Raw genomic sequence first — 114,821 nt, 5'->3', positions numbered from 1 at the left:
CTCGTCCTCGTCACCGGTTTCGGGATCGAACGCGACGAGGGAAAAGGGGTCGGTGTCCCCGAGGTCGAACGTCCCGTTCGCCTCCTTCGTGGCGATCAGGCCCTCCTCCGCCCCCTGCACGAGGTCGTACCGCACATCGCTCGACGGTCCGGTGCTCCAGAGTTTGTCACCGGAGTCCATGTCGTAGCCGTCGACGGCCTCGTCGTTCTTGTGCCGCTGTTCCACCACGAGGGTGCCTTCGTGGGCGGCCACGGCAGGGCTGGGGCTGCCTCCGAGGAAAGCCGCGTCCTGTCCCAGCTTCCTGCCGCCCTCGATGCCCACCAGCCCCCGCGGCTTCCCGCCGTCGGAGAGAATCCGATACGCGCCTGTGGCCTCACGTGCCACGACGGGCGAGGTGGAGAGGACCTCTCCGTGGCTCTCGAGCGGGTCGGGCGAGGTGTCCTCGCGCTTCGCGACGTACTCCCAACGAGCCTTGCCGGTCGCCGGATCGATCTCCGAGACGGTGTACCGGAGAGCGCTCGGCGCCCCGAACTCGTCGACCTTCGTGGCGCAGCCGTAGCTCCGGACGAGCTGCGCTCCGCCGGTGAAGGTGCCCGTCGTGCATCCGTCGTCCGTGGGCAGTTCTTTCGCCGCCCACGCTTCCGAACCGTCCGCGAGCAGATAGGCCTGCTTGTCGTTGACCACGACGGCCTTGCCACTCACGGCCAGTGACGGAGGCTCGTCGAGGGTCTCGACCGGCATGTCCCAGAGAACCTCCCCGGTGGCCAGGTCGAGGGCGAAGACGGTGCTGCACGACCCGGTCTCGCCGAAGGCCAGCACGGCGACGCCTTCGCTCGCCACCGAAGAGGAAGCGCAGACGACCGTCCCCTCTCCTGGCACCGGCGTCCCCCACAGCCGCCGGCCCGAAGCGGGATCGAGGGCGCTGATGCCGTCAGTCTGCGCGCGAACGACAGCCTTGTCGGTGAACCACGTGGACAGGTAGTTCTGCCGGTCGGGCGATCCACCGGAGTACGGCAGGCTCCACAACGTCTGCCCACGGCCGAGCCCCAGCAGGAACCACGCTCCGGTCCCCGCGCCCGCTGTCAGGAGAACGAGCAGCACCAGAGACGTGATCAGACAACCGCGGCCCTTCTTCTTCTGCGCGGCCGGGGGCCGGTACGGCTGCGCTCCGGGCGGAACCGGCTGGCCGGGCAACCCGTAGCCGGGACCCTGCGTAGGTCCCTGCTGACCCGGGCTCCACGCCGGCGGCACCGTGGGCGGTGCCGGCGGGAGCGGAGGCTGCTGGTGCTGACCGCTCGGCGGTTGCTGGGGATAGCTCATGCCATCGCCTTCCTCACGTAGTCGGCCCACGCCTCCTCGAATTCCGCTGTGCCCATGCCCGTTGCCTTCCGCAGCTGGGCGTCCAGCTTCTCGGGCTTCTTGTAGTGGTCGGTGACGAAGGTGAAGGCCGCGTCCTCGCCGCCCTTCTCGGCGATGAAACGAAGGGCGAGGTAGCCCAGGGTGTAGTTCGGGTTCCCGTCACCCGGCGCGTAGAAGGTGGCGCTCTGCGGCAGTCTGCCGTCGAAGCTTCCCCCGATACGCGTCTTCATCGCCGCGATCTCGGCCTCGGCGGTTGCCTTGTCCTCGCGGAACGCCATGTAGTCGCCGAAGCCCTCCACCACCCAACGCTGCGTGTCTCCGTCGGTGACGTGGCCTTCGGTGTGCGCGATCATCGCGTGGGCGATCTCGTGACGGCTGATCTCCAGGGGACCTCCGGGCCACCTGTGGGGCTGGAAGCGTCCGCTGCCCGTGTCGATGACGATTCGGGCTCCGCCGACGTGGATGTCGCGGTCTTCCTCGCTCCCGCCGCGCGACGGCAACGCGTAGGCGACGCCTGCCTCGCTCGTCGAGTCGGTCTTCTTCTTCCGGTAGAGCTTCTCGTAGCTCTGCCGGTCGTTCTCCAGAGCGACGACGAAACCCGGCATGGCCGGCGCCTCCTGCGGGCCGGCCGCCTCCCACGCCGCCAGGTTCTCCTCGGCGGCCTGCTCGACGAGGGGCGCGAGGCGCCTCGCGTGATCGATCTTCTTCTGGTCGGCCAGGACGAGCACGTGATCCTTGCGGATCGCCGCCATGTCCTCGTACAGGTCCCACGGCGCCGGGTGGTACACGAGGCCACCCCGTCCGAGGTACTTCCGGTCCGAACCGGCCACCTTCGTGACCTTGAGCTCGGCATCCTGCGAGGGCTTCTCGACGGTCCAGCTGTACCACTCCGCCACCGGGGTGACGTCGACGTCCTCGATCTGGTGGACGAAGGCGACGTCGACCACCAGCGAGGCCCCCTGCCCGTAACTGTCGGTTCCCCGCCCTTCCTTCGCCGAGAGCGCGTACGACGTCTCGCTGAAGGACACCTTCCGAAGATTGTCGAACAGGTCGCGCTGTTCGCTTTTCACGTCCTCACCGACGAAGGGCGCCAGGAACGCCTCCAGGTCCCCCTCCTCCAGGGCCCTGCCGTGGTCGTCGAGGATCTCGGTGATCTCCTCGTCCGAGATCGTGGTCGTATTGCCGCCGCCACCCGCCACGGGGCCGGTCGCCGGCGTTTCGTCCGCACGCATGGCGAAGCCATAGATCAGGCCCCCGATGGCCAGCACCGCCAGCAACCCGACACCGCTCACCACCCACTTCAGCGCACCGCCCGACTTCCGTTCAGGCGGCGGCGGCCCCATGGGCGGAGACCCCATCGGGGCCGGCCCAGGCTGTCCGTACACGCCGGGAGATGGCTGAGGAGGTGGTGGAGAACCGTTCCACGGCGGCTGTTGATGCGACATCAGGTTTCCTCGGTACAGGCAGGAGACCAGCAGCGGCCGACCCCGACCGCAACCCCCCGCACAGCGACGTGACTCAAGCGCCTGCTCACGAACAGGCGACCAGTACCGTACGCCACCACCGTTGCACGACGCGCAACTGCCCCGTGCAGCTCGCGAGAAAGCCCGGCTCGGCCTCAGGCATCACCTGACGAACCGAGCTGGGAAACGGCGACTTCGCTCACTTGCAGACTCGCAGCTCCAGGTGCATTCAATACCCCTTCATGCGCGTGGAGTTGGCCTCGCCAACCGCAGTGAAGACAACCCCGGATGATGCGCAGCCGTCGAGTGCATCGCGTACTCCACCTGCAACGCAGCGTGAAGACTTCGTAACGATCCGGCGAGATCGCGGACTTGGGAGGAGATCCGGTGATCTTGTGCGGGATCCTTCTCCGGTTGTCAACTAACGGCTCTCGTCCGGGCATCCGGGGCGAGGGGGAGATCCGGGGGCCGCGCATGGGCTACGAAGTCGATCCGCAGACGTTGCGATCGGCGGCCAAGAAGATCAAGGACGCCGTCTCGAAAGCAGATGACGTCAAGGTCAAAGAACTTGGCGCCACCGCTCCCGAGTTCGGCCACGAGGAAGCGCAGAAGGCGTACTCGGAACTGATGGCCACATGGGACGAGGCGCTCACGAACACGCTCAAGAAGGACGCTGAAGCTTCCGCGGAGAAGCTGGAGAGCACGGCTTCGAACTACGAATCGGCGGAGACCGCGGCAGACAACTCCTTCACGTCACCCGCACTCGGACCGATGTAGCAGAGGGGGAAACGTGGCGAGTCTGGGTGACACTCAGAATCCCAGAGAACTGATTCCGGGCGATCCGGACGCCCTGCACAAGGACGCCGACAAGCTCACCAAGTGGTCCGGGAAGCTCGAGGAAGTCGGAGACGACCTCGGCGCGGTGCGCGTACCAGGATGGACCGGCAAGGCGAGCGACGCCTTCTGGGACACGTTCTCCGGGCAGAAGAAGCGATGGTTCAAGGCTTCCGACGCCCTTTCCGCGTCGGCTACTGCGCTCCGCTCCCACGCGGACACCCTCGCGGGGGCGCAGAGCGACGCGAAGACGGCCATCGAGGACTACGCCCGCGGTGCCGTACTCGACGCGGAGATGACCCTCGCGTCCGCGCGTGCCCGCGTGGAGACCAGCGGCCAGGACACCGCCAAGAAGCTCAAGGAGCAAGGCGGGTCCGCATCCGACGCCCCCGACTGGCTCTTCTGGGCGGCACAGGCCACTCAGACCAGCGAGGGCTCGACCAAGATGACCCTTGCTGAGCGTGAACGCCTGCCACCGACCCTCAAGGACCGGTATTGGGGCAACCGTGGAGCAGGCGCCTCGCGGCCGGACGGCACCTTCACGATCGCGGGACACTCCGGCCAGGTGAAAGCCGAGGTCTGGGGTGCCGAGGCCAAGACACGGGGGAAGGGGCTTGGCGGGGAGTATTCCGCCAAGGCGGGTATGAGCACCCTCGGAGCAGAGGCCAAGGCAGGTTGGGGCACGAACGGTGCCAACCTCGCGGGCCAGGCTTCTGCAAAGGCCTACCTGGCACAAGCTTCTACCGAGGGCAAGTACCAGGCGGGTCTCTTCGAAGCCTCAGGCAAGGCCGAGGGCATGGTCGGGGCTGACGCCAACGTCCGCGGGTCCGTCGGGCTGGATGGTGTCCACGTCGGCGGCGAGGCCTTCGCCGGGGCCAAGGCCGGAGTCGAAGGACACGCCTCCGTCGCCGGTGTCGGCGTCGGCGGCAATGCCGAGGCTTGGGCCGGCATCGGATTCGAGGCGAACCTCGATGCCGGTATGCAGAACGGCAAATTGGTCATCGGCGGGGACCTCGGCGCCGCCCTCGGCGTAGGCGCCAAGGCGGGCGTGTCAGTGGAGATCGATCCCGGAAAGGTCACCGATGCCGTCAGCGATGCTGCGGACACCGTCGGAGACTGGGGTGGCGATGCGGCCGATGCCATCGGTGACCTGTTCTGACCGACACCGGAAGAGGCCCGACCCAGGGCGCGGGAGCACAGACGCAGTCAGCCGTCCGTACTCTGGGGGCCGACCTGCGGGAATCCGCACGACAAGGAGATGATCCATCATGCCGGGCACACTGCCTGTACCCCTCACCTGCGAGGTGCCGCAGGGCTGGCAGGCGGCTCCGCCGGACGAGGTCGGGGCCCCACAGGCAGCCCTCGTCGCACTGCATCTGGCGTCGAAGGGAGAGGGCTTCGTCCCGAACATCACCGTCACCGGGCGCACCCGCACCGATGCCGCAGGCCTGACCAGGATCGCCGAGGAGTCCATCCGACGGCTCCAGGAAGCCGTTGGAACTGTGCATGTGGTCAAACGAGCCGAGGTGGGCACGTCGGAGGCGCCCGGGCTGGTCGACGCACCGGGCGTTGTGCAGAACTTGCACATCGACGCCACAGTGAACGGGCAGCCGATGAAACTGGCGCAGAGCCAGCTCTTCCTGATCCTGGAAAACGAGCAGCGGCCGAATGAGCGCGCCGAGGTCGAAATCGCTCTGACCGCCAAGGCTGAACAGCTGCACGAGGTTCTCGAGGACTTCCAGGACTTCCTGCGCACTGTTCGCCCTGCTTCTCAGGGCGAAGTGGACGGCAGTCAGACGTAGCGGCTGACCATTGGGGGGAGGCCGGGGCATCGGCTTATGCCCCGGCCTTCCCTTGCGTTACCCGCTGAGCGGGACGACATCCTCCTCCAGTACGCTCCGGCTCTCCGCGGGGGTCTCCGTGCGATCCAGAGTGCCGATCACCTGGGCCATGAACTCCAGCGCCGGCTCTACATCGGGCGGGCTGAACCGGTCCGTGAAGGAGCAGAGGAGCCTGTCCCCCAGGAACCACAACGGATAGTCCTTGCTCCGGGAGTCGTTGAGCAGAAACTCCACGAGCGATCCACGAAGCACCTGCTGGGCAGCAAGAGGCTCGTGCCCGTTCACGGTGAACTGTTCGTCGAACTCGGGGTGCCCGACCTGCACGTCGTTCTGCCCGAACATCCGCCGCGCCGACGAGTGCTTCCGAACGGAGAAGTGTCCGACGTAGCACGGCAGTTGCACGGTGTAGACGGACCTGACGACCCGCACGCCACCACTTTCCCCGTCGCCCATGGCACCGCGGGTCGAATACTCCCATCCGAAGCAGTAGAAGGGATGTCCCTGGTAGTTGCCGCACAGATAGTCGTGCACGTCGGGGGATCGCGGTTCCGTGGCCCACTCCACCCCGGCGAACCTCTCCGCACGCGCTTGCGCCTTGGGTGCGTAGGTACCCCCGTACCGCTCAGCGAGCGCCTGGAAGCGCGGAGCATTCCGCCGCCTGCGCAACCATCGGAAGGTCGTAATCACCAATCCCAAGATGAGGCCGTAGATGATGATCTGCATGAATGACATCTCATCACTACTAGCCAGGAGCATTGCCGTTGTCGACGTCATCGGGCCCTCCCTGCCTTAGATGCGTACACACGCTAACCCTGCACGGCTCTTCCACTTCCTTCACCCTCCCCATGTCCGCGTACCAGCCACCGGACAGTCGCAGGACCTGCACACTGCCGAGTCGGGGACCATACGATGTCAGCTCAGCAGGGCGGCGGCAGCGACGACGAACCGAGGATGACATTGCGAGCAGAGAGTCCGGGAGTTGACGGTTCTGAGCGCGTGCAGAGATCGGTACTCGATGAGCCGAAGATTCGAGCGGCGCTGAAGCACGGTGACTTCTCCCGCTGGCAGCACCCCGGCGGCCACCACCTTCACGAAGACCTCGTCATCGGCGAGCCTGCCCGGATCTTCATGTTCCAGGTCGACCACCGATGGTACGTCGGCTACAAGACGCTTTCGGACTACTTCGTCTACCACGACGTCTCGGGGATTCTCTGCAGCCGCATCTACTGGCACAACGTGGTCGGTCACCTCGACGGGATCCGCATCTCCGACACCGATGTGCGGGTGGCCTTCCGTCCGGTCGGGATCGACGAACGGCACGCGGTGTTCGATGCCATCGCTTCCACCACGGCGATCACGCACCCGTTCGTGAACCACAGCGAACGGGGCCAGGAGGAGTCGAGCGAACCGGACGGCTGGCCGGTCACCAAGGAGCGCGCCGAGTCCCTGAACGTCGCCGAGGAACACCTTCGACGCTATACGAGGACGTTGTTCGCGCCCATCCTCGCGAACCTCGCAGAGCACGTCACGGTCTACGATCCTGCCTGTTCCACAGGGCACTTCCTGGCGGAGTTCGCCGACATCGCCCCGGCCCGGATCCGCACGGTCGGCCAGGACCTCAGTCGCCCCATGACAGAACTCGCAAAGACCCGAATCGAAGAGGTCCACCACGGCGACGCCAGATGCCCGGCACCGGAGGCCGGGACGGTGGACATCCTCTTCTCCAGGTTCCTGAACTCAGAGGTCGTCACCACACAGGACGCCAGGGAAATCCTCCTGCGGCTCGTCTCCACACTGCAGCCGGGAGGCCTGATGGTGCTCCTGGGACACAGCCCGGTGCTCCTCGACGTTCCAGACCTGGAGGCTGCCGGCCTCCGCGTTCTGCAGACGACCGGCCGCCAGGACGACTACGTGTTCCAGTACTACGTCTGCCGGAAGCTGATATAGCCCGGGGGTGGGGGGTGGGGGGGGCGCGGCCGCCCCCCCACCACCCCCTTCGACGCTCACCGAGGCGAGGGCGGCTGGTTCGGCGGCGGAGGCGGCGACGCCGGGGGGCCGTAGTACTGCCCCGCCTGCGGCGGTTGCTGCTGACCGTACTGCTGGGGCGGCACCCCCGACCAACGGTTCGCCGGCCCACCACTGGGCACACCCGCGAACGACTGCGCGTTCTTCCGCTTGCCCTTCATCACGAGGAAGACGACGAGACCGAGGACTCCCAGGGCTGCGACGGCGATGACTCCGATCAGGACTCCGCCAAGGCCGCCCGACTCCTCAGCGGCCGTCGAGTCGTCGCCAGGCGCAGACTGCGAGTCGTCCGACCCACTGGAGGTTGATGTCTCTTCCTGCGAGGACTGTGCCAGCGGCCCCTCCTTCGGGCCAGCCGGGATGTCGTGAGTCACAGCACGCAACGGCCGAACGATGCCATAGCCGAACTTCTCATCGGGAAGCTTCGAGTTCGCGTTCTCGTTGGCGGGGACTTTGGCAGTCTTGACCAGACGGTTGATGACCTGTCCACCCGAGAGGTCCGGGTGTGCTTCGATGACCAGAGCCGCAGATGCGGAAACATACGCTGCTGCATCCGAGGTCCCGTTGGCCAGTCCGTAGCCGGACTCGTTATTCGTGTTGGTTACAACGTTATTCGTTGCCGGACCGATGAGAGTCGTGTTGGATCCCCACGAGGAGTTTTCCCAGACGCCGCCGCTATCGTCCACACCTCCAACGGCCACGACGCCGGGGTAAGCCGCAGGATAGCTCTTCTTCTTGACCCCTTCATTACCCGTTGAGGCGACTACGACCACATCGTTCTTGACGGCATATTCGATCGCCTCCTTCTCTCGCAGGTCACGCACCGTGCCCCTCGAGATGTTGATGACGTCTGCGCCTTGGTCAACCGCGTACCGCACGCCCTCGGCCCACGTCACGCCCAACTCACTATCCGAGTGAGTGAAGCGGACAGGTAGGATCTTGGCATCAGGAGCAAGCCCCATGACGCCAGCCTTCCCCCCAGGCCCATGGCCATGGCCGGCGATGAGCCCTGCCATTCCCGTTCCGTGACCGTCGGTGTCTTCTTTAGCGCTCGTGCCCTTTCCGGTAAAGTCTTTCCCATTCAGGACCTGCCCCGTCAGGTCAGGGTGAGACGCATCGACGCCCGAGTCCACCACGGCAACAACTACGCCTTCACCTGTGGCGTGCTGCCAGATCTCCTCCGCCGCGAACGCGTCCAACGCCCACTGGCGGTCCCGGATGTCATCGGCGGATGCGGGCGGGGCGGTTCCGAGGAGCAGGGCTCCCGTCAACGCTCCGGCGCCCACCAGATATAGCGCTCGTCGGAGTTTCAACTTCTGCTCCTCTTGCTGGTCTCGTGCAATGGCCCCCGTGAAGTGAGTCTTTCACGGGGGCCATCTGCGATCTTCAGTAGCCGGCTGGTGCTCTTACTCGATCGTCCGGGGAACGCTGCGATTGTCCTCCGGCGTCCAGGTCTCTTCATCCTCGACCAGGTAGTCGGGACGATGTCCCTGCTCCCGCTCATCCTCGCCAGGGCGCTGGTTCGAGCCGATCCTGCCGCCGAGCATGCCACCGCGGGCGCCGTTGCCGGTGCCTGACGCGCCGCCACGACCCTTACCCAGACCGGTGCCACCAGGTGTTGCGGGCCGGCCGCCCGCAATGCCCTTCGGAGCGCCCAGGACGCCTCCCTTGGCACGAGCCAGCGGGCCACGCCCGGTAGCGGCTCCGCCTCGACCGCCTCCGGCGCCACCACCCATGGCACCGCCACCACGGAAACCGGCACCTGCAGCAGTACCGCGGCTCCCAGCACCGCCTCCGGGTGTGCCACTGATGCCGCCGCGGATTCCCGCGCCGCGTCCGGTCGTTCCGCCGGAACGCGCACCGCCGAGGATGCCGCCGCCGGGGATGCCGTGGGAGCTACCAGGACCAGTGGTCGTCGCGGGACCGCTACGGGCGGACCCGCCTCCCGCAGGGCCGTTGTCCGCCGTAGGACCAGAGATCCCGGTAGGCAGGCTGTCGAGCTTGGTCTGGCTTACCGGGACCTGCTTGCCGCCGGAAATCCCGACGTCACGAGGTCCCGTTGTCGAAGGTGTTCTAGCTCCAACAGGTGTCGTGGCCGACCAGTTCCTCTTACCGCTTGCACTCGGCGTAGAGGACGATCCCGAGAATGCCGGGATCGGAGCAGGCATGGGAATTGCTGGATTCGACGGCGGAATGGCCTGCTGATCGTCTTGCCCACCGTCTGGTTTGATCCGCTTCTGATACGCGACGTAGTTCCGACCCAGAGTCTCCATGATGGCGGCGGCTTGGAGTTTCACCTCCATGCCCTCGCTGAGGTAGTTCTCGTCGATCTGGGCGAGGACGTCCTTGGGAAGGTTCTTGTTCTGAATGTCTTCCTGGGTGTAGGAGTCGTCACGACCCGCGTCACCGAGGAAGTCGCCGGCGCGCTCGAACCAGTTGGGCTCTTCGAGCTCGTCGATGCGCTGCTTCTGGTTGCGCAGGTCTTCGGCCGCCTGCTTCGTCGCGGCGGAGACGGTGTCGCAGTGCGTTCCCGTGTTGTAGATGTTCCGCAGAATCTCGTTGGCCTTGGTCCGGAACTGGTTGGCGCTCTCGCCTTCCCAGTGTTCCAGTACGTTGTCCACGGCCTTCTTCAGCTGACCGTAGGCGCAGTCACCCGAGCCGCTGCCGTCGGCACCTACGAGCTGGTCATGCGTCTTCTTCCAGTTCGCGCTCACGCCCTCGATGCCCGCCGCATTCGAGCTGGCGAGCATGCCCTTCAAGCCGTCCAGGCTGTAGTCGAGGAAGGTGGTTTCCAGGCCGTACTGCTCGTTGGCGTGCTGGTACGCCGCGGACGTGCCCTGGTGCTGCTGGACGGCTTCGTCGCGGCTCTCCTCCCTCGCTTCCTGCTGGACCTGCTCTCTCTCTTCCGCCGTCATACCCGACGGGTTGGAGTACGAGCCTCCCACGTCAGTTCACTCCCCACCGTTCTCGCGGTACATACGACCTAGCTGAAGTCCGTGTCCTGCTTGACCCCGTCCGAGGTCCGCTGCTCCTGGTCGTCGTAGTTCCTGCGCACCTGTGCGGCGTCGGAGCTGAACTTGACGATCAGGCCCTGGAGCGAGTCGATGTAACCCTCGATGTCGGACTTGACCCCGTCGTGCGTCGTCCGGAGACCTTCGGCCTCCTTGAAGTCCGCGTTACCGAACCATCCGGTCGGGATGTTCGTCTCGTACCTGGCACAGGTCTTCGGGCTGCCCATGCCGTCGACGACCTGGTTGAGCTTCTTGATGACCTCGTCGAGGGCGCTGAGGTCGACCTTGTAGCCGTTACCCATATCCCCGTCTCCTCTCCCCCTGCTGCTTAGTTCCGCGTGGAAGTTGTGGTGTCGGCCGTGGTGCCGGCGGTGCGTTTGCGGCGGCGGTCGCGGTTGGCGATGGCGGTGCCGCTGACGAGGAGGGTGAGGACCGTCGCGGTGCCGATGACGTAGACCGCGTAGCGCTCGGTGCGCTCTTCCTCGCTCTCGCCGATGGTGAGGGCCATCGGGGCGACGCGGCCGCCCTCCCGGGGCTTGTCCTCGACGGGCTCCTGCTGCGGGGTGTCGTCGCCCGTGAGGGCTGCGACGGGGTCGACGACGCCCCAGCCGAGTTCCGCGTCGGGGCCGGTGCCGGGGCGGTCGGCCGTCTGCATGAGGCGGGCGGCGATCTCCTGAGAGGTCCAGTCGGGGTACTTCTCGACCATCAGGGCGGCGACGCCTGCTACGTACGGGGCGGCGAAGGAGGTGCCGTCGGCGGGGCACTGCCCGCCGTTGGGCACGGTGGAGACCATGCCGACGCCCGGGGCGGCGATGTCGACGAAGTCGCCGGACTGGGAGAACTGGGCGCGCTCGTTGTTGCGGTCGGACGCGGCGACGGCGAGGACGCCGTCGTAGGCGGCGGGGTAGGTCTTCTCGTGCTTGCCGTCGGCTCCGTCGTTGCCGGCGGCGACGACGACGAGGATGTCGTTGGCGACGGCCTGGGCGACGGCGGCTTCGAGGCCGGTGTTCGGCTTCTTGTCGGCGGTGTCGGAGGAGATGTTGATGACGTCGACGTCCGCGGCGACGGCGGCCTTGATGGCCCGGGACATCGTCTCGGAGTTGCCCTCCTCCTCACCGCCGGTGTAGCGGAGGGGGAGGATCTTCGCGTCGTGGGCGAGGCCGGAGAAGCCGGTGCCGCCGACGGGCTGGGCGGCGATGATGCCGGCGACGCGGGTGCCGTGGCCGTTCTCGTCCTCGGTCCCCTTGGTGCCGCCGACGAAGTCGTCACCGGGGAGGAGGGCCGGCTCGATCTGGGGGTTGTCGTTGTCGACGCCGGTGTCGATGACGGCGACCTTCACGCCCTTGCCCGTGGCCTGGTCCCGGAGTTCGTCCAGGAGGACGCGCTGGAGCGACCAGGGGGTGCTCTTGATGTTCTTGCCGCCGAACTTGCACTCGGCGGTGCTGGCCAGGCCCGTGTCCGGGCCGGCGGCGGGGGCGTTTGCCGGGGCGGCCGCTACCGGGGCGGCGGAGCCCAGGGCGAGGAGACCGAGTGCCGCGAGCACGCCGAAGGCCCGCTGCGTGCAGCGGGCGGTCCGGGGCCGTCGTTCCGTGACCCCCACGTGCGGGTCCTCTCCTGTGGCTCGCGTGATACCCATCGACATCGTGTCTCTCCCCCAGGGGCATCGGGGGCCGCGCCCGTGCGGGCGGACGGAAGCGGGCCGGCCGGTGTCGGGCCGGCCCACTCCGAGGCCCGGGCGTTGCCGTTCTGCCGGTCAGCCCCAGACGTTCGCGTTGGCCTTCTCGGTGGACTGGTAGTTGTCCGCCGAGTTCTGCAGCGCGGTGGAGATCTTCATGAGGACCTGGTGCAGGTGGTCCGCGGTCTGGTCCCACTGGCGCTGCTTGTTCTGGTAGCCCTCCTGCGCGGAGCCCTCCCAGGTGTTGGCCACGCGCTTGACGGCCGCCTCGAGGTCGTCGAGCTGGCTCTTGATGTTGTTGGCCGTGGTGCGGACGTCCGAGGACGCCTGCGACACGGTCTGGAAGTTGACGAGAATTCCGGACACTGTGCGTCTCCTCTTTCAGCGACTGGCGGTGTTGGAAGCTACGAACTCGCGCGGAACGTCAGCCGATCGGGGGGCGTCCCCGGTCAGCCGAAGTCCGACATGATCTTGCTGACCTCGGAGTTCTGCTGCTCTTCCGTCGCCGAGTAGTTCTGGCGGGTCGCGTCGACGGCATCCTTGATGTCGTTGAGGATGTTGTTCATCTTGCGCGCGTCCTCGTTCCACTGCTGCTGAAGGCGGTGGTACGAGGAAGCCGCCTGGCCCTGCCAGCCGGAAGCGATCCCGCTGATGACCCCGTCGAGGCGCTTGACCTCGCCCTGGATCGAGCTGTTGACCTGGCTGATCTTCGACGACAGAGCCTTGAGCTCGTCCTCGGTTACCCGAAACTGTCCTGCCATGGCGCACCTTCCCCCATGCTCATCCTCGCGTGAACGTCTCAGTGGCCCGACCGGGCCGCGGGTCCTTACTCGGCTGCGCGCACGGCGACCACCGGTTGAGACCCTGAGAAGAATATCGTGCCCCACCGACACGGTTGTTCGCACGCCCGTTACCGTCACGCGGTTAACACAGTGCCGCGACCTGTCCGTGATCGCTTTTCCACCGGGAGTTCACAGATCGCCGCCCGGAGCGGGAGGTTCCGGGCCGGTAGGTCCCGAAATGCCGTAACTCCCGCCCTCAGGACGGGAGTTACGGCCTACCCGGAAGCCCTCCGGGTGATGCGTGTCACGGCCGGTGCACCGTCAGAAGCCCTGCTCCTGGGAGGCGTTGTCGGTGTCCAGCTTCGGCCCCTTGGGGAGCAGCTGGGACCAGTTCTGCGGAACGAGTGCGGCCTTGGTCTTCTCGTAGCCGAGCCGGGCGCTCGCCTTGGTGTCCACGCCGTGGCGCAGCCCGGAGTCGGTCAGCAGGAACTTCCCGCCACCGCCGCCGGTGCTGCCGCTCACCTCCTGGTAGAGCAGACCGGAGCCGGAGCTCACGTAGGCGCTGGCGGTCCCGGCGACGACCTTGGCCGGGTACGCGCTGCCGGCCCAGGCGGCCAGCTCCGGCCCTTCGCCGGTCATCGCGCCGGTGTAGACGCTGCAGGACACCGTGCGGGAGCTGCCTCCGATGCCCTGTGCGGCACGGTTCACGTGCCGAAGGACCTCCTTCGGCCAGCCCTTGCCGCCCCGGTCGACGTCGAGGTCGGCGCCCGCCGCGGTGGCGTCGCGCTGGGAGACGGGAACCGGATCCCCCTGCCCCTGACCACCGCGCATCAGGGCCGCGTACAGGGGGCTGACGCGCTGCAGGCCGTCCACGCCCACGACGTAGTAGTACGGCGCCCCGCCCGGATTGGCCTCGAGGACGGTACCGACCGCCCTGGCCTCCTCCGGGAGCTGCTCCACGCCGTCGAACTGCGCGGGTGCCCCCGCCCCCTCGGGGCTCGGGACGGAGAGGGGCTCGCCCGGCAGGAGAGTGTCGAGCCACTCGGAGGAGACCTGCTGCGGCTCGCCCGGATCGCGCAGGACGAGCGAGGTGAGCAGTCCCTCCGGGTCCGAGGCGTTGTCCAGGAGCAGCTTGGTGCCTTCACCGTCGACGATGTACTGGGCGCCGGTCTCGGAGTCCTGCACGTACAGCGCCTCGCCGTCCCCGAGGCGGCTCTTGTTCTGGAGAGCATCCTTGTCCTGGCCGCCGAGCACGAAGACGGCCTGTTGCGGCTCGCCGCCCTGGCTCGGCTTCTGGCAGACGGCCCACTCCTTGGCCGCCTCGGCGTCCTCCGGGCTGGGCAGCCGGTCGGGGGCGTAGGGGATGCCGATGGTGGCGCCGCGGGAGATGCCGCTGGCGTCGATGTCCTTGCCCGCGACCTCGATGACCTCGCCCTTGCCCTTGTCGAGCACGAGCTTGGCGGAGGCGTAGTTGAGCACCGGGTGCAGCTGCTTGGTCTTCTTGCCGTCCTTGCCCTCGGCGGGGAGGACGACGTAGCGCGTGGTGGAGTCGGTGTCGACGATGATGTACTCGCCCGTCTTGTCCCAGCCGGGAGGCGCGCTGGGGGCGATGGCGCCCCACGCGATGCAGCCCACGACCAGCACGAGGCTCATCACGGTGCCGGGCATCATGGCCCGCACCGGGCGCGGAGCCTCCTCGTCGGAGACTCTGGACTCCGGCTGTAGGAAGGCCGCAAGGGTGCGCTTCCGTGCGAAGGTGTGGGCGCTGAGCTCGTCCCGCCGCTCCATCGGTCCCCGTCTCTTTCGTGTCCCCTGGTGATACCAGGTCGTCCCTGGTGTGCTGCCTGGTGATGCCCTTGCGCGGGCGTCCCCCGGAGGCTGAGCCGTTCCGGGGCGGCGACTTCGGGCCGCTCCCGTCGACCGTCCTCGGCTGCACTACTATGCCGCCCGGCGGCGAGGACGCAAACGGCCGGGTGAGGCGGGAGGTTGCGGCATCCGCACAAGGCCCTCACGAACGCCCTCGTGGACCCTGCTGCCGCACGCGTACCCGGTGAGTATCCTGGCTGCCCGGCCGGCGCCCGCGCGGTGCAGGTCGGGGGGCTGCGGGGGAGCCCGGCGACGGCACGGCACGGCACGCACGGTACGCCCGCGGGGGTCGTGCGGTGGTGGTCGCCGTTCCGCCGGCCCTCCGACGGCCACTCGCACCACGATGCCGGCGCCGCCGAGGGCGCGGACCGCGCGGTCCGCGGCCGGACACCGGCCACCCGAACTGCTGCACGCAGCAGTGCCACGAGAACCTCGAAGGGGAAACACGGGGGATGACGAGCGCCACCCGCAGCCGGTCCCGGGGCCGGCGCGCCCCGCGCCAGCGGACAGACGAGCAGTCGGCGACGACGCCGGAGCAGCAGGGACCGACGACGGCGACACTGCGCCTGCACCGGAGGCCGGGAAGTCTCGGCCCGGTGCGGCTTCAGCAACTCGTGCTCATCCAGATCGCGGCCGCCCTGGTGCTGGTCGCCTGGATCGTGGAGTCGTGGCTGGTGGTCCCGGCCGCGGTGGTCGCCGGGCTCCTGACGCTGGTGGCGCTGGTGAACCGCCGTCAGCAGGCGCTGTCGGAGTGGTACGAGGTGGGGCGCGCGCTGCGGCGCCGCAAGCGCGAGGCGAAGCTGCCGCCCCCGCCGGGTACCGACCCGGGCATGGCCCCGGTGGTGGAGTGCGATCCGGCGGTGCAGACGTCGACGTACGTGACGCGTGAGGACCGTGCGATCGGCATGGTCGGGGACGGCACGTTCCTGACCGCCCTGATCGCGGTGGAGGGCAAGGACGCGCCGCTGCGGCCGGGCCGTCCCGGTCGTGTGGAGCGTCCGCTTCCGCTGAACCTGCTGCACGACGCGCTGCTCACCGACGACATCCGGCTGGAGTCCGTCCAGGTCGTCCAGCACACGCAGCCGGCTCCGGCACCGCACCTGCCGGAGCACTCGGTGGTGGCGCGGTCGTACGGGTCGCTGAAGGAGGCGTCGGGCATCCCGTCGCTGCGGATGACGTGGGTCGCGCTGAAACTCACGCCCGAGCTGACGCCGGAGGCGGTCCAGGCGCGCGGCGGCGGACTCGGGGGCGCGCAGCGCTCGCTGGTGCGTGCGGCGGACCAGCTCGCGAGCCGCCTCGAGGGCGCGGGGTTCAGCGCCACGGTGCTCAACGAGGCGGAGATCGTGCAGGCGCTCGCCACCTCCAGCTGCCTCAACCCCCGGGTGAGCAACGCGACGTCGGGTGCGGGTGACCGGCGGGGTGCGCAGCGTCGGACGGAGGAGTCGGTGCGCGGCTGGCGGTGCGACGACCGCTGGCACGCGACGTACTGGATCAGCCGGTGGCCGCAGGTCGGCCCCAGCGCGGTGAGCTCCGCGCACCTGGCGTCGATCCTCACCTCGCTGCCGGTGTTCACCTCGGTGTTCAGTCTGACGCTCGGCCGCGGCGACGGGCGGTACGCGTCGGTCGCGGGCCATGTCCGCATCGTGACCCGCAGCGAGAACGATCTGTCCGACGCGCGCCGTGAACTGCAGCGCCGTGCCGGGCGTGCGAAAACCGGACTCGTGCCGCTCGACCGGGAGCACGTCCCCGGTGTGCTCGCCACCCTGCCGCTCGGAGGTACCAGCGAATGACCAGCCCGGTGATGCCCCAGCAGACCGGCATGCCCGGTGCGGGCCTGGGCCGCCCGCAGCAGCAGAGCGGCGCGGCGCCGGCGCAGCCGCGGCACGTGGCGACGCCCTCCGACACGGGGATGATCCCGATCGTCGGCCGACAGGACGAGCAGGAGGCGCCGCGGCCGCGCCGTCCCGGTTTCGGGCTGCGCGGCCCGCGTTCGCTGCGGCACCGGGTGGCGGTGGAGGAACTCGCCGCGATCGGCGTGCCGTTGGGCGACGACGGTGTGGTCATCGGTACGGACGCGCAGAACCAGACGGCGGTGCTGGGACTGAGCCGCCGCACGGCGTACGACCTGCTGCTCATCGGCGGTCTGTGGACAGCCCAGGTGCTGGCGCTGCGGGCGGCGGGCACCGGCGCGCGGGTCGCGGTGGAGACGGGACGGGCGCACGTGTGGACGCCGCTGGCGCAGGCGGCGGGCGCGGAGCAGCAGTGCATCACCCTGCACGATGTGGGGCACGTGCCGTCGCTCGGTCCGTCGGTGAGCAGCCCGGTCGTGGTCATCCGGGACTGCGGCATGAAGCCGCCGCGGGGGCGGGTGAACTCGGCGCCGTGGCAGGCCGTGGTGACGCTGCTGCCGTATCTCAGCCCCGCTGCGCCGCGGTTGCTCCAGACGTCGTCGCTGGTGGGCATCCAGCGGGTGTCGCCGGACGAGGCGCGGCATCTGTCCCGGAAGATGCGGCTGCCGCAGGAGGAGACGGAGTCGCTGCCGACGCTCGGCGACGGCGTGACCCTGTGGTGCACGCGCAAGGACCGGTACTACTCGGTGACGCAGCCGACGGACGCGGAGGTCGGGCTGCTCGGTCACGCGCGGCGTCTGGACTGACGCGGTTCCCGGAAGCCGGGGGCGGCCGGGAGGACGTCTTCCGCCCGTCGGACCGCGAGGCCCGCCTTCGACGGAATGCCGGAGTAGGGGCGGTTTGCCGGTCTGGACGGCCGTGGTCCGCAGGGAAGTTGACCGGCGGAGCGCGGGCTCCGAGACTGGATGACGACCTCCGACCGGCGGGTCGGACCGAGACGTGCCACGACGGACCGGGTCGCGCCGATCGGGGCGAAGCGCGTGAAGTGAGAGTGGCCCCGGCACCGAGCACCGACGGGGCCACGGTGCCGTGTCCGGAGTCGGGAAGTCTAGGCTGGGTCACTGCGCAGCACATCGGGGTGTGGACCAGCAGGAGGCATTGTGAGTAGCGATCGGGACGAATTCCGCGTCGGGGGTGCGAACCGCGACACCGATCGTTTCGACGCGGAGAACGAGTCCGATCTCGACCCGGAGTCGACGGGGCAGTTCACCATCGACTACACGCCGCCGGCCTGGTACACGCAGGACGCCGAGCCGACGCCGCCGCCCGCTCCCGCGCCGCCGCCTCCGCCGCCGCCCGTCGGGCAGGGACCGTACGGGCACGGGCCGGCGCAGCCCCCGCAGACCGCCGACCCGCGCAGCTACGGCGCCGGGGTGCCGGGCGGTCCGTTCGGGCCTCCGGCCGAGCAGGGGCCACCCGCCGGTCAGGGACCGCCGCCGCACGTGCCCGGCCCGCCACCCGGTGCGCCCGCGCCGCCGTCGTTCCCGCAGTTGAGCCCGGAGGAGAACGCTCCGGGCCGCCCGGACGCCCCCGCGCCCGGCCCCGGGGGCCAGGGCCCGGGCGGCGCGAGCGGTCCGGGGTCGTTCACCGACGCGCCTGCGGAGCAGGCCGCCGGACAGCCCGCGAACGAGGGCGGCGACCTGGAGAGCGGGGACACGGTCCGCTTCTCGGCCGCCGCGCTGCGGCGGGAGATGGAGCAGTTCCGGCGCGAACGTGAGGAACGGGAGGCGGCGCAGGAGGAGTCCGCACCCGACGCTCCGGTCGCCGCGGACGACCAGGACGCCGTCGCCGAGCCTGTCGCCGGCCCGGGCGACGATTCCGGGAATTCCTTCTCTTCGGAGGAGTCCTCCGCCGAGAGCGCGCCGGAGAGCGCGGACGACGGCGCAGCCGCTCCGCCCTCCGCGGAGAGCGGAGCGACGGGCGCGGAGGCCGAGGACGAGGACGACCGCGACGGGGAGGAGCCCTCCGCCGCCGCCCTGGACGCGGACGCCGGTCCGCTCACCCCTGACGCCCCCGACGTACCGTCCGCGCCGGCCGAGGCTCCGGAGGCTCCCGCCGCACCCGAGGCTCCGGCGCTGCCCGCGCAGGAGGGCGCTCCCGGGGCCGAGGGCCGACCCGCGCAGGCCATGCCCGCCGCGCCGCAGTTCCCCGAGGGTGCGGGTGCCGGACAGGGCGGACTGCCGCCGCTGCCGCCGCAGTTCCCGCCCGCGGACCCGGCGCAGCAGGCCGGTGGCCCCGCCACTCCCCCGCCGGGAGCGCCGTGGGCGGCGTCGGGGGACGCGCCGGGCACGGGTGCACCCGTGCCGCAGCAGCACGGCGAGGGGTACGCGCCGCAGCAGCCCCCCATGCAGCCCCAGCCCCAGCCCCAGCAGCCGCAGCAGGCCGGGTACGGCTACCCGCACCCGGCCCACGGGGCCGTGCCGCCCGCCCAGCAGGGCGGTTACGGCTACCCCGGCCCGGCCCAGCCTCAGGCGCAGCCCCCCGGACAGCAGCCGCAGGGCGGGCACCCCGGCGTGCCCGGCCCGCAGGGTGGCTACGGCTACCCCGGCCCGACGCCGCCACCGGCGCAGCACCAGCCGCAGCAGCCGTACCCGGCGCAGGCACAGCCGGGCCAGCAGCCCGCGCCCGGCGGCTACGGCTACCCGAACGCCCAGCAGGTCCCGCAGCAGGCGCCGCACACCGCGCAGCCGGGCCAGCAGCCGCCCGCAGCGCAGCCGAACGCCCCCCAGCAGGCTCCCCAGCCGCCGCCGCAGCAGGCGCCGCACCCCCCGCAGCACGGCTCGCACGGCACCGCGACGGGTCCGCAGCCGCACGGCGTGGGCGACCCGGCGCAGGACCCGCGCCGCCAGTCGCACGCCGGTTCGCCGCTGGGCTACACCGCGGCCGTGGAGCTGTCCTCCGACCGGCTGGTGAGCGGCAGGAACAAGAAGCCGCGCTCGCAGAACCCGGCGAAGGCCGGATCGCGGTTCAAGCTCGGCGGCAAGAAGGAGGAGGCGGAGCGGCAGCGCAAGCTGGAGCTGATCCGTACGCCGGTGCTGTCGTGCTACCGGATCGCGGTCATCAGCCTCAAGGGCGGTGTCGGCAAGACCACCACGACCACCGCGCTCGGCTCCACGCTGGCGACGGAGCGGCAGGACAAGGTCATCGCGATCGACGCTAACCCGGACGCGGGCACGCTGGGCCGCCGCGTGCGCCGGGAGACCGGGGCGACGATCCGCGACCTGGTGTCGGCCATTCCGTACCTGAACAGCTACATGGACCTGCGCCGGTTCACCTCGCAGGCGCCGTCGGGTCTGGAGATCCTGGCGAACGACGTGGACCCCGCGGTCTCGACGACGTTCAACGACGACGACTACCGCCGGGTCATCGACATCCTGGGGCGGCAGTACCCGATCATCCTCACCGATTCGGGCACCGGCCTGCTGTACTCGGCGATGCGCGGGGTCCTGGACCTCGCCGACCAGCTGATCGTCATCTCGACGCCGTCCGTGGACGGCGCGAGCAGCGCCAGTACGACGCTGGACTGGCTGTCCGCGCACGGTTACGGCGACCTGGTGCGACGCAGCATCACGGTGATCTCCGGGGTCCGCGAGACCGGCAAGATGATCAAGGTCGAGGACATCGTGTCGCACTTCGAGACGCGCTGCCGCGGCGTGGTGACCGTCCCGTTCGACGAACACCTCTCCGCCGGCGCGGAGTTGGACCTCGACATGATGCGGCCGAAGACGCGGGAGGCGTACTTCGACCTCGCCGCGCTGATCGCGGAGGACTTCGCCCGCGCCCAGCAGGAGCAGGGCCTGTGGACCTCGAACGGCGCGAACGGCAATCCGCCGCCGCAGCAGGCGCCGCCGATGCCCGGTGCGCAGGGCTACCCGCAGCAGGGCTACGGCGCCCAGCCGGGCGCCCAGCCCGGCTGGGGCCAGCAGGGGTACGGGCAGGGGGTGCCGCAGCAGCCCTACGGGCAGCCGCAGGGCGGCCAGCCGCAGCAGCCGTACGGTCAGCCGCCGCAGCAGGGCGGATACCCGCAGGCCGGCGCGGGCTGGCCGCAGCAGCCGCCTCAGCAGTGAGCCGTCGGCGTCGCCGGGCCGCTCACCCCTCACGGTGACGGCCGGCGACGCCGTGCGGACCTTCCCCCTTCAGGCGTCGCCGCCGGTTCAGCCGCCCTCGCGCGGACCTTCGGGGCGCAGCACGTCCTCCAGTACGTAGTGGTGGGTGTCCCCCGCCGGGTCGAGGCGCACCAGTGGCAGCGGCTTGTTCTCCGGATTGCCGTACCGGCCGAAGGAGAGCGGGCCGCTGACCCCGCGGACGGCCGTCTCCCCGTTGATCGACCCGAGCATCTGGCGGACGTCGCCGGGGGAGAGTTCCTTGTCGGTGTTCTCCCCGGTCGCGCTGCGGACGGCGAGACCGACGGCGAAGGTCGCGTCGTAGCCGAGCATCGCCTGCCCGCTGTACAGGTCCGCCTCGCTGGTGAACCTCTCCTCGTACCACTCCAGGAAGTCGGTGTAGGGGTTCCTCGGGTCGTCGGCGTAGATCGTCGCCGCGGCGTCCGGGTGGGCGAGGGCGGTGTACTGCACCTTCACGGCGCTGCGGTCCCAGCGCCGCAGGAACGTCCGGTAGGCCGCGGCGTCCTCGTGCTGGGTGAGGTCGAAGAACATGCCGACCGCGTCGTCTGCGGAGTAGACGGTCGTGGGGCAGGTGCGTCCCTGTGCGCCCGCGGCTTCGATGAAGGTCTTCAGGTTGCGGCCGCGGCCGGCGAAGTAGACGGCGTCGGCCCGGGAGGAGTCGCCGCAGACCTTGTCGGCGACGGTGGCCAGCGCGTTGCCGGCGCTGTTCTCGTTGGAGAGGAACCGGAGGGTCACGGGATCGACGCGGAGGCCCTGCTCCCGGGCGGCCCGCACGAAGCCCTGCCGGAGGGAGCGGCTGTAGATGTCGTGGTCGTTGCCGTCCTCGACGAGCCGGACGGTGAAGTCCTCGTCCTCGCGCTGGCGCAGGCGGAGGTGTTCCACCACTGCCGCCGTCTGGTCGCTGTTGGGCGCGACGGCGCGGAAGAAGCTGGTCTCGCCGCGTTCGCTGAGTCCGTCGGCGGTCACGGTCGAGCCGACCATCGGGATCCTGTGCTCCCGGAACCGTTCCACGGCCTTCTTCGTCGTCGCTCTGCTCTGGCCGAAGCCGGCCACCGCCACGACCGGGTTCGGACCGTCGGTCATGCCGAGGATCTGCTCGACGACCGTCTCCCACTGGGCGGAGCCGCTGCCGGGGTTGGCGAGCAGGAGTCTGATCTGCGGGGTCGAGCCCTCGCCGCCCAGGCCGGGCCGGTTCAGGGCGTACTGGGCGAGGTAGGCGCCCTGGAGTTCCTGTTCGATGCTGCTGGTGCCCTTGTCGCCCTCCCCCAGGGTCATGGGCTCGAAGTAGGCGATGCTCACCCACGGCTCGCCGGACTCCTCGACGCGGCGGTTCTCCTCCCGGATGAGACCGATGACCTCGGTCAGGTCCTCGTGGAAGACGTGGTCGCCGTCGGTGACGCCGATGCAGGCGTCGTCCGGCCCGACGCGGCTGACGCCGTCGGCGCAGCGCACGAGGAAGTGCCGGTAGGCCCAGAGGCCTCCGGCCACCAGGGCGCAGACCACCACGAGGGTGAGCCCGATGCGGAGCCACCAGCGCGGGGGCGGCTGCGGGATCTCCAACTGCTGTTCCGTCACCACCAGGGCCTCCTTCTGTACTGCTCGGACTTCAGTAGGAGCACGTGCCGGTCCGTGCCGTCGTCGACCATGCCGCGGAGGGTGAGGAACTCCTCGCGGATGTCGTCGTACAGATCGGCGAAGGGGTCTCCGAGGGGGTTGCGGTACGGGTCGCCCACCCGGTCGGTGGCCGGATCGTCGGCGGGTTCCGGGCTGATCCAGCAGGCGGCGAGCAGGCGGGTGACGGTCTTGGTGCGCGCGCTGCGCGGGCGTCCGTCGTCGGCGAGGAAGGCGACCAGGTCGCGGAAGAGCCGGCGCGGCGGCTCGGGCGGGGCGCCGCCGCGCGTCCGGATCGGCGCGCGGCGGAGGCGGCAGAGCTCGGTGCACCACTGGGCGGCGGGGATCTCGGTGAAGCGCCCGTCGAGGTAGCGGGCGGCGCTCTCCAGCCGGCCGGAGGCGAGGTCGTGGTACGCGAGCGCCCAACGGTCGTCCTCGTGGCCTTCCGCGAGGCGCGAGCGGACCCGGTTGCCCAGTGCCGTCTGAGCGGCCTCCCACGCCTCGGTTCCGTCGTCGGCGGGCGGTGCGCCGGCGAGTTCGCGGAGCAGCAGGAAGCGCAGCAGGGGGTGCAGCATCTCGTGGGCGCCGTCGGTGCGGTCGTCGCCGGTCTCGATGCGCATGGTGCGCAGCGGATCGCCGGAGAAGTGCCGGAACTCGCTGCCGAGCGCCTCCCCCGCGTCCTCCCACAGGTCGCGCGCGGCCCCCGCGTCGCCGAGGTTGACGGCGACGGCGGCGCGGGCGAGCTGGGCGCGGAACTCGGGGCTGGTGCGCTGGGGCAGCAGGCGGTCGAGCAGGGCGCCGACCAGGTCGGGCGTGAACAGCTGCCGCAGCCGGTCGGGCCACGTCTCGACGTCCCCCCGCAGGCACAGCGTGCCGACGACGGCGGCAGTGGCGGCGGGCTGGCCGCGGGTCAGCTGGTGAACGAGCCAGCCGAGCCATTGCCCGGCGTTGTCGACCTCGGGCAGTTCGACCTGGCGGGCCTGGCTGCGCAGCGCGCTCTCCACCACCGCGTCGACCTCGCGCGCGTCGAGGTTGCGGAGCGGGCCGACGTGCAGCACGTCGTCCACCGGCACCGGACGGAATCTGCGGGGCTCCTCCCATGCGCGCTGGTAGCCGCGGTGGTCGCGTCCGGTACTGCCCTCGCGGCGCATCAGCACCTCGGGCCGGGCGGCTGCGGTGGCCACGACGAGCAGCGGGTCGGTGTGGCCGGCCCGGTCGCGCGCCTCCAGCAGGAGCCGGAGGAAGTCGTCGCCCTGCTTGCTGTCGGCGTTGTCCAGCAGCAGCAGGCAGTGGGAGGTGCGGTGGTGGTTGCCGCGGCGGCTCCGGTAGGCGTCGTGGAGGTCGGCGAGGAACGCGTCGAAGAGCGCCGCCTCGGCGAGCCGCCGCTCGGCCTCCTCCTGCTCGTTGTAGAGGCGGTTGAGGGACACGACGACGTCCTGGTGGGAGCCTCCTCCGTAGCGGCGGCGGAGGCGGACGAGCTGGCGCCGCGTGCGCACGCTGGCCCAGTCGGAGTCCCAGCCGGGCAGCAGCCGCAGTGCCGCACCGACGGCGGCGGGGCTGCCGGCGATCGCGGCCGCGGTGTCGACGAGGGCTTCGACGACTCCGCGCATGTGCTCGCCGCCCCGCCCGGTGCGCGAGTTGAGCGCGGCACGCATCTGCTGGACGGCGGTCGCCCGGCTGTCCCGGTCGACGCGCGCGGACAGGGCGAGCGCCAGCACACCGTAGGTGGGAAACGTCAGCTTCGGGACGCGCGGCTTGTCCGCGTGCAGATCGAAGACGATCCGGGCGAGCAGGTCGATGGGCTTCGCGCCCTCCGTGTCGCCGAGCCGGGACAGGTCGAGGTGGGCGACGGGGCCGGCGACGGCCCAGTGGCGCAGGTGGTGCAGCAGTGTGGTCTTGCCGCTGCCCCGCGCTCCCAGCAGGAGCAGCGTGGGCAGTTCGGGGTGCACGCCCTTGGTGCGCAGGAACCAGGTGCGGACCCATTCGCGTATCGCGCGGTCCCGTTCGGAACGCCCCGCGAGTTCCAGCGCGTCGCCGGCAAGCTCCCGCATCGCCGTGCCCCCTCCCCCGTCGGCTCTGCCCGCGTGACCGACCGTGCGGTACGCGTCACAGAAGGGTCGACCCAAGTCGACCTGGGTGCAAGGCATTTGAGCGAAACGTGAGTGTCAACGGGTGCGAAGGGGCGCACGTCGAGGAGTTCTGGCGGGCAGACCGTCTCCCGGGCCGCGGCGACGCCGTGCGGGTCAGGTGCGCGGCGTGGCTCCGGCGGCGTCGGCCTCGGCGACGAGCGTGCGGCACAGGTCGACGTCCTCGGTCATGCGGTCGGTCAGCGCTCCGAGGCTGTCGAACTTCTCCTGGCCGCGGATCCAGGCCAGGAAGTCGACGGCGACGTGCAGGCCGTACAGCTCCAGCCCGACGCGGTCGATCGCATAGGCCTCGACGGTGCGTTCGGTGCCGTCGAACTGGGGGTTGGTGCCGACGGAGACGGCGGCGGGCTTGGCCTCCGGCGCGCCCTCGCCCAGGACCGTGAGCCAGCCGGCGTACACGCCGTCCGCGGGCACGGCCGTGTGCGGCAGCGTCTCCACGTTCGCGGTGGGAAAGCCGAGCGCACGGCCGCGCTGCGCACCGCGGACGACGACGCCCTCGACGCGGTGGGGGCGGCCGAGCACCTCGGCGGCACCGGTCACGTCGCCCTCGGCGACCAGCGTGCGGGTCAGGGTGGAGGAGAACGGCGCGCCGCCGCCGGCCTCACCCCGCGCGAAGAGGTCCACGACGTCGACGTCGTAGTCGTAGGTGGCGCCCAGCTCGGCGAGGGTGTCGACGTTGCCGGCCGCCTTGTGGCCGAAGCGGAAGTTGGGGCCCTCGACGACGACGCGCGCGTGCAGCTTGTCGACCAGGACCTTGACGACGAAGTCGGCCGGCGAGAGCTGCGAGAACTCCTGCGTGAACGGCAGGACGAGCACCGCGTCGACGCCCACCTCGGCCATCAGGTCCGCACGGCGGTGGTGCGGCGCGAGCAGCGGCGGGTGGCTGCCCGGGCGCACGACCTCGCTCGGGTGCGGGTCGAAGGTGACCACCACGGCGGGCACACCCAGGTCTCGGGCGCGCTCGACGGCCTTGCCGATGATGAGCTGGTGTCCGCGGTGCACCCCGTCGTACGAGCCGATGGTGACGACGCTGCGTCCCCATCCCTCCGGGATGTCCTCCAAGCCACGCCAGCGCTGCACGGTGCTGCTCCTCGCGGTTACCTGATGAAACGGTGCGGGTCCAAGGGTGCCATGACGATGCCCCGCCACCGCAGCGGACCCGGTGTGTTCCCCCGGACACCTGCCGAGGTCACGGGGGCGGGCTCGCTCCTGACAGCGCCCCCGGGTGTGCCGCATGCGCCCCGAATCCCTCCGCGCGCCCCGCTGCGCGGGTGATTCCGCGGCCGGGGAGGGACAGACACTGAGTGCCCGAGGGAGGGAGGCCGTGGGCCGGGCCGGCGCGAGGCGCGCCGCGTCCCGTCCCACGGCGGGCGTGTCAGGCCGGGGCGGCGAAGACGGCGAGGCTCTTGGCACGGCCGCGGCGTGCCTCGACGAGCGCGAGAAAGCGTTCCTCCGGGCCGAACGCGGCGATCGGGCCCTCGTGGGCGGCCAGCGCGCCGGGCATCGTGATCTGTGCGCCGTTGAGGAGCAGTTGCGCATGGCGCGCGTCGACGTCCCAGCGCGGGAAGGCCGCGGCGGCGGCTTCGCCGAGGGGGAGCAGCGAGACGGCATCGGTCTCGTTGCGCTCGGCCTGGAGCTGTTCCAGCGTGCGGGCTCCGTCCAGCCGGTACGGGCCGACGCGGGTGCGGCGGAGCGCGGTGAGGTGGCCGCCGACGCCCAGGCCGGCACCGAGATCGCGGGCCAGCGCCCGGATGTAGGTGCCGGAGGAGCAGACCACGGAGACGAGCACGTCCACGACGGGCGTGCCGTCGTCGGCGTGGTCCTCGTGCACGCCGTGCACCGCGAAGGCGGAGACCGTGACGGGCCTTGCGGGAATCTCGAAGTCCTCGCCCTCGCGGGCCCGCTTGTAGGACCGCTTGCCGTCGATCTTGACGGCACTGACCTTCGACGGCACCTGCATGAGGGCACCCGTCAGCGCGGCCACACCCTCCTCGATCGCCTCACGGGTGACGCCGGAGGCGTCCTTCGCCGAGGTCGTCTCCCCTTCCGCGTCGTCGGTGAGGGTGGTCTGGCCGAGCCGGATCGTGCCGACGTACTCCTTCTCGGTCAGCGCGAGATGGCCGAGCAGCTTGGTGGCGCGCTCGACCCCGAGGACGAGCACGCCGGTGGCCATCGGGTCCAGGGTGCCGGCGTGGCCGACGCGGCGGGTGCGGGCGATGCCGCGCATCTTCGCGACGACGTCGTGCGAGGTGAATCCGGCGGGCTTGTCGACGACGACCAGCCCGCCGGGCTCCAGCGGATCCCTGCGCTTCACGCGGACCGGTCCTCGTCGTCCCCGTCCTCCGTGCCGTCCGACGCGTCGGCGCCCTCGGCGCCCTCGGCGTCTTCGGCGGGCCGGCGGTAGGGGTCGGCCTCGCCCGCGTACACCGCGCCGGAGGACGCCTTGCGGACCTCCTCGTCCGAGGCCTTGGCCCGGGCGAGCAGGTCGTCGATGGTCTTGGCGTTCTCGGGGAGGGCGTCGGGCACGAAGGTGAGGGTGGGGGTGAACTTGACCCCCGCCGCCGCGCCGACCGCGGAACGGAGAACGCCCTTGGCGCTCTCCAGGCCCTTCGCGGCCTGCTCGCGCTCCTCGTCGTCCCCGTACACCGTGTAGAAGACGGTCGCCTCCCGCAGGTCGCCGGTGACCCGCGTGTCCGTGATCGTCACGTGCGAGCCGAGGCGGGGGTCCTTGACGCCCCGCTGCAGCTTCCTCGCGACGACCTCACGGATGAGGTCCGCCAACCTCTTCGCCCGTGCGTTGTCGGCCACTGGTCCGTCTCCTGTCGTTCTGCTCGGTGGTGCTCGTTCTGCTGTGGTGCCGGGTGGAGCGGTGTGCTGCCGGCGGTGCCGTCAGGTGTCGTCCTCGCCGTGGAAGCGCCGCCGGACGGACAGCAGTTCCACCTCGGGCCGGGCGGCGACGAGCCGCTCGCACCGGTCGAGGACGTCCGTCAGGTGTCCCGGGTCACCGGAGACCGCCGCCAGGCCGATGCAGGACCGGCGGTGCAGGTCCTGTTCACCGACCTCGGCGACGCTCACGGCGTACTTGCGCTGGAGTTCCGCGACGATCGGACGGACGACGGACCGCTTCTGCTTGAGCGAGTGGACGTCGCCCAGCAGGAGGTCGAAAGAGAGAGTCCCCACATACACCCGGTGATCGTAACGGCAGCAGCCGGGGCCGATCGACGGAGTTTCCGCTCCGCCGACCGGCCCCGGCACGCGTGCGCGTCAGACGCGGGGCTTCTCCCGCATCTCGTACGTCGCGATGACGTCGTCGACCTTGATGTCGTTGTAGCTGCCGAGGTTGATACCGCCCTCGAAGCCTTCCCGGATCTCGGTGACGTCGTCCTTGAAGCGACGCAGGCCCTCGATGTTGAGGTTCTCCGCGACGACCTTGCCGTCGCGCAGCAGGCGGGCCTTGGTGTTGCGCTTGACCTCGCCGGAGCGGATGAGGACACCCGCGATGTTGCCGAGCTTGGAGGAGCGGAAGACCTCGCGGATCTCCGCCGTGCCGAGCTCGACCTCTTCGTACTCCGGCTTGAGCATGCCCTTGAGCGCCGCCTCGATCTCCTCGATGACCTGGTAGATCACCGAGTAGTAGCGGACGTCCACGCCCTCGCGGTCGGCCATCTGCGTGGCACGCCCCTCGGCGCGCACGTTGAAGCCGATGACGATGGCGTCGGAGCCGGTCGCCAGGTCGATGTCGGTCTCGGTGACCGCACCCACACCGCGGTGCAGGATGCGCAGGTCGACCTCTTCGCCGACGTCGAGCTGGAGCAGCGAGGACTCCAGGGCCTCGACCGAACCGGACGCGTCGCCCTTGATGATGAGGTTGAGGTTCTGCACCTGGCCGGCCTTGAGCGCCTTGTCCAGGTCCTCCAGGGAGACGCGACGGGTGCGCTTGGCGAAGGACGCGTTCCGCTCGCGGGTCGCACGCCGCTCGGCGATCTGACGTGCCGTGCGGTCCTCCTCGACGACGAGGAAGTTGTCGCCGGCGCCCGGGACGTTGGTGAGACCGAGCACCAGGACGGGGGTCGAGGGACCCGCTTCCTTGATGTGCTCGCCCTTGTCGTCGAGCATCGCGCGCACCCGGCCGTGGGCGTCGCCCACGACCATGGTGTCGCCGACGCGCAGCGTGCCGCGCTGCACCAGCACCGTGGCCACCGCACCGCGGCCGCGGTCGAGGTGCGCCTCGATGGCGAGACCCTGAGCCTGCTGCTCGGGGTTGGCCCGCAGGTCGAGGGCGGCGTCAGCGGTGAGGACCACGGCCTCCAGCAGGGCGTCGATGTTCTCGCCCTGCTTGGCGGAGATGTCGACGAACATGGTGTCGCCGCCGTACTCCTCGGCGATCAGCCCGTACTCGGTCAGCTGGCCGCGGACCTTGGTCGGGTCCGCACCCTCGACGTCGATCTTGTTGACCGCGACCACGATCGGCACCTCTGCCGCCTTGGCGTGGTTCAGTGCCTCGATCGTCTGCGGCATCACACCGTCGTTGGCCGCCACCACGAGGATCGCGATGTCGGTCGACTTGGCACCGCGGGCACGCATGGCGGTGAACGCCTCGTGACCCGGGGTGTCGATGAAGGTGATCTTCCGCTCTTCCTCGTTGACCTCGGTCTTCGCCTGGTAGGCGCCGATGTGCTGGGTGATGCCGCCGGCCTCACCCTCGATGACGTTGGTCTTGCGGATCGCGTCGAGCAGACGCGTCTTGCCGTGGTCGACGTGACCCATGACGGTCACCACCGGCGGGCGGGCCACCATGGCCTCTTCGCCGCCCTCGTCCTCGCCGAACTCGATGTCGAAGGACTCGAGCAGCTCGCGGTCCTCCTCCTCCGGGCTGACGATCTGGACGACGTAGTTCATCTCCTCGCCGAGGAGATGCAGCGTCTCGTCGGGCACGGACTGGGTCGCGGTGACCATCTCGCCCAGGTTGAACATCACCTGGACCAGCGACGCCGGGTTGGCGTTGATCTTCTCCGCGAAGTCCGTCAGCGAGGCACCACGCGACAGCCGGACGGTCTCGCCCTTGCCGCGCGGCAGCATCACACCGCCGACCGAGGGCGCCGACATCTGCTCGTACTCCTGGCGCCTCTGCCGCTTCGACTTGCGGCCACGACGCGCCGGACCGCCGGGACGGCCGAAGGCGCCCTGCGTGCCACCGCGGCCACCGGGACCTCCGGGGCGCCCGCCGAAGCCGGGGCGACCGCCGCCGCCCGGACGACCGCCGAAGCCGCCGCCACCACCGGGACGACCGCCGAAGCCGCCGCCACCGCCCGGACGACCGCCGCCGCCGGGACGACCGCCGCCGCCCGGACGACCGCCGGGACCGCCGCGGCCGGGGCCGGGACGCGGGCCGGCAGCGGGACGCTGCGGCATCATGCCCGGGTTCGGACGGTTGCCGCCGCCCGGACGCGGACCGCCGGCACCGGCGCCGCTGCCCTGCGGACGCGGCATGTTGCCCGGGGTGGCACGACCGCCGCCCGGGGCCTGCGGACGCGGACCGCCCTGGCCCGGACCGCCGGCCGGACGGCCGCCGCCCGGCTTGGGGGCGCCGCCCGGACGGGGCGCCTGCGGGCGCGCCATGCCGGTGGAGCCGCCGGAGGTGAAGGGGTTGTTCCCCGGACGCGGGCCGGCGGGACGACCGCCGGGCTTGGGCGCACCGGGACGGGCCCCGCCCTGACCGGGCTTGGGCGCACCGGGACGCGGGCCGGCGGCACCGGGCTTGGGCGCCTGGCCCGTCGGGGACGTGAACTCCGGCTTCGCAGCCGGCGCGGGCTGCGCAGGCTGAGCCGGACCCGGCTTGGGCGCCGGGGCCTTGGGGCCGGGCTTCGGCGCGGCCGCGCCCGGCGTCGGGGTCTCGGCCACCGGCTTGGGGGCCTGACCCGGCTTGGGTGCACCCGGCTTCGGGGCACCGGGCTTGGGGGCCTGGGCGCCCGGCTTGGGCGCGGCAGGCTTGGCCGCCGCCTTCTTGGGCGCGGCAGGCTTCGCCGCGGACTTCTTGGCACCACCGGTGCCGCCCGCGTCGAGCGCGTCAGTGAGTTTGCGCACGACCGGCGCCTCGATCGTCGAGGAGGCCGATCGGACGAACTCGCCGAGTTCCTGGAGCTTGGCCATGACGACCTTGCTCTCGACTCCAAGCTCCTTGGCGAGCTCGTATACCCGGACCTTAGCCACTTCGCTCCTTACGGTCCGGGGGTGGGTCTCCGCCGGACCTTCGCTACTTGTGCATGGGCGTACTCATCGCGTACTCATCGAGTGCTCATCGCAATCTCGACCTACTTCCGACTCGCGAGGTACCTGACCCGCGCAGGGTTCCGCGCAGGCTTCTTACGGTTCTGTGTGCTTACGGAGACCGCAGGTGCTGCAGTTCCGCGGTGTCGAGCGGCCCCTGGGCCCGGAAGGCCCGCTGGAACGCCCGGCGGCGGACCGCCAGATCGACACACCGCTGTGCCGGGTGCACGTATGCACCCCGGCCGGGAAGCGTACCGCGAAGATCGGGAACGATGCGTCCCTCGATCATCACCACACGCAGCAAACCGGCCTTGCCCGCATGTTCCCGGCAGCCCACGCAGGTGCGTTCGGGGCATGCTCGGGCGCGTGTCCGGCGAGACACTGCTTAAGTCTACCTCCTCACACCGGGTGACCCTTCACGGGGAGTGCCGCCCGGTGCCCCGTCAGGAATGCTCGGCGCCCGTGCCGGCCTGCTGCCCCGCGGCCGGCCCGGCCGTCGGTTCCGCCGCCGGGGTGTCCGGCCGGATGTCGATGCGCCAGCCGGTGAGGCGTGCGGCGAGGCGGGCGTTCTGGCCCTCCTTGCCGATGGCCAGCGACAGCTGGTAGTCGGGCACCGTCACCCGCGCCGAACGGGCCGCCATGTCGACGATCTCGACCTTGCTGACCCGGGCCGGGGACAGGGCGTTCGCCACCAGCTCGGCCGGGTCCTCGGACCAGTCGACGATGTCGATCTTCTCGCCGTGGAGCTCGGCCATGACGTTGCGCACACGGCCGCCCATCGGGCCGATGCAGGCGCCCTTGGCGTTCAGGCCGGAGCGGGTGCTGCGCACCGCGATCTTCGTCCGGTGGCCGGCCTCGCGGGCGATCGCCGCGATCTCGACCGAACCGTCGGCGATCTCCGGGACCTCCAGCTCGAAGAGCTTCTTCACCAGGTTGGGATGGGTCCGGGAGAGGGTGACGGACGGCCCGCGTACGCCCTTGACCACGCGGACGACGTAGGTCCGCAGCCGGGTGCCGTGACCGTACTCCTCACCGGGCACCTGCTCCTGCGGCGGCAGGATGGCCTCCAGCTTGCCGATGTCGACCAGCACGCTGCGCGGGTCCTTGCCCTGCTGGACGACGCCGGCGACCACGTCGCCCTCACGGCCCGCGTACTCGCCGAAGGTGACCTCCTCCTCGGCGTCGCGCAGGCGCTGCAGGATGACCTGCTTGGCGGTGGTGGCGGCGATCCGGCCGAAACCGCTCGGTGTGTCGTCGAACTCACGCGGCTCGGCGCCCTCGGGCAGGTCCTCCGGGCTCTCCTTCGCCCACACCGTGACGTGACCGGACTTGCGGTCCAGTTCGACGCGGGCGTCGCGGCGGCTTCCCCCGGTGCGGTGGTAGGCGATCAGCAGAGCCGACTCGATCGCCTCGACCAGCAGGTCGAAGGAGATCTCCTTCTCCCTGACCAGTCCCCGCAGGGCACTCATGTCGATGTCCACGGCTACGCCTCCTCCTGGCTCTCGTCGTCGGCGGACGCGGACATGCGGTCTGCCTTCTGCTGTACGGCCTTCTCCGCGGCCTTGCGGTTGAACTCGATCTCCACGCGGGCCTTGGCGATCTCGTCGAACTCCAGGCGGCGGGCGGTGGGCTTGCGGCCCTTCACGCCCGGCACCTCGACGTCCAGTCCGGTCTCGTCGACGGACAGGATGCGGGCGGTGAGCTCGCCGCCTTCGTGGAGCTGCGCTCTGACCAGGCGGCCGACGGCGCGGCGGAAGTGCCGCGGCTCGGTCAGCGGGCGGTCGGCGCCGGGCGAGGTGACCTCGAGGACATAGGGGGCGCCCCCCATCACGTCGGACTCGTCGAGGGCCACGGAGATCTCGCGGCTGACCTCGGCGCAGGTGTCGAGCTGCACGCCCTCGTCGGAGTCGACCACGACGCGCAGGACACGCCTGTTCCCGGCGGGGGTCACCGTGATCTCCTCGAGATCCAGCCCCCTCTTGCCGGCGAGCGGTTCCATCAGCCCGCGCAGCCTCTCGCTCTGGGTGGTGCTCATCCGGGTGACTCCTCGGCCGCGTGTGCTGTTGTGGAGGGAAGTTCGCGTGTCCGGGGCCAGCCTATCGTCTGCGGCGGGTCCTCCGGACCGGGTGGGGACGCCGTGTGACGCCCCCCTCCGCGGCTCCCGTACCCGGAGTACGGGAGCCGACACGTCCGCCGTGAGGACCCGTCCGGGCCGGATGGAGTACGGCGCGTGCCCCACCGGAGTGCGCCCCTGGCGCGCCACACGCGCCCCGGGAGGAAAGCAGGAAATCGCACAGGTACTCTCACCTGGCGTGATCACCGCCCGCCGAGCCGGTGCGGGCCGCGCCCGTGCGATCCCGTTCCCGCGCGACCGGCGGGCGCGAACCACTGCTTCTGGGAGTGCACCATGCCGTCCACGACGCCCGGCGGGACCGCCGGTCCCGGTGCGCCCACCCCCCGCAGCGGTCCCCCGCGACGTGCCCTGCTGGCCGGAGCGGTCGGCGCCACATTCGTGGCCGGCACCACCGCCGGCTGCACGAACGACGGGGAGTCGCCGGAGGAGCGGCGCCGCCGCGTGGACGCCACCCGACGCCTGCGGCGTGCGGCCGCGGCGGACAGCCAAGACCTGCTGACCCGATACACCAGCACCGCCGCGGTGCACCCGGCGCTCGGCGGGCTGCTGGCACCGCTGCGCGAGGCGGTGGCCCGGCACCTGGAGGCGTTCTCCGCACCGCATCGGGCGAGCGGCGGCCAGGACGGCGGGGCCGGCGAGGACCGGAAGGGCGGCGGTGGCGAAAGCCCGGCGGGCGGCCCACCCGCCGGAAACCGCACGGCCGTACCGGGCGACGAGAAGCGGGCGCTGACCGCGCTGGCCGAGGCCGAACGCCGCACCGCCGGCACCCGGATGCGCGACCTGGTCGACGCGCCGCCCGAACTGGCCCGCCTGCTCGCCTCGGTGGCGGCAGCAGGCAGCGCCCACGCCCTGCTGCTCACGGAAGGCGACGCCGCATGACGACCGCACGGCAGGCGGAGCCGGACCCCGCCGTCGACTCCGCCGCCGAACTCACCGCGCTCCAGGCGGCACTGTCCGCCGAGCACGCCGCGGTGTACGGCTACGGCGTGGTCGGCGGCCGGATCACGCAGGACCGCCGCAGCGCGGCGCGGGCCGCCTACGCGGCGCACAAGGCACGCCGCGACGCGCTGCGCCGCCGGGTGCGCGACCTCGGCGGCACCCCGCAGCCCGCGGCGGCCGCCTACGCGCTCCCGTTCGACGTACCGGACGCGGAGGCGGCGCTGCGCCTCGCGGCCGAACTGGAGGACCGGGTGGCCGCGGTCTACGCCGACCTCGTCCGGGCCTCGGCCGACGGACGGCGGCGCGACGCCGCGGCGGCACTGCGCGAAGCAGCCCTCCGCGCGGTGCGCTGGCGCGGCACGGGCGTAGCCTTCCCTGGGCTCACCGAACGGTCGGTGCCGGGACGGACCGGCGCACCGGGCCGGCCGACGAAGGAGTCCCACCCGCTCTGACCGTCCGTCGCCGTCGCGAAAGGCCCCGTCCGGCACATGCCCTCCGTACTGCCCCTCGACCCACCGCAGCGGCTGGTGCGCGCCCTGCACGGCCACCCGGACGCGGACGAAGCCGCAGCGGCCGCGAAGTGGCTGGAGAAACTGCCCGGCCTGCTGGAGACGCTGCTGGAGCGCTGGGAGCTGACGGACGAGCGGCTGGTCTCCCCCGGCGGGCGGACCAGCCTCGTGGTGCTGGTGCGCCGGGCGGACGGCACCCCCGCCGCCCTCAAGCTGACCGCCCCCGGCACCTCGGCCGCACGCGAGGCCGAGGCGCTGGCGTGCTGGGACGGCCGGGGCGCCGTACGGCTGGTGCGCGCGGCCCCGGAGGACGGCGCGCTGCTGCTGGAACGCCTGCACGGGGAGGTGTCGCTGCGTTCGCTGCCCGAGGCCAAGGCGATGCTGGAGGCCAGTTCGGCGCTGCGCCGCCTGTGGGTGCCGCCCGCGGACGGGCACGGCTTCGAGCAGGTGGCCGAACGTACCGCCGCGGAGGCGGAGATGATGCGGACGCACACGCCCGGGGAGGCGCGTCCGCTGGTCGACGAGGCGCTGGAGCTGCGGGACGGACTGCTGGCCGGCACGCCCCGACAGGTGCTGCTGCACGGAGACTTCCGGCAGGGGGCGGTCCTGTCCGCCTCCGCGGAACGGTCTCCGTGGCTGGCGGTCGGACCGGACCCGCTGGTGGGCGAGCCGGCGTACGACCTGGCGCGGCTGGTCCGCGACCGGCTGCACGACCTGATGGCCTCGGCGGGCGCACCGGCGGCGACCCGGCGCCGGATGCACCGGCTGGCGGACGCGCTGGAGCTGGACCGCGAACGGCTGCGGGGGTGGGCGCTGTTCCGGGCCGTGCGGTCCGGCGTGCGCCACGTGTGGCGCGGCGACCGGCAGGACGGCGAGGCGCTGCTGGAGTTCGCCGGCTGGCTGTGACGCGTCCGGCCGGACCGGCCCGGACCCGGCGTGGAGCAGGTGTGGAGCCGGGGAATCCCCTTCTCGGCCCGGAGTAGGGTGCCGCGCATGAAGATCTTCGGATGGGTGCTGCTCGGGCTCGGGCTCTACTTCCTCGCACAGGGTTTCGTCATGCCGCTGGTGGCCGAGCGGTCGGACGTGGAGAGCCTCGAGTTCCAGCAGATACGGGAGGCCGGCTCGCACCTCGGCATCGGCCTCATGATCGGAGCAGTGGCGTGCGGTGTGCTCGCACGTGTGCAGGGCGGGAGCACGCCGCGCGCTCCGCAGGCGCCGCCGTACCCCGCGCAGGCGCCGTACGGCGGGCAGCAGCCGCAGGTCGGCTGGGGCCCGCCACACCACGGCTGATCCGCCGAGCCGGCGGCGGGTGCCGGAGCCCCCGCCGCCCCGCCCGGCGGTCGGTCAGCCGAGTGCGGCCAGCCGGGCCACCGCGTCGGCGACCGGCATCTCCTCGCGCTCGCCCGTCCGGCGGTCCTTGACCTCGACGACGCCCTCCTTCGCGCGCCGCCCGGCGACCAGGATGGTCGGCACGCCGATCAGCTCGGCGTCGGTGAACTTCACGCCGGGCGACACTCCCGCACGGTCGTCGACCAGCACGCGTACGCCCGCGGCGCCGAGCTGCTCGGACACCTCCAGCGCCAGCTCGGTCTGCGCGGCCTTGCCGGCGGCGACGACGTGCACGTCGGCCGGGGCGATCTCGCGCGGCCAGCACAGCCCCTGCTCGTCGGCGGTCTGCTCGGCCAGTGCCGCCACCGCGCGGGAGACGCCGACGCCGTAGCTGCCCATCGTGACGCGCACCGGCTTGCCGTCCTGACCGAGCACGTCCAGCTCGAACGCGTCGGCGTACTTGCGGCCGAGCTGGAAGATGTGGCCGATCTCGATCGCCCGGTCGAGGGTGATGCCCTCGGCGCAGCGCGGGCACGGGTCGCCGGGCTCGACCACCACGACGTCGAGGTACTGGTCGACCTCGAAGTCGCGGCCGCACACGACGTTGCGGGCGTGGGTGTCGGCCTTGTTGGCGCCGGTGACCCAGCTGGTGCCGGGGGCGACGCGCGGGTCGGCGAGGTAGCGGAACGCCTTGCCGGCCATGCCGCCCTGCGGGCCGACGTAGCCGCGCACCAGGTCGGAGCGGTCGGTGAAGTCGTCGGCGGTGACCAGCTCGACCTCGGCGGGCGCCAGGTGCTCGGCGAGCTTCCCCATGTCGACCTCGCGGTCGCCGGGGACGCCCACGGCGACGATCTCGCCGTCGACCTTGACCAGGAGGTTCTTGAGGGTGGCCGAGGCGGGGACGCCGAGGTGCTCGGCGAGCGTCTCGATGGTGGGGGTGTCGGGGGTGTCCAGGTCCTCGACCGGCGGGTGGCCGGAGCCGTCGACCGGCGTCATGGCGGTCGTCATCGCCTCGGTGTTGGCCGCGAACCCGCAGGCCGGGCAGTAGACGAAGGTGTCCTCGCCGGCCGCGGCGGGCGCGAGGAACTCCTCGGACGCGGAGCCGCCCATCGAGCCGGAGACGGCGGACACGATGCGGTAGTCCAGGCCGAGCCGCTCGAAGATCCGCTGGTACGCCTGGCGGTGCAGCCGGTAGGACTCCTCCAGCGCGGCGTCGCTCACGTCGAAGGAGTAGGAGTCCTTCATGGTGAACTCGCGGCCGCGCAGGATGCCGGACCGGGGGCGGGCCTCGTCCCGGTACTTGGTCTGGATCTGGTACAGCATCACCGGCAGGTCCTTGTAGGACGCGCACTGGTCCTTGACGACCTGGGTGAAGATCTCCTCGTGGGTCGGCCCGAGAAGGTAGTCGCCGCCCTTGCGGTCCTTGAGGCGGAAGAGCAGGTCGCCGTACTCCTCGTAGCGGCCGGACTGCTCGTACGGCTCCTTGGGCAGCAGCGCGGGCAGCAGCACCTCCTGGGCGCCGATGGCGTCCATCTCCTCCCGCACGACGCGGGTGACGTTCTCCAGCACCTGCTTGCCCAGCGGGAGCCAGGTCCAGATTCCGGCCGCGGCGCGGCGGACGTATCCGGCCCGGACGAGAAGCTTGTGGCTGAGCGTCTCGGCGTCGGCCGGGTCGTCGCGCAGCGTCTTCAGCATCGTGCGGGACATGCGCTGGACTCGGGCTGCCATCGGGGGTCTCCTGCTGGTGGTGAGGTGCGGTGCCGCCGCGCGCCGCGGGCGTGAGGCGGTGAGAACAGGAGGTTATCCGTTGTCGGCGGCCGGGCGGAAATGCGTATCCGCTGCGCCGGCGGGCCCGCCCGTCCGCCCCTCTCCGTCTCGCCGGCCGCTGCTAGGGCGTGTCCGGGGAGCGGCGGAGGGGGAGGTGCGCGCCCATGACGACGTAGGGACAGCTCGCGGAGGGGAAGCGGACGCGGCGTGCCAGGTCGCGGTAGCCGAGCGAACGGTAGAGCGCGCGGGCCGGGGACTCGGTGTCGAGCGCGGAGAGGATCGACCGCGGCTCGTCGGCCCCGTCGGTGATCCCGGTGATGAGCGCGCGGCCCAGACCGCGGTTCTGGAAGGCGGGCAGGACGTGCAGCTCGGTGATCACGAACGCGTCGCCGAGCCACGCGTCGTGCCCCTCCTGGCGCAGGTAGGGGTGGACGACGGTGGACCACCACTGGGTGCGGTCGTTGGGCATGCCGTAGACGAAGCCGACCAGCCGGTCGCCCTCGTCGGTGGTGGCGCCGAGGGCGCGGGCGCCGGTCATGGTCAGGTGGCGCAGCACGATGTGGTGCCGGACGGCGACCTCGTCGTCGGTGAGCCCGAAGGCCAGCGCCTGCACAGCGAGGGCCTCGTCGACGCGTGCGGCCAGGTCGAGGGGGCCGATGGACACCGCTCGGGGGTCCGGGTGGTGGTGTCCGGAGGTATGCCGCATGGCGGGGAGGCTACTAGCTGATCGTCCGTGGGCGCGCGTCAGAAGAGGACGCTCATGAACGCGCCGACCTCGCGGAAGCCGACGCGCCGGTACGAGGCGCGGGCTGCGGTGTTGAAGTCGTTGACGTACAGGCTCACCACGGGGGCGATCTCGGTCAGCGCGTAGCGGAGGACGGCGGCCATGCCGGAGACGGAGAGGCGGCGGCCGCGGTGTTCGGGGGCGACCCAGACGCCCTGGATCTGGCATGCGTGCGGGGTGGCGGCGCCGATCTCGGCCTTGAAGATCACGCGGTCGCCCTCGAAGCGGGCGAAGGAGCGGCCGGAACCGACGAGTTCGGCCACGCGGGCCTGGTAGATGAGGCCGCCGTCGCCGGCGAGCGGCGAGACGCCGACCTCCTCGGTGAACATCGCGATGCAGGCCGGCATGACCAGGTCCATCTCGTCCTTGCGGACCCGGCGGACGAGGGGGTCGGGGGCGACGTCCTGCGGAACCGTTTCGGTGACCATCAGCGGCTGGTGCGGGCGGACCTCGCGGGCGGGGCCCCAGTGCGGCTGGAGGCGGGACCAGAGCGCGGCGGTGGGGGCCGCGGGGCCGACTATGGAGGAGCAGCGGCGGCCCTGCCGCCGGGCGCGTTCGGCGAAGGCGCGTACGGCCTCCGGGCTCGCGCAGAGCGGTACCAGGTTGGCGCCGGCGTAGCAGAGGGACTCCAGCCGGCCGTGGCGGTACCAGCCCCAGAGTTCGCCGCCGAGACGCCACGGGTCGAGGCCGGAGGCCTGGACGCGGGCGGTGACGAAGGCGTTGTTGACGGGTTCGCGGTGCAGTACGGACAGCGCGGAGTCGAGTTCGTCGGGTTCGAGGACCCGTATCGAGGTGGTCGTCAGCACGAATCGCCTCACCTCGCCGGTACGGGGGCCGTGGCCCGCTGGGTCCCTGCGGGAACTCTAACTCCGGCCGCGCCGTCCGGCTGGCGCTCCCCCGTGGACGCCGTCACCCGGGTGACGGCACCGCCGCACCCGGGTGAGGTCCTTCGCGGCGTTCAGCCGGCGACGGAGACGGCGGGCTCGCCGGAGGCGACGCCGTCCTTCTCCATCTGCTCGGCGATCTTCATGGCCTCGTCGATGAGCGTCTCGACGATCTTCGACTCGGGAACGGTCTTGATGACCTCCCCCTTGACGAAGATCTGGCCCTTGCCGTTGCCGGAGGCGACGCCGAGGTCGGCCTCGCGGGCCTCGCCGGGACCGTTGACGACGCAGCCCATGACGGCGACGCGCAGCGGCACCTCCATGCCCTCCAGCCCGGCGGTGACCTCGTCGGCCAGCTTGTAGACGTCGACCTGGGCACGGCCGCAGGACGGGCAGGAGACGATCTCGAGGCGGCGCTGGCGCAGGCCGAGGGACTCCAGGATCTGGATGCCGACCTTGACCTCTTCGGCGGGCGGCGCGGAGAGGGAGACGCGGATGGTGTCGCCGATGCCCTCGGAGAGCAGGGCGCCGAAGGCGACCGCGGACTTGATGGTGCCCTGGAAGGCGGGGCCGGCCTCGGTGACGCCGAGGTGCAGCGGGTAGTCGCACTGCGCGGCGAGCTGCCGGTAGGCGTTGACCATCACGACCGGGTCGTTGTGCTTGACGGAGATCTTGATGTCGCGGAAGCCGTGCTCCTCGAAGAGCGAGCACTCCCACAGCGCCGATTCGACCAGGGCCTCGGGGGTGGCCTTGCCGTACTTCTGGAGCAGCCGCCTGTCGAGCGAGCCCGCGTTGACTCCGATGCGGATCGGGGTGGCGGCGGCGGACGCGGCCTTGGCGATCTCCTTCACCTTGTCGTCGAACTGCTTGATGTTGCCCGGGTTCACCCGGACGGCGGCGCAGCCGGCGTCGATGGCGGCGAAGACGTACTTGGGCTGGAAGTGGATGTCGGCGATGACCGGGATCTGCGACTTCCTCGCGATGGTGGCGAGGGCGTCGGCGTCGTCCTGCGTCGGGCACGCGACGCGCACGATCTGGCAGCCGGAGGCGGTCAGTTCGGCGATCTGCTGGAGCGTCGCGCCGATGTCCGAGGTGCGGGTGGTGGTCATGGACTGGACCGAGACGGGGGCGTCGCCGCCCACGGCCACCGGGCCGACCTGGATCTTCCGGCTGACGCGGCGGTCGGCGAGCTTGGTCGGTACGTCCGGCATTCCGAGCGAAATCGCTGTCATCGGCGGTGCAACCCCAAGGTGTGGATCATGGTCCCGAGATCGTCGAGCGGGCTCCGGATCCGAGATTACGGCACCCGGTGCGCGGTCAGCACATCGCGCCGGTCAAACCCACACGAAGGGTGACGGCCGGATGCCCGCGGACGGGCGTACGGCCGTCACCCTTCGAGGGGCGGCGCTATCCGGTGAGACGGACCGGGTTGACGATGTCCGCGGCCATCACCAGCAGCGTGAAGCCGACGAAGACGCCGGCGACCACGTAGGCGACGGGCATCAGCTTCGCCACGTCGAACGGGCCGGGGTCGGGGCGCCGGAGCACCTTGGCGACGCCGCGGCGCAGCGACTCCCACAGCGCGCCGGCGATGTGTCCGCCGTCCAGCGGCAGCAGCGGGAGCATGTTGAAGAGGAACAGCGACAGGTTGAACGCCGCCACCATCTGCAGCATCATCGCGATCTGGTACGTCGCCGGGATGTCGAGGGAGAAGATCTCCCCGCCGACGCGGGCCGCGCCGACGACTCCCATCGGGGAGTCCTGCCGGCGTTCCGCGTCGCCGAACGTGGCGGCCCACAGGTCGTCGATCTTCGAGGGCAGGTCGATCAGGGCCTCGAATCCGGCGACCATCATGTCGCCCATCCGGTCGACGGCCTGCGGGAAGGACTGCTCGACCACACCGGACGCGGGCCGGAAGCCGAGGAAGCCGGTCGTCACCGTCTCGCCCTCGACCTGTCGACCGTCCTCGCCGATCTTGGCGACCTCGTTCTCCACCAGGTCCGCCTGGAGAGTGCGGCGCTCTCCGTCCTTGCCCTCGACGACGAGGGTGGCCTCGCCGGTGGTCTTCCGGATGGCCTCACGGAGCTGCTCCCACTCGGTGACCTTCTCACCGTCGAACGACACGAAGGTGTCGCCCGGCCGCAGCCCGGCCTTCTCCGCGGGCGTGTCGGCGGCGCCCTTCGGACACTTCTCGTCGACGGACGCCGAGGCCGGCAGCACGCAGTCGGAGACGCTGGCCACCGTCGTGGTGGTGGTGTTGACGCCGAAGGTCATCAGGACCCCGAGGAAGACCGCCACGGCCAGGATCAGGTTCATGAACGGCCCGGCGAACATGACGATGACGCGCTTCCACGGCTTGCGCGTGTAGAACAGCCGCTTCTCGTCGCCCGGCTGGAGCTCCTCGTACGCGGCCTCGCGGGCGTCCTCGATCATGCCGCGGAACGGCGAGGTGGAACGCTTCCGCACCTTCCCGTCGTCACCGGGCGGGAACATGCCGATCATGCGGATGTAGCCGCCGAGCGGGATGGCCTTGATTCCGTACTCGGTATCGCCCTTGCGGCGGGAGAAGAGGGTCGGACCGAAGCCGACCATGTACTGCGGCACCCGGACGCCGAACATCTTGGCGGTGGTCAGGTGGCCCAGCTCGTGCCAGGCGATGGAGATCAGCAGACCGATCGCGAAGACGACTATGCCGAGGATCCACATCAGGGTCGTCATGCGCGCGCCTCCACTACCGCCCGGGCGGCCAGCTCGCGGGCTCTCGCCCGCGCCCACTCCTCGGCCTCCAGGACACCGGTCAACGTCAGGTCGGTTCCGCCGGGCGAGCCGTCCGTGCGCCCGCCGGTGTGCTCCTCGACCACAGAGGCGACCGTATCGACAATTCCCGTGAAGGGCAGCCTGCCGGCGAGGAACGCGTCGACGCACTCCTCGTTGGCGGCGTTGTAGACGGCGGGGGCGGTGCCACCGAGCGCGCCGACGTGGCAGGCGAGCGGGACGGAGGGGAAGGCGTCCTCGTCCAGCGGGAAGAAGTCCCAGGACATGGGCTGCGTCCAGTCGAAGACCGGCCCGGCGTCCGGCACCCGTGCGGGCCAGCCGATGCCCAGGGCGATGGGCAGCCGCATGTCGGGCGGGCCGCACTGGGCGAGCGTGGACCCGTCGGTGAACTCCACCATCGAGTGGATGGCGGACTGCGGATGGACGACGACCTGGATGCGGTCGAAGGGGATGTCGTACAGCAGATGGGCCTCGATGACCTCCAGGCCCTTGTTGACCAGAGTGGCCGAGTTGACGGTGATCACCGGGCCCATCGCCCAGGTGGGGTGGGCGAGGGCGTCCTCGGGGGTCACGTCGGCCAGCTCGGCGCGGGTGCGGCCGCGGAACGGACCGCCGGAGGCGGTGACCAGCAGCTTCCGCACCTCGCCGCGGGTGCCGCCCTTCAGCGCCTGGAACAGTGCCGAGTGCTCGGAGTCGACGGGGACGATCTGACCCGGGCGGGCAAGGGCCTTCACCAGCGGGCCGCCGACGATCAGCGACTCCTTGTTGGCCAGCGCCAGCACCCGGCCGGCCTTGAGCGCCGCGAGGGTCGGGGCCAGACCGATGGAACCGGTGATGCCGTTGAGGACGGTGTGGCACTCGGACCCGGCCAGCTCGGTCGCCGCGTCGGGCCCGGCCAGCACCTCCGGCAGCGGCTCGCCGGGGCCGAAGGCGGCGCGCAGCGCCTCGCGCAGGTCGTCGGCCTTGTCGGCGCGGGCGACGGCCACCGTGCGTACCCGCAGCCGCCGCGCCTGCTCGGCGAGCTCGGCCACGCGCCCGCCGTTGGCGGACAGCGCGGTCACCCGGAAGCGCTCCGGGTTGCTGAGCACGACGTCCACCGCCTGGGTGCCGATGGAGCCGGTCGAGCCGAGGATCACGATGTCTCGAGGGCCGCCGGACGGGGGTGGGTCGGCGGGACAGGGGGCGTGCGGGTCAGCGAGGAGGTGGTCCGTCATGGGTCCATTGTGTCTGTTCCACGGAGCGTCACGTGCAGCGGCGGGGCGGGGCACCCCCCTCCGGTGCCCCACCCCGCCGTACCGTGCCCCGGGGGCGTCCCCGCCGAGCCGTGCACGTCGTCAGCCGGTCCGCAGCTCCTCCACGGAGGTGCCGCCGTGCAGGAACGCCCATCCCACGGCGACCGCGCCCGCCGCGAGCACCAGGGTGACCGCGCCGTACAGGCCCAGTTCGGCTTAGGGCACGGCCGCTTCGCGGACCACGTGGAAGGACGGCTTGCTGCCGAGGGCCTCGTACTCGTGGCCGTAGCCCCGGGCGAGGAGCGTTCCCACCGTCAGGGCGAGCGCCGTGGCCGGGACGAGCGGGGCGAAGGTCTGCCAGGCGACCACGCGCCGCAGCACACGCCGGGGCACGCCCGTGGCCGCCAGCGCGGCGTGCGCGCCGCGCCGGGAGACCACGCCCTCCGCGAGGGCGGCGATCAGGCCGAGTGTCGCGACGACGAGGGACAGCAGCACGGCCACCTGGACGAGGTCCATCGTCCCCAGGTAGAAGTCCGCGTCCGAGCCGCCCAGTCCGGTCGGTTCCCGTCCCGCCCGGATGTCGGAACGGCGCTGAACCTCGATCCGCGCGGCGACGAGCGCCTCGAACAGCTCCCGGACGCCCGCGGCCACCGCGCCGACCACCACACAGGTGAGGACGGCGGCGAAGGCCCGGCTGCCGCTCCACGGGTCTTCCCGGAGGCGGCGCGACGCGACCAGCGCCGCGGGCCCGCGGGCGTAGCGGTGCAGCACCCGCCCTGCCGTGTGGGTGATCCACCCCGCGCCCAGGACCACGCCCAGGACGCAGCAGATCCCGCCGCCGAGCAGGGCGAACAGAGCGACGCCGACCGGTGGACCAGCGGGTCGGTCAAGGGCGAGCAGCGGCGTGAACTGGGCGAGCGTCGCCAGGGCGAGCCCGAGGGCGATCAGCGCCGCGGGCCAGGGTCGCGGCGCGCCTCTCCGGCGCGCCCGGCGGGTCACGCCCAGCGGACTCACGACGGCCCGGCGCAGCAGCACCACGGCGGTGAGGGCGGCGAGGCCGGGCAGGCCGAGGAGCACCGCCCCGAAGGCCGGTGGGGACGGCAGGACGTCCGTGGGGAACGGCAGCCGCCCGTCGGGACCCGGGTCGTGCAGCACCACGCGCAGGACGAGGAAGACACCCAGTCCGGCGACCGTGCCGGCCAGCGCGGCGAGGCCCGTCTCCGTCGCGGCGATCACCCTCGCCTGGCGGGGCGTGGCACCGGCCAGGCGTACGGCGGCGAGCCGGCGGTCGCGTGCGGGCGCGCCGATGCGGGCGCACTGGCCGAGAAGGGCCAGCACCGGCAGGGTCATCATCAGCAGCGCCAGGACGACGCCCGGCCGCAGGCCGGGCTGGCGGAGCAGTGCGCTGCTGTAGTGCTGCGCCGAGCCCGGCCGGGCGGCGCCGAACGGTCCGGGCGGGTCGATCGCCAGCACGGTCGCCGCACACAGGGCGGCGAGCCCTCCGAGTGCGGCGCCGAAAGCGGTCAGTGCCGCCCGCAGGGTGTCCGTGCGGGTGCCGGCGAGGGCGAGGCGGAGGAGTGCCGCGGGCTTCAACTCCCTCACGCGGCACCCCGGTTCCCCGCAGTGAGCCGGGTCGCCGCGGTGTCGAAGCCGGTGACGCCGAGGCCCGTGGAGTCGACCTCGCCGTCGCGGAGCACGATCTCGCGGTCGGCGTAGCCGGCGACCCGTGGTTCGTGGGTGACCAGGACGACGGTGGTCCCCTGTTCCCGGGTGAGGCGGCTGAGCAGGCCGAGGAGTTGCTCCCCGGCCAGGGCGTCCAGCGCGCCGGTGGGCTCGTCGGCGAACAGCACGCGGGGCTCGGTGACCAGCGCACGGGCGGCCGCGCAGCGCTGCTGCTGGCCGCCGGAGGTCTCTCCGGGGAGGGAGTCGGCGACGTCGGCGACGCCGAGGCGTTCCAGCCAGGTCAGGGCGGTGGTCCGGGCCTCGCGGCGGCTCCGGCCGCCGAGCAGCAGGGGCAGCGCGACGTTCTCGGCGGCGGTCAGTTCGGCGACGAGACCGCCGAACTGGAAGAGCACGCCGAACTCGGTGCGGCGCAGGCGGGAGCGGGCGTCCTCGGTGAGGTCGTCCAGCCGCCGGCCGTCGAAGTGCACCTCGCCCGCGTCGGGCGCGAGGATGCCGGCGAGGCTGTGCAGCAGCGTGGACTTGCCGCAGCCGCTGGGGCCGGTGACGGCGACGAACTCGCCGTGCGCGATGTCGAGGCTCACCCCCCGGAGTGCGGGGGTGCGTCCGTAGGACTTCTCGAGTCCGCGGGCGTGCAGGAGGGTCATGCGTGGACCTCTCGGTGCAGGTCGGCGACGCGTTCCAGGGTGGTCTGCATCCAGCGCAGGTCGGCGTCGATGTGGGCGAGGGCGAAGTCCGCGGCGACGACGTCGCCGAGCGGGGCCGCGGGGTCGGTCTTGAGCGCGGTCAGTTCGCGCAAACGGTCGGCATGGGCCTGTCGTTGCGCGGACAGGTAGGCGCGCGCCTCGTCGGTGTCGGCGACGAGCAGGGCGACGACGACCTTGGCGAGCAGTTCGCTGCTGATGTACGGCGCGGGCGTCTCGACGTGTGCGAGCCAGCCGGTGAGTTTCTCCCGCCCGGCGGCGGTGAGGGCGAACTCGGTGCGGTCGGGGCCGCCCTCGCGGCTCTGGCCGGCCTGCTCGACGAGTCCGTCCCGTTCGAGACGGCCCAGCGTGCCGTAGACCTGGCCGAAGGCGATCGGCTTCGCCTGCGGAAAGCGCTGGTCGTGCGCCTTCTTGAGGTCGTAGCCGTGCTGCGGGCCGGTGGCCAGCAGGGCGAGCAGCACGTGTGCGGCTGTGGACATGTGCAGCACTATTCTCTGAGGTAATAGTGAGTGTCAAGTCACCCGTGCGCACCCGCCGGTGAGGGAACCGGGGGGCTGGTGAGGGCGTGTCAGGGGAGGCAGGCGACATTCGGTTCGGTGAGGGGAGAGTTCACGTGGAGGTCAGGGGTACGGGTGCGCACGCGTCACGGCGCGTCGCGCTCTCGCTGGGCGCCGGGGCACTCGTGGCCGCGGCGGCACCGCTGGGCGGCAGCGCGCACGCGGCACCGGCGGCGGCCGGCGGGGACCGACTCGCCCGGCGGCTCGCGGAGCTGGAGAACCGGCGCGCCGCACGGCTCGGCGTCTTCGCCCACGACACGGCCACCGGCCGGAGCGTGCGGTACCGGGCGCAGGAGCGGTTCCCGATGTGCTCGGTCTTCAAGACCCTCGCCGTCGCGGCCGTGCTGCGGGACCTCGACCGGCACGGAGAGTTTCTGGCCCGGCGCGTGCGCTACGACGAGAAGACCGTCACGGACTCCGGCTACGCCCCCGTCACCGGGAAGCCGGAGAACCTCGCGCACGGCATGACGGTCGAGGAGCTGTGCGACGCGGCGATCCGGTACAGCGACAACGCCGCGGCCAACCTGCTGCTGCGCGCACTGGGCGGGCCGCGGGCCGTCACCCGCTTCTGCCGCTCCGTCGGGGACCGCGTCACCCGGCTCGACCGGTGGGAGCCGGAGCTGAACTCGGCGGAGCCCGGGCGGCGTACGGACACCACCACGCCGCGCGCCGTCGCGGGCACCTACGCGCGGCTCACCCTCGGGGACGCGCTCGACCGCGCCGACCGGCGCCGGCTCACCGGGTGGCTGCTGGGCAACACCACCAGCGGCGCGAAGTTCCGGGCCGGGCTGCCCGACGGCTGGGCCGTCGCGGACAAGACCGGCGGCGGGGAGTACGGCACCAACAACGACGTGGGCCTCGCCTGGCCGCCCGGCCGGCCGCCGATCGTCCTGGCCGTGCTGACGACCCGCTTCACCCCGGACGCGGAACGGATCGACCCGCTCGTCGCCGAGACCGCGTCCCTGGTCGCCGCCGAACTCGGCTGACGCACCTGCGGGTGCAGCCGCCTCCAGCACGGCGACGGCGGGAGGGCCCGTTCGGGCCCTCCCGTCACAGGGTGCCGGGAAGGGCCCACCATTGGGTCGGCTGACCGGTCACCTCGGCGACGGTCTCGAAGTCACGGTCGTAGTGGAGCACTGTCAGACCCTGGAGTTCCGCCGTCGCCGCGATCATCAGGTCGACGGCTCCGGCGGAACGGTGCAGGCCGCCACCCGTCAACTCCCGCTGGACGTCCCATGCCCGCGACACGGCCCGGTCGTCCAGGGGCGCCCGGCCGAAGAGTGCGTCGATGTCCGCGACGAGCTCGGCCCGGTCTGCAGCACTTCGCGCGCTGTAGTGGAACTCGATCTCCGTGAGGGGGCATCGCGCGATGATCCGCTCCTCGAGCGGTTTCGTCCACGTGGTGCGAGCGGGCTCTTTGAGGAGGCGCACCAGGGCGCTCGTGTCGATGAGGTGGACGGCAGCAGTCACGACCGGTAGTTCTTCTTCTCCAGGAGATCGTCGAACGCGCCGGCGTCCCCCTTCGCCGCGAGTCGGGCCAGCCCTATGGCCCGCCGCTTACGTTCCACGCCTTCCCGGAGAGCCGCCGTGACCGTGTCCTTCTTGGTCTTCGTGCCGAACGCGACGGCGGCATCGGCGAGCAGCTGCTCGCCCACGTCGATGAGAGTCTTCGCCATGCTCGCTTCCGCCTGTCGTACATCTTTCCGGTTTCCCCGTGTACCTAGCGCGTATACGTGAGGGAGGCCGCTGCGGAACAGCGGCCTCCCTCACGCGGCAAACGTCAGCGGATCGGGCGGTGGGCGTTCTCCTTGGTGGAGGGGCCGGGGGTCTGGTCGGCGATCCAGGCGCCGTCGGTGGAGGCGTCGAGGACGCCCTCCTCCAGCCAGGTGTAGGAGCCGTTCATGATGCCCTTGACCACGGTGCGGTCCAGGTCGTCGGTGTTGTGCCACAGGCGGCTGAACAGCTCCTCGACGCGGACTCGCGACTGGCGGCAGAAGGCGTCCGCGAGCTGGTGGGCGGCCTTCCCGTTCTCGTCGTCCCGGCGCATCTGCTCCGCGCGGACGCAGGCCGCGCTCATCGCGAAGAGTTCGGCGCCGATGTCGACGATGCGGGCGAGGAAGTTCTGCTTGGTCTCCATCCGGCCCTGCCAGCGGGACATGGCGTAGAACGTGGACCGCGCCAGCTTGCGGGCGGTGCGCTCGACGTACCGCAGGTGCGGGGCGAGGTTGTCGAACTCGGCGTAGGCGTTCGGCAGCTGGCCGGCGCCGGCGACCAGCTTGGGCAGCCAGCGGGCGTAGAAGCCGCCGGCCGCGAGGGCGGCCTTCCGCTTGTCGGCGAACGTGGCCTCCGGGTCGATCAGCTCGCCCGCGACGGAGAGGTGCGCGTCGACGGCCTCGCGCGCGATCAGCAGGTGCATGATCTCCGTGGAGCCCTCGAAGATCCGGTTGATGCGCATGTCGCGGAGCAGCTGCTCGGCGGGGATGCCCTTCTCGCCGCGGGCGGCGAGCGAGGCGGCGGTCTCGTAGCCGCGGCCGCCCCGGATCTGCACCAGGTCGTCAGCCATCTGCCAGGCCATCTCGCTGCCGAAGAGCTTCGCGAGGGCGGCCTCGATGCGGATGTCGTTGCGGTCCTCGTCGGCCATCTGGGAGGACAGGTCGACGACCGCCTCCAGCGCGAAGGTGGTCGCGGCCATGAACGCCATCTTGCCGCCGACGGCCTCGTGCTTGGCGACCGGCTTGCCCCACTGCACCCGGGCCTCGCTCCACTCGCGGGCGATCTTCAGGCACCACTTGCCGGCGCCCACGCAGGTCGCGGGGAGGGAGAGGCGTCCGGTGTTGAGCGTGGTCAGCGCGATCTTGAGGCCGGCACCCTCCTTGCCGATGAGGTTGGCCTTCGGCACGCGCACCTGGTGGAAGCGGGTGACGCCGTTCTCGATGCCGCGCAGGCCCATGAACGCGTTGCGGTTCTCCACCGTGATGCCCTCGGCGTCGCCCTCGACGACGAAGGCGCTGATCCCGCCGGGGTGGCCGTCCGACTTCGGCACCCGCGCCATCACCACCAGCAGGTCGGCGACGACGCCGTTGGTGGTCCACAGCTTCACGCCGTCCAGCACGTAGTGGTCGCCGTCGGGAACGGCCGTCGTGGCGAGGCGGGCCGGGTCGGAGCCGACGTCGGGTTCGGTGAGCAGGAAGGCGGAGATGTCGGTGGTGGCGCAGCGTGGCAGGAAGGCGTCCTTCTGCTCCTGTGTGCCGAACAGCTTCAGCGGCTGCGGCACGCCGATCGACTGGTGCGCGGAGAGCAGCGCGCCGACGGCCGGGCTGGCGGAGCCGGCCAGGGCGAGGGCCTTGTTGTAGTAGACCTGCGACAGGCCGAGGCCGCCGTACTCGGTGCCGACCTTCATGCCGAGGGCGCCGAGTCCCTTGAGGCCGTTGATCACGTCGTCCGGGATCTGCGACTCGCGTTCGATGAGCGCGCCGTCGATGCTGGTCTCGCAGAAGGTGCGCAGCTTGGTGAGGAAGTCCTCGCCGCGCTGCACGGACTCGGGGTCGGGCGCCGGATGCGGGTGGATGAGGTCGAGCCGGAATCGGCCCAGGAAGAGTTCCTTGGCGAAGCTGGGCTTTCGCCAGTCCTGCTCCCGCGCCGCCTCGGCGACCTCTCGGGCTTCGCGTTCCGTAACGGTCATGACGCGTGCTCACCTCGCACTCTCGCACTACTGACGGGTGCTACTCGACCGTATGTACCCGGAACGGGCGATCCCTACCAGCGCTCACGCGAGCGGGCTCACCTCCCCGGTCCCCCGCCGGTACGCGCGCCTGCTCAGGGCACCACGCGGAAGTGGGTGGTCAGCCGCTCGCCGTCGTGGACGTGGTAGGCGAGCAGCGGGGGCAGCGCGTAGTCGATCGGCCCGTCCGCGTCGCCCTCCCAGGGCATCCGCAGGGTGGAGACGACGCCCGGCGCGGCGATCAGCGGGAGTCCGGCGAAGGTGGTGGCGGCCGGGGTGTGGGTGTGGCCGCAGAGCAGGGCGGCGACGTGCGCGTGGCGGGCGACGACGGCGGCGAGGCGTTCCTCCCCGAACTGGCGGATCGGGTCGACGTACTGGCCGTGCAGCGGCACCGGCGGGTGGTGGAAGCACACGAACGCCGGGAGGTCGTACGGCCCGGCCGCCAGTTCGGCGTCGAGCCAGGCGAGGGTGGCGTCGTCCAGGTGGCCGTCGCCGCGGCCGGGGATGCTGGAGTCGCACATCAGGAAGGTCGCGCCGGGCAGCCGGTGGACCTGGTTCACCGGCGCGTCGTCGGCCGGGTCGCCGCCGAGCAGGGCCGCGCGGTACGGCCCGCGGACGTCGTGGTTGCCGGGGCAGTGCAGCAGCGGTGCGTGCCGGGAACGGGCGAGCAGCCCGGCCGCCTCGGCGTACTCCTCCTCGGTGCCGCGATCGGTCAGGTCGCCGGTGACGAGGACGGCGTCGAGGTCGCCGGGCAGCGCGTCCAGGTGGCCCAGTACCCGCTCGGTGCGCTCCCGGGCGCGGGCGCCGCCGTCGCCCCGGTCGTGGCCGAGGTGGATGTCACTGAGCTGGGCGAAGACGAACATCGCCGATCCCTTCGTCGCCGGGGCGTGCGCGGCCGGGCACCGTGGACGGTCCGCGCCCGCCGTGTGAGCGGTACCGGGACAGCCTGTCACCCGCCCCACGGCCCCCCTGGACGGGCCGCACGGGCCGGGGAGGCCGCGCCACGCCCGGCGCGGCTGGCCCGCACCGCCCCGGATCATGCGCCGGGAAGGCCAGGTTCAGCGCTTCGGGGGATCTTCGCCCCGGCCCCCTTCAGTGACCCCGCCGTGGTCCGCATGCTCGGGCGGTGTGACGACACCGACCTGGGCGTGGATACACAAGACGACTGCTGCCGCGGTGTGCGCGCTCGCCGCCCTCACCCTGCCGCCCTCCTCCGCCTCGGCCGACCCGCTGCCCGTGCCGTCGGTGCGGGTACGCATCGACCCCACCGCGGGCGTCGAGGTGGACGTCCGCGGCCCCGGAGTGGACGTGGGGACGACCGTACGGCCGCCCGCGGTGGGCGGCTGCGGGAGCCGCGTGGAGGCGGGCGCGGCACCGCCCGGCGTGCGGGTGCGGGTGTCCGGGCCGGGGTGTGCTCCCCCGCCGCCACCGCCACCGCCCGTGCCGGCGCCCGTGCCGGAGCCGGAGCCGGTGGTGCGGGAGCCCGAGCCGACGCCCCCGCCCCCTCCACCTCCCAGACCGACACCGCCCGCATCGCCCACGCCGGAGCCGAGCCGTACACCCGACCCGCCGCTCGCCGGGGCCGCGCAGGCGACGGCGCCGCGCCAGGAGCCGTCCGGCGAGATGTCGATGGTGACCCGCACGCTGCTGATCATCGCGCCGGCCGTGCTGGCCGCGGCCGCGCTCCGTCCCCGCTCGTCCGCGTCCTCCCGCTAGGAGTCCTTCGTGTCGCAGTGGTTGATCCTGCTCGTCTGCCTGGTGGTCGCGTGTGCGGCGGTCATCGGCGTGGTGTTCCTCCGGCAGCGCCGGGCGGGCGAGGAAGACGACCCGTCCGAGACCCCGGACGTGATCGAGTACATGACGATGATGATCGGGGTGGTGTACGCGATCGTGCTGGGCCTGGCGATCGCCGGCGTGTGGGAGGCGCGCAACGCGGCCGATGAGACCGTGCAGCGGGAGGCGCAGGCGCTGCACGAGATACACGAACGCGTCCAGGTCTATCCCGCCGAGGAGCGCGGCCGGATTCGCGCGGACGTGGCGGCGTACGTGCGCCACACCGTCGGCCCCGAGTGGACGCACATGACGGCGCAGGGCGAACTCACCGCCCGCGGCGACCGGTTGCTGAGCGCGCTGCGCCGCGACGTGCAGGCCGTGCGCCCCGAGAGCACGCAGGCGGTGCAGGCGTACCAGGGGGTCGTCGACCAGGTCGCGGTGGTGGACGCGGCCCGGGTGCAGCGGGAGGCGCAGGCGGCGCCGACCATGCCGAGTGTGGTGTGGTTCGGGCTGATCGGCGGCGGGGTGCTGACCGTGGGGATGGTCTTCGCGCTGCAGATCCAGCGTTCACGGCGGGAGATGATGCTCGCGGGCCTGTTCAGCGCGCTGGTCGTCTTCCTGATCTTCCTGGTCTGGCACTTCGACTCCCCCTTCACACGGGGCCTGAGTGAGCCGACCGAGGCGTACACGGCGCTGTTCCCGCGTGCCGCGCCGGACTAGAGAGGGCGGGGCCGGGGGCGTTCCCCCGGCCCCGCCCTCTCGGGGCGCTGCGGCCGTCAGAGCTCCAGGCCGGTGAGCACCATGACCCGCTCGTAGGTGTAGTCGTCCATGGCGTACTGCACGCCCTCGCGGCCCACTCCGGACTGCTTGGCCCCGCCGTACGGCATCTGGTCCGCGCGGTAGGAGGGCACGTCGCCGATGATCACACCGCCGACCTCCAGCGCACGGTGCGCGCGGAACGCCGTCTGCACGTCGTGCGTGAACACGCCCGCCTGGAGGCCGTAGATCGAGTCGTTGGCGGCCTCGTACGCCTCCCGCTCGCCGTCGACCCGGGTGAGGGTCAGGACCGGGCCGAAGACCTCCTCGCAGCCGATCTGGGTGTCCCGGGGGACGTCCTCCAGCACGGTCGGTGCGTAGGAGGCGCCGTCGCGCTTGCCGCCGGTGAGCAGTTTGGCCCCGGCTGTGACGGCCTCCTCGACCCAGGACTCGATCCGCTTCGCGGCGTCCTCGCTGATCTGCGGACCGACCTCGGTGGCGGGGTCGGTCGGGTCGCCGGTCACCTGCGCCTCGACGGCCGCGACGACCCGCGGCACCAGACGGTCGTACACCGAGGTGTCGGCGATGACGCGCTGCACGGAAATGCAGGACTGGCCGCCCTGGTAGTTGGAGAACATCGCGATGCGCTGTGCGGCGTGATCCAGGTCGGCGTCCGAGGAGTAGTCGGACAGCACGAGCGCCGCGCCCTGGCCGCCGAGTTCGAGGGTGAGGTGCTTGCGCGGCACGGCGTCGACCAGGGACCAGCCGACGGGGCCGGAGCCGGTGAAGGAGATCACCGGCAGCCGCTCGTCCTGCACCAGGGCGGGCATCCGGTCGTTGGGGACGGGCAGCACGCTCCAGGAACCGGCGGGCAGGTCGGTCTCGGCGAGCAGTTCGCCGATGAGCAGACCCGACAGCGGGGTGGCCGGAGCGGGCTTGAGGATGATCGGCGTGCCGACGGCGATGGCCGGGGCGACCTTGTGGGCGCACAGGTTCAGCGGGAAGTTGAACGGCGCGATGCCCAGGACCGGGCCGCGCGGGAAGCGGCGGGTCAGCCCGAGGCGGCCCTGCCCGCCCGCGTCGGAGTCGAGGCGCTGCACGGTGCCGCCGTTGAAGCGCCGGGCCTCTTCGGCGGCCCAGCGGAAGACGGAGATGCAGCGGCCGACCTCACCCCGGGCCCAGCGCAGCGGCTTGCCGTTCTCGGCCGTGATCAGTTCGGCGATCTCGTCGGCGCGCTCGGTGACGCGGCGGCAGATGTGGTCGAGAGCGGCGGCACGCACGTGGGCCGGGGTGGCGGCGAACTCGTCCGCGACCGCGGTGGCCGCGGCGACGGCCTCCTCCACCTGGGCCTCGGTCGGGACGCTCACGGTGCCGACGTGGCGGCCGTCCCAGGGGGAGGCGACGTCGAAGGTCTCCTCGCCGGTGGCCTGTCGGCCGGCGAGCCAGAACGCGTGGGTGGCGGCTTCCTTGACTGGCACAGTGAATCCCGGCCCTTCCGAAATGGTGGGGATGGTGCGTTTGCTCTGGGCGACACGTTAGGCGGAGGACGCCGCGAGGGTGATTGTCCGACGCGGCCACATCGCGCACGGGCGTGCGCCGTATTGGCGCGTGGCGCGGGAGCGGGCGCGTGGCGGGGGGCTCCGCCCCCGTCGTCCGGCGGCGGCACGCGAGGCGTGCGGGAGTCCGGGGGCGGGCCGTTCCGCGTGAGGCGTGCGCGGGCTCACGTCCGCGTGCGCGCGGGCCGGGGACGTGACACCGGGTGCGGTGCGGCCGCCCCGCGGCGGTCGCGGGGCGTCGGTGCCCGGCGGAGCCGCCCGCTCAGGCGGTGACCTTGAGGGCGAGCCAGAGCTCCATGCGCACGTCGGGGTCGTCGAGTGAGCGGCCGAGGATCTCCTCGACGCGGCGCATGCGGTAGCGGAGGGTGTGGCGGTGCACGCCCAGGTCGGCGGCGGCGGCGTCCCACTGACCGTGCCGGGAGAGCCAGGCGCGCAGCGAGGCGACCAGGTCGCCCCGGCCGTGGGCGTCGTGTTCGTACAGCTTGCGCAGCAGGCCGTCCGCGAAGGCCCGCACGGCGTCGTCGGCGAGCAGCGGCAGCACGGACCCGGCGGCCACGTCCTCGTGCTCCACCAGGACCGAGCCGCGGCGGCGCGCCACCGACAGCGCCTGATCGGCCTGCTTGAACGCGACCCCGGTGCCGGCGAGTCCGGCGGGCGCCGAGACGCCGATGACCGGCGGGTCGTCCCAGCGGTCGCCCTCCGCGTCGGCCCGGCCGAACCGCTCGGCGCGGTCCGCGGCGGCCCGGGCCGCGTAGCGGGCGCACGCGGTGGCCGCGGCGCCCCCGTCGGAGGCGAGGACGACGAGCCGTTCGCCGTCCGGCACGACCAGGACGGCTTCGCCGCTGCGCGCCGCCGCGGTCTCGATCGCGTCGGCGAGGTCGTCGAGCAGGCCGTTCTCCGGTGCCGACAGCGCGCCGGCCACCAGGCCGTCGGGGCCGGCGACCGGGGCACCGGACGGGGTGATGGCCTGCGGTGCCGGTCTCCCGGCCCCGCCCCCGGCTGCGGCGCGCGCGTTCGCCGCCCGGCGCCGGGACGCCGGCCCGGCCGCCGGTTCGGCGACGATGACCCGCATCGGCGCGTCCAGGAGGCTCCCGTAGAGCCGTCCGGCGACGGCTCGTGCATGTCCGGCCTCGCCCGAGAGGAGCATGCGCAGCACCGCCGCGCCGAGTCGCTGCTCCGCCTCCTGGAGGGCGCGCGAGCGTTCCGTGGTGAGGGTGAGGAGCGCGACCGCGGAGTGCACGGCGTAGCGCTCGGCGGTGCCGGGCGGGGCGGCGGTGCCGACGGCCAGCACCGCCTTGGCGCGGCGCCCGGTGCCGACCGACTGGAGTTCCACCCGGTCGTCGCCCGCCTCCGGTTCGCTGACCACGGCGCTGGCGGGCGCCGGCCGGTCGCGGAGCCGTTCGGCGTCGGCGGCGTACCGGGCGGCGCGGCGGGCCGCCCACGCGGGCGCGGTGGCGACGACGGCGCCCGTCGCGTCGTAGAGCGCGGCCCAGCCGTCGACGTGGGTGGCGAGCCGCCCGAGCAGCGCGGTGGGGCCCTCCTGGGACAGCGCCGCGGTGGTCAGGTCGCGCTGTGCGTCGAAGCCAGCGGTGACCGCCTGGTACTGGTCGGCGGCGATGGCCGCGGAGACGAACTTGCTGATCGCGATGAACGGGGTGCGCCGAGGCACCTCCAGCAGCGGCATGTCCGCGTCTCGGGCCGCCTCGACCAGGGCGTCGGGCACCTTCTCGTAGTTGACCCCGGCCGCGAAGCCCAGCCCCACGACGCCCCGCCCGGCGAGCAGCCGCACGTAGCCGCGCATCGCCCCGTGATCCTCGGCGTCGAGTTTCAGCGCGGTGATCAGCAGGAGTTCCCCGCCGTCCAGATACGGCGTCGGGTCGGCCAGCTCGCTGGCGTGCGCCCAGCGCACGGGGGTGTCCAGCCGGTCGTGCCCCGCGAGCACGGACAACCGGAGTGCGGAGTGCTGCACGAGCGCGGCGAGAGTGGGTGGCATAACGCCCTCACCGTACCGCCGCGGGGCCCGCCGCGGCCCTGGTCCGGGCTATTCGCCGAGCCTCGCGAGCACCGGGGGCGTGCGCCTGCCGCGGACGGTGGTGAAGGAGACCACGGCCTGGCCGGGCTCGAGCTCGTTGGCCAGGTCGGAGGCGGACCAGCGCTGCCGCTGCACGGTCCGCACGGTGACCGACTCGGCCGTCACGTGGCGGCCGGTCACCATGCGCCGGATGCCGTGCATCAGCTTGGTCAGCGGCTCGTCCGAGACGAGCTGGCGGTTGGTGACGTCCCGGGTCTGCACCCACTCCGTGCCCCAGACCTCGGCGAAACGTTCCGCGTCCCAGGGTGTGACGCCCGCGCAGGCCACGCGGCAGCCCACCGCACCGAGCAGCGGCCCGCGCAGCGGCTCCGGCACGTCGTCCAGCGCCCGGAGGGTGAGCAGCACCCCGGCGTGGCCGCTGCGCAGCCGCTGGAGCCCGCGGAGTGCCTGCGGGGTGATGGTGCGGTCGGCGTCGTCCAGTACCAGGCAGGCGAAGAGCGACTGGTCGTCGCGGGCGAGCGCGGCGTCGGTGAACTGGGCGAGGACCAGCCGGGCGAGGATCCGGGAGGCCTCGGCGTGGCCGCGCTCGGGGAGGTCGATGCGCACCCGCAGCGGGTGTTCGAGGGCACGCAGCGAGAACGGCCGGTGGTCGCCGCCCGCGGCACCGCGGGCGAGGCCGGGGGGTGCGAAGAAGTCGGCGAAGGCGGGCCGGTCGAGCAGCGCGACACGGTCGGCGAGCAGGGTGCCCGTGTCGCCGGGACGGCCGAGCTGCCGCTCGTAGGCGTCGAGTTCACGCAGGTGCGCGCGATGGCCGGGCCGGGCGGGGTCGCGGCCCAGCGCCTCGCGGAGTGCGGCGAGGGGGCCGGGAACGCCGTCGAGGAGTTCCCGGAGTTCGGGCACGGCGGGGAAGCGGCCGTGGGCCGTGCGGAAGGGGCCGAGGAGCTGGGCGAGCGTCGTCGCGGCGCGGCGGCTGTCGCCCCCGGGCAGTCCGTCGGCGAGGTCGCCGACCAGCGCCTCGGCGAGGAGAGCGGCGGCCTCGTCCGGGTCGTCGGTGCCGCCGTAGAGGTCGAGGTCGTAGGCGGATTCCGGGCGGCCGGGCCGCACCACGACGTCGAAGGCGTCGTCCGGGGCGGGTTTCGTGCCGGAGGAGGTGACGGCGACGACGGCGGCCTGCCCGGCGAGCGCCTGGAGGCACAGCGATTCCACGACGGGCCGCACCAGGCGGGTCGTCTTGCCGGCCCCGGAAGGGCCGACGGCCAGCGCGGACGTGCCCAGCAGGGCGGGTTCGAGGGCCAGGCCGGCGCCGCGGTAGTCCTGCGGATTGCGGTCGTCGTCGGCGGCGGTGCCGATCCGGACCTGGCTCAGGGACAGGTCGTGCCGGGCGGCGCGCGACGGCAGGTCGCGCGCCCCGGAGGGGTGGGTGCAGGCGGCGGCACCGTCCCGCAGAACCGCCTCGGTGAACTGCGGGAGCCCGACGGGCCGGGACCGCACGGACTGCCAGGCCCGCTCGATGCGGGCGTGGTCGACGTCGCTCATCCGGCCGGCGAGCACCTCGGCGGACAGGCGCTCGGCGGCCTGCTCGGAGCCGCCGCCCGCGCGGCGGAGCTGCGGCCACACGACCGGGTCCTCGCCCGGCGGCGGGGGGCCGGCGGCGCGCGGGGACGTACGGGAGCGGCCCTTCAGGCGCGCCGCGGCCCGGCGCCCCACCTCGTCCCAGTGGCCGAGGCGGCCGAAGACGGCCGCCAGGCCGGCGAGGACCAGGCCGTAGTAGAGGTAATGAGCTACTACGAAGGCCGTCTTGTCATCTGCCCCCTGACGCCAGTCCTCCGGCGTCAGGGCGAGCAGCGGCCAGAGCCAGTAGTCGCCGAGATAGCCGTTCCACAGCAGGGACCAGACGAGCCAGCCGATCAGGAACGAGACCACCGCCCCGCTGGCGAGCTGCCGCGCCGGGGTGCGGTCGGGGTCGGCCGCCGGGAGGGGGTCGTGGCCGCAGCGCCAGATGCCGGGTTCGGCCTCCGGCCGCGGGGTGCGGAGCCAGTCCGCGAGCGGGGGCGCGCCGCGCGGAGCGGCCGACGGGACGGGCGGCGCGGACGGTTGCGGGGGCACGTGGGGGGTGGTGGTGCCGTTCTCCACGTGCTCGACGCCTCTCGTGCCGTGGCTCCGTGCGGAGGGCCCGGTGTCCATCGTGTGCTGCACCCCTGCCTTTGCGCTGCGCGCGGCTGTGCGCGTGCCGTGTGTGGGCTCCCAATTTAGTGCGGGGTGCGACGAGTTGCCCCACGGTGCTCTTCCCCACCGCAGCCCCGTCCCGAAACCGGGGCTCCGCCCGGGGGCCGGGGCCCCGCCGCGCCCGACCCCGCCGGGCCGACCGGGCGCGGCGGGAAGGCTCCGTCGTGGCCAAGAGGAGGACGCGACTACTCCGTGGCGGTGCATGTCTCGACCCCGGCCCAGGACCTAGCCTGCGGGTGACGCACACCACTTCCTCCTGAGGAGACCGCTATGACCACGATGACCGATCCGCACGGCGGCACCGCTCTCCCCCAGGAGCGCCGCCTGGTGACCGCCGTGCCCGGGCCCAAGTCGCAGGAGCTGATGGCCCGCAAGCAGGCGACCGTGGCGGACGGCGTCGGCACCGTGATGCCGGTGTTCGCCAAGCGTGCGGGCGGCGGCGTACTGGAGGACGTCGACGGGAACTCCTTCATCGACTTCGGCTCGGGCATCGCCGTCACCTCGGTCGGCAACAGCGCCACCGAGGTGGTGCGCAGGGCGACGGCCCAGTTGGAGGCCTTCACCCACACCTGCGTGATGGTGACGCCGTACGAGCCGTACGTGGAGGTGTGCGAGCAGCTCGCGGAGCTGACGCCGGGCGACCACGCCAAGAAGTCCGCGCTCTTCAACTCGGGCGCCGAGGCGGTGGAGAACGCGGTCAAGATCGCCCGGGTGTACACCAAGCGGCACGCGGTCGTCGTCTTCGAGCACGGCTACCACGGCCGCACGAACCTCACGATGGCGCTGACCTCGAAGAACATGCCGTACAAGCACGGCTTCGGCCCGTTCGCGCCGGAGGTCTACCGGGTGCCGGTGGCGTACCCGTTCCGCTGGCTGACCGGCCCGGAGAACTGCGCCGAGGAGGCCGCGGCGCAGGCCATCAGCCAGATCGAGAAGCAGGTCGGCGCCGAGAACGTCGCGGCGGTCATCATCGAACCGCTGCTGGGCGAGGGCGGGTTCATCGAGCCGGCGAAGGGCTTCCTGCCCCGCATCGAGCGGTTCGCGAAGGACAACGGCATCGTGTTCGTCGCGGACGAGATCCAGTCCGGCTTCTGCCGCACCGGTCACTGGTTCGCCTGCGAGGACGAGGGCGTGGTGCCGGACCTGATCACCACCGCAAAGGGCATCGCGGGCGGCCTGCCGCTCGCGGCCGTGACCGGTCGGGCCGAGATCATGGACGCCGCACACGCGGGCGGCCTGGGCGGCACCTACGGCGGCAACCCGGTGGCCTGCGCCGCCGCACTCGGCTCGATCCACACCATGCGCGAGATGGACCTGGCGTCCCGGGCACGCCGGATCGAGGACGTGATGAAGCCCCGGCTGCAGAAGCTGGCCGAGCAGCACGGCGTGATCGGCGAGGTCCGGGGCCGCGGCGCGATGTTGGCGATCGAGCTGGTCCAGCCGGGCACCAAGGACCCGAACCCGGAGGCGACGGCCGCCCTGGCGAAGGCCTGCCACCAGGAGGGCCTGCTGGTGCTGACCACCGGCACCTACGGCAACGTGATGCGGTTCCTGCCGCCGCTGGTCATCGGCGAGGACCTGCTGAACGAAGGGCTGGACGTCCTCGAGGGCGCGCTCGCCTCGCTCTGATGCCCGTCGCGCCGCGGACCCGCACGGGCCCGGCACCCCCGGACCCGGCACCCCGGACTCGAAGCCGTTCGCCGCGGTGCCCGTGACACGCCTCACGGGTACCGCGGCGCCACAGCGGTCACCTGCGACGCTGGGCCGGTGACGGAGCACGTGAAGAATGTGTGCGAGCACCATGCCGGGTCCGTGAGGCGCCTGTCCGGCGTGGTCCGCCTGACGTACGGTTTCAGCAGATGAAAGCCGTGCCGCTTTTTCCCCGAAGCCGGCTCGGTCGTGCCCTCGCGCACACTCCTCACAGATCGGACGCCCGCACGCCCCACACCCCCCGGGGCGGGCGGAGGTCCGGTCCTTGCGGCCGCCCCGGAACTCTCCCCCCTGTTCCGGGGCGGCCGACTGTCGTGTATGCGCTCGTCATCGGCGCTCTCCTCACGGTCTTCGCCGTGGTCAGCTGGCAGGTGGCGGTCGCCGGACCGCTGCTGGCCGCCGACCTCGCGGTGCGCGACTCGGCAGCCGGCTTGACCTCCGGGAACGGGACCCTGCGGACCCTCGCGGAGGCGGGCGCGGACCTGGGCGGGGGCGGCGCCGCGGGTGCCGTACTGGCCGTCGGCGCCTCAGCTGCCGCCTGGCGCGCACGGTCCTGGCGGCCGCTGCTGCTCGCCGCCCTCGCCGTCGTGGCGGTGCCCGCGGTGGTGCTGCCGCTCAAGGAGGCGTTCGGCCGTCTCGGCCCGGACGGGCTCCCGCTGTACGGCTACGCCGGTTACTACCCGTCCGGCCACACCCTGACGGCGGTCGTCGCGTACGGGACGACCGCGCTGCTGTGCGCGCGCCGCTTCCCGGTGGGCGGGCCGGTGGCGGCGACGCTGCTCAGCCTGTGCACGGGGCTGGGTCTGGTGCTGCGCGGCTACCACTGGGTCACCGACGTGGTGGCGAGCGTGGCGCTCGGCGGGATCGTGCTGTGCCTCCTGGCCGCCCTCCCCGGACGCACCCCCGGCGGTGCGGGGCCCGGCCCCGCACCGCCGGGCACGCACGCCGCGCCCGGCCCGGAGCAGGCCGGGCGCGGGACGGTCAGCGGCCGGTGAGGGAGACGACGGAGGCGGCGGGGACGCGGAGCGCGTCCTGGTAGTCGCCGCCGGACGTGCCGCCGGTGCCGCTCTCGGCGTTCTCGGACAGCACGATCCCCACGATCAGGGCGGCCGCGACCAGCACCGACAACACGGTGCCGACGATGCCCATGACGAAGCCGCTGGTGGCATGGCTGCGTCCGCCGCCCTCGCCGCGGTCGGCCTTGCGACGGGCGCTCACCCCCAGGCCGAGCGCGACGGGGGCGACGAAGATCCCGAGGAACGCCCCCCAGCAGGTGACGACGAGGATCAGGCCGACGATGCCCAGCACCATGGAGGCGGTGGCCGTGCCCTGCGGGAGGGGTGGGCCGCCCCAGCCGGGGCCGGGTCCGTAGCCGCCGTGACCGCCGTGGGGAGGGCCGTACGGAGGGCCGTAGGGGTGGCCGTGACCGTGGGGAGGGCCGTAACCGGGGTGGTGGTCCTGCGGGCCGTATCCCGCGGCGCCGTAGGCCGGGGCGGGCTGCGGCCCTCCGGGCGCGGTCGGCGGCGGTCCCACGGGCGAGCCCGGGGAGGTGGGGGCGTCCGCCCACGAGGCGCCGGACGCACCCTTGCTCAGCGGGTCTCCCGACGGGGCCGGCCAGGCCCCTCCCCCGTTGTCCGCAGGCCATCCGGAGTGCCCGGCCTGTCCGCTGTCTGTCCCCATGTCCCCTCCTTGCCACTCGTATCGTCATGCTATGCGTCCACGTGAAGTCTCCGGCACGCCTACCATGCACGCGACACCTATCCCGGAGGCTTTCCGTTGTCCGACCTCACCGCCTTCATCGCCGGGCTCCCCAAGGCCGAGCTGCACGTGCACCACGTGGGGTCCGCGTCGCCCCGCATCGTCGCCGAACTCGCGGCGCGGCACCCGGACTCGCCCGTGCCGAAGGACCCGGCCGCTCTCGCGGAGTACTTCACCTTCCGCGACTTCGCCCACTTCATCGAGCTGTACCTGTCCGTCGTCGACCTGATCCGGGACGCGGAGGACGTGCGGCTGCTGACGTACGAGGTCGCGCGGGAGATGGCGCGCCAGCAGGTCCGGTACGCGGAGCTCACGGTCACCCCGTACAGCTCCACGAACCGCGGGATCCCGGACAAGGCGTTCGTCGAGGCCATCGAGGACGCGCGGCGCGCGGCCGAGCGAGACCTCGGCGTGGTGCTGCGCTGGTGCTTCGACATCCCCGGAGAGGCGGGCCTGCCGGCCGCCGAGGAGACCGCCCGGATCGCCACGGACACGTCGCTGGGCGCCGACGGCCTGGTCTCCTTCGGCCTCGGCGGCCCGGAGGTCGGCGTGCCCCGGCCGCAGTTCAAGCCCTACTTCGACCGTGCCCTCGCGGCCGGTCTGCGCAGCGTGCCGCACGCGGGCGAGACGACCGGCCCGGAGACGGTGTGGGACGCGCTGACCTCGCTGCGCGCCGAACGCATCGGCCACGGCACCAGCAGCGTGCGGGATCCGGAACTGCTCGCGCACCTGGCCGAGCACCGCATTCCGCTGGAGGTCTGTCCGACGTCCAACATCGCCACCCGCGCCGTGGAGAACCTGGAGGAGCACCCGATCGCGGAGATGGTGCGGGCCGGCGTCCTGGTGACCGTGAACAGCGACGACCCGCCGATGTTCGGCACCGACCTGAACACCGAGTACGCCATCGCGGCGCGCCTGCTGGGGCTGGACGCGGGCGGCGTGGCCGACCTGGCGAAGAACGCCGTGCGGGCGTCGTTCCTCGACGATGCCGGGCAGCGGCGCCTCTGCGGCGAGATCGACGCCCACCTGGCGTCGTGGCGCAGCGGCGCGAACGGAGCGGAACGGGTCTGACCGGGACGGGGAGGGCGGCCTACGGGCGGACCGCGCCGTGCGTGAGCCGCTCCGCCTCGTCCCTCGACAGGTCGCGGTACGCCCCGCAGTAGGTGCACTGCATCCCGTACTTCGCGGGACCGACCGGGAACAGCGGGACGAAGAACAGCGAGAACCTGCGCACGCGCCGGCGCAGCGGGTGGGCGGCGGTGTTGCCGCAGACGTGGCAGAGCAGGCTGAGTACCGCCAGCTGGTAGGTCTTGGACGAGATTCCGAAGATGATCACAGCGGGTGGCGCCTCTCCAGACGGGTGGGGCGTCCCCGGTGACGTCGGCCCGGGGAAAAGTCCTGCCCCCGGGTTCCCGCCGCCCCGCAGACTCACTCCTCCACACGCAGCGCGGGGGTGTCCCGGGTGAGTATCCGCCCCGCGAAGAAGGCAGGGCTGCGGGGCCGCATGACCAGCATGAGCACCGCCCCGAGCAGCAGGGTGCCGACGCCGATGACGAAGACGCTGCCGACCCCGGCCACGGAACTGCCCGACCCGTAGGCCGGGTCCCACATGTCGACCAGCGTCTTGGCGAACACCCCCGTGAGCAGCAGCGCGCCGAGCAGGGGGAGAAGCCCCTTGGTGAGCGCGTCGCGCACGGAGCGGGTGAGTTCGTTGCGGAAGTACCAGACGCAGGCGTAGGCGGTCAGGGCGTAGTAGAAGCAGATCATCAGGCCGAGCGCGTAGATGGTGTCGACCAGGACGTTCTCGCTGATCAGCGTCATGACGGTGTAGAACGCGCTGGTGGCGACGCCCGCGACGACGGTGGCGCGGCCCGGCGTGCGGAAGCGGGGGCTGACGTGGGCCAGGGAGGCGGGCAGCGCCTGGTAGACGCCCATGGCCAGCATGGTGCGGGCGGCCGGCAGGAAGGTGGTCTGCAGGCTGGCGGCGGCGCTGGCGAGCACGGCGAGGAACAGCAGCACGCCGAGCGGGCCCATCACCGGCTCCGCGAGGGCGGCGAAGACGTTGCCCGAGGTGTCGGGGTTGCCGAGCCCGAAGCCCTCCGTGCCGGTGCCGGCGAAGAGCAGGGCGGCCACCGCGGTCAGCACGTACGAGGCCACCAGCACGACCATGGCGATGAGCGCCGCCCGGCCGGGGGTCCGGTCGCTCCCCTCGGTCTCCTCGTTGACGGTCAGACAGGCGTCCCACCCCCAGTAGATGAAGATCGACAGGGACAGCCCGGCCGTGAAGGCGCCGAAGGAGGAGACGGAGAACGGGTCCATCCAGGCCCAGGAGAAGTCCGGCGCGTCCACGCCGGGCGCGTCGCCCGCCTTGCCCAGCGCCATGGCGACGAAGCCGACCAGCACCACCATCTGGAGGCCGACCAGGGCGTACTGGAACCACTTGGTCGCCGTCATGCCGCGGTAGCTGATCACGGTGGCCACGGCCACGAACGCCAGCACGGTGAGCACGTGGACCTCCGTGCGGGCGCCGAAGTCCACCACCGCCCGGCTGCCCAGCACCTCGCCGACGAGCAGGTAGAGGAACTCGGCGGCGACACCGGCGAGGTTGGACAGCACGATGACGGTGGCCACCACCAGTCCCCAGCCGCACATCCACCCGGTGCGCGGGCCGAGGGCCTTGACCGTCCAGGTGAACGAGGTGCCGCAGTCCGGCACGACCCGGTTGAGCTCCCGGTAGGCGAACGCGACCAGCAGCATGGGGAGGAAGCCCGCGAGGAACACCACGGGCATCTGGAGGCCGACCTCACCGACCGTCGGTCCGAGTGTGCTGGTGAGGCAGTAGACGGGGGCGACGGTGGAGAGGCCGATGACGGCGCTGCCGAAGAGACCGACCGAGTTGCGCCGCAGACCCTTGGACCGTACGTCGTCGGGCCCCGGGGCGGGGGGCGGGGCACCCGTGCGGCCGGCGCCCGGGGTGGTGGAGTCGTCGAGAAGTGAGGCCATGCGCGGGAGGCTAGAGCGTGCGTTTTCCGTATCGCGGATCTCTGCAGCACACACGGATGGCCTTCACTTGCCAGGCAGAGGACCTGTCGGACCTGCGCATCGTCGGCCATGCGCGCAGTGGGCCTTTCACGGCCCGCTTCGACTCCGGTTTTCCGGCGGGTGCGGAAACCGTAGCGTGTCCGTTTTGCCCGGCGGGAAAAATTTCCGCCGAGGACGCCGGAACCCCCCGGACGCCTCGGGCGTCCGGGGGGTTCCGCTCGTGTCGTCGCGGGTCCGCGACGGACCTCAGAGGGCCGTCATGACGTGCTTGACACGGGTGTAGTCGTCGAAGCCGTAGGCGGACAGGTCCTTGCCGTAGCCGGACTTCTTGAAGCCGCCGTGCGGCATCTCGGCGACCAGCGGGATGTGGGTGTTGATCCACACGCAGCCGAAGTCGAGGGCCTTCGACATCCGCATGGCGCGTCCGTGGTCCTTGGTCCACACCGAGGACGCCAGGGCGTACTCCACGTCGTTGGACCACTTCACCGCCTGCTCCTCGTCGGAGAAGGACTGCACGGTGATGACCGGGCCGAACACCTCGTTCTGGATGATCTCGTCCTCCTGCCGGAGGCCGGAGACCACCGTCGGGGCGTAGAAGTAGCCGTTCTCGCCGACGCGTTCACCGCCCGACTCGACCTTGGCGTGAGCGGGCAGGCGGTCGATGAAGCCGGTGACCTTCTCCAGGTGGGTGGCGTTGTTGAGCGGGCCGTAGAAGCAGTCCTCGTCGCTCAGGTCGCCGGTCTTCACCTCGGAGGCGGCCTTGGCGAGGGCGGCGACGAACTCGTCGTGCACGTTCTCGTGGACGAGGACGCGCGTCGCGGCGGTGCAGTCCTGGCCGGCGTTGAAGAAGCCGCCGTCCCGGATGCCCTCGACGGCCGCGGGGATGTCGGCGTCGTCGAAGACGACGACCGGCGCCTTGCCTCCCAGTTCCAGGTGGACCCGCTTGAGGTCCTTGGCGGCGCTGCCGGCGACCTCCATGCCGGCCCGGACGGAGCCGGTGATCGAGGCCATGGCGGGCACGGAGTGCTCGACCATGAGGCGGCCGGTGTCCCGGTCGCCGCACACGACGTTGAAGATGCCGCGCGGCAGGTCCAGCTCGGCCAGCACCCCGCCGATGACCTCGGCCATGAAGACCGTGGACGCGGGAGTGGTGTCCGAGGGCTTGAGGACGACCGTGTTGCCCGCGGCGAGCGCCGGGGCGAACTTCCACACGGCCATCATCATCGGGTAGTTCCAGGGGGCCACCTGGGCGCAGACGCCGACCGGCTCCCGGCGTACGAAGGAGGTCAGGCCCTCCATGTACTCACCGGCCGCCTTGCCCTCCAGCATGCGGGCGGCACCGGCGAAGAAGCGGATCTGGTCGAGCATCATCGGCAGTTCCTCCTGCCGGGTCAGCTCCAGCGGCTTGCCCGTGTTCTCGCACTCGGCGGCCAGCAGTTCGTCCTGCCGCGCCTCGAGGGCGTCGGCGATCTTGAGGATCGCCCGCTGGCGGGTCCCGGGGGTCGCGTCCCGCCAGGCCGGGAACGCGGCCTCGGCGGCGGCCATGGCGGCGTCGACGTCCGCGGCGGCCGAGAGCGGCGCCGTCGCGTACGCCGCACCCTTGGCCGGGTCGATCACCTCGGTGGTGCGCCCGTCCGCGGCGTCCCGGAACTCTCCGTCGATGTAGTTGCGCAGGCGACGCAGCTCGGCGTTCACTTCGCACCCCTCCAGTTCAGCTTGTCCATTGGGTGAGACATCCAGCCTAACCACGGGAATGACGCTTTCGATATACCCGCCACTCCGCGACTGCGGATTCAGTGGCTTCGGAAGCCCTGGGCAACGAAATTCAGCGCTCACGGCTTGCCATACCGACGAGACCTCGTGCAGAGTCGAATCGTGGCTCGAAACTCGAAGAACGCGAACGGCTCACCGACGGTCGACTCCGTCTCCAAAGCGATCATCGAGCAGCTCCAGGAGGACGGCAGGCGGCCGTACGGCGCGATCGGACGGGCGGTCGGCCTGTCCGAGGCGGCCGTGCGGCAGCGTGTCCAGAAGCTGCTCGACCAGGGCGTCATGCAGGTCGTGGCGGTCACCGACCCGCTCACCGTCGGCTTCATGCGGCAGGCGATGGTCGGCATCACCGTCGACGGCGACGTCGAGCAGGTGGCCGACGCGCTCGCCGAGGTGAAGGAGGTCGAATACGTGGTCGTGACCGCGGGCTCGTTCGACCTGCTGGTGGAGATCGTCTGCGAGGACGACGCGCACCTGCTCGAGATGATCAGCAAGCGGATCCGGGCGCTGCCCGGCGTCCGCTCCACCGAGAGCTTCGTCTACCTCAAGCTGCGCAAGCAGACCTACGCGTGGGGAACCCGATAACCGTGAGCAAGACCCAGTCCCAGACGGCCTACGACCACCTGTGGATGCACTTCACCCGGATGTCGTCGTACGAGCACGCACCCGTGCCGACGATCGTCCGCGGCGAAGGCACCTCGATCTTCGACGAGAGGGGGAAGCGCTACATCGACGGGCTGGCCGGGCTGTTCGTCGTCCAGGCCGGGCACGGCCGCACCGAGCTCGCCGAGGCGGCCGCCGACCAGGCGCAGGAGCTGGGCTTCTTCCCCATCTGGAGCTACGCGCACCCGCGCGCCGTCGAACTCGCCGAACGCCTCGCCCACCACGCCCCCGGCGACCTGAACAAGGTCTTCTTCACCACCGGCGGCGGCGAGGCGGTGGAGACCGCATGGAAGCTGGCGAAACAATATCACAAGCTGACCGGCAACCACACCAAGTACAAGGTGATCTCCCGCGCCGTCGCCTACCACGGGACCCCGCAGGGCGCCCTGTCACTGACCGGGCTGCCCGCGCTCAAGGCGCCCTTCGAGCCTCTGGTGCCGGGCGCGCACAAGGTGGCCAACACCAACCTCTACCGGGCGCCGGAACACGGCGACGACCCCAAGGCGTTCGGCCGCTGGGCGGCCGACCAGATCGAGCAGCAGATCCTCTTCGAGGGCCCGGAGACCGTCGCCGCGGTGTTCCTGGAGCCGGTCCAGAACGCGGGCGGCTGCTTCCCGCCGCCCCCCGGCTACTTCCAGCGGGTGCGGGAGATCTGCGACCGCCACGACGTGCTGCTCGTCTCCGACGAGGTCATCTGCGCGTTCGGCCGGCTCGGCACGATGTTCGGCTGCGACAAGTTCGGCTACGTGCCGGACATCATCACCTGCGCCAAGGGCCTCAGCTCCGGCTACTCCCCCATCGGCGCGACGCTCGTATCCGACCGTGTCGCCGAGCCCTTCTACCACGGCGACAACACCTTCCTGCACGGCTACACCTTCGGCGGCCACCCCGTCTCCTCCGCCGTCGCGCTCGCCAACCTCGACCTCTTCACCCGCGAGGGCCTGCTCCAGCACGTTCTCGACCACGAGGACGCCTTCCGCGCCACCCTGGAACGGCTGCTGGACCTGCCGATCGTCGGCGACGTGCGCGGCAACGGCTTCTTCTACGGCATCGAGCTGGTCAAGGACAAGAACACCAAGGAGACGTTCTCCGCGGATGAGTGCGAGCGCGTGCTGTACGGGTTCCTGTCCAAGGCGCTCTTCGAGGCCGGCCTGTACTGCCGCGCCGACGACCGCGGCGACCCGGTCGTCCAGCTCGCGCCACCGCTGATCGCCGACCAGACGACGTTCGACGAGATCGAACAGATTCTGCGCGGCGTGCTGAGCGAGGCATGGACGAAGCTCTGAGCCCCGGCCGGCGTCCGTTCCGCGGGGCGCGGGGGCGGCCACGGCGGGCGGGGGGGCCCGCCCCCCGCGACCGGAACGGGCCGGGCCGACCCGGGCCGTAAATGAGTCCATATGGACGGTCCTCGGCGCGTGCCGCGCCGAGCCTCCCCTCTCCCCGCCCGTCGCAGTCCCTACGGTGCGAGTGACCGAAGAGCCTGACGGTCGTTCAACCCCTCAGGGGTGTTCCCTGCGGAGCAGAGGCGAGTGGAGGTGCCATCCATGACGGCCCCGCCGGACGACGACGTGCTGTGGGCACGCGGACTGACGTACGCATATGACGGCTCCCCGGCTCTCCAGGACGTCACCCTGGGGATCCGCACCGGTGAGATCGTCGCCGTGACCGGCCCGCGCGGCAGCGGCAAGTCGACCCTCCTGAGCTGCCTCTCCGGGCGGTTGCTGCCGGACGCCGGCGAGGTGTGGTTCCAGGACGTACCCGTTCACACGCTGGGCCTGCACTCGCGGGAACGCCTGCGCCGCGAACGGTTCGGCTGGATCGGCAGCGAACCGCAGCTCGTCCCGGAGCTGAACGCCTGGGAGAACGCGGCCCTGCCGCTGCTGCTGGCAGGCGTCGGCAGTCGTGCCGCCCGCCAGGCGGCGCACGAGTGGCTGGAGCGGCTCGACATCGGCGACTGCGCCCGCAAGCGGCCGGCCGCGCTGCTCCAGGCGCAGCGGCAGCGGGTGGCCATCGCCCGGTCGCTGGTCCACTCCCCCACGGTCCTCTTCGCCGACGAACCGACGGCGCCGCTGCACCAGGCCGACCGGGTCCAGGCGCTGCGCACCCTCACCACGGCGGCCCGCACCCACGGCATCACGGTGGTGCTGAGCAGCCACGGGCCCGTCCCGGCGGCGGACACCCCCTCCCCGGTGCCGGCACCCGTGCCCGTGCCCGTGCCGGCGGTCGCGGGGGACGCGGGCACAGCCGGGGACGGGGACGGCGTACCGGCCGGGCCCGTCGGCACGGCCGACGCCTCCGCCTCCGCCTCCGGCGAGGAGGCCTCCCCGGCCGGTCCGGGCGACGCGCGGACGGCTCCCGCGACCGGCGTTCCGGCGACCGCGGGCTCCGCCGTCACGGCCGCACGGAACGACCTCACCGGCAGCCGGATCGTCGACCGCGTCATCGTCCTGCTGGACGGCCGCTGTGTGCGGGGCGCGGCGCCCCGGGAGACGGAGGGAAGCACCGCGTGCTCGCTCTCCGTCTAGTCCGCGGCGCCCCGCCGCTCGCCCTGCTCCGGCGCCTTCTGCTGGCGGCCGCGGCGGCAGGCGTCACCTTCCTCATGCTCGGTGCCGTCGGCCACGCCGCGGGCCATCCGGAAGCCGCCGGGGACGGCGCCACCCGGATGCTGTGGTGCCTGGTTCCGCTGGCCGCCGCCCTGCAGCTCGCCGTCGCCGTCGCACGGACCGAGACCAGCCGACGTGCGCTGACCGGACTGGACGCGGCGGGCGTGGGTCCGTCCCGGATGCCCCTGCTGGCGGCCGCGTCGACGACCGCCTCCTGCCTCCTCGGCAGCGTGGTCGCACTGCTCCTCTTCCTGCTGCTGCGCGGACATCTGGGCGGTCTGCCGTTCGCCGGAGCGGCGTCCGACGTCCTCGGCGCCGGGCCGGCGCTGCCGCTCGGCGCCGTCCTGCTGCTCTTCCTCCTGGTGCCGCTGACCGCCGCGGCGACCTGCCTCGTCGCGCTGCGGCCCCGCCCGCTGCCGCCCGGCCGCCGCGAGGGGGACCGGAGCGAACCGGCCACCCTGGCCGACGCCCCGCCGACCGCGCTGCCCCCCGGCCTGCCGTGGGGCGTCGCCCTGACCGCGACCGGGCTCGCGCTGGAGACCTTCGCCGGCCGGGGATCCGGCGCCCCCGCCGCGGGGGCACTGCTCCCGATGCCGGGGACGCTCGCCGGCAGCCCGCCCGGCGCGCTCGTCGGCTGGGTGCTCACCGCGATCGGACTGGTGCTTGCCGGACCCGGCCTGACGCACCTGTGCGGCCGGCTCATCACGCTCGGCCGCCCCGGCGCGCTGCGCCTGCTGTCCGGGCGGATTCTCCAGGACGACGCCGAACGCGTCGGGCGTCCGCTCGGCGTGCTGTGCGCGGTCGCCTCCGGAGCCCTCGCGGCCGGAGAGCTGTACGGTCCGGCGCGCGGCGGCGAAGCGGCTTCGGGGGCGGTGTTCGGGCCACTCACCCTGCTGGGCGGAGTGCTGGTGCTGGGCTGCGCGACGGTGAGCGCGCTCGCGGCCGCGGCGGAGTCGCGCGCCCTGCGGGCCCCGGCCACGGCCTCGCTGCTGCAACTCGGGGCGCCACGGTCGCTGTTGCGGAACGCGGCCGCGCTGCGCGCGGTGGTGGTCGTCGCCGTGCTCGGTCCGATCGCCTGGGCCGTGGGCCGCCTGGTGGCCCTGCCGCTGACCACCTGACCACACCACCCGGTCTCCTACCCGACTCCGCGCGGGCGCTCCGGCTCCGGGGCGCCCGCGCCGTCGTGTGCGCCGGGCACGGCCGTGGCCGGGCGTTCCCGGAAAAGTCAGGGGAGCACGTGCGTTCCGAGGGGCGTGACCGCGAGCACGGCGGCGCGGGCGGCGCGGCGGGAAGACCGAGCGCGTGCGGGCAGGTCGCCGCCTCACACCCCGGCGCGTCCGGGACCCTCTCGGCGCACGACACCGCTGGCCGCCCGAGGCCGTCGAGCGAGTGGGGGCGAAGCGAACGGTGCCCTCACCGCTTCGCCGTGCCCGGCGTGCACGAGGACCGCGCCGACGACGGCGCACCGGGGCGGCCGTACCGCTCCCCGTGTCGGACAGTCCGCAGGCGCCGGCAGCGGCGGCGCGGTGGGGCGGTGGGGCGGCACCGGGAGAGCCGGGCGGCCGGCACCACCGGCGGGCCCGGACACGCGCGACCTTCCCTGCCTCGGAAGCCGCTCACGGCGAACCGCCACGGCGGCCCGCGCACGCCGCCCGCACGGTCAGGCACACCTGTCGGCTTCCGCGCCGGAGGCGCCTACGCTTGCCGGATGCCGCCTCACGACGCCGACCGCCGCGAACCCGTCCCCCACCGCACCGATCGCGAGATCGAGACCCTCGAGGCCTTCGACCGGGTCGTCGAGGGTGAGGGCTCGCTCCGGGGCTGGCGTGTCCAGTCCCTCGACCTGACGGGCCGTACGGACGCCCTCGCCGCCGCCGACACGTCGGGCGCGGTGTTCCTCGGCTGCAGGATGCCCCCGGAGGCGGCCCAACGCGCCCAGGAGGGCGGCGCGCTGGTGTTCCCGCCGATTCCTGATCTGCCGTTCAACCCCTACCGGGGGTCCCTCTACACGCCGGAGGAACTGTTCGACGGCCTCGGTGGCGGCTACGCGCACACCCCCGACGGCCGGACGTACGACTGGTTCCGCCGGACCCGCGCCGACGGCGACGTGTTCGCCTCGATGCTGCGTGCGGTGCACGACGACGCGGTGTCCGACGCCCTCGACGAACTCCTCGCCGGTCACCGGGTGGTGGGCGTGATGGGCGGGCACGCGCTGCGGCGCGGCTCGGACGCGTACGCGGGCGCCGCCCGGCTCGGCCGGGGGCTGGCCCGTGCGGGCATGACCGTGGCCACCGGCGGCGGGCCGGGCGCGATGGAGGCGGCCAACCTCGGCGCGTACGCGGCGCCCTTCGAGGACCCGATGCTGGACAAGGCCCTCCAGGTCCTCGCGGCCGTACCCTCGTTCGAGCCTTCGGTCGCGGACTGGGTCCGCGCCGCCTTCGACGTGTGCGAGAGCCACCCGGACGGCGGCCCGTCGGTCGGCATCCCCACCTGGTTCTACGGCCACGAGCCGCCCAACGTCTTCGCTCGGCACATCGGCAAGTACTTCGTGAACGCGGTGCGCGAGGACGGTCTGCTGGCACGGGCGCGGGCGGGCGTGGTGTTCCTGCCGGGCGCGGCCGGCACCGTCCAGGAGGTGTTCGACAACGCGACGCCGAACTACTACCAGTCCCGCGGCGAGCCCACACCCATGGTGCTGGTGGACCGCGCGCACTGGACCGAACGGCTGCCGGTGTGGCCCCTGCTGACGTCGCTCGCCAAGGAGCGGGCGATGGAGGCGCGGATCGCGCTGGTCGACTCCGTCGAGGAGGTCCCGGCGACCCTGGCCCGGCTCCGGCAACCCTGACGGGCAACGCCGTCAGCCGGCGGCACCACCCTCGTGCAGCACCACGACGCCGTCCGGATCGAAGGAGACGCCGACCCGTCCGCCCTCCTCGGGGGCGTGCGGCAGGGGGCAGGTCGCCTCCAGCGGCGGCGCGTCCGCCGGCTGCAGCAGCAGCGAGACGACGGACGCCGGCCCGCCACGGAAGGTACGGCCGGTGACCGTGCAGGGCAGCCCGTCGCCCGGCGCGGTGAGACGGACGCCGGTCGGGCGGACCAGCACCTTCCGTTCCCCCTGCGGGGAGGCGGCCGGCACTCGCACCGTGCCCCACGGGGTGTCGGCGGTCGCGTCGCGCACGGTCGCCGGCACGACGTTCTCGAAGCCGAGGAAGCGGGCGACGAACTCCGACGCGGGGCTCCGCCACACCTCCAGCGGCGTACCCGCCTGGGCGACACGTCCACCGTCCATCACCACGATGCGGTCGGCGAGCGCGAACGCCTCCCCCTGGTCGTGCGTCACGGCCAGCACCGTGGTGCCCAACCGGCGGAAGAGGGCGCGGAGTTCCACGACGAGGCGTTCACGCAGCGCACGGTCCAGCTGCCCCAGCGGCTCGTCCAGCATCAGCAGCCGCGGGCTGGGCGCGAGCGCGCGGGCGAGCGCCACGCGCTGCTGCTCCCCGCCCGACAGCGACGGCACCTCGCGGCGCTGGGCTCCCGGCAGGCCGACCAGGTCGAGGAGTTCGGCGACCGCCGCGGCCTGCTCGGCACGGCCCGCACCGCGCATCCGCAGGCCGAATCCGACGTTGCCGGCGACGTCGCGCTGCGGGAAGAGCTGGTGGTCCTGGAACATCAGCCCGAGCTCACGTTTGTGCGCCGGAACGCCGTGCTGGTCGCGTCCGGAGAGCAGCACGCGACCGGCGTCGGCGTGCTGGAGCCCGGCCACGACCCGCAGCAGCGTGGACTTGCCGCTGCCGCTGGGGCCGAGGACGCACACGATCTCGTGGTCGGCGACCTCCAGGTCGACCGCGTCCAGGGCCGTATGGCCGTCGAAGCGTACGGTCACGCCGTCCAGTCGCAGCATCAGAACTCTCCCGAGCGGTCGTCGGACGTCCGCACCCGTTCCAGGGCCAGCAGGGTCGCGGCGCACAGCACCATCAGCACGGTGCTCATCGCCATGGCCTGCCCGTAGCTCAGCTCCCCCGCCCGTCCGAGGAAGCGGGCGACGGCCACCGGCAGGGTGGGGTTGTCGGCACGGGCGATGAACACCGTCGCGCCGAACTCGCCCAGCGAGACGGCGAACGCGAAGCCGGCCGCCACCAGCAGCGCCCGCCGTACCAGCGGAAGGTCCACCTCGCGCCAGGCGCGCCACGGCGAGGCGCCCAGCACCGCGGCGGCCTCCCGCAACCGCACGTCCACCGCGCGCAGCACCGGCAGCAGGGTGCGCACCACGAACGGCACGCCGACCAGCGCCTGCGCGAGCGGCACGATGATCCACGACGCGCGCAGGTCCAGCGGCGGTTCGTCCAGCGCGATGAGGAAGCCGAAGCCGACGGTGACGGCGGACGTGCCCAGCGGCAGCATCAGCAGCGCGTCGAAGCCGCGCACGAGCCTCCCGGCGCGCCGGGTGAGCGCCGCCGCCGCGAGACCGCCGACGACCAGGGCCACCCCGGTGGCGACCGCCGCGTACGCCAGGGAGTTGCCGATCGCCTCGACGGGGGCGACCAGGAAGGTGCTGTCGCTGCCGTGCTCGGTCAGGGCCCGGTAGAAGGCCAATCCGTAGCCGTCGCTCGTGCGCAGCGAGCGGAGCGCGAGCACGACCAGGGGGGCGACCAGCAGCACGGCGATCAGGGCGAGATGCGACCACAGCAGCGCCCACTGGCCGGTACCGCGCGGGCGGCGCGCGGTGTGCCGGGCGTCGACGAGCGCCAGCGCCGACTCCCGCCGCCGCACCGTCCAGGCGTGCACGGCCAGCAGCGCGGCCACCGCGGCGAACTGGAGCAGGGTGAGCACGGCGGCAGCCGGCAGATCGAGCAGTGCGGCGGTCTGCCGGTAGATCTCCACTTCGAGCGTCGCGTACCGGGGGCCGCCGAGCACCTGGATCACGCCGAAGGAGGTGAAGGTGAAGAGGAAGACCATCAGTGCGGCGGCGGCGACGGCCGGTGTCAGCGCGGGGAGCGTGACGCGGCGCCAGGCCCCGAACCGGGTCGCGCCCAGCATCCGCGCGGCCTCCTCCTGCCGCGGGTCCAGCTGCGCCCAGAGCCCGCCCACGGTCCGCACCACGACGGCGTAGTTGAAGAAGACGTGCGCGAGCAGGATCGCCCACACGCCGGTGTCCAGCCGCACCCCCCACAGCTGGTCGAGGGTGCCGCCGCGCCCGGCCAGGGCGAGGAACGCCGAGCCGACGACGACCGTGGGGAGCACGAAAGGCACGGTGACGACCGCCCGCAGCACCTGCTTGCCGGGGAAGTCGAAGCGGGCGAACACGTACGCGCCGGGCAGGGCGACGACGAGTGTGAGCGCGGTGGAGGCCGCGGCCTGCCACAGCGTGAAACGCAGCACCTGGAGCACCGCGGGGTCGGTGAGGACCTCGGCGGCGCGGGCGAACTGCCACCGGCCGCCGTCGTGCAGGCCGCGGAGCGTGATCGCGACGACCGGGTAGGCGAAGAAGAGCGCGAAGAACGCGGCCGGCAGGGCCATCAGGGCCAGCCGCCGGGCGGCGTCGCGTGCGCCGCCCGGCTGCCGTCCGGGGGTGGGCACCGGCGCCGTCCGCGGCGCGGGGACGTGCGTCCGCGCCCTCCGGAGCGCCGGCCGCGCCTCGGTGTCTACCGCACGACGAGCGAGGTCCACGCCTTCACCCACTGCTCCCGGTTGTCCGCGATGCGCTCCGGCGCCATCGTGGCCGGGCTCTCGACGTCCGCGCCGTACTCCGTGAACACCTCGGGGAGTGCGGCGTCCTCGCGCACCGGGGAGACGAACATCTGGAGCGGCAGGTCCTCCTGGAACGCCGTGCCGATCAGGAAGTCCAGCAGTGCCTTGCCGCCCTTCGGGTTGTCCGCGCCCTCCAGCAGGCCGGCGAACTCGACCTGCCGGAAGCAGGTGCCCTCGGCGACGCCGGTCGGCGCCTGCTCGGGCATCGGCTTCTTCCCGAGCATCTCGGCGGGCGGGCTGGACGCGTACGACACGACCAGCGGACGGTCGCCCTTGCCCTCGCCGCCGGCCGAGCCGCTGAACCGGTCGTAGTACGCCTGCTCCCAGCCGTCGACGACCTCGACGCCGTTGGCCTCCAGCTTCTTCCAGTAGTCCTTCCACCCGCCGTCGCCGTACTCGGCGACGGTGGCGAGCAGGAAGCCCAGGCCGGGCGAGGAGGTCGCGGCGTTCTCGGTGACGAGCAGGTCCTTGTACGCGGGCTTCGTCAGGTCGCCGAGCGTGCGGGGCGGCCGGAGGTCGTTCTTCTCGAAGTACGCGCGGTCGAAGTTGACGCAGATCTCGCCGGTGTCCACCGGGGTCACGTCCGTGCCTCCGCCGGCCGGCCGGTACTCCTGCGGGACCTTCTCCAGGCCGCGGGCCTCGTAGGGAGTGAAGATCTCGTTCTCCAGTGCGCGGGAGAGCAGGGTGTTGTCCACGCCGAAGAGGACGTCGCCCTGCGGGTTGCCCTTGTTCAGCACCGCCTGGTTGACCGTGGAACCGGCGTCGCCGGCGCGCAGGATCTCCAATTCGTAGCCGGTCTCGTCGGTGAACCGCTTCAGCACCTTCTCGGAGGCGGCGAAGGAGTCGTGCGTGACCAGGGTGACCTTCTTCGCGTCCCCGCCGCCCGCGGAGGAGTCGCCGGACCCGCCGGAGCCGCCGCACCCGGCGAGCAGCGAGACGCCCAGCGTGACGGCGAGGAGGGTGGTGGCGGTGTGCTTCATCGTGCAGCCTTCTTCCCGGGTCCTCGACGGACCTCCAGGTGGGCGCACGCGGGCAGCACGAGAGGTGTGAACCGATCTTCCTACCCAGCATGACCTGGGCGAGGTTCGAGGGTCTGCGGCCGGACGGTGCCGCACTCTCAGCGCTGCGCGCGCTCCCCTGTCGGATGGAAATACGGTTGTACGGTACCAGCCGGGCTCTCACGGCGAGCAGGCCCGGCCTCCGTCAGGGCACGGGCGGCACCCGGCCTCGGTACGCCGCCGCCGCTCCGCAGCTGCTCTGCCGCCGCGTTCCGCCGCTGCCGGTCAGCGCTCCGTGGCCGCCAGCTGGCCGCAGGCCCCGTCGATCTCCTGACCCCGGGTGTCCCGCACGGTCACCGGTACGCGGTGCGCCTCCAGGGCCCGTACGAACTCCCGCTCGTCCTCCGGCCGCGACGCGGTCCACTTGGACCCCGGCGTCGGGTTGAGGGGGATCAGGTTGACGTGCACCGGCCGTCCCTTGAGCAGCCGGCCCAGCAGATCGGCCCGCCACGCCTGGTCGTTGATGTCCCGGATCAGCGCGTACTCGATGGAGACCCGGCGCCCGGACTTCTCCGCGAACTCCCACGCCGCGTCCAGCACCTCGCGCACCTTCCACCGGGTGTTCACCGGCACCAGGGTGTCGCGCAGCTCGTCGTCCGGCGCGTGCAGCGAGACCGCCAGGCGGCACTTGAGCCCTTCGTCGGCGAACCGCAGCATCGCGGGCACCAGACCCACCGTCGACACCGTGATCCCCCGCTGCGACAACCCGACGCCGTCCGGCTCCGGATCGGTCAGGCGGCGGATGGCGCCGACCACCCGCTTGTAGTTGGCGAGCGGCTCGCCCATACCCATGAACACGATGTTCGACAGCCGCGCCGGGCCCCCGGGCACCTCCCCGTCGCGCAGCGCACGCATGCCGTCGACGATCTGGTGCACGATCTCCGCCGTCGACAGGTTGCGGTCCAGGCCCGCCTGCCCCGTCGCGCAGAACGGGCAGTTCATCCCGCATCCGGCCTGCGAACTGATGCACATCGTGACCCGGTCCGGGTACCGCATCAGCACCGACTCGACCAGCGTGCCGTCGTGCAGCCGCCACAGCGTCTTGCGCGTCGTGTCCTCGTCACAGCTGATGTGCCGCACCACGCTCATCAGCTCCGGCAGCAGCTCGCCCGCCAGCCGCTCCCGCGACTGCTGCGGGATGTCCGTCCACTGCGCGGGGTCGTGCGCGTAGCGGGCGAAGTAGTGCTGCGACAGCTGCTTCGCGCGGAACGGCTTCTCCCCCAGCGCGGCCACGGCCTCCTTCCGCTCCTTCGGCGAAAGGTCGGCCAGATGCCGCGGCGGCTTCGCAGCCCCGCGCGGCGCCACGAACGTGAGCTCTCCAGGTGCAGGCATAACCGCTCCAGTGTCGCAGATCGTTGACGGGGTCCCTGGCCGACGGGGTGCGACGGCGGTCACTCCTAGGCGTCGACCGTCAGTGTCGGCCAACGTGGGACGGCCCACAGCGCCCGCCGAATCACGGGCGCGGCTTCACGTGTCCGATGGCGATGAGCCCTAGTCCGATGAGTACGACAGTCCGGGAGGTGAAACCGCTCGCCGCTACGAGCAGAGCGCCGGCTCCCCATACCCTCGGCCGCCGCACATATCGTTGGAAAAGCCGACCGGGCATACGCCCCAGAAGCAGGCCGTGAACGCCCAGCACCACACCCGCGAACGCCAACGCCAACAGTACGACGAGCGCGAGCAGCATCGTGGCCCCGAACATCTCCCCCATTGCCCGCTCCTCTAGGCCTCGGCGTTCCGGCGGCCGATTGTCAGTCTTGCACGGAGCACAATGTGCGGTGGTGGCGTATCCCGGAGTCAGCCGATAGCGGACGAGCCCCCCACTGCTCCGCCCCCGCACTGGTGGGCCGGCACCTGGTCGAGCGGGCCGAACGACGGGCCCGGGTCTTCGAGCTTCTGCTGGAGCAGTGCGCTCTCTGGTGGCGGCGTCGTCTTCCGGCTTCCAGCACCGCATCTGGGAAGAACGGCATCTGGGTCAGGAGGGACGGGTCGCCGCTTGGGACCTCTCGGCACAGCGCCTGGCCACCGCCCGCTTCCACATCCTCTCGAGGGACGAACGCCTCCTCACGTCCCCGGACCGGATGAACAAGGCGGGTCGACGTCTCGGCAGCCGCTGGCGGCGAGGAAGCGTCGACGACGCCGAGCTCTCCGGCCTCTGGGACGAGCACGCCACGGCGGTGGAGGCATTCGTGGCGGCGAGTGGTGCAGTCGTGGGCCGCGGGTCGGCTCACGCCTGATCCCCGCCTTCGCGCTCCGGGCCGCGGGCCGGCGTCAGGCGGTGCCGGTGAAGAGGACGAAGAGGAGCCAGGTGACGGGGGCGGTGGGGAGGAGGGAGTCGAGGCGGTCCATGATGCCGCCGTGGCCGGGAAGGAGCGTGCCCATGTCCTTGATGCCGAGGTCCCTCTTGATCATGGACTCGCCGAGGTCGCCGAGAGTGGCGCTGACGGCGACCGCGAAGCCGAGGATCAGGCCCTGCCACCAGGCGCCGCCGTCGACGGCGAACTCCATGCAGAGCGCGCCGGCGGCCATGGCGAAGGAGACGGCGCCGAGCAGGCCCTCGCGGGTCTTGCCCGGGCTGATGCGGGGAGCCAGCTTGTGCTTGCCGAAGCGCCAGCCGACGGCGTACGCACCGGTGTCGCTGACGACGGTGAGGACGAGGAACGTCAGGACGCGCCACGACCCGTCGTCGGCCGCGAGCATCAGGGCCACGAAGGTGGCCAGGAACGGGACGTAGAAGGCGGCGAAGATGCCGGCCGAGACGTCCCGCAGGTAGTCCTGGGGAGACCGGGTCATCCGCTGGAGGAGGACGCCCAGCGCGGTGAGGGCCATGCCGAGCCACGCGCCGGCCGCACCCCACACGTATCCCGCGACGACCATGCCCGTACCCCCGGCGACCAGGGTGGCCAGCGGGGCGCGGACGCCCTTGCGCTCGGAGAGCCGGGAGGTCAGCTCCCAGAGGCCGACGGCGACGGCGAGGACGACGACGCCGACGAAGAGGTGCTTGTAGAAGAACAGGGACGCGATGATCACCGCGCCGAGGCCGAGGCCGACTCCTATCGCGGCGCGCAGGTCGCGGCCGGCACGCTTCTTGCCCTTCGCGGGGGGCGGACCACCGGGCATGCCGGAGTGCGCCGGTTCGACCGGCTGCTGTCCGCCGTCCGTTCCGCCCGGGCCGTCGCCGGGCGCACCGCGGGAACTGGAGCCACCCACTGCGTCCTCACCGTTCTCGGGGTCGCCCGGCTCCCCGGGGAGGGGGCGATCGGCGGCGGGGCCGCCGACCACGGGCATGGGCCTGGTCGCGGCCGGGTCGCCGACGGGTGCGGAGCCCTGCGCGGCGGGCGTCGGCGCGCCCGCCGGAGGAGCCGGTGCCGGGGCCCGGCCGGGCGGGCCGGAGAAACCGGCGCCCGGCGAGGGAGCACCCCAGGAGGAGTCGTTCACGGAACTCAAGCCTCAGACCTCGAGCAGCTCGGCTTCCTTGTGCTTCAGGAGCTCGTCGACCTGCGCCACGTACTTGGAGGTGGTGTCGTCGAGCTCCTTCTCGGCCCGGCGGCCCTCGTCCTCGCCGACCTCGCCGTCCTTGATCGCCTTGTCGATGGTCTCCTTGGCCTTGCGGCGGACGCTGCGGATGGAGATCTTCGCGTCCTCGCCCTTGGCCTTGGCGACCTTGGTGAACTCCCGCCGACGCTCCTCGGTGAGCTCGGGGAAGACCACCCGGATGATGTGGCCGTCGTTCGACGGGTTGACGCCCAGGTCGGAGTCGCGGATGGCCTGCTCGATGTTGCGCAGCGCGCTCTTGTCGAACGGGGTCACCACGGCCATCCGGGCCTCCGGCACCGAGAACGACGCCAGCTGGTTGATCGGCGTCATCGCGCCGTAGTAGTCCGCCACGATCTTGTTGAACATCGCCGGGTGCGCACGGCCGGTGCGGATCGCGGCGAAGTCCTCCTTGGCGACGACGACCGCCTTCTCCATCTTCTCCTCGGCCTCGAGGAGGGTCTCTTCGATCACCACGTGCTCCTGGTTCGGAAGTGTGAAGCCTGATATGTCCATCGAGCGCCGTTCCGCCGGACCCGCAGGTCAACGGCACGGCACGGCCGGTGAGTTGGGCCGCCGGGCGTTAGCCGCCGCTGCCCTGGCTGCTCACCAGGGTGCCGATCTTCTCACCCTTCACCGCACGTCCGATATTCCCTTCGGCGAGCAGCTCGAAGACGTAGATCGGCAGCGCGTTGTCACGGCAGAGGGTGATCGCTGTGGCGTCGGCGACCTTGAGGTCGCGGGTGATGACCTCGCCGTACTCCAGCGCGTCGAACTTCACGGCGTCCGGGTTCTTCGCCGGGTCGGCGTCGTACACCCCGTCCACGCCGTTCTTGCCCATCAGAAGCGCCTCCGCGTTGATCTCCAGCGCCCGCTGGGCCGCGGTGGTGTCGGTGGAGAAGTAGGGCATGCCCATGCCCGCGCCGAAGATGACCACGCGCCCCTTCTCCAGGTGCCGGATGGCCCGCAGCGGAATGTAGGGCTCCGCCACCTGGCCCATCGTGATGGCGGTCTGGACCCGCGAGTCGATGCCCTCCTTCTCCAGGAAGTCCTGGAGCGCGAGGCAGTTCATGACGGTGCCGAGCATGCCCATGTAGTCGGAGCGGGCGCGGTCCATGCCGCGCTGCTGGAGCTCCGAGCCGCGGAAGAAGTTGCCACCGCCGATCACCACGGCGAGCTCGGTGCCCTCGCGGACCACGGAGGCGATCTCCCGCGCCATCTTGTGCACGATGTCGGGGTCGACTCCGAGACCTCCCCCGCCGGCGAACGCCTCGCCGGACAGTTTCAGCAGAAAGCGACGCCGGGAGTCCTTGTCGGTGTCGGTGTCATTGCTCATGGTGGAGATCTCCTCGTGCATACGAAGAAGGCCACTGCCGGTGGGATCCTCTCGGCTCCTGCAGGCAATGGCCTCCTCGTGTTCAGCTGCCGTGTGCCCGACCCTAGCCGGTCGGCGACCCGTCTGCGGGACAGGCGGGCGGGCGGTGCGGCGTCATGGGGCGTGTCCCGGGCCCGCAGGCCCGACGGACCGCGCTCAGGCGCCGACGCGGAAGCGGGCGAAGCGCTTCAGTGTGACACCGGCCTCGTCCAGGATCTTCTGGACGGACTTCTTGTTGTCCTTGGCGAACGGCTGGTCCAGGAGGCAGTTCTCCTTGAAGAAGCCGTTCACCCGGCCCTCGACGATCTTGGGCAGGGCCTGCTCGGGCTTGCCCTCCTCGCGGGCGGTCTCCTCGGCGATGCGGCGCTCGTTCTCCACCGTCTCGGCCGGGATCTCCTCGCGGGAGAGGAACTTCGGGGAGAACGCCGCGATGTGCTGGGCGACGTCCTTGGCGATCTCCGCGTTCTCCTTGTCCAGCTCGACCAGGACGCCGACCTGCGGGGGCAGGTCCGGGCTGGTGCGGTGCAGGTAGGAGGCGACGAAGCCGCCGGAGAACTGCGCGAAGCGGTCCAGGACGATCTTCTCGCCGAGGTTGGCGTTGGCCTCGTCGACGTAGGCCTGGACGGTCTTCCCGGCCTCGATCTCGGAGGCGAGCAGGGCGGCGGTGTCCGCCGGGGAGGTGGCGGCCACGTGGGCGGCGACGGCGTCGGCGGCGGCCTGGAACTTCTCGCCCTTGGCGACGAAGTCCGTCTCGCACTTCAGCTCGACGAGCACGCCGGAGGCCTTGTCGTCGGCGATGCGGGCCACGACCGCGCCGTTCTCGGCGGTGCGGGACTCGCGCTTGGCGACGCCCTTCTGGCCCTTGACGCGCAGGATCTCGACGGCCTTGTCGACGTTGCCCTCGGCCTCGTCCAGCGCCTTCTTGCAGTCCATCATGCCGGCGCCGGTCAGCTCACGGAGCTTCTTGACGTCGGCGGCGGTGTAGTTCGCCATGTCGGTGAACCTCTCTCGAAGTCGATGAGGGTGGTCGGTGCACGGGGAGTGAGGCCCGGCGCCGTCGGTGTCGTCGACACCGGCGAAGCCGCCTCACTCCCCGTGGACGCGTGGTACTCGGACGACCCCACTGGGGTGACGGTCCGAGCCGGGCGCTGAGGCCCGGGCGGTCGTCAGGCCTGCTCGGCCTGGGCCTCGGCGGGCGCCTCGGCCGGCTTGTCCTCGGCCTTGGCCTCCTCAGCCTTGGGCTCCTCGGCCTTGGCTTCGTCCGCCTTGGCCTCGTCCGCCTTGGCGTCGGCGGCCGGCTTCTCGCCCTCGGCCTTGTCGCCCTCGAGAAGCTCGCGCTCCCACTCGGCCAGCGGCTCACCGGCGGCCTTCTCGCCCTTGCCCTCGGCCGCGCCGGAACGGGCGATGAGGCCCTCGGCGACGGCGTCGGCGATCACGCGGGTCAGCAGGGTGACGGAACGGATCGCGTCGTCGTTGCCCGGGATCTTGTAGTCGACCTCGTCCGGGTCGCAGTTGGTGTCGAGGATCGCGACGACCGGGATGTTGAGCTTGCGCGCCTCACCGACGGCGATGTGCTCCTTCTTGGTGTCCACGATCCAGACGGCGCTGGGCACCTTCTGCATCTCGCGGATACCGCCCAGGGTCTTCTCCAGCTTCGCCTTCTCGCGGGAGAGGACCAGCAGCTCCTTCTTGGTGAGGCCGGAGGCGGCCACATCCTCGAAGTCGATCTGCTCGAGCTCCTTGAGCCGCTGGAGCCGCTTGTAGACGGTCGAGAAGTTGGTCAGCATGCCGCCGAGCCAGCGCTGGTTCACGTAGGGCATGCCCACGCGGGTGGCCTGCTCGGCGATGGCCTCCTGGGCCTGCTTCTTGGTGCCGACGAACATGACGGAGCCGCCGTGCGCGACGGTCTCCTTGACGAACTCGTAGGCGCGGTCGATGTACGACAGCGACTGGAGCAGGTCGATGATGTAGATGCCGTTGCGCTCGGTGAAGATGAAGCGCTTCATCTTCGGGTTCCAGCGGCGGGTCTGGTGCCCGAAGTGGACGCCGCTCTCCAGCAGCTCCCGCATCGTGACGACGGCCATGGCCGTTCTCCTTGTTTTCGTGTCTCGGTTGTCCCGCGACGGCCCGGACGGGCGTCGCGCCTGACGCCCCGGACGCGTTGTGCCCGGGAAGCTCCTGGTGAAGGGTCTTCCGAGGACCGAGATACGCGGCCACCGGGTGAGGGTGGCGGGGCGTGCGAAGTCGACCCGGTGACCCGGATCGCCACCAGAAGTGTACGGGACCTCCGGAACTGCCTGCGACCACGTCCTCGGTCACCGAGCGGAGTGACCGAGTTGTGCACAGGTGGGCGGTCGTCCACGGATTCCAGGCGGTCTCCTCCGGGGGTGGAGGACGCGGGGCACGCTGGCGGCATGGGGACGAGGGCGTGGGTGGTGACCGCACTGATCGTGGCGGTGATGGGTGCGGTGGTGCTCCTGCGGGCGCCCGCCGGCGCGCGGGCGGCGGCGGGCCCGGAGGCGACGAGGGGAGGGGGGACGGAGGCCGTCCCACGGGCGGAGAGGGGCCACGAAGCGGAGGAGGCACGGCGCGGAGCGGTGGACGAGGGCGACGGCGACGGCGACGGCGACGGCGACGGATGGAGCTGGCCCGTGGCGGGCGCGGGCGGAGGGGCGCGGCCCGTGGTGCTGCGCGGCTGGGATCCGCCGCCGGCACCGTGGGCGGCCGGTCACCGCGGGGCCGACCTGGCCTCGGCGCCAGGCGCCGAGGTGCGCGCCGTCGGGGCGGGCCGGGTCGCGTTCGCCGGCCGGGTGGCGGGGCGCGGAGTGGTCACGGTGACGCTGCGGGGGACGGGTGAGGTGCCGTTACGGGTCACCTTCCAGCCGGTGCGGGCGGTGGTGGAGGCCGGTGACTCGGTGCGGGCCGGCGCCACGCTGGGGCGGCTGGAAGCGGACGGATACCACTGCGACCGCCCGTGTCTGCACTGGGGACTGCTGCGGGGCGACCGCTACCTCGACCCGCTGTCCGTACTGCCGGAGTGGATGCTGCGGACGGGAGCCGTACGGCTGCTGCCGCACGCGGGAGTGCCCGTTCCCGGTACCCGGGTCCGCTCCCCACCCCGCGGCCGCCGCGGGGTGGGGCGGTCAGGGCCGCCGTACTCCGTGGCGGGCCAGGGCGACCGCGACCTCGGTGACGGTGGCGGGGTCCTCGGCGGCGCCCAGCTCGATCCGGCGCACCGCCACGTCCACGATGCCCTGGAGCAGCATGGCCGTCAGCCGGGGCTCCGCGTGCCCGAGCTCGGCGAGTGCGTCGACGATCATCGAGATCAGCCCGCCGTGCGCGGCTCGGATGCGTTCGCGGGCACCCGCGTCCAGTTCGCCGGCCGAGATGGCGACCACGGCCCGGTGCCGCCGGTCGCCGACCAGGGCGAGCTGGCTGCGGACGTACGCCTCGACTCGCGCCTCGGGACCGTCCGCGGCGGCCATGGCCGCCTCCACCTCGGCTGCCCATTCGGGGAAGTCGACGGCGCACAGCTCCTCGACCACGGCGGCGCGGGAGCGGAAGTACTCGTACACCGAGGAGCGTGCGAGGCCGGTGCGGCGGGCGAGGGCGGGGAAGGTGAGCGCGTCGGTGCCTCCCTCGGACAGCAGCGAGCGTGCGGCGTCCAGCAGGGCCGCACGCTGCATCGTCCGGTGCTCGGCCACGGAGGCTGCTCGAATCCTGGGCACCCGTCCACTCTACGGACGGCAGGACCGATTCAGCGACCCACCTCGGCCAGCTTCCCGCGCAGTTGCAGCACGGACTTGGTGTGGATCTGGCTGACGCGGCTCTCGGTGACGCCCAGCACCTGCCCGATCTCGGCGAGGGTGAGCCCTTCGTAGTAGTAGAGCGTGACCACGGTCTTCTCGCGGTCGGGCAGGGTGTTGACGGCCCGGGCCAGGAGGCGCCGCAGCTCGCGGTCCTCGGCCACCTCGACGGGATCGTCGGCGGCGGTGTCCTCGAGGGTGTCCACGAGGCTGAGCCGGTCGCCGCTCTCCGCACCGACGTGCAGCAGCTCCTCCAGGGCCACCACGTTGGTCAGCGAGACCTGACTGAAGACGGCGTGCAGCTCGTCGACGGGGATGCGCATCTCGGCCGCGACCTCCGCCTCGGACGGTGTGCGGCGCAGCGACGCCTCCAGCGTCGCGTACGCGCGCTCGACCGCACGGGCCTTCTGGCGCACCGAGCGCGGGATCCAGTCCATGGCCCGCAGCTCGTCGATCATCGCGCCGCGGATGCGGGTGATCGCGTACGTCTCGAACTTGATCGAGCGGCCGGGGTCGAACTTCTCGATCGCGTCGATCAGGCCGAAGACACCGGACGAGACGAAGTCGGCCTGCTCCACGTTGGCGGGAAGGCCCACGCTGACCCGGCCGGCCACGTACTTCACCAAGGGGGAGTAGTGGAGGATGAGCTGCTCACGCAGCCGTTCGTCGCCCGTCCCCTTGTACGACCGCCACAGCTCGTCGAGCGAACCGGGGACGGGTCCGGGTGCAGCGTCCTCGACGGCGACCGGACCTGAGCCGGTGGCCGCGCGGTCAGGCCCGGAGTTGTGCTGGGGCATGCGTCGCCTTGAGCCGTTCTGAGAGATCTTCCGAATTTCGTGAGCGTAGCGTGACGGTGAGGTGGCGGGGTGCGAGCACGGTCGGGCTGCGGCATGCGCAGATACGTTCCGCTGCCCGCACCCTGGGGTGATGTCGCTGGCGGGACGGCCCTGGGGATGCCCGGGGCCGGCAGGAGCGCGTTGCGCGCCACTGTCACCCTTTCACCCGGGAGTCGCAGTTCAAGGACCGCCGCGTCACCCGATGGGGTGCCTTGGAAGCACGGAAGGGGCGCCCACGGGTCACACGGGTCACACGGGTTTCCGCGTCGCACGGGTCACTGTGGCTGCGGTGACGGCCGCCCGCAGCCCCCGCTCGCTCGGGGCACGGGGTCGAGCAGCCACCAGCGGTCCCCTGCGGATCCGACGAACCCGAGGGCCCGGAGCTCGTGCAGCCGGACCAGCACCCGGTCGGCCGGTGTGGCGGAGGCCGCGGCCAGCCTCGGGACGGTGACGGCGGCCCGGGCCGGAAGCGCCTCCAGCACCCGTGCGGCCTCGGCTGGAAGCAGGTCGCGTGGCAGTACGGGTACCTCCTGCTCGGGCGCGAGCTCTCCCATGGCGCCGACCATCTCGATCACCTCGTCCGCGTCCGTGACGACGGCGGCGGCGTCGTGCTGCAGCAGCCTGTGCACGCCGGTGGAGAGCCCGGACGTGACCGGACCGGGCACACCCATCACGACGCGGCTCAGGTCGCGGGCCCGGCGGGCGGTGACCAGGGAGCCGCTGCGCTGCTCCGCCTCGACGACCACGGTGCCGCGTGTGAGAGCCGCGATGACGCGGTTGCGCAGCACGAAGCGACCGCGCGTGGGGTGGCTGCCCGGCGGCAGCTCGGCGACGAGCAGGCCGTACTCGCCCAGGCGCCGGATGAGGTCGGTGTGGCCGGGCGGGTAGGCGACGTCGACGCCGCACGCCAGGACTCCGACGGTGGCCCCTCCCGCGCCCAGCGCTCCACGGTGGGCGGCGCCGTCGACCCCGTAGGTTCTTCCGCCAGTGTGAGATTCGTGGTGGTCTCCCCCTTTCCCTTGGACTAGCGATTTGATCAGGGAAGACAGTGCCATGGTGGAAGGCAAGGGATGCAACAGTGGCGTTGTCCATATTTGCTAACTCTCAGTGACCCTCGTTCCGGTGGCCCGGGCAGATCGGGAGCTTGGCTCCGCGCATGCCAGGCCGCAGCAGCACGCGCCCCTCCCCCTCTCCTCGTGTTCCTCTATGCCGAGAAGTTGGGGCAAAGTGCGTCACCTGCGTCACCCTCGTCCTCTGGCGGCGCGAGCCGTCAGGGCAGGCGGCGGCTCCGTGGAAGCGTCCTGACTTTGGCAGCGTCGGCGTCCCGGCCCGAGAGAGCGGCGTTCTCCAGAGCGAGCTGGTTGAGGGCCGTCGCGTAGATCTCCAGACGGGCCTCCAGGTGGCGGCAGTCCTTGCGGAGCTCGGCATTTTCCGCCTTCAGTTCGGCGTACTCGTCGGCTTGCTGGACGGCGGCTGTCCGTTTGGCCTCGGCGCGGGTGACCTCGGCCTGGAACTGGTCCTTGAGGTCGGTGTGCTGGTGGGTGAGGTGCCAGCGTTTGACGTCGGCCTCGACCGCGAGCTGAGTCACGTTCAGGCGCCCGTTGGATCGGTGCGGGGTGCCGGCGAGGAGGCGGTTGATGGCGGCGATGATCCCGCGGCGGACGGGGTCACTCTCGCGGTCGAGTGGGAGAACGGTCATTCCTGGGCTCCGCGCTGATGGTGTTCGATGATGGCGCGGAGCCGGTTGAGCTCATGCCGCTCGCGCGCGTGACGGATGGGTGGGGCGAGGGGGTCATCGACGATCTCGGCTAGTTCAGCGGCGCGTTCTTTGTTGATTTCGATGTCGCGGTCGGTGCGGACGAGGCACTGGCAGTTGGGGCGGCAGTCGTCGGTGTCGGGGGTGACCATGGGGTCGTCCGCTGAGCCTCTGAGCTGGCAGGCTGCGACGGGAGGGTTGAGGACGCAGGTCATGCCCTCGCCATGGTGGATCTGCAGGAGCGGGTTGCCGAGCAGGTCGCGCGCTTGCCGTTCGCTGGTCAGGACGCGGCCGGCGAACTCGCGGCTGGCGGCTTGGACGCGGTAGCGGTAGGCGTCGGCGGCGGGTCCGCTGACGTGCTCGCCTGCGAGGAGGCGCCGTTCGTCTTCGGCGATGCCTTCCATGCGGAAGAGCCAGTCTTCGAATGCGTACTCGTCCAGGAAGCCGGCCTCGTAGGAGCCGGCGTAGCCCTGCAGCATTTGGGTGTGGGCGTGTCCATATTGGATGGATGCGGCGATCAGCCCGCGGGGCTTGCGCCGGATGAACCAGGCCAGGGTTCGCCGGAAGCGGCTGGCTGCGATCGGTCCGCCAGGGTCTGTCGGGATGTGGTCCTTGCGGCCCAGGTGCTGGCAGCGTTCGTTGACCCAGGCGGTAAACATGACCATATCTTCGGCGATGTGGCGGTCCGAGCGGGCTTCACCGCGGCGTTTCGGTTCCTTGCCGGGCGTCCGCTTGATCGGCATGAGCCGGTTCGGGAAGAGCAGGTGGCTCTTGTGCAGTCGTTCCAGGGTCTCAACGGCTCGGGAGACGATCTCGATGACCACCCAGGGGTCCTCGCGGACGGTGCCCTCCGGGATCTTGTTGCCGTCCTCGTCCTCGGCGCCCTTGAAGTAGAGCCCTTGGAGCAACCACAAGCCGGTGTCCTTGTCGTAGCTGACGCAGCCCCGCCGGAGGTTGAGGACCTCGCCGACGCGGGCGCCCGAAAGATAGCTGACGATGACGAAGCAGGCTGTGCTCAGCAGCCGCGCCAGCCGCGGGGCCTGGGCGAATGTGATCCGGGGGTGCCAGGGCAGCCCGTCCAGCTCGGCGGTGACGGGGCAGTCGAGGTTGATGTCGCCGCTGACGGGCAAACCGGATTCCATGATCATGCGGCCGGACGAGGTGAACTGAAACGAGTTCGCGCAGTTGAGCACAGACGCGATGTGACGCCAGGCAACGTCCACAGTGCCGTCGTGGCGGCGGGTGCCGGGCAGGCTCTCGCCGCGGCTGCGGAGCCCGTCGAGGTAGGCCGCGACATCGGCCTGCAGGTCGCCGGGCTTCCGCAGACGCCGTTTGCCCCGCATGTGCTCCGGGCGCCGGGCCAACAGGACCTGGTACTCCTCCCAGGCGGCCAGGATGTCGTCGCTGAAGTCCTCTAGGAAGCGAATAGCCCACCGCAGCAGCGGCTGCATCGTGTGCTCGCTGATCCGCTTCGTGCGGTTCTCCCGGTCGGTGCGGGTGCGTTCGAGCAGGTCCTTGGTGTCCTCGCCGTCCCAGGGAGGCGCCTCGGGAAGCCGCAGGTAGAACGGCAGAATGCTGCGGTGAACCCACAGCCGCCGAACTTCGGTGATGCGGCGATACCGCTTGGTAATGGTGACGCCGTCCGCGTCGAGCGCATCCAAGTACTCCCAGAGCAACTCGTCGGTGGCCTGACAGAACTCGGTGATCCCCTGAGCCGCGAACCACTTCATGACGGGCTGCACGGAGCCGTAGAACAAGATCTCGATCGTGTGGAGCGCGATCCGGCGCGTCCCCGAGCGCCGCATCGTGCGGGCCTGCGGGTGGTTGATCAACTGCCAGACGTAGAACTTCGTGGCCAGCCGCAACGGCTCCGGGATGGTCTCGAAGTTCAGGGACTGCGACCGGGCATGGGCCTCGAAGATCCCGGGGTTGAGGTCCCAGCGCATGTCCGCGAAACGCGACAACCGCGCCGGGTCGACATCACTGGCCACCTCGCGGTTCATCAGCACGAGCGTGTCCGGGCCCGGCCAGATGGTGCCTTCCGGAAGCCCTTCGGGAAGGCCGTCCGGCTCACCGAGCAGGGTCGGGGCGGGAGAGGTCATCGGATGTCGAGCTCCCTGTTCAGCAGGCGGTCCGCGAGTTTGCGCTCGTCCGGGCCGACGGACCTGCGGGCATCTTCGACGGCCGTGTCATCCGCCTGGTCCAGCAGATCGGCCAGCTGTGCGTGTGGGCCAGCGAACCGCTCGGCCCACTGCAGTTTGCTCATCTGCTCGTGCCGCTCGGCGAGCCGATCATGGACGACGACCTGCAGCGGAAGGTGCCGGGGCAAGGCTCTGGCGCATTCGCAGTCCAGGCAGAGCAGGAGCGAGGCCCGGCAGGGCTCCCCCGGGTTGTAGGGGCCGTTGCTGTTGTCGGTGCAGGCCCCCAGCACCGTGTCCAACTCCCCCGCGATCATCTTCTTGAGCACCATCGGCTCCAGCCCCATCTCGGCGGCAACCTCGTCGGCGTTCTCCTGCGCGTGAGCCACCTGCTCGGGGCTCATCGTGGTGATCTTGGACCGGGCCCGTGCCTTGGCGACCTCGGTGTTCAGCACCTTGGCGACGACCGCGCGGTATTCGTTGATGTTGCCGCGGTTGCGCACCAGGTAGCGGGTCGCTGTCCGCCGTGTATGGGCGACGGGCTTCTGGTGGAGCTCGATGTAGGTCATCCGCAGCGTCTCCAGCCGCAGCGGCCGCAGCGGCAGCGGCTGCCCCTCCTGGTCCACCTCGTCCGCGGGCAGCTGCCAGTCCCTGCCGAGCTTGCTGATCAGAGCTCCGTCCGTCCGGATCGGGCGCCATCCCCGGCCCTTGGCCGTGCCCGGACCACCGCCGCTGACCATGTAGGCGACCAAGAGGCGGTTGCCGCCGGCGAAGTGCCGGGCCCTCGCGGTCAGTTCGTGGACCAGGACGTAGAGGCCGAAGGACGTGTGCAGAATGTCCCGGGTCGAGAGCTGATCAGGCTGCTCAGGGATGCTGATCCAGTCCGGGACCTCGGTCAGGGCAAGGTCCATGTAGGCCCGGCTCTGGCGACGCGGCTTGCGCAGGCCGACGATCGCCGTGCCGGGCCCGACGCCCCCGTCCGCCCGATGGTGGGCTGCCGTCATCTTCAAGATCGTCTCTGGATTCTGGCCCGTCATCACGCCGAACAGCACCGCGGCGGCGGCGATTTCCTCCGGGGTCAGATAGAGCCATCCGACAATATCCTTGACCTTTCCGCGCAGCATCACCCAGGGCTCGGGCGCGCAGGCAACGACCTTCCCGGACTTGCGCATCCGGCGGGGAACGTCGCCAACGCGATCCAGGTGCTCAAGGATCTCCAGTCGCCGCCGCAGATGGAGATCGGTGCTGACGTCGAGGTCCCCGGCACGGAACTGCTCCAGCAACTCGCGGTTGCCCCGGATACGAGTCTCCGCCGAGCGCAAAGCCGCCCGCGCGGCCTGCGCGATCCTCTTCAGTTCGTCCCGGCTGTAGCTGTGTGCCGGCTCGCCCTCGAGCCGGGCCGGTAATGACCCGGCGAGCCGACCCGCCAGAGCGTCGCTGATACCCGCCGTCCGAAGCAGCAGCAACCGCAGGTCCGCCAGCTCGTTCGAGGCGGTCTTGATGCCCTCGGCCTTGCGCTGGTCGTAGTACCCGTCGAAGTGCTCAGGGGTGACCTCGGCCGCACTCTCCGGGACCGCTTCCAGGCCCGTGAGGTAGCGGTCGAACCCGATCAGAGCGTGGTAGGACTTCCTCGACGAGTGGGGGGATGTCAACCCCGCTCCAGGTGCGGTGCGGTCAGCCAGAGCCGCGATCAGCGGCTCACGCAGGGCTTCGGGCATGGCCAGCGCCGACACGTCGTAATCGACTCGGTCCTCACCGTCCTGGCTGTAGCACCGGACGACCCGGCGGCCGTCCTCGGCCGTCATCAGCCCAAACCGGGTCCTGGGCCCGCTCGGCAGGGCGGCCCGCCGTCCCCGGCTCACCGGGACCCCACCAGCGGATCGGTGCGGACCCACGGATGGTCTGCGAACACATCCGCCATGAACGACGCGACCGGGAAGCCGTCGGCGTGAGCCAGCAGCGCTTCCACCTCCAGCGTTTGGAAGGGCTCAAGGTAGACGCTCTTGGTCGTCTCAACGCTGCGATGCCCGAGCATCGTCTGGACCAAGTGCCAGGTGCTGCCGACCTCCTCGCGAAAGTCGCGCTGTTCGTCCTCGGTCAGGTGCCCAAGCTGTGCGTACTTGATCAACTTGCCGACCGAGAACCACCTCAGCGCGAAGGAATGCCGCAGCATGTGAGCGGTGCAGCTGAAGTTCTCCAACCCGAGCGACTCGATCCGCGCGTTCGCGACGTCGAAGGTGTGCTCCCAGCCGCCACCGTCGCGCGGCAGGCCGTCCTCGTTCAACCACAGACTGACCGGCTCCAGCCCCTGCGCGGTCTCGCGGAACAGAAGCATCCGGGTCTGCGGCCCGACGTCGTTCCACTCCTCCCGCTGGGAACCGCCGCCGACAGAGGACATCGTCACCGAGTGCCTCCCGTGAAGGGCCCGCACGATGCGCCGGTTGGCAATCCGCTCGTAGCGGCCCGCGGCCTGGGCCCGCCGGACCGCGGCCGCCCTGGCCCCCTCGACGTAACCCAGCACCCCGCGCAGAGAGGATCTCGGCATCCAGTACTTGTGCCCGTACCCACCCTTCGCGCAGGCATCGGCGAGCTCGCAGGTGAAGAAGCCCCGCCGCCGCTCATAGACAGGCAGCTCGGGCAGCACCACGCTGGCCCACTCCGATACGCGCAGACCATTGCCGTAGAGGCCGTCGCAAAACGCCCGGTCCCGCTGGTCGTTGCGGCCCTTCCACCACGGATCCGGCCGACCATGGAGATCGAAGCCACGGATGCCCAGGTCCACCCATCGGGTGTAGCCCCCAGGATCGAGCCACTTGACGTCCGCGTGCCGGACGATGCGCGGCGCGTCCATCTCCGCGAACGGATCGGCGATCCCGAAGCGGGCGGCCAGCTTGTAGAACTTCTTCAGCCCGGCGAAATCACGGGCGAACGTCCCGGTCTCCACCGTGTCGTCGTTCGCAGGATCCGTGACCCGCCAGAACAGGAACTCGGACGCCACCTCATCGTCGGCGTCCCACCAGTTCACACCGATCGTGAGCAGGTAATTCAGCCACACCATCAGCGAGTACGAGTAGTCCCGCTGCGTGCGCCAGGCCATCCTCCGCCACTTCGGCGACCCCAGGCAGTAGTTCACCCGCAGGTCGGGCCGACCGTCGGGACCAATCACGAAGCGCTGCCCGTCATGTACATCCCTGTTCCCCGTACGAGCATGAAGGCCTGGCAGCGCCTCACTGAGTAACTCGGCTACAGCCGCCGTACGGCTCGGGATGTACCTATGAAGCTGCCAACACCGGCCGCTCGATTCCAACTCCGTCACACGAGTAGCAACGAGCTTGACCAACAACGGTCACTGGATACAGAACAGCACCGGCGCCGGAGATCACGGTCCAGCCGCGCGCGGCCAGTCCGGCCCCGAGGGCGGCGCCGACGTGCATCCCGTAGTCGGTGCAGGCCCGGGCGCCCACCACGGCCACCGAGCGCAGCGCCCAGAAGCGCAGCGAAGGCGCGCCCCGGACCCACAGACCGTAGGGCCGGGAGAGGCCGAGGTCGTCGAGCTGTCCCGGCCAGTCGGGGTCGCCTGGGCAGACGAAGCGGTCGCCTCGGGCGGAGCCCGCGGCGAGGTCAGCCCCGGGCCGCACCTCGCGGGCACGCAGCCGAAGTCCTTCCCAGCGCCGTGCGGAGGTTCCCGGTGGAGGGGGGCCGCCGCCGCGCAGCCGTCGCACGATCTCTGCCGGCCCGTAGTCCTCCAGCCAGCGGCCGACCGTCTCGTCGCCGGGCTCGGCGACACGGGTGAGCAGGGCGCGGTCGCGCCGCTCATACGAGTCCGGGCCGGTTTCCGCGTGCGCCGCGGCCTCGCGCGTCGGTCCGGTACTCATCGGGCGGGCTCCACGACGGCGACGCCACGGCGGATGCCGGTGCGCAACTCCAGCGCGCGGTCCACGTCCTCGCGGGTGGGCCGGTCACGCGCCGCCAGGTCGGCGACCGTCCAGGCCACGCGCAGCACCCGGTCCAGGCCGCGGGCGGTGAGCAGTCCGCGCTCCATGTCGTCCTCGGCCCGGTCGAGTGCGCCGAGCGCGACCGGCCAGCGGGTGCGCAGAGCGTGGCCGGGAACTTCCTGGTTGGTCGTCCACGGCGTCCCGGCGTAGCGGGCCGCAGCGCGTTCCCGGGCCGCGAGCACCCGGGCGGCGACGGTGGCGGTGCTCTCCCCGGCGCCGGACGCATGCAGCTCGGAGCGGGCCAGCGGCTCCACGGTCACACGCAGGTCGACCCGGTCCAGCAGGGGGCCGGAGAGCCGGGCGCGGTAGCGGCGGACCGTCGAGGGGCGGCATTCGCAGTCGGCTCCGCGCACCCCGTGCCGTCCGCACGGGCACGGGTTCGCCGCCATGACGAGGACGAAGCGAGCCGGCATGCGCATCATCCCGCCCGCGCGGGCGACCACCACGTGGCCCGATTCCAGCGGCTGCCGCATCGCGTCCAGTACCCGCCCGCTGCATTCGGCGGCTTCGTCGAGAAACATCACGCCGTGGTGGGCGAGGGAGACGGCACCGGGCCGGGGCAGGCCGCTGCCGCCGCCGACCAGGGCGGCCATGGTCGCCGAGTGGTGCGGGGCGCAGTACGGCGGCCGCTCCACCAGGGGGCGCCCGGGGGGCAGTGTCCCGGCGACCGAGTGGACCGCCGTCACCTCCAGCGCCTCCTGCGCGGTCAGGGGCGGCAGCAGGCCGGGCAGCCTCTCGGCCAGCATGGTCTTGCCGGCGCCGGGCGGACCCTTGAGGAAGAGGTGGTGGCGGCCGGCCGCGGCGATCTCCAGGGCGGTGCGGGCGACGGTCTGCCCGGCGACCTCGTCGAGGTCGACGGGGTGGTCGTCCACGGCGAGTGCTGCGCCGAGACCCGGTCCGGCGGGGGCGGGGCCCAGGGGATCGGGGCGGACCGCGGCAGTTTCCTCGTCCTCCTCCGGCACCGGCTCGTCGCAGAGCAGGGCGATGAGCTGGCGGAGGCTGCGGACGCCGAGCACCGTCACGTCGGGGACCAGGGAGGCCTCGGCGGCGGCCTGCTCCGGCACGACGACGTGCCGGTATCCGGCGTCGGCGGCTGCCAGCACGGCCGGGAGCACGCCGCGGAGCGGGCGGACGCGGCCGTCGAGGCCCAGCTCGCCGAACATCATGAGGTCGGCGATCGCGCGCGGGTCGATCCGCTCGGCGGCGGCGAGCACGGCGCAGGCGACGCTGAGGTCGAAGCCGCTGCCTCCCTTCGGCACGGAGGCAGGGCTCAGCCCGACGGTGAGCTTCTTCTGCGGCCATTCCGCGCCGGAGTTGACCACGGCGGCGCGGACTCTGTCGCGGCTCTCGACCAGGGACTTGTCGGGCAGCCCCACCAGGGTGAAGTGGGCGACGCCCGGCTCCAGATCGGCCTGTACCTCGACCGGTACGCCCTCGACGCCGACCAGCGCGACCGAGCAGGTGCGGGCGAAACCCATCAGGCCGCCCCCCCCGGACGTGCTCGACCAGCGGGGACCCGCGGTCCGGCAGCAGGATGCCCACCACGTCCAGCCTCACGCCCCCGGTGGGCGGCCTGCCGTACCGGGCGATCCAGCGCTCGGTGAGCCAGCGGGACGCGAGCCTGCGCAGCCGCGCGGCCTTGGCCGGGGTGACGGCGGCCATCGGGTGTTCCCACCCGCCGGCGCGGCGCGTCTTGACCTCGCAGACCACCAGGGCGTCACGGTCGCGCGCGACGATGTCGATCTCTCCGGCGGCGCAGCGCCAGTTGCGTTCCAGTACGGCCATGCCGGCGGCACGCAGCCGCCGCGCGGCCAGGTCCTCGCCGTAGCGGCCGAGTGCTTCTCGGGCATTCATGTGGGACCACCTCCGTCACCGACTGTGACGGAGGCGGAGCTGGGGTGGGGATCTCGGGCCGGATCTGTGGACCGGTGCCGGCCTGGGGATATCCCCGTCACCCCCGCGGGTGACGGGGTGAGGAGGTGAGTGGCCCGCGGACCGGATGATCCGGCTCAGGTCAGCCCTTGAAGCCGGAGTCCTCGGGCAGGTCGAGTTCGCTCTTGTTGAGCTCCTCGATGTTCACGTCCTTGAAGGTGAGCACCCGCACCTGCTTCACGAACCGCGCCGGCCGGTACATGTCCCAGACCCAGGCGTCTGCCATGGACACCTCGAAGAAGACCTCGCCCTGGACGGAGTGCACCTGCATCTCGTAGTCGTTGGTGAGGTAGAAGCGGCGTTCGGTCTCGATCACGTACTTGAACAACCCGACGACGTCGCGGTACTCGCGATAGAGCTTGAGCTCCATCTCGGTCTCGTACTTCTCGAGGTCCTCGGCGCTCATGGCGTGTTCCCCTTCAGCCGTGCGTGCCCCTATTGTGCGTCAGCTCCGGCGCCGGCCGTGCGAGGCTGCCGCCGACCGGCGGGACAGCGGCCCGTGCGCCGCCCCTCCCATGATCAGGACGGTACCCGCGGCGACGGCGATCAGCATGGGGACCAGCGGTCCGGGCCGGGAGACTCCGCCCGGCAGCTGCGCGAAGCCCTCGGGGCGTTCGACCATGCCGAAACCTTCCAGCGGCCAGGCCGTCGCGTCCACCCGCCCCCGCACGGCGTCGCGCGGCACGGCCCAGTGGTCGGCGTCGCCCTCCAGGCGCATCAGGGAGTCCTGGGAGGTCGTGCGATGGTCGCCCAGCAAAAAGAGCCGGCCTTCGGGGACCCGCTCGTCGAAGCGGGTCATGGCCTTCCGGTCGTCCGGCCCGAGGTACTCCTCGTCGACGGGTTCGCCGTTCACGGTGATCCGCCCGTCGGCGTCGCAGCAGGCCACCGTGTCGCCGCCGACCGCCACGACGCGCTTGACCATGGGGACGTCCCCCCACACCGAGTCGTGGAAGACGACGACGTCGCCGCGCCGGACCTGGTCACCGCCGACGCGTTCGGCGAGTACCCGGTCGCCGGCCTGGATGGTCGGCGCCATCGAGCGGGTGGGAACCGTGTACGGCTGGTACACGATCGCGCCCCAGACGAAGCCGCCGAGGAACAGCACGCAGCCGATCGCCACCGCGACGCCGGAGAGGGTGTCGCCCAGCCCACGGCGCGGCCGTGTGCCGCCCGGGCGTGCCGCACCGGTCGTCCGTACTGCGTTTCCCATCCCTGCGCTCCCGGGTCCGTCGCCGCCTCGCCGCCATCGCACCGCCGGGTCGCTGACGGCCACGGGGCGTCGCCCGACCTGCCCGGAGGTCTGGGCGAACCCTACCGGCGACCGCGCGCTCTCCGGGAGTGCGGAGGGCGGCGCGGGAGGGTGCGAGGTGTCCACGTGGGGGACGCCTCATCCGCCGGTCACGATGCGGGGGCCGCGCCGCGACGCGTGTGTGGCCGGGCCCTCCGGGGCCCGGCCACACGTCGGTCCGTGCTGGGGGCGGCGCTCAGTCGCCCGTCGTGATCCGCTCCGCTCGGCGCGAGGCGTCCGCACGCACCGGGCGCCGGCGAAGCCACAGGGCCAGCGGGGCCACTCCGGCCACGCCCATCAGGGCGGGTGCGGCACCGGCGGCCTTGGCGGCGACGCCCTTCTGGTCGAAGGTCTCCGGCACCGGAAGGGTCGCCCAGCGGTCGAGGGGCCAGGCGACGACCACGGCGCGGCCGATGGCCTCGTCGACGGGCACCATGCCGCCGTCGGGGCCGTCCTGGTGGTAGCGCGAGTCCCGGGAGTTCTGCCGGTTGTCGCCCATGACCCACATGTGGTCCTCGGGCACGGTGACGGGGCCGAACGGCCTGTCGTCGCACGGCGTGCTGCCGGGCTTGAGGTACGACTCCTCGAGCGCGGCGCCGTTGACCTTCACCGGCCCGCCCTTGCGGCAGGAGACGGTGTCGCCGCCGACCGCGATGACCCGCTTGATCAGGTCCTGTTCGTCGGCGGACGGCATCAGCCCGATGAAGCTGAACGCCTTCTGCAGGGCGTTCTGCTCGTTGGGGATGTCGGGCAGCCAGCCGCCGGGGTCGTGGAAGACGACGACCTCGCCGCGCTCCGGCTCGGAGCCGAACCACGGCGTCAGCTTGTCGACGAGGACGCGGTCGCCGATCTTGAGGCTGTCCCGCATCGACTCCGAGGGGATGGAGAACGCCTGGAGCAGGAAGGTCTTGATGACCAGCGCCAGCACCAGCGCGATGCCGACGAGCAGGGGCAGTTCCTTCCAGAACGGCCGGGCCTGCTTCTTCTTGCGGTCGCGGCCGGCCTCGCCGCCGTCACGGGCGCCTTCTGCGTCGTCCCCTGTGTGCGACACGCCCACGGTGTCCGTCTCGCCTCCCTGCGGGCTGGGCCGTTCGTCACTCATCAGCGGCGTCGGTCCGCGGCCGTCTCCCTCAGGTCCCTCGGGATAGTCGTGACCGGACCGCGCGCCGTAGCCCATGTCCCCCACTCTCACTCCTCACACTGCGCTTTCGTCGGTCCCGGTACCGGGCCAGACCCACCACTGTGACAACGAGCGAGAGTTCCAAGGGGCTCGGAAGCCCACTCCTTCGGTTCTCCTCGGCAGCTTGTGCGGTCGCCTCCGTGCCGGAGGGGTCCGGCACCGCGGCGAAGGTCTCGTTCTCCGACAGCCGCTGCCAGTGGTCCACCGGCCAGGCTACGACCATGGCCCTGCCGACGATCAGTTCCTCCGGAACCGTACCCCGTCCGGGTGAATCGAGGTGGTACCGGGAGTCCGCCGAGTTGCCGCGGTGGTCGCCCATCACGAAGTAACGGCCCTCGGGGACCGTGACGTCGAACTCGATCTTCGACGGCGCGTTGCCCGGGTACAGGTACGGTTCGTCGACGGGGTGGCCGTTGACCGTGATCCGGCCGTCGGAGCCGCAGCAGCGCACGCGGTCGCCGCCGACGGCGACGACCCGCTTGATGAGGTCCTGTTCGTCGTCCGACGGGAGCAGGCCGACGAACGTCAGCAGGTCCTTTACCTGCTTGACCCCCACCGGATCGCTCCCCTGCTGCTGCTGTTGCGGCTCGCCGTCCAGCCAGCCGCCGGGGTCCTGGAAGACGACGACGTCGCCGCGTTCGGGCCTGCCGCCGAACCACGGGGTCAGCTTGTCGACGACGACGCGGTCCCCGATCCGGATGGTCTGCTCCATCGACCCGGAGGGGATCACGAACGCCTGCACCAGGAAGGTCTTCAGCACCAGCGCTATCACCAGCGCGATGCCGATCAGGATGGGGATCTCCTTGGTCACCGACAGCCGGCGGCGCCGCTTGATGCGCTTGGCCGCACGTCGCCGGTCGGCGCGGCCCTCGCCGGGGCCGCGCAGGGTGGCGGGCCGGTCTGCGGAGGGCTGCGGCGGGGGTGTCGCGTCGGGACGCCGGTGGTGACCGGCGGGTCTGCCGCGCCTACCCATGTGGCCCCGCCTCGCGAGCGGCGCGTTTCGTACCGGCGGACAGGGTGGTCCAGCGGTCGTGGGGCCAGGCGATCCAGTCGGCGCGGCCGATGACGCGGTCCAGCGGGACGGTACCGCCGCCGGGCAGCCCCAGGTGGTCCCGGGAGTCGCGGGAGGCGGACCGGTGGTCGCCCATGACCCAGAGCCGGCCTTCCGGAACGCGGATGTCGAAGCGGACCGCGGAGGAGTCGTCGCCGGGGTGGAGGTACGTCTCGGTCAGCGGTTCGCCGTTCACCACAAGCCTCCCCCGCTGGTCGCAGCACCGGACGCGGTCGCCGCCGACGCCGATGACCCGCTTGACGTACTCCGTGTCCGCCGGGTCCGACAGGCCGAGGGCGGAACCGAACCTGCGGAGCAGACCGGAGAGCGCCCCCGAGCCGGCGGTGCCGGACGGGAGGAAGGACCCCCTGCCGTCGAACACCACGACGTCCCCCCGTTCGGGACGGTCACCGAAACGGTAGGCCAGCTTGTTCACCAGGACCCGGTCCCCCACCTTCAGGGTCGGCGCCATCGACGAACTGGGGATCGAATAAGGCTGCACCACGAAGGCGCCGACCAGCAAGACCGCCACGAGAACGGCCGCGGCGCCCGTCGTGAGCCGAAAAGAGCGCGACCGACGCCGGTGACCCTGCTCGGGGACCTCCGCGCGGCCGCGCTCCGTTCGCACGAACGAGATCAGTTCTCGCGCTTCTCCTTGATCTTGGCGGCCTTGCCGCGCAGGTCGCGGAGGTAGTACAGCTTCGCGCGACGGACGTCACCGCGGGTGACGACCTCGATCTTCTCGACGATCGGGGTGTGCACCGGGAAGGTGCGCTCGACGCCGACGCTGAAGCTGACCTTGCGGACGGTGAAGGTCTCGCGCACGCCGGAGCCCTGGCGGCGGATCACGACGCCCTTGAACTGCTGCACACGGGAGCGGTTGCCCTCGACCACGCGGACGTGGACGTTGACGGTGTCGCCCGGGCGGAAGTGGGGGACGTCCTCGCGCAGCGAAGCCGCGTCGACGTTGTCGAGCAGGTGAGACATGAGCGTCTGCTTTCCTCGCCGATGCCACAGGTCATCAGCGGAACATGGTGAACGGATGTACGGTCGCCGCCGCTCCGGTCGGGCGTTGATCCCCCTGTGGCAGGGTCGCGCGCCGGACGCGAGGCAGCGGCCTATTCTTCCACGGGCTTCGTCGTGCGCCCAAATCGACCCCCGGGTCCGACCTCCCAGCCCAGGGCGGAGAGCGTCGCCCGGTCGTGCGCGTCGAGCCCGACGGGATCGCACGCCTCGATCAGGTCGGGCCGGTGGGTGCTGGTGCGGGCGAGTGCCTGGTCGCGGCGCCACCGGGCGATCCGCCCGTGGTGGCCGCTGACCAGCACCTCGGGGATCTCCCGGCCGCGCCACTGCGGGGGCTTGGTGTACACCGGGCCTTCCAGCAGGCCGGCCATGCTGCCGGGGGCGAAGGAGTCGTCACGGTGGGACTCGGCGTTGCCGAGCACGCCGGGCAGCAGGCGGGCGACCGCCTCCACCATCACCAGTACCGGCGCCTCTCCCCCGGCGAGCACGTAGTCGCCGATGGAGACCTCGCGCACGTCCAGGCGCGACCCGTACTCCTCGACGACGCGGCGGTCGATGCCCTCGTAGCGGGCCGGGGTGAACACGAGCCAGGGTGCGGCGGCGAGTTCGACGGCGAGGGCCTGGGTGAACGGCCGCCCGCTGGGCGTGGGAACGACGAGAACGGGCTCGTCCTGGTCCGGAGCGCCGGAGGCGAGGATCTCGTCCAGCGCCTCGCCCCACGGCTCGGGTTTCATCACCATGCCGGGCCCGCCACCGTACGGGGTGTCGTCCACGGTGTGGTGCCGGTCGTGAGTCCAGGTGCGCAGGTCGTGCACCCGGACGTCGAGCTGCCCGCGGGCGCGCGCCTTGCCGACCAGGGAGACGTTCAGCGGCTCCAGGTACTCCGGGAAGATCGTGACGACGTCGAGCCTCACGAGCCCTTCCCCTCCTCCTCGTCGAGCAGCCCGGGGGGCGGGTCGACGACCATGCGCTGCGCGGACAGGTCGATCTCCGGGACGATCTCGGTGACGAACGGAATCAGCGCCTCGCCGCCGTCGGGGCGCCGTACGACCAGCAGGTCCTGCGCGGGCAGGTGGGCGATCTCCTCGACACGGCCGACGGCGCGCCCGTCGCGGGTGACGACGTCGAGGTCGAGGAGCTGGTGGTCGTAGAACTCCTCGGGGTCGTCCGGGCTCTGCTCCGGGTCGACCTCGGCGACCAGCAGAGTGTTGCGCAGCGCCTCGGCGCCGGTGCGGTCCTGCACGCCGGCGAAACGCAGCAGCAGGCGTCCGCTGTGCACCCGGCCGGTCTCGATGGTGAGCGGGCCGACGCCCGGCGGGTCGGTGGCCAGAACGGCTCCGGGTGCGAGCCGCATCTCGGGCTCGTCGGTGCGTACCTCCACGGTGACCTCGCCGCGGATGCCGTGGGCGCGGCCGACGCGGGCGACTACCAGCTGCACGGTCTCGGGTTCCCCTTCTTCTCGCGTGTCCGCCGCCGGGGCGGGTGGTGCGAACAGCGGCAGCGGCCGGGTGCGGCCGGAGCCGCCCCCGGCCGCTGCCGGTGGTGCGTGGTACTGCTCAGCGTGCTGCTGCTCAGCGGATCTGGTCCACGTCGACGAGGTCGACGCGGACACCGCGGCCGCCGAGGGCTCCCACGACGGTGCGGAGCGCACGGGCCGTGCGGCCGTTGCGGCCGATGACCTTGCCGAGGTCGTCGGGGTGCACCCGGACCTCCAGCACGCGCCCGCGGCGCAGGGTGCGCTCAGCGACCTGCACCTCGTCGGGGTGGTCGACGATGCCCTTCACGAGGTGCTCGAGGGCCTCCTCGAGCATCCTCAGGCCTCGGTCGACTCGGTGGCGGCGTCAGCGGACTCGGCCTTGGCCTCGTCCGCCTTCTTCTCGCCCTTGTCGGACTTCTTGGCCTTCGGCGTGATGGCCTCGCCCTTGGGCTCGTTCGCCGACTGCTTGGCCGCGGCCTCGAAGAGGGCCTTCTTGTCGGCCTTCGGCTCGGCGACCTTCATCGGCTCGGGGGCCGGTAGACCCTTGAACTTCTGCCAGTCGCCGGTGACCTTGAGGATGGCCGCGACCGGCTCGGTCGGCTGCGCGCCGACGCCCAGCCAGTACTGGACGCGCTCCGAGTCGACCTCGATGCGGGAGGGGTTCTGCACCGGGTGGTACAGGCCGATCTCCTCGATGGCGCGGCCGTCGCGGCGGGTGCGCGAGTCGGCGACGATGATGCGGTAGTGCGGCGAACGGATCTTGCCCAGTCGCTTCAGCTTGATCTTGACTGCCACGGGTGTGGTGTCTCCTGGTCTTGACGTGGTGGGGCGCGGCGGAAGGCCACGTGGGGTTGTGGTGTCCTGGCGCCCGACGGACGCGTCAGCCGGAGGAGAGAGGGGTCCTGGACGGCTGCCGAGTACAGCCGCCCATGATGCCACACCTCACCGGTCCGGCCGAACCGGGGGCCGGGCCGGTGAGGTGTGGCCGCCGCCGGCGCGTTCAGCCCGCGACGGCCATCGGTTCCTTGGACGGCGCTGCGTCCGGGATGCGGAAGGGCTTGCCGCAGGCTCCGCACATGATGGGCGCCTGCGCCAGCACGGAGGGGACGACGCGGACGTTGCGCCCGCAGTCGCAGACCGCCTTGACCCGTACCCCGCCCCCGGAGGAGCCGTGCCGGGCCGCGGGCCCGCGGAAGCTGCGGCCGCTCTCGGTGGTGGTGGCCGCGTCGTGCGCCTTGAGGGCGCGGTGCAGTCGGTCGGCGGTGGAACGGTAGCGCCGGCGGGTGGCCGGGGTGAGGGTCACGAGGGAGAAGCCGCTGCTCGGGTGCGGCTCTTCCGCGTGCTCCAGCCCCAGCTCCTCGGCGATCGCGAGGAACCGGCGGTTGTGGTAGCGACCGGCGCGCGAGGTGTCGCGGACACCGCGGGCGGCGGCGATCCCGTGCACGGCCTCGTGCAGCAGCCGTTCGAAGGAGAGCTCGGCGCCGCAGGCGGACGAGGACTCTCCGATGAGTGATTCGGGCGCGGCCAGGTCCGGCAGCTCGGGATGGTGCCGTTGAATGTCGGCCCAGGCGGCTGCCAGCTCGGCGGCGAGAACTGGTGGTGTCGTGCTCACGTCGTGAACAACGAGCGAGGGGGTCCGGGTGTTCCGATTCGGGGCCATCCCAAATAATTTTCCCGTACCGGTCAGTTCACTCCGATGGGTCCTGACGAGGACGGGTACGCCGATCTGCGGAGAAGACGCGTAGTCGTCGCATTCCCGGACGTAGTTCCGATTCGTACACCTTCGGTACGCCGGGCTGCCGCGCGGGCGAGCGCACGCTCCCCCGCGCTCGCTGGGACGCGCGCGCCGCCGGTCGCGGTTCCCTCGCCCCTCCCGGATGCCACGCCCATATGTCCCGATTAGCATGACTTCGCGCTGCGGCCCTCCGCCCGGCGCATGCTACGGCAGTGCCCCCGCGACGCCGGATGCCGGACGCCGGGCCCGGACGGCGACGTGCCGCGGCGTACGGCGGCGGCCCGAACCCCGCGGCCGACCGGACGGATCGACGGATCGAGGCGCCTTGATGACACCCACGCTGGTCCACCACCCGCAGCGCGCCCGCGACTGGGCGGAGATCCAGGAGCGGATGCTGGTCCCGCTCTACGAGGCGGTCTTCGACCGGCTGGAGGTCGGCTCCGCCTCCCACGTCCTGGACCTCGGCTGCGGTTCCGGGCTGGCCCTGCTCCTCGCCGCGGCCCGCGGCGCGTCCGTGACGGGCGTGGAACCGGACGAGACGCGGCTGGCACTGGCCCGCGAGCGCCTGATGCCGGAGCCCGGCGGTGATCCGGGCGGCCGGAGGGTGCGGCTGGTGGGCGCCCGCGTGGAGGACGAGGTACCGCTGCACGAACCGCTGCCCACGGTGGTGACCGCGTTCGAGGCGCTGCCCGGCCCCGAGGTGCTGTCCCGGACCGTGACCTCTCTCGAACGGAACACGCCGGTGGTGCTGGCCGGGTGGGGGCCTGCCGAACGCTGCGGAGCAGCGTCGGTGCTGCGGGTGGCGGAGCGGACGGCGGACACCGCGGACAGGCAGGACGGGGAGGCCGGGGAGGCGCCGCGTATGCCGGGCTGCTGGCAGCCCGGGGGGCGCGACGGCCTGGAGGAGCTGGCCCGTACCGCCGGTCTGCGACTGGACGGCTCCGGGCGGGTTTCCTGCCCGTTCGGCTACGCCGACATGGACAGCGCCGTCCGCGGGCTGCTGTCCACCGGGCTGTACGACCGCGCGGAGCGGACCGCGGAGGAGGGGGTGGTGCGCGCGGAGCTGATCGAGGCGCTCGCCCCCCACCGGCGCGGCGACGGCACGGTGTGGATGCCGAATCTCTTCCGGTATGTGATCGCACGGGTCTGACGCCCTCCCGGGTCCCGCGCGCGGAACCCGGGAGGTCCACGCACCGCGGAGGAGCTCCCTGCGGGAGAGGTGCCGGACAACGCCCGGTCAGCGGGACCGGGCGTTGAGCCGGGCGGCCTGGCGCGTGAGGTGGTCGCGCTCGGCGAGGTCGGGTGCCTTGTGGGCCGCCTCGGCGTACAGCCGGGCCGCCGTCGTCAGGTCGCCGTCGCGCTCGTGGAGGTAGGCCGCGACCGCCGTGTGGCGGGGTAGCGCGGCGTCCAGCGGCGCGAGGGCCGCCAGGCCGGCACGCGGGCCGTCGGCCTCCCCGACGGCGACCGCCCGGTTGAGCCGGACGACGGGGTTGTCGGTCAGGCGCGCGAGCTCGTCGTACCACTCCACGATCTGCACCCAGTCGGTCTCGCCGGCCGTCGGGGCGTCGGCGTGGAGTGCCGCGATGGCGGCCTGGGCCTGGAACTCGCCCAGCCGGTCACGTGCGAGGGCGGCCTGGAGGACCCCGACCCCCTCGGCGATCGACGCGGTGTCCCACCGGTCGCGGTCCTGCTGGGCGAGCGGCACCAGGCTGCCGTCGGACGCGGTCCGCGCGGCCCGCCGGGCATGGTGGAGCAGCATGAGCGCGAGCAGCCCGGCCACCTCGGGGTGGTCGATGGCGGCCGCGAGCTGCCGGGTGAGCCGGATGGCCTCGGCGGCGAGGTCGACGTCGCCCGAGTAGCCCTCGTTGAAGACGAGGTAGAGGACGCGGAGCACGGTGGCGACATCGCCCGGCCGGTCGAAGCGCGCTCCGGAGACGGTGCGCTTGGCCCGGCTGATGCGCTGCGCCATGGTCGCCTCGGGCACCAGGTAGGCCTCGGCGATCTGGCGGGTGGTCAGCCCTCCGACGGCGCGCAGGGTGAGCGCGACCGCCGATGCCGGGGTCAGCGACGGGTGGGCGCAGAGGAAGTAGAGCTGGAGGGTGTCGTCCGCCGAGGGGGTCGGGCCTGGTGCCGGCTCCTCCTCGACGCGGTCCTCGCGCCGGCGGCGGGAGGCCGCCGCCCGGGTCGCGTCGAGGAACTTGCGCCAGGCCACGGCGACCAGCCAGCCCTTCGCATCCCGCGGAGGGTCGGCCGGCCAGACCCGGAGCGCCTCGATCAGGGCGTCCTGCACGGCGTCCTCGGCCGTCGCGAAGTCGGCTCCGCGGCGGACGAGGACGGTGAGCACGCTCGGCGTGAGGCTCCTGAGCAGGGCCTCGTCCATCGGCGGGGTCACTCCGTGATGGTGGGGGGCTCGGTCAGGAAGGGGCGCACCTCGAGCCACTCGTGGATCGGCTCGCCGCCCGCCCCGGGGGCGGCCGACAGCTCCCCGGCCAGCGCGACGGCGCGCTCGTGGTCGTCGACGTCGATGATCATCCAGCCGGCGATGAGGTCCTTGGTCTCCGCGAACGGTCCGTCGGTGACCGGCGGGCGTCCCTCACCGTCGTAGCGGACCCACGCTCCGTCGGGGGCGAGTGCCTGGCCGTCGACGTACTCGCCGGTCTTCTCCAGCCGGGCCGCGAAGTCGTTCATGTACTGCACGTGCGCCGAGATCTCCTCGGGGCTCCACTGGTCCATCGGCACGTCGTTGACCGGGGCGGGGGCGCCGCGGTAGTGCTTCAGCAGCAGGTACTTGGCCATGACGGTTCTCCTCGGTGCTCGTGCGGCCCATTGTGGCCGCCTTCACCCCGGGGACGGAGCCGGACGCGGGTTCTCGACATCTCCGTCCGACTTTTTTCCGGGCCCTTTCCGAACGAGCCCCGGCGCACCCGGTGCCGCCGTCAGGCCGCGCCGGGCCACTCCTCGGCGGTGAGCGCGAAGCGCTCGTGGTCGCGCCAGGCTCCGTCGAGGAAGAGCATGCGCGGCGAGAAGCCCTCGTGCCGGAAGCCGAGCCGTTTCGCCATGGCGAGCGAGCGTTCGTTCTCCGGCTGGACGTTGATCTCCAGGCGGTGCAGTCCCAGGCCGTCCGGTCCTTCGGCGAAGCAGCGGTCGACGATCAGCCGCATGCCCTCGGTCATCCGTCCGGTGCCGGCGTAGGGCACGTAGCTGTCGTAGCCGAGCGAGCCGTTGCGGAAGCGCGCGCGGACGATGTTGGCCACGTTCACCCGTCCCACCAGTCCGTCGTCCTCGCGGTCGAAGATCAGGTAGGACCGCAGCACCGGGCCCTGGCGGCGCACCAGGTCGGGCAGGCCGTCCGGTTCGACCGGGTTCCAAGGACGCAGATGGTCGGCCGACCGGACGACGGCCTCGCTGTAGACCCGCTCGTCCTCGGGACGCGGGGGACGGATGTAGACGCGCATGGGTCACATCATCCCCCGCCCCCGTCTCACTTCGGCGGGAGCATGTCCTTGAACTCCTGCGGCAGCTCGAAGTCGCCGGCGTCCTGACCCGCACCGGGCATACCGAACGCGCCACCGGCGGCACGCCGTTCGGCCGCGGCCTGCTCCTCCTGCCGGCGCTTCATCGGGTTGCCGGACTGGCGCTTGCCCTTGGCCTTCTTCTGCTGCTTGCCCTTCTTCCGCCCGCCGCCCACACCGGGCATACCCGGAACGCCGGGCATACCGGGCATGCCGCCGCCCTGCGCCATCTTCGACATCATCTTGCGGGCCTCGAAGAAGCGCTCCACCAGGTTCTTCACGGCGCTGACATCGACGCCGGAACCGCGGGCGATGCGCGCACGGCGGGAGCCGTTGATGAGCGTGGGCTCGGCCCGCTCACCGGGGGTCATCGACTTGATGATGGCGGCGGTGCGGTCGACGTCCCGCTCGTCGAGGTTGTTGATCTGCTCCTTCATCTGGCCCATGCCGGGCATCATGCCGAGCAGCTTGGAGATGGAGCCCATCTTGCGGACCTGCTCCATCTGGGCGAGGAAGTCGTCGAGCGTGAACTCCTTCGGCCCCTTCGCCAGCTTGGCGGCCATCTTCTCGGCCTCTTGCTGGCTGAAGGTCTGCTCGGCCTTCTCGATCAGCGTGAGCATGTCGCCCATGCCGAGGATGCGGGACGCCATGCGGTCCGGGTGGAACGCGTCGAAGTCGTCCAGCTTCTCGCCGTTCGAGGCGAACATGATCTGCTTGCCGGTGACCTGCGCGACGGACAGGGCGGCACCGCCCCGGGCGTCGCCGTCCAGCTTGGAGAGCACCACGCCGTCGAAGCCGACGCCGCTCTGGAAGGCCTCCGCGGTGGTGACGGCGTCCTGACCGATCATCGCGTCGACGACGAACAGGATCTCGTCCGGGCGTACGGCGTCGCGGATGTCCGCGGCCTGCCGCATCAGTTCCTCGTCGATGCCGAGACGGCCGGCGGTGTCGACGATGACCACGTCGTGCTGCTTGTCGCGGGCGTAGGACACCGAGTCCTCGGCGACCTTCACCGGGTCGCCGACGCCGTTGCCCGGCTCCGGGGCGAAGATCGCCACGCCGGCGCGCTCGGCGACGACCGAGAGCTGGTTGACCGCGTTGGGACGCTGGAGGTCGCAGGCCACCAGCAGCGGGGCGTGTCCCTGTGCGGTGAGCCAGCGGCCGAGCTTGCCGGCCAGGGTGGTCTTGCCCGCGCCCTGGAGACCCGCCAGCATGATCACGGTCGGCGGGTTCTTGGCGAACCGCATCCGGCGCGTCTCGCCGCCGAGGATGCCGACGAGCTCCTCGTTGACGATCTTGACGACCTGCTGGGCGGGGTTCAGCGCCTGGGAGACCTCGGCGCCGAGCGCGCGTTCCTTGACCTGCTTGATGAACGACCGGACGACCGGCAGCGCGACATCGGCCTCCAGCAGGGCGATGCGGATCTCGCGTGCCGTGGCGTCGATGTCCGCCTCGCTCAGGCGGCCCTTGCCTCGGAGGTTCTTGAAGGTCGCTGCGAGGCGATCGGAAAGAGTGTCGAACACGGCGGTCGCGGATCCTTCGCGTCGGATGTGGTGCGGGCGGTCGACCCCCAAGGGTATCCGCCCGCACCGGGTGCGGTCAGGTCCCCTCGGCCGGGGCCCGTTCGGCCAGCGCACGCTGCACGCCGCGGGCGACCTCGTCGGCCGCCGCCGGAGGCAGCGGCGCGCCCCGGACGTCGGTGACGTAGAAGGCGTCCACCGCGTTGGCCCCGAGCGTCCCGACGTGTGCGCTCCGGACCCGTACCCGGGCCTGCTCCAGTGCCCGGGCGATGCGGTACAGCAGGCCGGGGGCGTCCTGCGCACGCACCTCCAGCACGGTCGCGCGGCGGGATGCCTCCGGCGTGGCGACGGTGACGCGGGCCGGCGGAGCCGCCGCGCCGCGCCGGGGCGTGCGGTACGCCGCCTCGCGCTCGGCGAGGCGCGCCTCGACGCGGAGTCCGCCGTCCAGCACGCGGTGCAGGTCGGCCCGGAGCCGTTCGGCGTCCGGCAGCCGCCCGTACGCGGCGGCGACCCGCCACCCGAGGAGCAGCACGGCCGGGTCGCCGGGGCCGGCCGAGGTTCCCCCGTCCCCGGGATCTGCCCGGCCGGGATCTGCCGGGTCGGGGTCGGTACGGACCTCGGCGGTGCGCACCGTGAGGCGGTGGAGGGCGAGCAGGCCGGCGACGGCGGGGAGGCCGCCCGGCCGGTCGGGCAGCGCGACGAGCAGGTGCGCGCCGTGCGGTGCGGTGGCCGCCTCGGCGTCCTGAGGTCCGGTGTCCCGTTCCGGGAAGAGTTCCAGCACCGGCGCGCCCGTGCGCCGGGCCCGTTCGACCAGGCGTGTGGTGCGGGGGTCCTGGAGCCGGCCGGGAGCCGCCTCGGGCGCCTCCCCCGCGAGCACCGCGTCCACGCGCTTGACCAGGTCGGCGACGAGCGACGCGCGCCACGTCGACCATGCGGCGGGCCCGGTGGCGAGCGCGTCCGCCTCGGTGAGGGCGTGCAGCAGTTCCAGCGTGCCGCGACGTTCCACGGCGGCTGCCACCGCCTGCACGGTGGCGGGATCGCCCGGGTCGCGCCGGGTCGCGGTCTCGGCGAGCAGCAGATGGTGCCGGACCAGCGTGGCGAGGACTCTCGCGTCGTCGGGGCCGAAGCCCATCCGGGCGGCGGCGTCCCGCGCGATGGTCTCCCCCACGACGGAGTGGTCGCCCGGCCACCCCTTGCCCAGGTCGTGCAGCAGCGCGGCCACGAGCAGCAGGTCGGGGCGCTGCACCCGCCGGGTCAGCGCGGAGGCGCGTACGGCGGTCTCCACCAGGTGCCGGTCGACGGTCCAGCGGTGCACGGGGTTGCGCTGCGGACGGCAGCGCACCCGCTCCCAGTCCGGCAGCAGCACGTCCGTGAGCCCCACCGCGTCCAGCGCCTCCCACACCGGCACCGTCTGCGGCCCTGCACCGAGCAGGCTGACGAACTCCTCACGGGCACCCGGCGGCCAGGGCACGGGCAGGGGCGCCGCGCCGCGTGCGAGCCGGCGCACGGCGGACGGGTTGAGCGGCAGTCCCGCCTGGGCGGCGGCCGCGGCGGCGCGCAGCGGGAGAACGGGATCGCGGTCGGGGCGAGCGGTACGGGCCAGGGAGACCTCGCCGTCGAACGCGACCACGCCGTCGGCCAACGGTGTCCGCTCCGGCTGCGCGCCGTGCGGGGCGCGACGCCCGGCGAGCAGGCGCGGGCGCCCCGGGCGTGCTGCGCGGGCACGCAGGACGCGGGAGACGTCCCGCCAGGTGACGTCGGCGGCGTAGCCGATGGTGTGCGCCGCCTCGTACACGCGGCGCAGCAGCGCGTCGGCGTCCGGCAGGCCCAGTGCGGCGGCGACCGGGTCCTGTTCCTGGAGGGCGAGCCGGTCGGTGGTGCGGCCGGTGGCGAGATGGAGGGCGTCGCGCACGTCGAGCAGGGCGGTGCGGGCGTCGGCCAGGCCCTCGCGCGGAGCGTCGGCGAGCCAGGACGCGGCGACGGCGCGCAGCGCGACGGCGTCGCGCAGGCCGCCGTACGCCTCCTTGAGGTCGGGTTCGAGGAGGAAGCGGAGTTCACCGTGCCGGTGGGTGCGTTCGCGGACGAGTTCGCGGAGTTCGGGGAGGCGGCGGTGGGCGTCCGCACGCCACGCGGCGAGGGCGGCACCGCGTACGGAGGCGGTGAGCCGGGGGTCGCCGGCGATGTGGCGCAGGTCGAGGAGGCCGAGCTGCACCTTCAGGTCGCCGGCGGCGGCGTTCGCCGCCTCGGCGGGGGTGCGTACGGAGTGGTCCAGCGCGATGCCGTGGTCCCAGACGGGGTACCAGACGCGGTCGGCCAGGGAGGCCACGGCTGCCGCGCCGGCGCCCCCGCCCGCGCGCGGCTCGTGGAGGAGGACCAGGTCGAGGTCGCTGGCCGGGGAGAGTTCGGCGCGGCCGTAGCCGCCGGCGGCGGCGAGGGCGGTGCCGGCCGGGGGCTGCCCGGCGCCGTGGAAGAGGGTGACGAGCCACTCGTCGGTGGCCCTTGCGAGGGCCTCGCGGCGCGCCGGGCCCGCGCAGCCGGCGGGGTCGCCGTGGAGCGTGCGGTCCCGGAGCGTGGCGTACTCGGTCACGGTGGGCCTCCTTACTCCGTCCTCGGTCCGCCGGACGGGCGCGGTCGCCGTCCGTGGTGCTGCTTCCGCCGCCTCGGCTCCCGCGCCGTCCGGGCTCCTCCCCCGCCGGGCCGGGGCCCGCAGCGGGTGCCGGCCCCGAGGCCGGACGCGGTCGCCGCGCGCGGGTGGCGAGACGCCGGCGCGTTCCGGAGGCCCGGGGCGTCCGCCGCGCAGGGGCAGCGGCGGAGCGCCCGCCGAGCGTCAGAGCGCGTCGGGGCCGCGTTCGCCGGTGCGGACGCGTACCGCGGTGTCGACGGGGACGGACCACACCTTGCCGTCGCCGATCTTCCCGGTGTGCGCCGCCTTCACGATCACGTCGACGATCTGCTCGGCGTCGTCGTCCTCGACGAGCACCTCCACCCGCACCTTCGGCACGAGGTCGACGGTGTACTCGGCGCCGCGATAGACCTCGGTGTGGCCCCGCTGGCGCCCGTACCCGCTGGCCTCGGTGACCGTCAGGCCGTGGACGCCGAACGCCTGGAGGGCCTCCTTCACCTCGTCGAGACGGTGCGGCTTGATGACTGCGGTGATGAGCTTCACGCGTCCACCTTCCTGGTCGTGTTCTTCCCGGCCTGCGGGGCCGCGGCCGGTTCGTCGTGGGCGGCGCCGCCGGGCGTCGCGGGCGACGCGGCACGGGCCACCGCCGTGGCGCCGACCGCACTGAAGTCGTACGCCGTCTCGGCGTGGTAGGCGTGGTCGACGCCGGTGGTCTCGTCGTCCTCCGTGGCGCGGAAGCCGATGGTGACCTGGACCAGCTTGGCGAGCAGCCAGGAGGCGACGAAGGAGAAGCCCAGCACGGAGAACGCCCCGATCGCCTGCTTCCCGAGCTGGGTGAGCCCGCCCACACCGTCGGTCGCGAGCACGCCGACGAGCAGCGTGCCGAGGAGGCCGCCGACCAGGTGGACGCCGACGACGTCGAGGGAGTCGTCGTAGCGCAGCTTGTACTTCAGGCTGACCGCGGCCGAGCAGACCGCGCCGGCGACGACGCCGATGAGGATCGCGCCCAGCGCGTTGACGTGAGCGCCGGCCGGGGTGATGGCGACGAGGCCGGCGACGGCGCCGGAGGCGGCGCCGAGGGTGGTGAGGGCGCCGTGCCGGATGCGCTCGTAGGCCAGCCAGCCGAGCATCGCGGCGCCGGTGGCCACCTGCGTGTTGAGCGCCATCGTGGCGGCCGTGCCGTCGGCGGCGAGCGCGGAGCCCGCGTTGAAGCCGAACCAGCCGAACCACAGCAGCGCCGCGCCGAGCATCACCAGCGGGAGGCTGTGCGGACGCATCGGGTCCTTGCGGAAGCCGATCCGGTTGCCGACGACCAGCACGGCGGCGAGCGCGCCGATTCCGGCATTGATGTGCACGGCGGTACCGCCGGCGAAGTCGATGACCTCGAGTTCGTACAGCCAGCCGCCCTCGGCCCACACCCAGTGCGCGACGGGGAAGTAGACCAGGGTGACCCAGAGGCCGATGAAGAGCGCCCAGCCGCTGAACTTCACGCGGTCGGCGAGCGCGCCGCTCATCAGCGCGGGCGTCAGGACGGCGAACATCAGCTGGAAGAGGGCGTAGGCGAAGACCGGGATGCCCTCGTCGCCTCCGGTGAGGGAGTCCACGGTGACGCCCTGGAGGCCGATGTGTTCCAGGCTGCCGATGACGCCGCCGTGGTCCGTGCCGAAGGCGAGGGAGTAGCCGTAGAGCACCCACAGCACGCTGACCACGCCCAGCGAGACGAAGGACATCATCAGCATGTTGAGTGCGCTCTTCACCCGGACCATGCCGCCGTAGAAGAAGGCCAGGCCAGGGGTCATCACCATGACCAGCGCTGCGCTGATCAGTACGAATGCGGTATCCGCGCCGTTCACTGTGGGCGTCTCCTTACACGGTTTGCGACCCGTGGGACACAGATCTGGGGACCGGTTCAGCCCAGAGTCCCGGGGTCGCGTTTCGGCCGTGGTGGCGCGTTGTTTCGCCGTGGTGACGAAGACGACCGCGGTGTTACGGGTGGGTGAACGCGTGCGTCCGGGCGCCCCCGTGGGAAGGAGGACCGGCCGCGACGCCACCCGGTGTGACCTGGCGGGGGAGCCGAGTCGGGCAGTCCGGGGTGGCGGTCGCGGCCGGTGTTCGGGGGCGGCGGCTCAACAGGCCGCCGCGGTCTCTCCTTCGGGCAGTTCGTCGGCGAGGCGCTCGGCGAGACGGACGACCTCCGGGACCTGCCCGAAATCGCGGGTGGCCGTCGCGGTGGTCTTGCGGAGCCGGTTGTTGACCCGTTCGGAGCGGACACGGCGGGCCACGGTCATCGCCTCTGTGGCACGGGTGGCGCAGCGCTCCGGCTCACGCTGGAGCAGATGGACGCTGGCCAGGCCGATGAGGTTCAGCGCGTAGCTGCGCTGGTGTCCCCCGCCCTCCTGGGCGGCCTCCCGGCCGAACAGTTCCACGGCTCGTTCCATCGCGGGCTCGGCGAGCGAGGCGTAGGTGGGGCTGCGGCCGGAGGAGTAGGCGAGATCGCGGTAGGAGTGCGCGACCTCGGCGTTCAGCTCCCCCTCGCAGAAGAACCGGATCCAGTCCGGCTCGCCGTCGGGGGCACCGCGGTCCTCGAAGGTCTCCTCGGCCATCCGCACGGCGCGCCGGCACTTTCCGGGCTGGCCCATGTTGGCGTACGCCCGGGCCTCCATGGCGTGGAGCATCGCCTGGGTGCGCGCGGTGGCGCCGTCCCTGCTGCCGTACTGGGCCAGGTGGACGAGCTCCAGGGCGTCGTCGGCGCGGCCGAGGTGGATCATCTGCCGGGCCATGCTGGAGAGGATGAACGAGCCGAGCGGCCGGTCACCCGACTCCTTCGCGGCGTGCAGCGCGAGCACGAAGTACTTCTGCGCGGTCGGCTGCATCCCGATGTCGTACGTCATCCAGCCGGCCAGCTCGGCCAGTTCGGCCGTCACCCGGAACAGCCGGACGGTGGTCTCGTGGTCGCGGCGGGCGAGCTGCTCGTGGAGCAGGTCGGTGACCTCGTGCAGCTGGCCGACGACGGCCTTCCGGCGCAGCCCGCCCCCGCACTGCGCGTCCCAGCGGCGGAACATCACGGTGGTCTGCTCCAGCAGCTCCAGTTCCGGGCCGGAGAGCCTGCTGCGGCGTTCTCCCGGGCCGCCGCCCTCGCGCGCCGCGTCGCCCGCAGCCTGTCCGCGGGACTGCGCGGGCACGGGCAGCGGGTACACACCCGCCTCTCCGCGAGCGCCCGGTGCGGCGGGGCCACCGCCCGGCGACGGCACCAGCCAGCGCTGCATGGGCTCGACCAGCGCCGGTCCTGCGGCCATCGCCAGCGACGGGCCGAGGAACCCGCGCCGGCCCAGCATGAGGTCGCTGCGCGAGAATTCGTTGATCAGCGACACCGTCTGGGGGCCCGCCCAGGGCAGGTCGATACCCGAGGCGGTGG

Annotated in this window: 98 protein-coding genes and 5 pseudogenes (2 of these 103 running past the window's edge); 25 read left to right on the top strand and 78 right to left on the bottom strand. The window is 72.2% G+C overall.

Annotated elements, in window-relative coordinates; translation table 11 throughout:
- Both RM572_RS08600 and RM572_RS08595 read right to left on the bottom strand, forming a co-directional pair.
- Positions 1-1,101, bottom strand: the 5' portion of a protein-coding gene (locus RM572_RS08600) for an outer membrane protein assembly factor BamB family protein (RefSeq protein WP_311672660.1). It extends 174 nt beyond the left edge of the window; only the first 1,101 of its 1,275 coding nucleotides appear in the window; the start codon lies at positions 1,099-1,101; the stop codon falls past the left edge of the window.
- A 215-nt stretch (positions 1,102-1,316) separates the two neighbouring features.
- Positions 1,317-2,651, bottom strand: a complete 1,335-nt coding sequence (locus RM572_RS08595) for a hypothetical protein (RefSeq protein WP_311672659.1) — start codon at positions 2,649-2,651, stop codon at positions 1,317-1,319.
- Positions 2,652-3,296: 645 nt separating this feature from the next.
- On the opposite strand from RM572_RS08595, the gene RM572_RS08590 reads away from it, so the two are divergent.
- From RM572_RS08590 to RM572_RS08580, 3 genes are all read left to right on the top strand, one after another.
- The gene (locus RM572_RS08590) at positions 3,297-3,599 is read left to right on the top strand and encodes a WXG100 family type VII secretion target (RefSeq protein WP_311672658.1); all 303 of its coding nucleotides are present in this window, start codon (positions 3,297-3,299) and stop codon (positions 3,597-3,599) included.
- A gap of 13 nt (positions 3,600-3,612) precedes the next feature.
- Positions 3,613-4,815 (top strand): putative T7SS-secreted protein, encoded by a 1,203-nt coding sequence (locus RM572_RS08585; RefSeq protein ID WP_311672657.1) that lies wholly within the window; start codon positions 3,613-3,615, stop codon positions 4,813-4,815.
- Between the two features lie 109 nt (positions 4,816-4,924).
- On the top strand, positions 4,925-5,458 hold the full coding sequence (locus tag RM572_RS08580) for a hypothetical protein (RefSeq protein ID WP_311672656.1): 534 nt from the start codon (positions 4,925-4,927) through the stop codon (positions 5,456-5,458).
- A 57-nt stretch (positions 5,459-5,515) separates the two neighbouring features.
- Here RM572_RS08580 and RM572_RS08575 read toward each other — a convergent pair whose 3' ends face one another.
- Entirely contained in the window at positions 5,516-6,220 is a 705-nt protein-coding gene (locus RM572_RS08575) for a hypothetical protein (RefSeq protein WP_311672655.1), read from the bottom strand.
- A 186-nt stretch (positions 6,221-6,406) separates the two neighbouring features.
- Between RM572_RS08575 and RM572_RS08570 the strand changes: the two genes are divergently transcribed.
- Positions 6,407-7,444 carry a class I SAM-dependent methyltransferase gene (locus RM572_RS08570; protein WP_311672653.1) on the top strand — a complete coding sequence of 346 codons (1,038 nt, stop codon included), beginning with the start codon at positions 6,407-6,409 and terminating at the stop codon, positions 7,442-7,444.
- A gap of 56 nt (positions 7,445-7,500) precedes the next feature.
- Here RM572_RS08570 and mycP (RM572_RS08565) read toward each other — a convergent pair whose 3' ends face one another.
- From mycP (RM572_RS08565) to eccB, 7 genes are all read right to left on the bottom strand, one after another.
- Complete coding sequence (mycP, locus tag RM572_RS08565) at positions 7,501-8,835, bottom strand: type VII secretion-associated serine protease mycosin (protein ID WP_311672652.1); 1,335 nt, start codon at positions 8,833-8,835, stop codon at positions 7,501-7,503.
- A 93-nt stretch (positions 8,836-8,928) separates the two neighbouring features.
- Positions 8,929-10,437 (bottom strand): hypothetical protein, encoded by a 1,509-nt coding sequence (locus RM572_RS08560; RefSeq protein ID WP_311672650.1) that lies wholly within the window; start codon positions 10,435-10,437, stop codon positions 8,929-8,931.
- Between the two features lie 68 nt (positions 10,438-10,505).
- On the bottom strand, positions 10,506-10,835 hold the full coding sequence (locus RM572_RS08555) for a hypothetical protein (RefSeq protein WP_311672649.1): 330 nt from the start codon (positions 10,833-10,835) through the stop codon (positions 10,506-10,508).
- 26 nt (positions 10,836-10,861) lie between these two features.
- A complete protein-coding gene (gene mycP / locus RM572_RS08550; RefSeq protein ID WP_311672648.1) occupies positions 10,862-12,133 on the bottom strand; it encodes a type VII secretion-associated serine protease mycosin in 1,272 nt (423 codons plus the stop codon).
- A 153-nt stretch (positions 12,134-12,286) separates the two neighbouring features.
- Positions 12,287-12,574 (bottom strand): WXG100 family type VII secretion target, encoded by a 288-nt coding sequence (locus RM572_RS08545; protein WP_136182130.1) that lies wholly within the window; start codon positions 12,572-12,574, stop codon positions 12,287-12,289.
- 83 nt (positions 12,575-12,657) lie between these two features.
- Positions 12,658-12,969, bottom strand: a complete 312-nt coding sequence (locus RM572_RS08540) for a WXG100 family type VII secretion target (RefSeq protein ID WP_136182131.1) — start codon at positions 12,967-12,969, stop codon at positions 12,658-12,660.
- 342 nt (positions 12,970-13,311) lie between these two features.
- A complete protein-coding gene (eccB, locus tag RM572_RS08535) occupies positions 13,312-14,778 on the bottom strand; it encodes a type VII secretion protein EccB (protein WP_311672647.1) in 1,467 nt (488 codons plus the stop codon).
- 530 nt (positions 14,779-15,308) lie between these two features.
- On the opposite strand from eccB, the gene eccE reads away from it, so the two are divergent.
- The 3 genes from eccE (at position 15,309) to RM572_RS08520 (ending at position 20,833) form a co-directional block, all read left to right on the top strand.
- Positions 15,309-16,646 (top strand): type VII secretion protein EccE, encoded by a 1,338-nt coding sequence (gene eccE / locus RM572_RS08530; protein ID WP_037790078.1) that lies wholly within the window; start codon positions 15,309-15,311, stop codon positions 16,644-16,646.
- On the top strand, positions 16,643-17,512 hold the full coding sequence (locus tag RM572_RS08525) for a hypothetical protein (protein ID WP_394813554.1): 870 nt from the start codon (positions 16,643-16,645) through the stop codon (positions 17,510-17,512). The genes eccE and RM572_RS08525 overlap by 4 nt, the downstream gene beginning before the upstream one ends.
- A gap of 354 nt (positions 17,513-17,866) precedes the next feature.
- A complete protein-coding gene (locus tag RM572_RS08520) occupies positions 17,867-20,833 on the top strand; it encodes an SCO5717 family growth-regulating ATPase (protein WP_311672646.1) in 2,967 nt (988 codons plus the stop codon).
- An 87-nt stretch (positions 20,834-20,920) separates the two neighbouring features.
- Here the strand turns inward: RM572_RS08520 and RM572_RS08515 are convergent, their stop codons facing one another.
- The 10 genes from RM572_RS08515 to rimP all read right to left on the bottom strand — a co-directional run bounded on the left by RM572_RS08515 (position 20,921) and on the right by rimP (position 32,950).
- The gene (locus tag RM572_RS08515) at positions 20,921-22,468 is read right to left on the bottom strand and encodes an ABC transporter substrate-binding protein (RefSeq protein WP_311672645.1); all 1,548 of its coding nucleotides are present in this window, start codon (positions 22,466-22,468) and stop codon (positions 20,921-20,923) included.
- Entirely contained in the window at positions 22,462-24,552 is a 2,091-nt protein-coding gene (locus RM572_RS08510; RefSeq protein WP_311672644.1) for an ATP-binding protein, read from the bottom strand. The genes RM572_RS08515 and RM572_RS08510 overlap by 7 nt, the downstream gene beginning before the upstream one ends.
- Before the next feature lie 192 nt (positions 24,553-24,744).
- Complete coding sequence (locus RM572_RS08505) at positions 24,745-25,728, bottom strand: bifunctional riboflavin kinase/FAD synthetase (protein ID WP_311672643.1); 984 nt, start codon at positions 25,726-25,728, stop codon at positions 24,745-24,747.
- Between the two features lie 295 nt (positions 25,729-26,023).
- Positions 26,024-26,962 carry a tRNA pseudouridine(55) synthase TruB gene (gene truB, locus RM572_RS08500; RefSeq protein ID WP_311672642.1) on the bottom strand — a complete coding sequence of 313 codons (939 nt, stop codon included), beginning with the start codon at positions 26,960-26,962 and terminating at the stop codon, positions 26,024-26,026.
- Positions 26,959-27,456, bottom strand: coding sequence for a 30S ribosome-binding factor RbfA (gene rbfA / locus RM572_RS08495; protein WP_311672641.1), 498 nt, complete (start codon positions 27,454-27,456; stop codon positions 26,959-26,961). The genes truB and rbfA overlap by 4 nt, the downstream gene beginning before the upstream one ends.
- Before the next feature lie 81 nt (positions 27,457-27,537).
- Complete coding sequence (locus tag RM572_RS08490; RefSeq protein ID WP_027763930.1) at positions 27,538-27,834, bottom strand: DUF503 domain-containing protein; 297 nt, start codon at positions 27,832-27,834, stop codon at positions 27,538-27,540.
- Between the two features lie 78 nt (positions 27,835-27,912).
- Positions 27,913-30,858 carry a translation initiation factor IF-2 gene (gene infB, locus RM572_RS08485; RefSeq protein WP_311672640.1) on the bottom strand — a complete coding sequence of 982 codons (2,946 nt, stop codon included), beginning with the start codon at positions 30,856-30,858 and terminating at the stop codon, positions 27,913-27,915.
- A gap of 169 nt (positions 30,859-31,027) precedes the next feature.
- Entirely contained in the window at positions 31,028-31,297 is a 270-nt protein-coding gene (locus RM572_RS08480; protein WP_311672639.1) for a YlxR family protein, read from the bottom strand.
- 61 nt (positions 31,298-31,358) lie between these two features.
- A complete protein-coding gene (gene nusA / locus RM572_RS08475; RefSeq protein ID WP_311672638.1) occupies positions 31,359-32,396 on the bottom strand; it encodes a transcription termination factor NusA in 1,038 nt (345 codons plus the stop codon).
- A 2-nt stretch (positions 32,397-32,398) separates the two neighbouring features.
- Positions 32,399-32,950 (bottom strand): ribosome maturation factor RimP, encoded by a 552-nt coding sequence (gene rimP, locus RM572_RS08470; RefSeq protein WP_311672637.1) that lies wholly within the window; start codon positions 32,948-32,950, stop codon positions 32,399-32,401.
- Positions 32,951-33,322: 372 nt separating this feature from the next.
- Here rimP and RM572_RS08465 point away from each other — a divergent pair, with 372 nt between their 5' ends.
- From RM572_RS08465 to RM572_RS08450, 4 genes are all read left to right on the top strand, one after another.
- The gene (locus RM572_RS08465) at positions 33,323-33,928 is read left to right on the top strand and encodes a hypothetical protein (protein WP_311672636.1); all 606 of its coding nucleotides are present in this window, start codon (positions 33,323-33,325) and stop codon (positions 33,926-33,928) included.
- The gene (locus tag RM572_RS08460) at positions 33,925-34,440 is read left to right on the top strand and encodes a DUF4439 domain-containing protein (RefSeq protein WP_311672635.1); all 516 of its coding nucleotides are present in this window, start codon (positions 33,925-33,927) and stop codon (positions 34,438-34,440) included. Before RM572_RS08465 ends, RM572_RS08460 begins: the two co-directional genes overlap by 4 nt.
- 36 nt (positions 34,441-34,476) lie before the next feature.
- Complete coding sequence (locus RM572_RS08455; protein ID WP_311672634.1) at positions 34,477-35,403, top strand: aminoglycoside phosphotransferase family protein; 927 nt, start codon at positions 34,477-34,479, stop codon at positions 35,401-35,403.
- Positions 35,404-35,490: 87 nt separating this feature from the next.
- Positions 35,491-35,787, top strand: a complete 297-nt coding sequence (locus tag RM572_RS08450) for a hypothetical protein (protein ID WP_311672633.1) — start codon at positions 35,491-35,493, stop codon at positions 35,785-35,787.
- Between the two features lie 54 nt (positions 35,788-35,841).
- On the opposite strand, the gene RM572_RS08445 is transcribed toward RM572_RS08450, so the two are convergent.
- From RM572_RS08445 to RM572_RS08405, 9 genes are all read right to left on the bottom strand, one after another.
- Positions 35,842-37,554: a proline--tRNA ligase gene (locus tag RM572_RS08445; RefSeq protein WP_311672632.1), complete on the bottom strand. Its 1,713-nt coding sequence runs from the start codon at positions 37,552-37,554 to the stop codon at positions 35,842-35,844.
- A gap of 160 nt (positions 37,555-37,714) precedes the next feature.
- Complete coding sequence (locus tag RM572_RS08440; protein WP_311672631.1) at positions 37,715-38,299, bottom strand: GNAT family N-acetyltransferase; 585 nt, start codon at positions 38,297-38,299, stop codon at positions 37,715-37,717.
- Positions 38,300-38,337: 38 nt separating this feature from the next.
- A complete protein-coding gene (locus tag RM572_RS08435) occupies positions 38,338-39,183 on the bottom strand; it encodes a GNAT family N-acetyltransferase (protein WP_311672630.1) in 846 nt (281 codons plus the stop codon).
- A 152-nt stretch (positions 39,184-39,335) separates the two neighbouring features.
- Positions 39,336-40,493 carry a flavodoxin-dependent (E)-4-hydroxy-3-methylbut-2-enyl-diphosphate synthase gene (gene ispG, locus RM572_RS08430; protein ID WP_027763919.1) on the bottom strand — a complete coding sequence of 386 codons (1,158 nt, stop codon included), beginning with the start codon at positions 40,491-40,493 and terminating at the stop codon, positions 39,336-39,338.
- 175 nt (positions 40,494-40,668) lie between these two features.
- Entirely contained in the window at positions 40,669-41,979 is a 1,311-nt protein-coding gene (locus RM572_RS08425) for a M50 family metallopeptidase (RefSeq protein WP_311672629.1), read from the bottom strand.
- Positions 41,976-43,250, bottom strand: coding sequence for a 1-deoxy-D-xylulose-5-phosphate reductoisomerase (gene dxr, locus RM572_RS08420; protein ID WP_311672628.1), 1,275 nt, complete (start codon positions 43,248-43,250; stop codon positions 41,976-41,978). Before dxr ends, RM572_RS08425 begins: the two co-directional genes overlap by 4 nt.
- A 234-nt stretch (positions 43,251-43,484) precedes the next feature.
- On the bottom strand, positions 43,485-44,870 hold the full coding sequence (locus RM572_RS08415; protein ID WP_311672627.1) for an FtsX-like permease family protein: 1,386 nt from the start codon (positions 44,868-44,870) through the stop codon (positions 43,485-43,487).
- The gene (locus RM572_RS08410; RefSeq protein ID WP_311672626.1) at positions 44,867-45,595 is read right to left on the bottom strand and encodes an ABC transporter ATP-binding protein; all 729 of its coding nucleotides are present in this window, start codon (positions 45,593-45,595) and stop codon (positions 44,867-44,869) included. The genes RM572_RS08415 and RM572_RS08410 overlap by 4 nt, the downstream gene beginning before the upstream one ends.
- A complete protein-coding gene (locus tag RM572_RS08405; protein WP_311672625.1) occupies positions 45,592-46,131 on the bottom strand; it encodes a PadR family transcriptional regulator in 540 nt (179 codons plus the stop codon). The genes RM572_RS08410 and RM572_RS08405 overlap by 4 nt, the downstream gene beginning before the upstream one ends.
- A 185-nt stretch (positions 46,132-46,316) precedes the next feature.
- On the opposite strand from RM572_RS08405, the gene bla reads away from it, so the two are divergent.
- Entirely contained in the window at positions 46,317-47,195 is an 879-nt protein-coding gene (bla, locus tag RM572_RS08400; protein ID WP_394813557.1) for a class A beta-lactamase, read from the top strand.
- A gap of 64 nt (positions 47,196-47,259) precedes the next feature.
- Here bla and RM572_RS08395 read toward each other — a convergent pair whose 3' ends face one another.
- The 4 genes from RM572_RS08395 to RM572_RS08380 all read right to left on the bottom strand — a co-directional run bounded on the left by RM572_RS08395 (position 47,260) and on the right by RM572_RS08380 (position 50,793).
- Positions 47,260-47,679, bottom strand: a complete 420-nt coding sequence (locus RM572_RS08395) for a PIN domain nuclease (protein WP_311672623.1) — start codon at positions 47,677-47,679, stop codon at positions 47,260-47,262.
- Positions 47,676-47,885: a type II toxin-antitoxin system VapB family antitoxin gene (locus RM572_RS08390; RefSeq protein ID WP_311672622.1), complete on the bottom strand. Its 210-nt coding sequence runs from the start codon at positions 47,883-47,885 to the stop codon at positions 47,676-47,678. Before RM572_RS08390 ends, RM572_RS08395 begins: the two co-directional genes overlap by 4 nt.
- A 104-nt stretch (positions 47,886-47,989) precedes the next feature.
- On the bottom strand, positions 47,990-49,891 hold the full coding sequence (locus tag RM572_RS08385) for an acyl-CoA dehydrogenase family protein (RefSeq protein WP_311672621.1): 1,902 nt from the start codon (positions 49,889-49,891) through the stop codon (positions 47,990-47,992).
- 134 nt (positions 49,892-50,025) lie between these two features.
- Positions 50,026-50,793: a metallophosphoesterase gene (locus tag RM572_RS08380; RefSeq protein ID WP_311672620.1), complete on the bottom strand. Its 768-nt coding sequence runs from the start codon at positions 50,791-50,793 to the stop codon at positions 50,026-50,028.
- Between the two features lie 265 nt (positions 50,794-51,058).
- Here RM572_RS08380 and RM572_RS08375 point away from each other — a divergent pair, with 265 nt between their 5' ends.
- Complete coding sequence (locus tag RM572_RS08375) at positions 51,059-51,646, top strand: hypothetical protein (protein WP_311672619.1); 588 nt, start codon at positions 51,059-51,061, stop codon at positions 51,644-51,646.
- A gap of 9 nt (positions 51,647-51,655) precedes the next feature.
- Positions 51,656-52,423, top strand: a complete 768-nt coding sequence (locus tag RM572_RS08370) for a bestrophin-like domain (RefSeq protein WP_311672618.1) — start codon at positions 51,656-51,658, stop codon at positions 52,421-52,423.
- A 56-nt stretch (positions 52,424-52,479) separates the two neighbouring features.
- Here RM572_RS08370 and RM572_RS08365 read toward each other — a convergent pair whose 3' ends face one another.
- From RM572_RS08365 to RM572_RS08355, 3 genes are all read right to left on the bottom strand, one after another.
- On the bottom strand, positions 52,480-53,937 hold the full coding sequence (locus RM572_RS08365; protein WP_311672617.1) for an aldehyde dehydrogenase family protein: 1,458 nt from the start codon (positions 53,935-53,937) through the stop codon (positions 52,480-52,482).
- Positions 53,938-54,277: 340 nt separating this feature from the next.
- Positions 54,278-56,008: a PucR family transcriptional regulator gene (locus RM572_RS08360; protein ID WP_311672616.1), complete on the bottom strand. Its 1,731-nt coding sequence runs from the start codon at positions 56,006-56,008 to the stop codon at positions 54,278-54,280.
- Between the two features lie 48 nt (positions 56,009-56,056).
- Positions 56,057-58,231: a type IV secretory system conjugative DNA transfer family protein gene (locus RM572_RS08355; protein ID WP_311672615.1), complete on the bottom strand. Its 2,175-nt coding sequence runs from the start codon at positions 58,229-58,231 to the stop codon at positions 56,057-56,059.
- A 321-nt stretch (positions 58,232-58,552) separates the two neighbouring features.
- Here RM572_RS08355 and gabT point away from each other — a divergent pair, with 321 nt between their 5' ends.
- Both gabT and RM572_RS08345 read left to right on the top strand, forming a co-directional pair.
- Complete coding sequence (gabT, locus tag RM572_RS08350) at positions 58,553-59,902, top strand: 4-aminobutyrate--2-oxoglutarate transaminase (RefSeq protein WP_311672688.1); 1,350 nt, start codon at positions 58,553-58,555, stop codon at positions 59,900-59,902.
- A gap of 395 nt (positions 59,903-60,297) precedes the next feature.
- Positions 60,298-60,978, top strand: coding sequence for a phosphatase PAP2 family protein (locus RM572_RS08345; RefSeq protein WP_311672614.1), 681 nt, complete (start codon positions 60,298-60,300; stop codon positions 60,976-60,978).
- On the opposite strand, the gene RM572_RS08340 is transcribed toward RM572_RS08345, so the two are convergent.
- Positions 60,965-61,663, bottom strand: coding sequence for a DUF4190 domain-containing protein (locus tag RM572_RS08340; RefSeq protein ID WP_311672613.1), 699 nt, complete (start codon positions 61,661-61,663; stop codon positions 60,965-60,967). The two genes, RM572_RS08345 and RM572_RS08340, sit on opposite strands and share 14 nt — an antisense overlap.
- A gap of 96 nt (positions 61,664-61,759) precedes the next feature.
- On the opposite strand from RM572_RS08340, the gene RM572_RS08335 reads away from it, so the two are divergent.
- Entirely contained in the window at positions 61,760-62,812 is a 1,053-nt protein-coding gene (locus tag RM572_RS08335; protein WP_311672612.1) for an adenosine deaminase, read from the top strand.
- A gap of 19 nt (positions 62,813-62,831) precedes the next feature.
- Here the strand turns inward: RM572_RS08335 and RM572_RS08330 are convergent, their stop codons facing one another.
- The 3 genes from RM572_RS08330 to RM572_RS08320 form a co-directional block, all read right to left on the bottom strand.
- Positions 62,832-63,077, bottom strand: a complete 246-nt coding sequence (locus RM572_RS08330) for a zinc-ribbon domain-containing protein (protein WP_311672611.1) — start codon at positions 63,075-63,077, stop codon at positions 62,832-62,834.
- 92 nt (positions 63,078-63,169) lie between these two features.
- Positions 63,170-64,744, bottom strand: a complete 1,575-nt coding sequence (locus tag RM572_RS08325) for an APC family permease (RefSeq protein WP_311672610.1) — start codon at positions 64,742-64,744, stop codon at positions 63,170-63,172.
- Positions 64,745-65,029: 285 nt separating this feature from the next.
- Positions 65,030-66,478: a gamma-aminobutyraldehyde dehydrogenase gene (locus RM572_RS08320; protein ID WP_027763905.1), complete on the bottom strand. Its 1,449-nt coding sequence runs from the start codon at positions 66,476-66,478 to the stop codon at positions 65,030-65,032.
- A 180-nt stretch (positions 66,479-66,658) separates the two neighbouring features.
- Here RM572_RS08320 and RM572_RS08315 point away from each other — a divergent pair, with 180 nt between their 5' ends.
- The 5 genes and pseudogenes from RM572_RS08315 (at position 66,659) to RM572_RS08295 (ending at position 72,664) form a co-directional block, all read left to right on the top strand.
- A complete protein-coding gene (locus tag RM572_RS08315) occupies positions 66,659-67,138 on the top strand; it encodes an Lrp/AsnC family transcriptional regulator (RefSeq protein ID WP_394813552.1) in 480 nt (159 codons plus the stop codon).
- Positions 67,123-68,502, top strand: coding sequence for an aspartate aminotransferase family protein (locus tag RM572_RS08310; RefSeq protein WP_311672608.1), 1,380 nt, complete (start codon positions 67,123-67,125; stop codon positions 68,500-68,502). Before RM572_RS08315 ends, RM572_RS08310 begins: the two co-directional genes overlap by 16 nt.
- Positions 68,503-68,760: 258 nt before the next feature.
- Positions 68,761-69,373: pseudogene (locus RM572_RS08305) on the top strand (ABC transporter ATP-binding protein); the annotation flags it as partial.
- Positions 69,374-69,722: 349 nt separating this feature from the next.
- Positions 69,723-70,937, top strand: coding sequence for a hypothetical protein (locus tag RM572_RS08300; RefSeq protein ID WP_311672607.1), 1,215 nt, complete (start codon positions 69,723-69,725; stop codon positions 70,935-70,937).
- A gap of 590 nt (positions 70,938-71,527) precedes the next feature.
- A complete protein-coding gene (locus RM572_RS08295) occupies positions 71,528-72,664 on the top strand; it encodes an LOG family protein (protein WP_311672606.1) in 1,137 nt (378 codons plus the stop codon).
- A 12-nt stretch (positions 72,665-72,676) separates the two neighbouring features.
- Here the strand turns inward: RM572_RS08295 and RM572_RS08290 are convergent, their stop codons facing one another.
- From RM572_RS08290 to rlmN, 4 genes are all read right to left on the bottom strand, one after another.
- On the bottom strand, positions 72,677-73,720 hold the full coding sequence (locus tag RM572_RS08290; protein ID WP_311672605.1) for an ABC transporter ATP-binding protein: 1,044 nt from the start codon (positions 73,718-73,720) through the stop codon (positions 72,677-72,679).
- Positions 73,720-75,336 (bottom strand): ABC transporter permease, encoded by a 1,617-nt coding sequence (locus RM572_RS08285; protein WP_311672687.1) that lies wholly within the window; start codon positions 75,334-75,336, stop codon positions 73,720-73,722. The genes RM572_RS08290 and RM572_RS08285 overlap by 1 nt, the downstream gene beginning before the upstream one ends.
- A 125-nt stretch (positions 75,337-75,461) precedes the next feature.
- Positions 75,462-76,547 (bottom strand): thiamine ABC transporter substrate-binding protein, encoded by a 1,086-nt coding sequence (locus RM572_RS08280; protein WP_311672604.1) that lies wholly within the window; start codon positions 76,545-76,547, stop codon positions 75,462-75,464.
- A gap of 303 nt (positions 76,548-76,850) precedes the next feature.
- On the bottom strand, positions 76,851-77,957 hold the full coding sequence (rlmN, locus tag RM572_RS08275) for a 23S rRNA (adenine(2503)-C(2))-methyltransferase RlmN (protein ID WP_311672603.1): 1,107 nt from the start codon (positions 77,955-77,957) through the stop codon (positions 76,851-76,853).
- 575 nt (positions 77,958-78,532) lie between these two features.
- Here rlmN and RM572_RS08270 point away from each other — a divergent pair.
- Positions 78,533-78,862 (top strand): hypothetical protein, encoded by a 330-nt coding sequence (locus RM572_RS08270; RefSeq protein WP_311672602.1) that lies wholly within the window; start codon positions 78,533-78,535, stop codon positions 78,860-78,862.
- 34 nt (positions 78,863-78,896) lie between these two features.
- Here the strand turns inward: RM572_RS08270 and RM572_RS08265 are convergent, their stop codons facing one another.
- The 5 genes from RM572_RS08265 to rpsB form a co-directional block, all read right to left on the bottom strand.
- Positions 78,897-80,063 (bottom strand): phosphatidate cytidylyltransferase, encoded by a 1,167-nt coding sequence (locus RM572_RS08265; protein ID WP_311672686.1) that lies wholly within the window; start codon positions 80,061-80,063, stop codon positions 78,897-78,899.
- 12 nt (positions 80,064-80,075) lie between these two features.
- Positions 80,076-80,633 (bottom strand): ribosome recycling factor, encoded by a 558-nt coding sequence (gene frr, locus RM572_RS08260; protein WP_027763883.1) that lies wholly within the window; start codon positions 80,631-80,633, stop codon positions 80,076-80,078.
- A gap of 109 nt (positions 80,634-80,742) precedes the next feature.
- A complete protein-coding gene (pyrH, locus tag RM572_RS08255) occupies positions 80,743-81,516 on the bottom strand; it encodes a UMP kinase (RefSeq protein ID WP_394813551.1) in 774 nt (257 codons plus the stop codon).
- 174 nt (positions 81,517-81,690) lie between these two features.
- Positions 81,691-82,527, bottom strand: coding sequence for a translation elongation factor Ts (tsf, locus tag RM572_RS08250; RefSeq protein WP_027763881.1), 837 nt, complete (start codon positions 82,525-82,527; stop codon positions 81,691-81,693).
- A gap of 173 nt (positions 82,528-82,700) precedes the next feature.
- A complete protein-coding gene (gene rpsB / locus RM572_RS08245) occupies positions 82,701-83,618 on the bottom strand; it encodes a 30S ribosomal protein S2 (protein ID WP_311672600.1) in 918 nt (305 codons plus the stop codon).
- A gap of 330 nt (positions 83,619-83,948) precedes the next feature.
- Between rpsB and RM572_RS08240 the strand changes: the two are divergent.
- Positions 83,949-84,542, top strand: a pseudogene (locus RM572_RS08240) (peptidoglycan DD-metalloendopeptidase family protein); the annotation flags it as partial.
- Positions 84,543-84,677: 135 nt separating this feature from the next.
- On the opposite strand, the gene RM572_RS08235 reads toward RM572_RS08240, so the two are convergent.
- The 21 genes and pseudogenes from RM572_RS08235 to RM572_RS08135 form a co-directional block, all read right to left on the bottom strand.
- On the bottom strand, positions 84,678-85,238 hold the full coding sequence (locus RM572_RS08235) for a TetR/AcrR family transcriptional regulator (RefSeq protein ID WP_311672685.1): 561 nt from the start codon (positions 85,236-85,238) through the stop codon (positions 84,678-84,680).
- Positions 85,239-85,291: 53 nt separating this feature from the next.
- Positions 85,292-86,137, bottom strand: coding sequence for an RNA polymerase sigma factor WhiG (whiG, locus tag RM572_RS08230; RefSeq protein WP_027763878.1), 846 nt, complete (start codon positions 86,135-86,137; stop codon positions 85,292-85,294).
- Positions 86,138-86,451: 314 nt separating this feature from the next.
- Positions 86,452-87,159: pseudogene (locus RM572_RS08225) on the bottom strand (DNA-processing protein DprA); the annotation flags it as partial.
- A gap of 287 nt (positions 87,160-87,446) precedes the next feature.
- The gene (locus RM572_RS08220; protein ID WP_311672599.1) at positions 87,447-87,875 is read right to left on the bottom strand and encodes a hypothetical protein; all 429 of its coding nucleotides are present in this window, start codon (positions 87,873-87,875) and stop codon (positions 87,447-87,449) included.
- Positions 87,872-90,034, bottom strand: a complete 2,163-nt coding sequence (locus tag RM572_RS08215; protein ID WP_311672598.1) for a hypothetical protein — start codon at positions 90,032-90,034, stop codon at positions 87,872-87,874. Before RM572_RS08215 ends, RM572_RS08220 begins: the two co-directional genes overlap by 4 nt.
- Positions 90,031-91,875 (bottom strand): hypothetical protein, encoded by a 1,845-nt coding sequence (locus tag RM572_RS08210; protein WP_311672597.1) that lies wholly within the window; start codon positions 91,873-91,875, stop codon positions 90,031-90,033. The genes RM572_RS08215 and RM572_RS08210 overlap by 4 nt, the downstream gene beginning before the upstream one ends.
- 53 nt (positions 91,876-91,928) lie before the next feature.
- Positions 91,929-93,167 (bottom strand): hypothetical protein, encoded by a 1,239-nt coding sequence (locus RM572_RS08205; protein WP_311672596.1) that lies wholly within the window; start codon positions 93,165-93,167, stop codon positions 91,929-91,931.
- Positions 93,168-93,441: 274 nt separating this feature from the next.
- A pseudogene (locus tag RM572_RS08200) lies at positions 93,442-93,945 on the bottom strand (DNA-processing protein DprA); the annotation flags it as partial.
- Positions 93,942-95,543, bottom strand: a complete 1,602-nt coding sequence (locus RM572_RS08195) for a YifB family Mg chelatase-like AAA ATPase (RefSeq protein ID WP_311672595.1) — start codon at positions 95,541-95,543, stop codon at positions 93,942-93,944. The gene RM572_RS08195 and the pseudogene RM572_RS08200, both read right to left, overlap by 4 nt.
- Before the next feature lie 10 nt (positions 95,544-95,553).
- Positions 95,554-95,919: pseudogene (locus RM572_RS08190) on the bottom strand (YraN family protein); the annotation flags it as partial.
- Between the two features lie 160 nt (positions 95,920-96,079).
- Entirely contained in the window at positions 96,080-96,403 is a 324-nt protein-coding gene (locus RM572_RS08185; RefSeq protein WP_023527784.1) for a DUF2469 domain-containing protein, read from the bottom strand.
- 39 nt (positions 96,404-96,442) lie between these two features.
- Positions 96,443-97,207 (bottom strand): signal peptidase I, encoded by a 765-nt coding sequence (lepB, locus tag RM572_RS08180; RefSeq protein ID WP_311672594.1) that lies wholly within the window; start codon positions 97,205-97,207, stop codon positions 96,443-96,445.
- 274 nt (positions 97,208-97,481) lie between these two features.
- Complete coding sequence (lepB, locus tag RM572_RS08175; RefSeq protein ID WP_311672593.1) at positions 97,482-98,462, bottom strand: signal peptidase I; 981 nt, start codon at positions 98,460-98,462, stop codon at positions 97,482-97,484.
- Positions 98,416-99,438, bottom strand: coding sequence for a signal peptidase I (gene lepB, locus RM572_RS08170; RefSeq protein ID WP_311672592.1), 1,023 nt, complete (start codon positions 99,436-99,438; stop codon positions 98,416-98,418). The genes lepB (RM572_RS08175) and lepB (RM572_RS08170) overlap by 47 nt, the downstream gene beginning before the upstream one ends.
- Positions 99,431-100,156, bottom strand: a complete 726-nt coding sequence (gene lepB, locus RM572_RS08165) for a signal peptidase I (protein ID WP_394813556.1) — start codon at positions 100,154-100,156, stop codon at positions 99,431-99,433. The genes lepB (RM572_RS08170) and lepB (RM572_RS08165) overlap by 8 nt, the downstream gene beginning before the upstream one ends.
- The gene (gene rplS, locus RM572_RS08160) at positions 100,153-100,503 is read right to left on the bottom strand and encodes a 50S ribosomal protein L19 (protein ID WP_311672590.1); all 351 of its coding nucleotides are present in this window, start codon (positions 100,501-100,503) and stop codon (positions 100,153-100,155) included. Before rplS ends, lepB (RM572_RS08165) begins: the two co-directional genes overlap by 4 nt.
- Before the next feature lie 131 nt (positions 100,504-100,634).
- Complete coding sequence (gene trmD / locus RM572_RS08155; RefSeq protein WP_311672589.1) at positions 100,635-101,453, bottom strand: tRNA (guanosine(37)-N1)-methyltransferase TrmD; 819 nt, start codon at positions 101,451-101,453, stop codon at positions 100,635-100,637.
- Positions 101,450-101,977: a ribosome maturation factor RimM gene (gene rimM, locus RM572_RS08150; RefSeq protein WP_311672588.1), complete on the bottom strand. Its 528-nt coding sequence runs from the start codon at positions 101,975-101,977 to the stop codon at positions 101,450-101,452. The genes trmD and rimM overlap by 4 nt, the downstream gene beginning before the upstream one ends.
- A gap of 133 nt (positions 101,978-102,110) precedes the next feature.
- Entirely contained in the window at positions 102,111-102,350 is a 240-nt protein-coding gene (locus RM572_RS08145; RefSeq protein ID WP_027763869.1) for an RNA-binding protein, read from the bottom strand.
- Between the two features lie 2 nt (positions 102,351-102,352).
- Positions 102,353-102,811, bottom strand: a complete 459-nt coding sequence (gene rpsP / locus RM572_RS08140) for a 30S ribosomal protein S16 (RefSeq protein WP_027763868.1) — start codon at positions 102,809-102,811, stop codon at positions 102,353-102,355.
- Between the two features lie 205 nt (positions 102,812-103,016).
- Positions 103,017-103,676: a hypothetical protein gene (locus tag RM572_RS08135; protein WP_311672587.1), complete on the bottom strand. Its 660-nt coding sequence runs from the start codon at positions 103,674-103,676 to the stop codon at positions 103,017-103,019.
- A gap of 403 nt (positions 103,677-104,079) precedes the next feature.
- On the opposite strand from RM572_RS08135, the gene RM572_RS08130 reads away from it, so the two are divergent.
- Positions 104,080-104,901, top strand: a complete 822-nt coding sequence (locus RM572_RS08130; RefSeq protein ID WP_311672586.1) for a class I SAM-dependent methyltransferase — start codon at positions 104,080-104,082, stop codon at positions 104,899-104,901.
- A gap of 87 nt (positions 104,902-104,988) precedes the next feature.
- Here RM572_RS08130 and RM572_RS08125 read toward each other — a convergent pair whose 3' ends face one another.
- The 8 genes from RM572_RS08125 to RM572_RS08090 form a co-directional block, all read right to left on the bottom strand.
- On the bottom strand, positions 104,989-106,131 hold the full coding sequence (locus RM572_RS08125) for an RNA polymerase sigma factor (RefSeq protein ID WP_311672684.1): 1,143 nt from the start codon (positions 106,129-106,131) through the stop codon (positions 104,989-104,991).
- A gap of 8 nt (positions 106,132-106,139) precedes the next feature.
- Complete coding sequence (locus tag RM572_RS08120; RefSeq protein ID WP_311672585.1) at positions 106,140-106,547, bottom strand: YciI family protein; 408 nt, start codon at positions 106,545-106,547, stop codon at positions 106,140-106,142.
- 140 nt (positions 106,548-106,687) lie between these two features.
- Entirely contained in the window at positions 106,688-107,206 is a 519-nt protein-coding gene (locus RM572_RS08115; protein ID WP_027763863.1) for a GNAT family N-acetyltransferase, read from the bottom strand.
- Between the two features lie 26 nt (positions 107,207-107,232).
- On the bottom strand, positions 107,233-108,786 hold the full coding sequence (gene ffh / locus RM572_RS08110; protein WP_311672584.1) for a signal recognition particle protein: 1,554 nt from the start codon (positions 108,784-108,786) through the stop codon (positions 107,233-107,235).
- 76 nt (positions 108,787-108,862) lie between these two features.
- On the bottom strand, positions 108,863-111,370 hold the full coding sequence (locus tag RM572_RS08105) for a [protein-PII] uridylyltransferase (protein ID WP_311672582.1): 2,508 nt from the start codon (positions 111,368-111,370) through the stop codon (positions 108,863-108,865).
- A gap of 240 nt (positions 111,371-111,610) precedes the next feature.
- Complete coding sequence (locus RM572_RS08100; RefSeq protein WP_027763861.1) at positions 111,611-111,949, bottom strand: P-II family nitrogen regulator; 339 nt, start codon at positions 111,947-111,949, stop codon at positions 111,611-111,613.
- Positions 111,946-113,259 (bottom strand): ammonium transporter, encoded by a 1,314-nt coding sequence (locus RM572_RS08095; RefSeq protein ID WP_311672581.1) that lies wholly within the window; start codon positions 113,257-113,259, stop codon positions 111,946-111,948. The genes RM572_RS08100 and RM572_RS08095 overlap by 4 nt, the downstream gene beginning before the upstream one ends.
- Positions 113,260-113,532: 273 nt before the next feature.
- Positions 113,533-114,821: the 3' portion of a hypothetical protein gene (locus tag RM572_RS08090; RefSeq protein ID WP_311672580.1), read on the bottom strand. It continues 295 nt past the right edge of the window; only the last 1,289 of its 1,584 coding nucleotides appear in the window; its start codon lies beyond the right edge, outside the window — the gene reads right to left on this strand; the stop codon is at positions 113,533-113,535.

It is taken from the genome of Streptomyces hazeniae (genome assembly GCF_031845485.1).
Classification (GTDB): domain Bacteria; phylum Actinomycetota; class Actinomycetes; order Streptomycetales; family Streptomycetaceae; genus Streptomyces; species Streptomyces hazeniae.
This window is presented reverse-complemented; position numbering and strand designations above follow the sequence as displayed.

What these genes read in the sequence shown, in the direction of transcription:
- RM572_RS08590 (WP_311672658.1), top strand. Translation starts at nt 3,297, where the DNA reads ATGGGCTACGAAGTCGATCCGCAGACGTTGCGATCGGCGGCCAAGAAG.
- RM572_RS08580 (WP_311672656.1), top strand. Translation starts at nt 4,925, where the DNA reads ATGCCGGGCACACTGCCTGTACCCCTCACCTGCGAGGTGCCGCAGGGC.
- RM572_RS08575 (WP_311672655.1), bottom strand. Translation starts at nt 6,220, where the DNA reads ATGCAGATCATCATCTACGGCCTCATCTTGGGATTGGTGATTACGACC.
- RM572_RS08570 (WP_311672653.1), top strand. Translation starts at nt 6,407, where the DNA reads ATGTCAGCTCAGCAGGGCGGCGGCAGCGACGACGAACCGAGGATGACA.
- RM572_RS08560 (WP_311672650.1), bottom strand. Translation starts at nt 10,437, where the DNA reads ATGACGGCGGAAGAGAGAGAGCAGGTCCAGCAGGAAGCGAGGGAGGAG.
- RM572_RS08555 (WP_311672649.1), bottom strand. Translation starts at nt 10,835, where the DNA reads ATGGGTAACGGCTACAAGGTCGACCTCAGCGCCCTCGACGAGGTCATC.
- RM572_RS08540 (WP_136182131.1), bottom strand. Translation starts at nt 12,969, where the DNA reads ATGGCAGGACAGTTTCGGGTAACCGAGGACGAGCTCAAGGCTCTGTCG.
- eccB (WP_311672647.1), bottom strand. Translation starts at nt 14,778, where the DNA reads ATGGAGCGGCGGGACGAGCTCAGCGCCCACACCTTCGCACGGAAGCGC.
- eccE (WP_037790078.1), top strand. Translation starts at nt 15,309, where the DNA reads ATGACGAGCGCCACCCGCAGCCGGTCCCGGGGCCGGCGCGCCCCGCGC.
- RM572_RS08525 (WP_394813554.1), top strand. Translation starts at nt 16,643, where the DNA reads ATGACCAGCCCGGTGATGCCCCAGCAGACCGGCATGCCCGGTGCGGGC.
- RM572_RS08510 (WP_311672644.1), bottom strand. Translation starts at nt 24,552, where the DNA reads ATGCGGGAGCTTGCCGGCGACGCGCTGGAACTCGCGGGGCGTTCCGAA.
- rimP (WP_311672637.1), bottom strand. Translation starts at nt 32,950, where the DNA reads ATGAGCACCACCCAGAGCGAGAGGCTGCGCGGGCTGATGGAACCGCTC.
- RM572_RS08465 (WP_311672636.1), top strand. Translation starts at nt 33,323, where the DNA reads ATGCCGTCCACGACGCCCGGCGGGACCGCCGGTCCCGGTGCGCCCACC.
- RM572_RS08460 (WP_311672635.1), top strand. Translation starts at nt 33,925, where the DNA reads ATGACGACCGCACGGCAGGCGGAGCCGGACCCCGCCGTCGACTCCGCC.
- RM572_RS08455 (WP_311672634.1), top strand. Translation starts at nt 34,477, where the DNA reads ATGCCCTCCGTACTGCCCCTCGACCCACCGCAGCGGCTGGTGCGCGCC.
- RM572_RS08450 (WP_311672633.1), top strand. Translation starts at nt 35,491, where the DNA reads ATGAAGATCTTCGGATGGGTGCTGCTCGGGCTCGGGCTCTACTTCCTC.
- RM572_RS08445 (WP_311672632.1), bottom strand. Translation starts at nt 37,554, where the DNA reads ATGGCAGCCCGAGTCCAGCGCATGTCCCGCACGATGCTGAAGACGCTG.
- RM572_RS08440 (WP_311672631.1), bottom strand. Translation starts at nt 38,299, where the DNA reads ATGCGGCATACCTCCGGACACCACCACCCGGACCCCCGAGCGGTGTCC.
- ispG (WP_027763919.1), bottom strand. Translation starts at nt 40,493, where the DNA reads ATGACAGCGATTTCGCTCGGAATGCCGGACGTACCGACCAAGCTCGCC.
- RM572_RS08425 (WP_311672629.1), bottom strand. Translation starts at nt 41,979, where the DNA reads ATGACGACCCTGATGTGGATCCTCGGCATAGTCGTCTTCGCGATCGGT.
- dxr (WP_311672628.1), bottom strand. Translation starts at nt 43,250, where the DNA reads ATGACGGACCACCTCCTCGCTGACCCGCACGCCCCCTGTCCCGCCGAC.
- RM572_RS08410 (WP_311672626.1), bottom strand. Translation starts at nt 45,595, where the DNA reads ATGACCCTCCTGCACGCCCGCGGACTCGAGAAGTCCTACGGACGCACC.
- RM572_RS08405 (WP_311672625.1), bottom strand. Translation starts at nt 46,131, where the DNA reads ATGTCCACAGCCGCACACGTGCTGCTCGCCCTGCTGGCCACCGGCCCG.
- RM572_RS08390 (WP_311672622.1), bottom strand. Translation starts at nt 47,885, where the DNA reads ATGGCGAAGACTCTCATCGACGTGGGCGAGCAGCTGCTCGCCGATGCC.
- RM572_RS08385 (WP_311672621.1), bottom strand. Translation starts at nt 49,891, where the DNA reads ATGACCGTTACGGAACGCGAAGCCCGAGAGGTCGCCGAGGCGGCGCGG.
- RM572_RS08380 (WP_311672620.1), bottom strand. Translation starts at nt 50,793, where the DNA reads ATGTTCGTCTTCGCCCAGCTCAGTGACATCCACCTCGGCCACGACCGG.
- RM572_RS08360 (WP_311672616.1), bottom strand. Translation starts at nt 56,008, where the DNA reads ATGCCACCCACTCTCGCCGCGCTCGTGCAGCACTCCGCACTCCGGTTG.
- RM572_RS08355 (WP_311672615.1), bottom strand. Translation starts at nt 58,231, where the DNA reads ATGGACACCGGGCCCTCCGCACGGAGCCACGGCACGAGAGGCGTCGAG.
- gabT (WP_311672688.1), top strand. Translation starts at nt 58,553, where the DNA reads ATGACCGATCCGCACGGCGGCACCGCTCTCCCCCAGGAGCGCCGCCTG.
- RM572_RS08340 (WP_311672613.1), bottom strand. Translation starts at nt 61,663, where the DNA reads ATGGGGACAGACAGCGGACAGGCCGGGCACTCCGGATGGCCTGCGGAC.
- RM572_RS08325 (WP_311672610.1), bottom strand. Translation starts at nt 64,744, where the DNA reads ATGGCCTCACTTCTCGACGACTCCACCACCCCGGGCGCCGGCCGCACG.
- RM572_RS08295 (WP_311672606.1), top strand. Translation starts at nt 71,528, where the DNA reads ATGCCGCCTCACGACGCCGACCGCCGCGAACCCGTCCCCCACCGCACC.
- RM572_RS08290 (WP_311672605.1), bottom strand. Translation starts at nt 73,720, where the DNA reads ATGCTGCGACTGGACGGCGTGACCGTACGCTTCGACGGCCATACGGCC.
- RM572_RS08285 (WP_311672687.1), bottom strand. Translation starts at nt 75,336, where the DNA reads ATGGCCCTGCCGGCCGCGTTCTTCGCGCTCTTCTTCGCCTACCCGGTC.
- RM572_RS08280 (WP_311672604.1), bottom strand. Translation starts at nt 76,547, where the DNA reads ATGAAGCACACCGCCACCACCCTCCTCGCCGTCACGCTGGGCGTCTCG.
- rlmN (WP_311672603.1), bottom strand. Translation starts at nt 77,957, where the DNA reads ATGCCTGCACCTGGAGAGCTCACGTTCGTGGCGCCGCGCGGGGCTGCG.
- pyrH (WP_394813551.1), bottom strand. Translation starts at nt 81,516, where the DNA reads ATGCACGAGGAGATCTCCACCATGAGCAATGACACCGACACCGACAAG.
- tsf (WP_027763881.1), bottom strand. Translation starts at nt 82,527, where the DNA reads ATGGCGAACTACACCGCCGCCGACGTCAAGAAGCTCCGTGAGCTGACC.
- rpsB (WP_311672600.1), bottom strand. Translation starts at nt 83,618, where the DNA reads ATGGCCGTCGTCACGATGCGGGAGCTGCTGGAGAGCGGCGTCCACTTC.
- whiG (WP_027763878.1), bottom strand. Translation starts at nt 86,137, where the DNA reads ATGCCCCAGCACAACTCCGGGCCTGACCGCGCGGCCACCGGCTCAGGT.
- RM572_RS08220 (WP_311672599.1), bottom strand. Translation starts at nt 87,875, where the DNA reads ATGACCGTTCTCCCACTCGACCGCGAGAGTGACCCCGTCCGCCGCGGG.
- RM572_RS08215 (WP_311672598.1), bottom strand. Translation starts at nt 90,034, where the DNA reads ATGACCTCTCCCGCCCCGACCCTGCTCGGTGAGCCGGACGGCCTTCCC.
- RM572_RS08210 (WP_311672597.1), bottom strand. Translation starts at nt 91,875, where the DNA reads ATGACGGCCGAGGACGGCCGCCGGGTCGTCCGGTGCTACAGCCAGGAC.
- RM572_RS08205 (WP_311672596.1), bottom strand. Translation starts at nt 93,167, where the DNA reads ATGGCCTGGCGCACGCAGCGGGACTACTCGTACTCGCTGATGGTGTGG.
- RM572_RS08195 (WP_311672595.1), bottom strand. Translation starts at nt 95,543, where the DNA reads ATGGGTTTCGCCCGCACCTGCTCGGTCGCGCTGGTCGGCGTCGAGGGC.
- RM572_RS08185 (WP_023527784.1), bottom strand. Translation starts at nt 96,403, where the DNA reads ATGAGCGCCGAGGACCTCGAGAAGTACGAGACCGAGATGGAGCTCAAG.
- lepB (WP_311672594.1), bottom strand. Translation starts at nt 97,207, where the DNA reads ATGGGAAACGCAGTACGGACGACCGGTGCGGCACGCCCGGGCGGCACA.
- lepB (WP_311672593.1), bottom strand. Translation starts at nt 98,462, where the DNA reads ATGGGCTACGGCGCGCGGTCCGGTCACGACTATCCCGAGGGACCTGAG.
- lepB (WP_311672592.1), bottom strand. Translation starts at nt 99,438, where the DNA reads ATGGGTAGGCGCGGCAGACCCGCCGGTCACCACCGGCGTCCCGACGCG.
- rplS (WP_311672590.1), bottom strand. Translation starts at nt 100,503, where the DNA reads ATGTCTCACCTGCTCGACAACGTCGACGCGGCTTCGCTGCGCGAGGAC.
- RM572_RS08145 (WP_027763869.1), bottom strand. Translation starts at nt 102,350, where the DNA reads ATGCTCGAGGAGGCCCTCGAGCACCTCGTGAAGGGCATCGTCGACCAC.
- RM572_RS08135 (WP_311672587.1), bottom strand. Translation starts at nt 103,676, where the DNA reads ATGGCCCCGAATCGGAACACCCGGACCCCCTCGCTCGTTGTTCACGAC.
- RM572_RS08130 (WP_311672586.1), top strand. Translation starts at nt 104,080, where the DNA reads ATGACACCCACGCTGGTCCACCACCCGCAGCGCGCCCGCGACTGGGCG.
- RM572_RS08125 (WP_311672684.1), bottom strand. Translation starts at nt 106,131, where the DNA reads ATGGACGAGGCCCTGCTCAGGAGCCTCACGCCGAGCGTGCTCACCGTC.
- RM572_RS08120 (WP_311672585.1), bottom strand. Translation starts at nt 106,547, where the DNA reads ATGGCCAAGTACCTGCTGCTGAAGCACTACCGCGGCGCCCCCGCCCCG.
- RM572_RS08115 (WP_027763863.1), bottom strand. Translation starts at nt 107,206, where the DNA reads ATGCGCGTCTACATCCGTCCCCCGCGTCCCGAGGACGAGCGGGTCTAC.